This is a genomic window from Variovorax sp. GW823-FHT02B07 (genome assembly GCF_058797695.1).
The window spans coordinates 1-113,250 of record NZ_JBXAJX010000007.1; the positions used below are offsets into that span (position 1 = coordinate 1).

Annotated in this window: 95 protein-coding genes (1 of these 95 only partly in view); 33 read left to right on the forward strand and 62 right to left on the reverse strand. The window is 69.4% G+C overall.

What is annotated here, in order from left to right:
* The 21 genes from AC1RGU_RS26140 to AC1RGU_RS26240 all read right to left on the reverse strand — a co-directional run.
* The coding region (locus tag AC1RGU_RS26140; protein WP_492740811.1) for an Ig-like domain-containing protein at positions 1 to 2,072 on the reverse strand (2,072 nt) is incomplete at its 3' end.
* A gap of 279 nt (positions 2,073 to 2,351) precedes the next feature.
* Positions 2,352 to 11,534 (reverse strand): Ig-like domain-containing protein, encoded by a 9,183-nt coding sequence (locus tag AC1RGU_RS26145; RefSeq protein WP_492698631.1) that lies wholly within the window; start codon positions 11,532 to 11,534, stop codon positions 2,352 to 2,354.
* Positions 11,535 to 11,798: 264 nt separating this feature from the next.
* On the reverse strand, positions 11,799 to 11,990 hold the full coding sequence (gene thmT / locus AC1RGU_RS26150) for a 2-hydroxymuconate tautomerase (protein ID WP_492698633.1): 192 nt from the start codon (positions 11,988 to 11,990) through the stop codon (positions 11,799 to 11,801).
* Between the two features lie 38 nt (positions 11,991 to 12,028).
* The gene (gene dmpH, locus AC1RGU_RS26155; RefSeq protein ID WP_492698635.1) at positions 12,029 to 12,817 is read right to left on the reverse strand and encodes a 2-oxo-3-hexenedioate decarboxylase; all 789 of its coding nucleotides are present in this window, start codon (positions 12,815 to 12,817) and stop codon (positions 12,029 to 12,031) included.
* Complete coding sequence (gene dmpG, locus AC1RGU_RS26160; RefSeq protein WP_492698637.1) at positions 12,814 to 13,887, reverse strand: 4-hydroxy-2-oxovalerate aldolase; 1,074 nt, start codon at positions 13,885 to 13,887, stop codon at positions 12,814 to 12,816. The genes dmpH and dmpG overlap by 4 nt, the downstream gene beginning before the upstream one ends.
* A gap of 10 nt (positions 13,888 to 13,897) precedes the next feature.
* Positions 13,898 to 14,827 carry an acetaldehyde dehydrogenase (acetylating) gene (locus AC1RGU_RS26165; protein ID WP_492698639.1) on the reverse strand — a complete coding sequence of 310 codons (930 nt, stop codon included), beginning with the start codon at positions 14,825 to 14,827 and terminating at the stop codon, positions 13,898 to 13,900.
* 13 nt (positions 14,828 to 14,840) lie between these two features.
* Positions 14,841 to 15,623, reverse strand: coding sequence for a 2-oxopent-4-enoate hydratase (gene dmpE / locus AC1RGU_RS26170; RefSeq protein ID WP_492698641.1), 783 nt, complete (start codon positions 15,621 to 15,623; stop codon positions 14,841 to 14,843).
* A 34-nt stretch (positions 15,624 to 15,657) separates the two neighbouring features.
* Positions 15,658 to 16,494: an alpha/beta fold hydrolase gene (locus tag AC1RGU_RS26175; RefSeq protein ID WP_492698643.1), complete on the reverse strand. Its 837-nt coding sequence runs from the start codon at positions 16,492 to 16,494 to the stop codon at positions 15,658 to 15,660.
* Positions 16,495 to 16,504: 10 nt separating this feature from the next.
* Entirely contained in the window at positions 16,505 to 17,959 is a 1,455-nt protein-coding gene (locus AC1RGU_RS26180; RefSeq protein ID WP_492698644.1) for a 2-hydroxymuconic semialdehyde dehydrogenase, read from the reverse strand.
* A gap of 13 nt (positions 17,960 to 17,972) precedes the next feature.
* Positions 17,973 to 18,905 (reverse strand): catechol 2,3-dioxygenase, encoded by a 933-nt coding sequence (locus AC1RGU_RS26185; protein WP_492698646.1) that lies wholly within the window; start codon positions 18,903 to 18,905, stop codon positions 17,973 to 17,975.
* Between the two features lie 31 nt (positions 18,906 to 18,936).
* A complete protein-coding gene (locus tag AC1RGU_RS26190; protein ID WP_307584416.1) occupies positions 18,937 to 19,281 on the reverse strand; it encodes a 2Fe-2S iron-sulfur cluster binding domain-containing protein in 345 nt (114 codons plus the stop codon).
* Between the two features lie 13 nt (positions 19,282 to 19,294).
* Complete coding sequence (locus tag AC1RGU_RS26195; protein ID WP_369645213.1) at positions 19,295 to 20,353, reverse strand: NADH:ubiquinone reductase (Na(+)-transporting) subunit F; 1,059 nt, start codon at positions 20,351 to 20,353, stop codon at positions 19,295 to 19,297.
* Between the two features lie 22 nt (positions 20,354 to 20,375).
* Positions 20,376 to 20,738, reverse strand: a complete 363-nt coding sequence (locus AC1RGU_RS26200; protein WP_492698648.1) for a phenol hydroxylase subunit P4 — start codon at positions 20,736 to 20,738, stop codon at positions 20,376 to 20,378.
* A 94-nt stretch (positions 20,739 to 20,832) separates the two neighbouring features.
* Positions 20,833 to 22,416 carry an aromatic/alkene/methane monooxygenase hydroxylase/oxygenase subunit alpha gene (locus AC1RGU_RS26205; protein ID WP_492698649.1) on the reverse strand — a complete coding sequence of 528 codons (1,584 nt, stop codon included), beginning with the start codon at positions 22,414 to 22,416 and terminating at the stop codon, positions 20,833 to 20,835.
* 37 nt (positions 22,417 to 22,453) lie between these two features.
* Positions 22,454 to 22,750, reverse strand: a complete 297-nt coding sequence (locus AC1RGU_RS26210; protein ID WP_174250302.1) for an MmoB/DmpM family protein — start codon at positions 22,748 to 22,750, stop codon at positions 22,454 to 22,456.
* Positions 22,751 to 22,783: 33 nt separating this feature from the next.
* Positions 22,784 to 23,788: an aromatic/alkene monooxygenase hydroxylase subunit beta gene (locus AC1RGU_RS26215; protein ID WP_492698651.1), complete on the reverse strand. Its 1,005-nt coding sequence runs from the start codon at positions 23,786 to 23,788 to the stop codon at positions 22,784 to 22,786.
* A gap of 43 nt (positions 23,789 to 23,831) precedes the next feature.
* Positions 23,832 to 24,101, reverse strand: coding sequence for a phenol hydroxylase subunit (locus AC1RGU_RS26220; RefSeq protein ID WP_492698653.1), 270 nt, complete (start codon positions 24,099 to 24,101; stop codon positions 23,832 to 23,834).
* Between the two features lie 222 nt (positions 24,102 to 24,323).
* Positions 24,324 to 25,997: a sigma 54-interacting transcriptional regulator gene (locus tag AC1RGU_RS26225; protein WP_492698655.1), complete on the reverse strand. Its 1,674-nt coding sequence runs from the start codon at positions 25,995 to 25,997 to the stop codon at positions 24,324 to 24,326.
* A gap of 172 nt (positions 25,998 to 26,169) precedes the next feature.
* Positions 26,170 to 27,810: a 3-(methylthio)propionyl-CoA ligase gene (locus AC1RGU_RS26230; RefSeq protein WP_492698657.1), complete on the reverse strand. Its 1,641-nt coding sequence runs from the start codon at positions 27,808 to 27,810 to the stop codon at positions 26,170 to 26,172.
* 44 nt (positions 27,811 to 27,854) lie between these two features.
* Positions 27,855 to 29,069, reverse strand: a complete 1,215-nt coding sequence (locus tag AC1RGU_RS26235) for an ABC transporter substrate-binding protein (RefSeq protein WP_307638025.1) — start codon at positions 29,067 to 29,069, stop codon at positions 27,855 to 27,857.
* Positions 29,070 to 29,138: 69 nt separating this feature from the next.
* Entirely contained in the window at positions 29,139 to 30,377 is a 1,239-nt protein-coding gene (locus AC1RGU_RS26240; protein WP_492698659.1) for an ABC transporter substrate-binding protein, read from the reverse strand.
* A 174-nt stretch (positions 30,378 to 30,551) separates the two neighbouring features.
* Here AC1RGU_RS26240 and AC1RGU_RS26245 point away from each other — a divergent pair, with 174 nt between their 5' ends.
* The 7 genes from AC1RGU_RS26245 to AC1RGU_RS26275 all read left to right on the forward strand — a co-directional run bounded on the left by AC1RGU_RS26245 (position 30,552) and on the right by AC1RGU_RS26275 (position 37,122).
* On the forward strand, positions 30,552 to 31,805 hold the full coding sequence (locus AC1RGU_RS26245; RefSeq protein ID WP_492698661.1) for an acyl-CoA dehydrogenase family protein: 1,254 nt from the start codon (positions 30,552 to 30,554) through the stop codon (positions 31,803 to 31,805).
* A gap of 21 nt (positions 31,806 to 31,826) precedes the next feature.
* The gene (locus tag AC1RGU_RS26250) at positions 31,827 to 32,921 is read left to right on the forward strand and encodes an acyl-CoA dehydrogenase family protein (RefSeq protein ID WP_492698662.1); all 1,095 of its coding nucleotides are present in this window, start codon (positions 31,827 to 31,829) and stop codon (positions 32,919 to 32,921) included.
* 11 nt (positions 32,922 to 32,932) lie between these two features.
* A complete protein-coding gene (locus AC1RGU_RS26255; RefSeq protein ID WP_492698663.1) occupies positions 32,933 to 34,132 on the forward strand; it encodes a CaiB/BaiF CoA transferase family protein in 1,200 nt (399 codons plus the stop codon).
* Between the two features lie 2 nt (positions 34,133 to 34,134).
* Positions 34,135 to 34,806: a nitroreductase gene (locus tag AC1RGU_RS26260; protein WP_492698865.1), complete on the forward strand. Its 672-nt coding sequence runs from the start codon at positions 34,135 to 34,137 to the stop codon at positions 34,804 to 34,806.
* Between the two features lie 14 nt (positions 34,807 to 34,820).
* Positions 34,821 to 35,351, forward strand: a complete 531-nt coding sequence (locus AC1RGU_RS26265; protein ID WP_492698664.1) for a hypothetical protein — start codon at positions 34,821 to 34,823, stop codon at positions 35,349 to 35,351.
* 299 nt (positions 35,352 to 35,650) lie between these two features.
* Positions 35,651 to 36,100: a hotdog family protein gene (locus AC1RGU_RS26270; RefSeq protein WP_062475176.1), complete on the forward strand. Its 450-nt coding sequence runs from the start codon at positions 35,651 to 35,653 to the stop codon at positions 36,098 to 36,100.
* Between the two features lie 41 nt (positions 36,101 to 36,141).
* Positions 36,142 to 37,122 (forward strand): Bug family tripartite tricarboxylate transporter substrate binding protein, encoded by a 981-nt coding sequence (locus AC1RGU_RS26275; RefSeq protein WP_492698666.1) that lies wholly within the window; start codon positions 36,142 to 36,144, stop codon positions 37,120 to 37,122.
* Between the two features lie 22 nt (positions 37,123 to 37,144).
* Here the strand turns inward: AC1RGU_RS26275 and AC1RGU_RS26280 are convergent, their stop codons facing one another.
* The 3 genes from AC1RGU_RS26280 to AC1RGU_RS26290 are packed head-to-tail and all read right to left on the reverse strand — an operon-like array spanning position 37,145 to position 41,312.
* Positions 37,145 to 38,131, reverse strand: a complete 987-nt coding sequence (locus tag AC1RGU_RS26280; RefSeq protein WP_157755190.1) for a Bug family tripartite tricarboxylate transporter substrate binding protein — start codon at positions 38,129 to 38,131, stop codon at positions 37,145 to 37,147.
* Between the two features lie 41 nt (positions 38,132 to 38,172).
* Entirely contained in the window at positions 38,173 to 40,296 is a 2,124-nt protein-coding gene (locus AC1RGU_RS26285) for an acetate--CoA ligase family protein (protein WP_492698669.1), read from the reverse strand.
* A gap of 23 nt (positions 40,297 to 40,319) precedes the next feature.
* Positions 40,320 to 41,312, reverse strand: a complete 993-nt coding sequence (locus AC1RGU_RS26290; RefSeq protein WP_062475192.1) for a tripartite tricarboxylate transporter substrate binding protein — start codon at positions 41,310 to 41,312, stop codon at positions 40,320 to 40,322.
* A gap of 201 nt (positions 41,313 to 41,513) precedes the next feature.
* Here AC1RGU_RS26290 and AC1RGU_RS26295 point away from each other — a divergent pair, with 201 nt between their 5' ends.
* The 5 genes from AC1RGU_RS26295 (at position 41,514) to AC1RGU_RS26315 (ending at position 46,312) form a co-directional block, all read left to right on the forward strand.
* Entirely contained in the window at positions 41,514 to 43,067 is a 1,554-nt protein-coding gene (locus AC1RGU_RS26295) for a long-chain-fatty-acid--CoA ligase (protein WP_492698671.1), read from the forward strand.
* A gap of 87 nt (positions 43,068 to 43,154) precedes the next feature.
* Positions 43,155 to 43,520 (forward strand): hypothetical protein, encoded by a 366-nt coding sequence (locus AC1RGU_RS26300; protein WP_354344656.1) that lies wholly within the window; start codon positions 43,155 to 43,157, stop codon positions 43,518 to 43,520.
* Positions 43,521 to 43,548: 28 nt separating this feature from the next.
* The gene (locus AC1RGU_RS26305) at positions 43,549 to 44,370 is read left to right on the forward strand and encodes a helix-turn-helix transcriptional regulator (protein ID WP_492698673.1); all 822 of its coding nucleotides are present in this window, start codon (positions 43,549 to 43,551) and stop codon (positions 44,368 to 44,370) included.
* A gap of 35 nt (positions 44,371 to 44,405) precedes the next feature.
* The gene (locus AC1RGU_RS26310; protein WP_492698675.1) at positions 44,406 to 45,386 is read left to right on the forward strand and encodes a DMT family transporter; all 981 of its coding nucleotides are present in this window, start codon (positions 44,406 to 44,408) and stop codon (positions 45,384 to 45,386) included.
* Positions 45,387 to 45,394: 8 nt separating this feature from the next.
* Positions 45,395 to 46,312 carry an alpha/beta hydrolase family protein gene (locus AC1RGU_RS26315; RefSeq protein ID WP_492698677.1) on the forward strand — a complete coding sequence of 306 codons (918 nt, stop codon included), beginning with the start codon at positions 45,395 to 45,397 and terminating at the stop codon, positions 46,310 to 46,312.
* A 22-nt stretch (positions 46,313 to 46,334) separates the two neighbouring features.
* On the opposite strand, the gene AC1RGU_RS26320 is transcribed toward AC1RGU_RS26315, so the two are convergent.
* The gene (locus tag AC1RGU_RS26320) at positions 46,335 to 46,562 is read right to left on the reverse strand and encodes a hypothetical protein (protein ID WP_492698679.1); all 228 of its coding nucleotides are present in this window, start codon (positions 46,560 to 46,562) and stop codon (positions 46,335 to 46,337) included.
* Between the two features lie 380 nt (positions 46,563 to 46,942).
* Here AC1RGU_RS26320 and AC1RGU_RS26325 point away from each other — a divergent pair, with 380 nt between their 5' ends.
* Positions 46,943 to 47,263 carry a hypothetical protein gene (locus tag AC1RGU_RS26325; protein WP_492698681.1) on the forward strand — a complete coding sequence of 107 codons (321 nt, stop codon included), beginning with the start codon at positions 46,943 to 46,945 and terminating at the stop codon, positions 47,261 to 47,263.
* Positions 47,264 to 47,586: 323 nt separating this feature from the next.
* Here AC1RGU_RS26325 and AC1RGU_RS26330 read toward each other — a convergent pair whose 3' ends face one another.
* From AC1RGU_RS26330 to AC1RGU_RS26340, 3 genes are all read right to left on the reverse strand, one after another.
* Positions 47,587 to 48,219 carry a hypothetical protein gene (locus tag AC1RGU_RS26330; protein ID WP_492698683.1) on the reverse strand — a complete coding sequence of 211 codons (633 nt, stop codon included), beginning with the start codon at positions 48,217 to 48,219 and terminating at the stop codon, positions 47,587 to 47,589.
* A gap of 130 nt (positions 48,220 to 48,349) precedes the next feature.
* Entirely contained in the window at positions 48,350 to 49,393 is a 1,044-nt protein-coding gene (locus AC1RGU_RS26335) for a hypothetical protein (RefSeq protein WP_492698685.1), read from the reverse strand.
* A complete protein-coding gene (locus tag AC1RGU_RS26340; RefSeq protein WP_492698686.1) occupies positions 49,390 to 50,400 on the reverse strand; it encodes a hypothetical protein in 1,011 nt (336 codons plus the stop codon). Before AC1RGU_RS26340 ends, AC1RGU_RS26335 begins: the two co-directional genes overlap by 4 nt.
* 305 nt (positions 50,401 to 50,705) lie before the next feature.
* Between AC1RGU_RS26340 and AC1RGU_RS26345 the strand changes: the two genes are divergently transcribed.
* Both AC1RGU_RS26345 and AC1RGU_RS26350 read left to right on the forward strand, forming a co-directional pair.
* Positions 50,706 to 51,155, forward strand: a complete 450-nt coding sequence (locus AC1RGU_RS26345) for a helix-turn-helix domain-containing protein (protein ID WP_341892067.1) — start codon at positions 50,706 to 50,708, stop codon at positions 51,153 to 51,155.
* Positions 51,156 to 51,176: 21 nt separating this feature from the next.
* Complete coding sequence (locus AC1RGU_RS26350; protein ID WP_492698688.1) at positions 51,177 to 51,569, forward strand: VOC family protein; 393 nt, start codon at positions 51,177 to 51,179, stop codon at positions 51,567 to 51,569.
* A 34-nt stretch (positions 51,570 to 51,603) separates the two neighbouring features.
* Here AC1RGU_RS26350 and AC1RGU_RS26355 read toward each other — a convergent pair whose 3' ends face one another.
* The 12 genes from AC1RGU_RS26355 to AC1RGU_RS26410 form a co-directional block, all read right to left on the reverse strand.
* On the reverse strand, positions 51,604 to 52,638 hold the full coding sequence (locus AC1RGU_RS26355; protein ID WP_492698690.1) for a phosphotransferase family protein: 1,035 nt from the start codon (positions 52,636 to 52,638) through the stop codon (positions 51,604 to 51,606).
* A complete protein-coding gene (locus AC1RGU_RS26360; RefSeq protein ID WP_492698692.1) occupies positions 52,635 to 53,444 on the reverse strand; it encodes an enoyl-CoA hydratase-related protein in 810 nt (269 codons plus the stop codon). The genes AC1RGU_RS26355 and AC1RGU_RS26360 overlap by 4 nt, the downstream gene beginning before the upstream one ends.
* Positions 53,445 to 53,482: 38 nt before the next feature.
* Positions 53,483 to 54,700 carry an ABC transporter substrate-binding protein gene (locus AC1RGU_RS26365; RefSeq protein WP_492698694.1) on the reverse strand — a complete coding sequence of 406 codons (1,218 nt, stop codon included), beginning with the start codon at positions 54,698 to 54,700 and terminating at the stop codon, positions 53,483 to 53,485.
* Between the two features lie 70 nt (positions 54,701 to 54,770).
* Positions 54,771 to 56,057: an acyl-CoA dehydrogenase family protein gene (locus AC1RGU_RS26370; protein WP_492698696.1), complete on the reverse strand. Its 1,287-nt coding sequence runs from the start codon at positions 56,055 to 56,057 to the stop codon at positions 54,771 to 54,773.
* A 3-nt stretch (positions 56,058 to 56,060) separates the two neighbouring features.
* Positions 56,061 to 56,438, reverse strand: a complete 378-nt coding sequence (locus AC1RGU_RS26375; RefSeq protein WP_492698697.1) for a DUF6285 domain-containing protein — start codon at positions 56,436 to 56,438, stop codon at positions 56,061 to 56,063.
* The gene (locus AC1RGU_RS26380) at positions 56,438 to 57,454 is read right to left on the reverse strand and encodes a phosphotransferase family protein (RefSeq protein ID WP_492698698.1); all 1,017 of its coding nucleotides are present in this window, start codon (positions 57,452 to 57,454) and stop codon (positions 56,438 to 56,440) included. The genes AC1RGU_RS26375 and AC1RGU_RS26380 overlap by 1 nt, the downstream gene beginning before the upstream one ends.
* A complete protein-coding gene (locus tag AC1RGU_RS26385; protein WP_492698700.1) occupies positions 57,444 to 58,439 on the reverse strand; it encodes a branched-chain amino acid ABC transporter permease in 996 nt (331 codons plus the stop codon). The genes AC1RGU_RS26380 and AC1RGU_RS26385 overlap by 11 nt, the downstream gene beginning before the upstream one ends.
* Before the next feature lie 40 nt (positions 58,440 to 58,479).
* On the reverse strand, positions 58,480 to 59,352 hold the full coding sequence (locus AC1RGU_RS26390; protein WP_056577629.1) for a branched-chain amino acid ABC transporter permease: 873 nt from the start codon (positions 59,350 to 59,352) through the stop codon (positions 58,480 to 58,482).
* A 13-nt stretch (positions 59,353 to 59,365) separates the two neighbouring features.
* Positions 59,366 to 60,085, reverse strand: a complete 720-nt coding sequence (locus AC1RGU_RS26395) for an ABC transporter ATP-binding protein (RefSeq protein ID WP_492698702.1) — start codon at positions 60,083 to 60,085, stop codon at positions 59,366 to 59,368.
* On the reverse strand, positions 60,082 to 60,900 hold the full coding sequence (locus tag AC1RGU_RS26400) for an ABC transporter ATP-binding protein (RefSeq protein WP_492698704.1): 819 nt from the start codon (positions 60,898 to 60,900) through the stop codon (positions 60,082 to 60,084). Before AC1RGU_RS26400 ends, AC1RGU_RS26395 begins: the two co-directional genes overlap by 4 nt.
* A 91-nt stretch (positions 60,901 to 60,991) precedes the next feature.
* The gene (locus AC1RGU_RS26405) at positions 60,992 to 62,170 is read right to left on the reverse strand and encodes an acetyl-CoA C-acetyltransferase (protein WP_095746834.1); all 1,179 of its coding nucleotides are present in this window, start codon (positions 62,168 to 62,170) and stop codon (positions 60,992 to 60,994) included.
* Between the two features lie 118 nt (positions 62,171 to 62,288).
* Entirely contained in the window at positions 62,289 to 63,446 is a 1,158-nt protein-coding gene (locus AC1RGU_RS26410) for an acyl-CoA dehydrogenase family protein (RefSeq protein WP_062478158.1), read from the reverse strand.
* Between the two features lie 167 nt (positions 63,447 to 63,613).
* On the opposite strand from AC1RGU_RS26410, the gene AC1RGU_RS26415 reads away from it, so the two are divergent.
* Positions 63,614 to 64,405 (forward strand): enoyl-CoA hydratase, encoded by a 792-nt coding sequence (locus AC1RGU_RS26415; protein WP_492698706.1) that lies wholly within the window; start codon positions 63,614 to 63,616, stop codon positions 64,403 to 64,405.
* A 22-nt stretch (positions 64,406 to 64,427) separates the two neighbouring features.
* Here the strand turns inward: AC1RGU_RS26415 and AC1RGU_RS26420 are convergent, their stop codons facing one another.
* From AC1RGU_RS26420 to AC1RGU_RS26445, 6 genes are all read right to left on the reverse strand, one after another.
* Positions 64,428 to 65,210 carry an SDR family NAD(P)-dependent oxidoreductase gene (locus AC1RGU_RS26420; protein ID WP_062478161.1) on the reverse strand — a complete coding sequence of 261 codons (783 nt, stop codon included), beginning with the start codon at positions 65,208 to 65,210 and terminating at the stop codon, positions 64,428 to 64,430.
* A 67-nt stretch (positions 65,211 to 65,277) separates the two neighbouring features.
* Positions 65,278 to 67,428: a fatty acid oxidation complex subunit alpha FadB gene (gene fadB / locus AC1RGU_RS26425; protein WP_492698707.1), complete on the reverse strand. Its 2,151-nt coding sequence runs from the start codon at positions 67,426 to 67,428 to the stop codon at positions 65,278 to 65,280.
* 89 nt (positions 67,429 to 67,517) lie between these two features.
* Positions 67,518 to 67,934: an EthD domain-containing protein gene (locus AC1RGU_RS26430; protein WP_062478167.1), complete on the reverse strand. Its 417-nt coding sequence runs from the start codon at positions 67,932 to 67,934 to the stop codon at positions 67,518 to 67,520.
* The gene (locus AC1RGU_RS26435) at positions 67,931 to 68,758 is read right to left on the reverse strand and encodes an acyl-CoA thioesterase (protein WP_492698710.1); all 828 of its coding nucleotides are present in this window, start codon (positions 68,756 to 68,758) and stop codon (positions 67,931 to 67,933) included. The genes AC1RGU_RS26430 and AC1RGU_RS26435 overlap by 4 nt, the downstream gene beginning before the upstream one ends.
* Complete coding sequence (locus AC1RGU_RS26440) at positions 68,755 to 70,167, reverse strand: enoyl-CoA hydratase-related protein (protein WP_492698712.1); 1,413 nt, start codon at positions 70,165 to 70,167, stop codon at positions 68,755 to 68,757. The genes AC1RGU_RS26435 and AC1RGU_RS26440 overlap by 4 nt, the downstream gene beginning before the upstream one ends.
* Before the next feature lie 29 nt (positions 70,168 to 70,196).
* Positions 70,197 to 71,405, reverse strand: a complete 1,209-nt coding sequence (locus tag AC1RGU_RS26445) for an acetyl-CoA C-acetyltransferase (protein WP_492698714.1) — start codon at positions 71,403 to 71,405, stop codon at positions 70,197 to 70,199.
* A 138-nt stretch (positions 71,406 to 71,543) separates the two neighbouring features.
* Between AC1RGU_RS26445 and AC1RGU_RS26450 the strand changes: the two genes are divergently transcribed.
* Positions 71,544 to 74,282: a winged helix-turn-helix domain-containing protein gene (locus AC1RGU_RS26450; protein ID WP_492698716.1), complete on the forward strand. Its 2,739-nt coding sequence runs from the start codon at positions 71,544 to 71,546 to the stop codon at positions 74,280 to 74,282.
* Positions 74,283 to 74,343: 61 nt separating this feature from the next.
* Here the strand turns inward: AC1RGU_RS26450 and AC1RGU_RS26455 are convergent, their stop codons facing one another.
* The 13 genes from AC1RGU_RS26455 to AC1RGU_RS26515 all read right to left on the reverse strand — a co-directional run bounded on the left by AC1RGU_RS26455 (position 74,344) and on the right by AC1RGU_RS26515 (position 92,276).
* Positions 74,344 to 78,177: an autotransporter domain-containing protein gene (locus AC1RGU_RS26455; RefSeq protein WP_492698718.1), complete on the reverse strand. Its 3,834-nt coding sequence runs from the start codon at positions 78,175 to 78,177 to the stop codon at positions 74,344 to 74,346.
* Between the two features lie 203 nt (positions 78,178 to 78,380).
* Complete coding sequence (locus AC1RGU_RS26460; RefSeq protein ID WP_159279384.1) at positions 78,381 to 79,274, reverse strand: SDR family oxidoreductase; 894 nt, start codon at positions 79,272 to 79,274, stop codon at positions 78,381 to 78,383.
* Positions 79,275 to 79,315: 41 nt separating this feature from the next.
* Positions 79,316 to 80,107, reverse strand: a complete 792-nt coding sequence (locus AC1RGU_RS26465; RefSeq protein WP_492698866.1) for an enoyl-CoA hydratase/isomerase family protein — start codon at positions 80,105 to 80,107, stop codon at positions 79,316 to 79,318.
* 5 nt (positions 80,108 to 80,112) lie between these two features.
* Positions 80,113 to 81,264, reverse strand: coding sequence for an acyl-CoA dehydrogenase family protein (locus tag AC1RGU_RS26470; RefSeq protein WP_095947975.1), 1,152 nt, complete (start codon positions 81,262 to 81,264; stop codon positions 80,113 to 80,115).
* A 38-nt stretch (positions 81,265 to 81,302) separates the two neighbouring features.
* Complete coding sequence (locus AC1RGU_RS26475; protein ID WP_492698720.1) at positions 81,303 to 82,862, reverse strand: long-chain-fatty-acid--CoA ligase; 1,560 nt, start codon at positions 82,860 to 82,862, stop codon at positions 81,303 to 81,305.
* Between the two features lie 27 nt (positions 82,863 to 82,889).
* Positions 82,890 to 84,467 carry an acyl-CoA synthetase gene (locus AC1RGU_RS26480; RefSeq protein WP_492698722.1) on the reverse strand — a complete coding sequence of 526 codons (1,578 nt, stop codon included), beginning with the start codon at positions 84,465 to 84,467 and terminating at the stop codon, positions 82,890 to 82,892.
* Between the two features lie 73 nt (positions 84,468 to 84,540).
* On the reverse strand, positions 84,541 to 85,644 hold the full coding sequence (locus AC1RGU_RS26485) for a CaiB/BaiF CoA transferase family protein (RefSeq protein WP_447747253.1): 1,104 nt from the start codon (positions 85,642 to 85,644) through the stop codon (positions 84,541 to 84,543).
* A gap of 106 nt (positions 85,645 to 85,750) precedes the next feature.
* Positions 85,751 to 86,578 (reverse strand): enoyl-CoA hydratase/isomerase family protein, encoded by an 828-nt coding sequence (locus AC1RGU_RS26490; protein ID WP_492698724.1) that lies wholly within the window; start codon positions 86,576 to 86,578, stop codon positions 85,751 to 85,753.
* Between the two features lie 17 nt (positions 86,579 to 86,595).
* Positions 86,596 to 87,375, reverse strand: a complete 780-nt coding sequence (locus AC1RGU_RS26495; protein WP_492698726.1) for an enoyl-CoA hydratase-related protein — start codon at positions 87,373 to 87,375, stop codon at positions 86,596 to 86,598.
* Positions 87,372 to 88,886, reverse strand: a complete 1,515-nt coding sequence (locus tag AC1RGU_RS26500; RefSeq protein ID WP_492698728.1) for an acetyl-CoA acetyltransferase — start codon at positions 88,884 to 88,886, stop codon at positions 87,372 to 87,374. Before AC1RGU_RS26500 ends, AC1RGU_RS26495 begins: the two co-directional genes overlap by 4 nt.
* A gap of 4 nt (positions 88,887 to 88,890) precedes the next feature.
* Positions 88,891 to 90,042 carry an acyl-CoA dehydrogenase family protein gene (locus AC1RGU_RS26505; protein ID WP_492698730.1) on the reverse strand — a complete coding sequence of 384 codons (1,152 nt, stop codon included), beginning with the start codon at positions 90,040 to 90,042 and terminating at the stop codon, positions 88,891 to 88,893.
* A gap of 12 nt (positions 90,043 to 90,054) precedes the next feature.
* Entirely contained in the window at positions 90,055 to 91,257 is a 1,203-nt protein-coding gene (locus tag AC1RGU_RS26510) for an acyl-CoA dehydrogenase family protein (protein WP_492698732.1), read from the reverse strand.
* Between the two features lie 149 nt (positions 91,258 to 91,406).
* The gene (locus AC1RGU_RS26515) at positions 91,407 to 92,276 is read right to left on the reverse strand and encodes a UDP-2,3-diacylglucosamine diphosphatase (RefSeq protein WP_492698734.1); all 870 of its coding nucleotides are present in this window, start codon (positions 92,274 to 92,276) and stop codon (positions 91,407 to 91,409) included.
* 94 nt (positions 92,277 to 92,370) lie between these two features.
* Here AC1RGU_RS26515 and AC1RGU_RS26520 point away from each other — a divergent pair, with 94 nt between their 5' ends.
* Entirely contained in the window at positions 92,371 to 94,119 is a 1,749-nt protein-coding gene (locus tag AC1RGU_RS26520; RefSeq protein ID WP_492698736.1) for a lysoplasmalogenase family protein, read from the forward strand.
* A gap of 48 nt (positions 94,120 to 94,167) precedes the next feature.
* On the opposite strand, the gene dmeF is transcribed toward AC1RGU_RS26520, so the two are convergent.
* Both dmeF and ruvB read right to left on the reverse strand, forming a co-directional pair.
* The gene (gene dmeF / locus AC1RGU_RS26525; RefSeq protein WP_492698738.1) at positions 94,168 to 95,124 is read right to left on the reverse strand and encodes a CDF family Co(II)/Ni(II) efflux transporter DmeF; all 957 of its coding nucleotides are present in this window, start codon (positions 95,122 to 95,124) and stop codon (positions 94,168 to 94,170) included.
* A 10-nt stretch (positions 95,125 to 95,134) separates the two neighbouring features.
* Complete coding sequence (ruvB, locus tag AC1RGU_RS26530; protein ID WP_062482092.1) at positions 95,135 to 96,199, reverse strand: Holliday junction branch migration DNA helicase RuvB; 1,065 nt, start codon at positions 96,197 to 96,199, stop codon at positions 95,135 to 95,137.
* 87 nt (positions 96,200 to 96,286) lie between these two features.
* On the opposite strand from ruvB, the gene AC1RGU_RS26535 reads away from it, so the two are divergent.
* The 7 genes from AC1RGU_RS26535 to AC1RGU_RS26565 all read left to right on the forward strand — a co-directional run bounded on the left by AC1RGU_RS26535 (position 96,287) and on the right by AC1RGU_RS26565 (position 102,786).
* Positions 96,287 to 96,901, forward strand: coding sequence for a CDP-alcohol phosphatidyltransferase family protein (locus tag AC1RGU_RS26535; protein WP_492698740.1), 615 nt, complete (start codon positions 96,287 to 96,289; stop codon positions 96,899 to 96,901).
* Between the two features lie 38 nt (positions 96,902 to 96,939).
* Complete coding sequence (locus AC1RGU_RS26540; RefSeq protein ID WP_492698742.1) at positions 96,940 to 98,706, forward strand: bifunctional alpha/beta hydrolase/class I SAM-dependent methyltransferase; 1,767 nt, start codon at positions 96,940 to 96,942, stop codon at positions 98,704 to 98,706.
* Positions 98,703 to 100,049 carry a phosphatase PAP2/dual specificity phosphatase family protein gene (locus AC1RGU_RS26545; RefSeq protein WP_492698744.1) on the forward strand — a complete coding sequence of 449 codons (1,347 nt, stop codon included), beginning with the start codon at positions 98,703 to 98,705 and terminating at the stop codon, positions 100,047 to 100,049. Before AC1RGU_RS26540 ends, AC1RGU_RS26545 begins: the two co-directional genes overlap by 4 nt.
* A complete protein-coding gene (locus tag AC1RGU_RS26550; protein WP_062482724.1) occupies positions 100,042 to 100,482 on the forward strand; it encodes a hypothetical protein in 441 nt (146 codons plus the stop codon). The genes AC1RGU_RS26545 and AC1RGU_RS26550 overlap by 8 nt, the downstream gene beginning before the upstream one ends.
* A gap of 74 nt (positions 100,483 to 100,556) precedes the next feature.
* Positions 100,557 to 101,222 (forward strand): lysophospholipid acyltransferase family protein, encoded by a 666-nt coding sequence (locus AC1RGU_RS26555; protein WP_070062919.1) that lies wholly within the window; start codon positions 100,557 to 100,559, stop codon positions 101,220 to 101,222.
* A gap of 5 nt (positions 101,223 to 101,227) precedes the next feature.
* A complete protein-coding gene (locus AC1RGU_RS26560) occupies positions 101,228 to 102,175 on the forward strand; it encodes a phosphatidate cytidylyltransferase (RefSeq protein ID WP_172438312.1) in 948 nt (315 codons plus the stop codon).
* The gene (locus tag AC1RGU_RS26565; RefSeq protein ID WP_492698745.1) at positions 102,172 to 102,786 is read left to right on the forward strand and encodes a YdeI/OmpD-associated family protein; all 615 of its coding nucleotides are present in this window, start codon (positions 102,172 to 102,174) and stop codon (positions 102,784 to 102,786) included. Before AC1RGU_RS26560 ends, AC1RGU_RS26565 begins: the two co-directional genes overlap by 4 nt.
* Positions 102,787 to 102,811: 25 nt before the next feature.
* On the opposite strand, the gene AC1RGU_RS26570 is transcribed toward AC1RGU_RS26565, so the two are convergent.
* Positions 102,812 to 103,435 (reverse strand): Crp/Fnr family transcriptional regulator, encoded by a 624-nt coding sequence (locus AC1RGU_RS26570; protein ID WP_492698747.1) that lies wholly within the window; start codon positions 103,433 to 103,435, stop codon positions 102,812 to 102,814.
* A gap of 272 nt (positions 103,436 to 103,707) precedes the next feature.
* On the opposite strand from AC1RGU_RS26570, the gene AC1RGU_RS26575 reads away from it, so the two are divergent.
* From AC1RGU_RS26575 to AC1RGU_RS26610, 8 genes are all read left to right on the forward strand, one after another.
* Positions 103,708 to 104,769 (forward strand): porin, encoded by a 1,062-nt coding sequence (locus AC1RGU_RS26575; protein ID WP_492698749.1) that lies wholly within the window; start codon positions 103,708 to 103,710, stop codon positions 104,767 to 104,769.
* Between the two features lie 23 nt (positions 104,770 to 104,792).
* Complete coding sequence (locus tag AC1RGU_RS26580; protein ID WP_492698751.1) at positions 104,793 to 106,904, forward strand: acetate--CoA ligase family protein; 2,112 nt, start codon at positions 104,793 to 104,795, stop codon at positions 106,902 to 106,904.
* A 26-nt stretch (positions 106,905 to 106,930) separates the two neighbouring features.
* The gene (locus tag AC1RGU_RS26585) at positions 106,931 to 107,932 is read left to right on the forward strand and encodes a Bug family tripartite tricarboxylate transporter substrate binding protein (RefSeq protein ID WP_492698753.1); all 1,002 of its coding nucleotides are present in this window, start codon (positions 106,931 to 106,933) and stop codon (positions 107,930 to 107,932) included.
* Between the two features lie 43 nt (positions 107,933 to 107,975).
* Positions 107,976 to 109,367, forward strand: coding sequence for a DUF1254 domain-containing protein (locus tag AC1RGU_RS26590; RefSeq protein WP_492698755.1), 1,392 nt, complete (start codon positions 107,976 to 107,978; stop codon positions 109,365 to 109,367).
* A 5-nt stretch (positions 109,368 to 109,372) separates the two neighbouring features.
* Positions 109,373 to 110,707: a DUF1254 domain-containing protein gene (locus AC1RGU_RS26595; protein WP_492698757.1), complete on the forward strand. Its 1,335-nt coding sequence runs from the start codon at positions 109,373 to 109,375 to the stop codon at positions 110,705 to 110,707.
* Positions 110,704 to 111,978: an alkyl sulfatase dimerization domain-containing protein gene (locus AC1RGU_RS26600; protein WP_492698759.1), complete on the forward strand. Its 1,275-nt coding sequence runs from the start codon at positions 110,704 to 110,706 to the stop codon at positions 111,976 to 111,978. Before AC1RGU_RS26595 ends, AC1RGU_RS26600 begins: the two co-directional genes overlap by 4 nt.
* 25 nt (positions 111,979 to 112,003) lie before the next feature.
* Positions 112,004 to 112,999, forward strand: coding sequence for a Bug family tripartite tricarboxylate transporter substrate binding protein (locus tag AC1RGU_RS26605; protein ID WP_492698761.1), 996 nt, complete (start codon positions 112,004 to 112,006; stop codon positions 112,997 to 112,999).
* A gap of 126 nt (positions 113,000 to 113,125) precedes the next feature.
* Positions 113,126 to 113,250: the start of a helix-turn-helix domain-containing protein gene (locus AC1RGU_RS26610; RefSeq protein WP_492698763.1), read on the forward strand. Its footprint extends 838 nt past the window's final position; 125 of the gene's 963 nt are visible here — the first part of the coding sequence; the start codon lies at positions 113,126 to 113,128; its stop codon lies off the right edge, out of view.

Sequence of the window (113,250 nt, forward strand, 5' to 3'; positions counted from 1 at the left end):
TTGCCGTCCATCACCAGGGTGTCGACACCCAGGCCGCCGTCGATGCGTGCGAAGTCGCCGCTGTTGACGCGGATGACATCGTCGCCCGCACCGCCGTGCACCGTGTCGCCCGTGCCCACCTTCGTGAAGGTGTCGTTGCCGGCGCCACCTTCGAGGCGGTCGGCATAACCGAGCCTGGCGATGATCGTGTCGTCGCTCTCGGTCCAGGCCTGGGTCGCGTGGTTGAGCACGTCTACGTCATGGCCTGCATGGACGACGTTGCTGCTGGTCGCCAGTTGACCCGTGGAATCAGTCTGATTGACGGCCGTGTTGTCGCGCTCGGTGTCGACCTGAGTCAGGCCACCCATAACCTCGCTGCTCCCCATCGCGACGTTGAAAGCTGAAGGTATTCCCAGCGGCTGGTCCCAATTGCCATTGACGATGCCATCCTTGATGGCCGGACTAAATCCGGTCATATTCCCCAGTGCATCGGCGAATGCGAAATACAGCGGCCCATTAAAGGGGAAGTAGACTTCGAAAAATAGGGTCTTAACAGGCTCTTTTGGGTTCGCCACTTGCAGGTGATGCGGCTGAACCGGATAGAAAGTGGTTCCTGCCCCGTTCCGGATCACAATGAAATCCCCTGCTCGAAGAGTGACGTCGTCGTAGCTGCGTATTTGAACAGCCGACGAGCCATAGTAGTTTTGGTGCTGTACCAAGGTTCCGGTCGGACTACTCCACGGCGGCGTCGTATCCACGGTCAGGTCGAACGCACCCGATTGCGCACTTGTGTTGCCCGCCTTGTCCGCCCCCGCCACCGTGATGCTGTGCGCACCGTCGACCAGCGCCGTGGCCGGCGTGTACGTCCAGTCGCCCAAGGCATTGACCGTTACGCTGTCGATCTCGACACCCTTGTCGTAGACGATCACGATGCTGTTCGCCTCGGCCTTGCCGCTGAGGGTCGGCTTGGCGTCGTCGGTGGCGCCGCCGCTGGCCACGTTGCCTTGGATGGCGCCTACATCGTCATACACGCTGGTGATCGTCGGCTTGGCCGGCGCCGTCGTGTCCACCGTGAACCCGAACGCCGCCGAAGGCACGCTGGACACGCCCGCCTTGTTGATCACGATCGCACTGATGCTGTGGCCGCCGTCGGCCAGCGGGGTCGCCGGCATGTAGGTCCATTTGCCCGAGGCATCGGACTGCACGCGCGTCACCTCCACACCGTTGTTGAAGACGATGACGGTGCTGTTGGCCTCGGCCTTGCCCGTGACCAGGGGCTGGGTGTCGTCGGTGAAGTCACCACTGTGCAGGTCGCCCTGCTGGCCGCCCACGTCGTCGAACACGCTGTCGATCACGGGCGCGTTCGGCTTGTCGGTGCTGACGGTCACCTTGTAGCGCCCGGTCGGCATGGTCTCGTTGCCGGCGGCATCGCGCTCCACGAGCATGAAGGTGTTCAGGCCAGGGGCCAGCGGGGTGTCGACCTGGAAGGTCCACTGGCCGTTTTCGCCGATGGTGGCCTGGCCCAGTTCATGGGTGCCGGTGGCGTCTTTCACCATCACGGTGACGGTGTGGCCGGGCGTGCCGTTGCTGATGCCGCTGAGCAGCGGGCGCGTTTCATCGGTGGTGCCGCCCGAGATCACGTTGCCGGTGACCCCGCCCACGTTGTCCGTGAAGCCGCTGACGTTCAGCCGGCTGGCGTCGGGCGGGGTCACGTCGATCTCGAAATTGAACGCGGGCGAAGGCGCGCTCTCGTTGCCACTGCTGTCGCGCGCGACGATGGTGATGGCGTGCAGGCCTTCGAGCAGGTCGGTCGAGGGCGTGAAGGTCCAGGTGCCGTCTTCGGCGACTTCGGTGGTGCCGATCTCGGTGCCGTTGTCACGGATGACGATGGTGTCGCCCAGCGTGCCCTGGCCGCGGAATTCGGGTTGGCGGTCGTCGGTGACGCCACCGGGGGCGATGCTGCCCAGGATGTCGCCGGCGTCGTCGGCGGCGCCGCCCACCGAAGGAGGAAGGGGCGCGAAGGTCGATGCGCCTGCGCTCATGGCGGGGGCGATGGTCGCGTGGGGGGTGACGTTCGTCTGTTCGAATGTCATGGGATTCCTATGCTCTGAAATGGGAAAGGAAGACCGGATCGGCACGCGAAACAAGCGCAGCGCGATCCAGCGTTTTGAGGGGTGGCCTACTCTAGAAATCGCCGTCGGGCCGGGCCATCGGACGAATCTGAAAGCCGGGTACGAAGGCGTAGGTCGGTGCCGAAATCGCGCACAAAGTCGTCGACAACGGCACAAGTCCAAAAGAAACGCGGCAGCCGCACCGGCAGCTGCCGCGTCATGCGCGGCGCTGTGGTTGCGCCGCGTTGCCGATCTACGGCCTTACAGGATGGTCACGTGGACCTTGTCCTCGACCAGCAGCTCGGCCGTGCCGGCCAGGTTGGTGTAGACGCCGTACGTCACACCGCCCACCGTGGCGTTGCCGCCCTGCGTCCAGCCGTCGTCGCCGTGGGTGCCGCCGAGCAGGTCGACTTCGCCGTTGGCGCCGTTGACCAGCATCTGCACCTTGCCGTCGGCCACGACCATGTCGCGCGCGCCGCCGGCCAGCACGTCGTGCGTGCTCAGCGCCAGCGTGTTGCCGCCCGCGCCCAGGTCGAACTTCTCCACGCCCTGCACCTTCAGGCCGAGGGCCGACAGGTCGATGTGCATCGCCTTGCCGTCCATCACCAGGGTGTCGACACCCAGGCCGCCGTCGATGTGGGCGAAGTCGCCGCTGTGGACGCGGATGACGTCGTCGCCCGCACCGCCATGCACCGTGTCGCCCGTGCCCACCTTCGCGAAGGTGTCGTTGCCGGCGCCGCCTTCGAGGCGGTCGGCAAAGCCGAGCCTGGCGATGATCATGTCGTCGCTCTCGGTGAGCGCTTGGTCAGGCACGTCGGCACCGTAGCCCGCATGCACGATCACCTCTTCCGCCCCCTCGATGGAGCTGCTCACCGAGGAAGAGAAGGCACTTGCAGATTCGGACCAGACAATGTTGTCTACGAACAGACCATTTCCCTCTTGGATCGTGGTCACTCTGAAGCCATCGATTGCCTCTCCGGCCGGAGCAGTAAACGAATAATTCACAACCTGCGAATTCACCGGAAAGTCAGTCCTTCCAATGACCTTTCCGCTCCCATTTATGAATTCAACATAGTTGCCGGCATTTTCCGAGGTGACGATATCAAACGAGACTTTCCTTGCCAGCCCGGGCACATCAAACAGAACCTGAGAGGCAGGACTGTCCATGTACAAGGTTTTTCCGACACCCCAATTCACTTGATCGTGCACATGCACGCTTCCCGACAACACCTTCACAGTCAAACCGGAAGACATGGTTCTGCTTGAAGAAATAAGTCCGGTTGCTTCCGATGCGAAATCCTCCGTTCCGCTTGTATACGGAGAAACAGTGAAATTGAAACCATTGGACGAAGCACTGGTATTTCCTGCCTTATCCATGGCGACGACGCTAATGCTGTGCGCGCTGTTGCTCAGCGCCGTTGCTGGCGTGAAGGTCCAGTCGCCATTGGCATCGGCTTGCACACGTTCGATTTCCACACCGTTGTCCTTGATGATCACGGTGCTGTTCGCTTCGGCCTTGCCCTTGAAGTCGGGCTTTCCGTCATCGGTAGTTCCGCCATTGACCACGTTGCCGGTCGCGCCGACGTCGTCGTAGACCGTCTCGATGGTCGGCGCAGCCGGCGCCGTCGCATCCACCGTGAACCCGAACGCCGCCGAAGGCACGCTGGACACGCCCGCCTTGTTGATCACGATCGCGCTGATGCTGTGGCCACCGTCGGCCAGCGGCGCGGCCGGCGTGTACGTCCATTTGCCCGAGGCATCGGACTCCACGCGCGTCACCTCCACACCGTTGTTGAAGACGATGACGGTGCTGTTGGCCTCGGCCTTGCCCGTGACCAGGGGCTGGGTGTCGTCGGTGAAGTCGCCGCTGTACAGGTCGCCCTGCTCGCCGCCCACGTCGTCGTACACCGACACGATGACCGGCTTGGGCGGCGGCACGGTGGACACCGTGAAGCCGAAGGCATCCGACGGCGCGCTGAGGTTGCCCGCCTGGTCGACGGCCTTCACGGTGATGGTGTGCACGCCGTTGTTCAGCGCCGTCGTCGGCGTCCAGGTCCAGTTGCCCGACGCATCGACAGGCACGCGCTTGACCTCCACACCCTTGTCATAGATGACCACAGTGCTGTTGGGCTCGGCCTTGCCCGAGAAGTCAGGGCGCGGGTCGTCGATGACGCCGTTCAGCGTCACTTCGCCCTGGATGCTGCCCACGTCGTCGACCACCGACACGATGGTCGGCTTGGCCGGCGGCGTCGCGTCGACGGTGAAGTCGAAGGCGGCCGACGGCGCACTCAGGTTGCCGGCCTTGTCGATGGCGGTGGCCGTGACGTTGTGCGCGCCGTTGACCAGCGGCGTGGTCGGCGTGACGCTCCAGTCGCCCGCGGCGTTGGCCGTGGTCTCGCCCAGCAGCGTGCCGCCGTCGTAGACCTTCACGGTGCTGCCCGGCTCGGCCTTGCCCTTGAACTGCGGCCGGGTGTCGTCGGTGACGCCGCCCTGCACCACGTTGACGGTGATGCTGCCCACGTCGTCGAGCACCGCCACGATGGTCGGCGCGCCCGGCGCGGTGAAGTCGACGGTGAAGTCGAACACCGCCGTCTTCGCGCTCTCGCCGTGCGCCGCCGTGGTCACGGTGGCGCTCAGTTCGTACGCGCCTTCGCGCAGCGCGGTGGCCGGCGTGAGGCTCCAGTCTCCGTTGGCGTCGGCCACGACCGAGCCCAGCACGGTGGTGCCGTCGTAGACCTTCACGGTGCCGCCCGGGGTGGCCTTGCCGTGCAGGGTCGGGGTGGCGTCGTCGGTGACGCCGCCCTTGGCGATCTCGCCGAGGATGTCGCCGGTGTTGTCGGTCGCGCCGGCGATGCTGATGGTCGCGGGTTGCACATCAACGGTGAAGTCGATGGCCGCGCCCGGCTGGCTCACGTTGCCGGCCACGTCGATCACGGCGTTGCTGAAGCTGTGCGCGCCCGGTGCCAGCGGCGTGGACGGCGTGAAGCTCCAGTCGCCCGTGGCATTGGCCTGCACCCTGTCGATTTCCTTGCCGTCGTCATAGATGACCACGGTGGCGTTCGGCTCGGTCTTGCCCGCATAGGTCGGGGTGTCGTCGTCGGTGACGGTACCGCTGGTGATCGGCCCCTTGATCTCGCCGGCGTCGTCGCTCAGCGTCGCAGCCGACGCCGGGGGCGGCGTGTAGTCGGTGGTCAGCACGAACTCGGCCGAAGGCGCGCTCGTGTTGCCCGCCTTGTCGGTGGCGGTGACGGTGAACTTGTGCTCGCCCTCTGCCAGCGGCGTGGTCGGCGTGTAGCTCCAGTTGCCTTCGGCGTCGGCCACGACCTTGCCCAGCCAGGTTCCGTTGTCGTACACGACCACGGTGCTGCCGGCTTCGGCCTTGCCCGAGAGCGTGGGCGACGGGTCGTCCGTCACGCCGCCGCTGACCAGCGCACCCTGCTTGGCGCCCACGTCGTCTGCTGCCGCGTCGATGCTCGGCGCGGTCGGCGGCACGGTGTCCACGGTGAAGTTGAACGGCTTGGTCGGCTCGCTCACGTTGCCCGCCAGGTCGGTGGCGACGGCGGTGATGGCGTGCGCGCCTTCACCCAGGCCGGCCGTGGGCGTGACGCTCCACGTGCCGTCGGCCTTGACCACGGTCTCGCCCAGCAGGGTCGAACCGTCGTACACCTTCACGGTGCTGCCGGCCTTGCCCGTGCCCTGGATTTCAGGGCGGGTGTCGTCAGTGGTTCCGTTGAGCGCGATGCTGCCCTTGTTGGTGCCCTGGTCGTCCAGCAGCGTGTCGATCGACACCGTCACGCCCGAGTTGTCGACCACGATGTTCAGGGGCGCGCCCTGTCCGCTGCTGTTGCCCGCCGGGTCCACCACCTCGGTGGTGAGCGCGTGCGGCCCGTTCGCCAGCGGCGCGTTCGGCGTGAAGCTCCAGTCGCCGTTGCCATCGACCGGCGCGCTGCCCAGCAGCGTGCCGTTGTCGTAGACCTTCACGGTCGCGCCCGGCTCGGCCTTGCCGTTGAAGGTGGGCTTGGTGTCGTCGGTGGTGTCGCCATTGGCGAGCGGACCCGTCTTGGCACCCACGTCGTCCAGCACCTCGAGGCCCGTCACCGGACCCGGAGGCGCGGTGTCGACCACGAAGTTCCAGATGCCGGTGGCGTCGCTGGTCTGGCCCACGGAGTTCGTGGCCGTCGCGGTGATGTTGTGCGTGCCGTCGGCCAGGTTGGCTTCAGGCGTGACGCTCCACTTGCCGTTGGCGTCGGCCACGACTTCACCGATCTGGGTGCCGTTGTCGTAGACCTTCACGGTGGTGCCGGCCTGCGCCGTGCCGATGATGGTCGGCCGGGCGTCGTCGGTGACTTCGCCCTTTTGCAGCATGCCCGTCTTCGGGCCTGCATCGTCCTGCACGTTCTGGATCACGGGCACGCTCGGCGGCACGCTGTCCAGGATCACGGTGTACGACGCGCTCGGTGCGGTCGCATTGCCTGCGGGGTCCACTTCGATCGCGGTGAACTCGTTGCTGCCTTCCAGCAGCGGCGTGGTCAGCTGCAGCGTCCACTTGCCATCGGGGCCCACGGGCGCTTCGCCCAGCTTGTGGGTGCCCGTGCTGTCCTTGACCATCACGATGATGGTGTCGCCGGCCGTGCCGGTGCCGCTGATGACCGGGCGGCTGTCGTCCGTCGTCGCGCCCGAGGCCACGTTGCCCGTGATGCCGCCCACGTCGTCTTCCACGCCCGTGATGGCCAGCTTGCTGGCGTCCGGCGGCGAGTAGTCGGTGGTCACCACGAACTCGGCCGAAGGCGCGCTCGTGTTGCCCGCCTTGTCGGTGGCGGTGACGGTGAATTTGTGTTCGCCTTCTGCCAGCGGCGTGGTGGGCGTGTACACCCAGTTGCCGTTGGCGTCGGCCACGACCTTGCCCAGGAAGGCGCCGTTGTCATTGATGGTCACGGTGCTGCCCGCTTCGGCCTTGCCCGACAGCGTGGGCGACGGATCGTCCGTCAAGCCGCCGTTGACCAATGCACCTTGCTTGGACCCCACGTCGTCCGTGACCGACTCGATGCTCGGTGCGGTCGGCGCGACGGTGTCCACAGTGAAGTTGAACGCAGCCGTCGGCTCGCTCGTGTTGCCGGCCTTGTCGGTGGCCGTGGCGGTGATGGCGTGCGCGCCTTCACCCAGGTCGGCCGTGGGCGTGACGCTCCACGTGCCGTCGGCCTTGACCACGGTCTCGCCCACCAGGGTCGAACCGTCGTACACCTTGATGGTGCTGCCGGCCTTGCCCGTGCCCTGGATCTCGGGACGCTTGTCATCGGTCGTGCCGTTGGCGGCAATGGCGCCCGTCACGGTGCCCTGGTCGTCCACCAGCTTGCTGATCGAGACTTCCACCTTCGAGATGTCCAGGATGATGTTCATCACCGGGCCCTTGCCGCTGCTGTTGCCAGCGGAATCCACGACCTCGGTGCTCAGGGCGTGTTCACCGTCGCTCAGTGGGACGCTGGGCGTGAAGCTCCAGTTGCCGTCCGGGTCGGCCACGACGTCACCGATCTTGATGTCGCCGTCATACAGATTGACCGTGCTTCCAGGCTCGGCCTTGCCACTGAAGGTGGGCCTGTTGTCGTCAGTTGTGTCGCCGTCCTTCAGTGGACCCTGCTTACCGCCCACGTCGTCGGTGACCACGAAGTCGGTCACCTGGCCCGGAGGCGCGGTGTCGACCACGAAGTTCCAGATGCCGGTGGCGTCGCTGGTCTGGCCCACCAGGTTGGTGGCCGTGGCGGTGATGTTGTGCGTGCCGTCGGCCAGGTCGGCCGTCGGCGTGACGCTCCACTTGCCGTTGGCGTCGGCCACAGTCTCGCCCAGCAGCTTCGTGCCGTCGTAGACCTTGATGGTGTTGCCCGCTTGCGCGGTGCCGATGATGGTCGGCCGCGCGTCGTCGGTGACCTGGCCCTTTTGCAGCATGCCCTGGAGCACGCCCACGTCGTCCTGCACGTTCTGGATCACGGGCACGCTCGGCGGCACGCTGTCCAGGATCACGATGTACGACGCGCTCGGTGCGGTCGCGTTGCCTGCGGGGTCCACTTCGATGGCGGCGAACTCGTTGCTGCCTTGCAGCAGCGGCGTGGTCACCTGCAGCGTCCACTTGCCGTTGGCCTCCACGATCGTGCGGCCGAGCTCGCGGCTGCCCGTGCTGTCCTTGACCATCACGATGATGGTGTCGCCGGCCGTGCCGGTGCCGCTGATCGCGGGACGGCTGTCGTCGGTCTTCTCGCCCGAGGCCACGTTGCCCGTGATGCCGCCCACGTCGTCTTCCACGCCGGTGATCGCCAGCTTGCTGGGGTCCGGCGGCGTGTAGTCGGTGGTCAGCACGAACTCGGCCGAAGGCGCGCTCGTGTTGCCTGCCTTGTCGGTGGCGCTGACGGTGAATTTGTGCTCGCCTTCGTTGAGCGGCGTGGTGGGCGTGTAGCTCCAGTTGCCTTCGGCGTCGGCCACGACCTTGCCCAGGAAGGCGCCGTTGTCATTGATGGTCACGGTGCTGCCCGCTTCGGCCTTGCCCGACAGCGTGGGCGACGGGTCGTCCGTCATGCCGCCGTTGGCCAGCGCGCCTTGCTTGGCGCCCACGTCGTCCAGCGCCGATTCGATGCTCGGCGTGGTCGGAGGCACGGTGTCCACCGTGAAGTTGAACGCCTGGGTCGGTTCGCTCACATTGCCGGCCTTGTCGGTCGCGGTCACGGTGATGCTGTGCGCGCCGTCGGCCAATGCCGTCTCGGGCGTGACGCTCCACGTGCCGTCGGGCTTGACCGTCGTCTCGCCCAGCAGGGTCGCGCCGTCGTACACCTTGACGGTGCTGCCGGGCTTGCCCGTGCCCTGGATTTCGGGGCGCGCGTCGTCAGTGCTTCCGTTGGGGGCGATGGCGCCCTGGATCGTGCCCTGGTCGTCGATCAGCTTGCCGAGGGTCACGACGCCAGGAATGGCGTCCACCACCACATTCAGCGCATCGCCCTGGCCGCTGCTGTTGCCGGCTTGGTCGACCACTTCGGTGGTGAAGGCGTGCTCGCCGCTGGTCAGCGGGGCGGTGGGCGTGAAGCTCCAGTCGCCGTTCTCGTCCACCGGCGCTTCGCCGATCTTGGTGCCGTTGTCGTACACGTTCACGGTGGTGCCCGGCTCGGCCTTGCCGCTGAAGGTGGGACGGTCGTCGTCGGTGGTCTCGCCTTCCTTCAGCGCGCCCACCTTGCCACCCACGTCGTCGGTCACGACGAGGTCGGTGACCTGGCCCGGCGGCGTGGCGTCGACCACGAAGTTCCAGATGCCGGTGGCGTCGCTGGTCTGGCCCACCGGGTTGGTGGCCGTGGCGGTGATGTTGTGCGTGCCGTCGGCCAGGTCGGCTTCAGGCGTGATGCTCCACTTGCCGTTGGCGTCGGCCACGGTCTGGCCCAGCAGCTTCGTGCCGTCGTAGACCTTGATGGTGTTGCCCGCTTGCGCGGTGCCGATGATGGTCGGCCGGGCGTCGTCGGTGACCTGGCCCTTCTGCAGCATGCCCGTTTGCGGGCCCACGTCGTCCTGCACGTTCTGGATCACCGGCACGCTCGGCGGCACGCTGTCCAGGATCACGGTGTAGGGCGCGGTGGGCGCGGTGTGGTTGCCCGTGGGGTCCATCTCGATGGCGGTGAACTCGTTCTTGCCTTGCAGGAGCGGCGTGCTCACTCGCAGCGTCCACTTGCCGTCGGCCTCCACGATCGCGCGGCCGAGCTCGCGGCTGCCCGTGCTGTCCTTGACGGTCACGATGATGGTGTCGCCGGCCGTGCCGGTGCCGCTGAGCAGCGGACGGCTGTCGTCGGTCTTGCCGCCCGAAGCCACGTTGCCCGTGACTTCGCCCACGTCGTCGGCCACGCCCGTGATGGCCAGCTTGCTGGCATCGGGCGGGGTCACGTCGATCTCGAAATCGAAGGGGTCGGAGGGCTTGCTCTCGTTGCCGGCCGGGTCGCGCGCGATGACGGTGATGGAGTGGTCGCCCTCCTTCAGGTCGGTCGAGGGCGTGAAGGTCCAGGCACCGTTCTCGTCCACGTCGGTGGTGCCGATCACGGTGTCACCGTCCTTGATGACGATGGTGTCGCCCGGCGTGCCTTCGCCATGGAACTCGGGCTGGCGGTCGTCGGTGACGCCACCCGGGGTGATGGGGCCCTGGTACTCGCCCATGTTGTCGTTGGCGCCGCCCACCTGGGGCTGCGCGGGCGGGGTGATGTCGACGACGAAATCGAACGGGTCGGAGGGCTCGCTCTCGTTGCCCGCGGGGTCGCGCTCGACGATGGTGATGGAGTGCTCGCCCTCGCTCAGGTCGGTCGGCGGCGTGAAGGTCCACACGCCGTCCCCGTCCACTTCGACGCGGCCGATTTCCTTGCCGTGGTCCTGCACGATGATGGTGTCGCCCGGGGTGCCCTGGCCGTTGAACTCGGGACGCTGGTCGTCCGTCGCGCCGCCCGGGGGCACGCGGCCCTTGATGGGGCCCACGTCGTCGATGACGGCGCCGGGGCCTTCGCTGCTGCCGCCGTCCCACTCGGGCTTGGGCGGCGGGGTGGTGTCGACGGCGAACTCGAACGGATCCGAAGGCTCGCCTTCACGGCCGGCTGGATCGCTCTCGGTGATGGTGATGGAATGGTTGCCCTCGCTCAGGTCCTTCGGTGGCGTGAAGTGCCACGCGCCGTTGCCGTCCACAAGGGTCTTGCCGATTTCTTTGCCGTTGTCGTACATGGTGATGGTATTGCCGGGGGTGCCGGTTCCGAAAAAATCAGGTCGTGTGTCGTCGGTCTGGCCGCCGGGTTGGATCTGGCCCTTGATGGGGCCGACGTCGTCGTAGGCACCGCCAATGCCGTCGAAGCCGGGCTTGCCGGGGGGACGCACGTCGGGCGGAGGCAGCACGGGGGGAAGGCTCGGCGCGGTTTCACCATCGCTGCCGCTGGCCGCGGCAATGGCGCCGAGGCCGAGCGCGGCCAGGCCGCCAGTCATCAGCAGGGGCAACATGCCGCCGAAGAAGTCGTTGCCGGCGGCCGCTTCGGTGCCGGCCAGGTACGGCGCACCCGCGCCGTACGAATCGCCGCCCAGCGCCACGGGCGCCGACTGGCCTTCGGCCAGCGCGTAGATGTCGCCCGCGCCATCGGTGCGCGCGTAGGCGTACAGCTGGCCGTCCTCGGCCACGCCGTACAGGCCCACGGGTTCCGATTGCGCGTAGTAGCCCTCGAGCACCAGGCCCGGGCTCGTCTCGCCTTCGAGCGTGATCTGCAGGTCGTTGCCCACGCGCGTGAGCGTCACGTTCTCGGGCGCAAAACCGTCGTCGCCCTTGAGCAGGTACTTCGCGCCCTTCTGGACCTTGATGCGGACCGGCGCCTTGCCGTTCGCTGCCGCTTCCACCGTGTGATCGATGTTCCTGCCGTTGCTGTTGACGACGACCTTCGTCTTCTTCGTTGCCATGTAATTCCTAGTGCTTGCTGAATGAAAAACGGGACCGCAGCGGCACGCGCACGCGCGGCGCCAGCTCATACGGTTTGTTGACCGATGACTTTAGGAAGACGGTCCCGTCCCATCCATCGGACGAGTCCGAAAGCGGGTGCGGCAGACATAGGCACAGGGCGAAACTGTGAACAAAGCCCCCAGGAGTTCGTACAAAGCACAAGGCCCTCGCGAGTCAGCGACTCGCAAGGGCCTTGAAGAAGACAGCGCCGCAGCGCGAAGCGGTCAGCGTCCGAGGTCTTTGGCGGACACGCCGCCGATGCCCCAGTTTTCCTTGGGCATGTCGTGCAGCCACACGCGCACGTTCTCCTTCGGCGCGTCGACGGCCTCGACGATGGCGCGGGTCACTTTCTCGATCAGCACGCGCTTCTGTTCTTCGGTGCGGCCTTCGATGAGGTAGATCTGTGCAAAGGGCATCGTGTACTCCTGTTCGGTTCTTCAGTGCTTGATGCAGATCAGACGAAGCGCAGGCCCACGCAGCCCATGCCCTGCACCTTCAGCGTGACGGCATCGCCCGCCTGCACGGCCACGGCCTCGGTGATGCCACCCGAAAGAATCAGCGTGCCCGCCGGAATCTCCTCGCCGCGCGCGCCCAGGTGGTTGGCCAGCATCGCAATCGCCGCGGCCGGGTGGCCGAGCACCGCGGCGCCCGCGCCGAAGGCCACGGGTTGGCCGTTCTTCTCGAGCACGATGCCCACGGTGCGCAGGTCGACCTCGCTCGCGGGCACGGCGCGTCCGCCCACCACGAAGCGCGAGGCCGAGGTGTTGTCGGCCACCACGCTCTTCAAGTCGAACTTGAAGTCGCGGTAGCGGCTGTCGATCACCTCGATGCCCGGCAGCACGAAGTCGGTGGCCGCGAGCACGGCGCCGATGTGGCAGCCCGGGCCGCTGAGCGCGCGCTTGGTGACGAACGCGATCTCGGGCTCGACCTTCGGATGGATGAGCTCGCTCACCTTGCATTCGCCGCCTTCGGGCAGCGCGTAGTTGTCAGCCATGAAGCCGAAGACCGGCGTGGTCACGCCCATCTGCTTCATCTTGGCGTGCGAGGTGAGCCCGGCCTTCAGCCCGATGATGCGGTGGCCGCGCGCGAGCTTGCGGCGGCGGATCTCGTTCTGGATGGCGTAGGCGTCGTCCCAGTCCATCTCGGGATGTTCGTCGGTGATCTTGGGCGTGTCGCGCGCTTCGAGTTCGCAGGTCTCCAGGTGCTCGGCGAGCGCGGCGATGGTGTTCTTGTCGAGCTTCATGCCGCGACTCCTTCCTGTGGTTGCTGCACGGCCTGGCGTGCGCGGGCCAGCGTGATGGCCGTGTCTTCGATCATGTCTTCCTGGCCGCCGACCATGCCGCGCCGCCCCAGCTCCACCAGGATCTCGCGCGCGGGCACGCCGTACTTCTTCTCGGCGCGCTTGGCGAACAGCAGGAAGCTCGAGTACACGCCCGCGTAGCCCAGCGTGAGCGAGTCGCGGTCGACACGGATCATGTGGTCCATGATCGGCACCACGCGGTCCTCGGCCACGTCCTGGATGCGGAACACATCGACGCCGGTCTCGATGCCCATGCGGTCGCACACCGCCACGAACACCTCCATCGGCGTGTTGCCCGCGCCCGCGCCCAGGCCTGCGGCGGCGGCGTCGATGCGGCTGGCGCCGGCCGCAACGGCCGCGACCGAATTGGCCACGCCCATCGCGAGGTTGTGATGGCCATGAAAGCCCAGCTCGGTGTCGGGCTGGAGCGCCGCGCGCACCGCGCCGACGCGCGCCGTGACATCGTCCGGCAGCATGTGGCCCGCCGAGTCGGTCACGTAGATGCAGTTGGCGCCGTAGCCTTCCATGAGCAACGCCTGGCGCACCAGCATCTCGGGCGAGGCCATGTGGGCCATCATGAGAAAGCCCACCGTGTCCATGCCGAGCCGGCGCGCCATGGTGATGTGCTGCTCGGACACGTCGGCCTCGGTGCAGTGCGTGGCCACGCGCACGGTGTGCACGCCCAGACCGTGCGCCATGCGCAGGTGGTCCACGGTGCCGATGCCGGGAATCAGAAGCGCCGACACCTTCGCCTGCTTCATCAGCGGGATCACGGCGCCTAAATACTCCTCGTCGGAATGCGCGGGAAAGCCGTAGTTGACCGAGCTGCCGCCCAGGCCGTCGCCGTGCGTCACCTCGATCAGCGGCACGCCCGCTTCGTCGAGCCCGCAGGCGATGTGCGTCATCTGTTCGAGCGTCATCAGGTGGCGCTTGGGGTGCATGCCGTCGCGCAGCGTCATGTCGTGCAGGGTGACGCGGCGGCCCTTCAGATTCGTGTTCGTCGTGGTGGTCATGGGGGTGCTCCTAGGCCACGGCGGGCTCGGGTTGCGGGAGGCTGGCGAGCATCGCTTCGGCGAACATTTCGGCCGTGCGCGCCGCGGCGGCGGTCATGATGTCGAGGTTGCCGGCGTACTTGGGCAGGTAGTCGCCCAGGCCTTCCACCTCCAGGTAGATCGACACGCGGTTGCCGTCGAAGACGGGTCCGTTCACGAGCTTATAGCCCGGCACGTACTTGCGCACCTCGGCAATCATTTCGTGCACCGAGGCCGTGATGCGCGCCTCGTCGGGTGGGCCTTCGGTGAGGCAGTGCACCGTGTCGCGCATGATCAGCGGCGGCTCGGCCGGGTTGACGATGATGATCGCCTTGCCCTTGGCCGCGCCGCCCACGCGCTCGACCGCACCGGCCGTGGTGCGCGTGAATTCGTCGATGTTCTTGCGCGTGCCCGGGCCGACCGAACGGCTCGACACGGTGGCCACGATCTCGCCGTAGGCCACGGGCTGCACGCGCGACACGGCCGCCACCATCGGGATGGTGGCCTGCCCGCCGCAGGTGACCATGTTGACGTTGGCCGGCCGCGCGCCGCCTTCCATCAGCAGGCTCTTCAAGTTGACCGGCGGCACGCAGAACGGACCGATGGCCGCGGGCGTGAGGTCGATCATGAGCACACCGAGCGCGTTGAGCTTGGCGCTGTTCTCGGCATGCACGTAGGCGCTGGTGGCGTCGAACGCAATCTGCACGCCGTCGGCCTGCACATGTGGCAGCAGGCCGTCCACGCCCTCGGCCGTGGTCTTCAGGCCCATCTCGCGGGCACGCTTGAGGCCGTCGGATTCGGGGTCGATGCCCACCATCCACACGGGTTCGAGCACCGGGCTGCGCTGCAGCTTGGCGAGCAGGTCGGTGCCGATGTTGCCGGGGCCGATCAGCGCGCACTTGATCTTGGTTGTTGTCGTCATGAGGTTGTCTCCTTCAGTGGAAGCGCACCGAGCAGCCGCCGAGGCCGCCGATCGAGACGCGGAAGTTGTCGCCGGCCTTGGCGGGGAACATCGCGGCGAGCGCGCCCGACAGGATCACCTCGCCCGCCTTGAGCCCGATGCCCAGCGCACCGAGCGTGTTGGCCAGCCACGCGACCGCGTTCACCGGCGAGCCGAGCGCGGCGGCGCCCGCGCCGGTGGCGATGATTTCGCCGTTCTTCTCCAGCACCATGCCGCAGGTGGCCAGGTCGATGCGGCGCGGGTCGACCGCGTGGTCGCCGAGCACGAACACGCCGCAGGAGGCGTTGTCGGCCACGGTGTCGGCGATCTGGATCTTCCAGTCGCGGATGCGCGAATCGACGATCTCGAAACAGGGCATCACGCACTCGGTGGCGGCCAGCACGTCGGCGTTGCCGATGCCGGGGCCCATGAGGTCGCGCTTGAGCAGAAAGGCGATCTCGCCCTCGGCCTTGGGCTGGATGAGCGTGGTGCTGTCGATCGACTCGCCCTCGCCGACGACCATGCCGTCGAGCAGGTAGCCGAAGTCGGGCTGGAACACGCCCAGCATGTTCATCACGGCGCGCGAGGTGACGCCGATCTTCTTGCCGACGACGCGCTCGCCGGCGTCGAGGCGGCGCGCGATCATGCGTTGCTGGATGCCGTAGGCGTCGGCGATGGTGATGCCTTCGTGCCGGCTGGTGAGCGGCTCCACGACGCTGCGCTCGCGCAGTGCGTCGTAGAGCTCGTCGCCGAGCCGCTGGATGAGGGTGGGGTCCATGGTGGGTTCTGTCCTTTGCTCTGTCTCGGGTGAATCAATCAATCGGTCGATCGGCTTCGTTCAGGAAGTCGCCGACCAGGCGGGCGAAGCGCGCGCTGTGCTCGATCTGCGTCCAGTGGCCGCAGCGGCCGAACACGTGCAGCTGGCTGCGGGGAATCCACTGGCTCAGCGTGAGCGAGGTGGCCAGCGGAATCACCTGGTCTTCGCGGCCGTGGATCAGCAGCGTTTCGTGCGGCAGCGCGCGAATGTCGGCTTCCGGGCTCGCCATGGCATCGACCCAGCGCTGGCGCGGCGCCGGGAACATCGCGCCGAAGGTCTCCTGGAAACCGGGCCGCGTGCTGGCCTCGTAGCGCAGCTGCGCGAGCTCGTCGGTGACGAGGGCACGGTCGAACGCGAACACGTCCATGATCCGGCGCATGTTCGCGAACGAGGGCGTGTAGCCCCACACGGCGTCGAGCCCCGGCGTGATCGCGAACGGAACGCCCACGCTGCCCATGAGCACCAGCCGGCGCACGCGGTGCGGCGCGCGGATGGCCAGGGCCAATGCCAGCGCACCGCCGAAGGAGTTGCCCACCACGTCGGCGCGTTCGATGTCGAGCGCGTCGAGCAGGTCGAGCGCCTGCTGCACCCACGCGTCCATCGTGTAGGCCGCGCCGGGCACGCGCTCGGTGAAGCCGAAGCCGGCCATGTCGGGCGCGATCACGCGGCGCGTCTGCGCGAGCACCGGCAGCACCAGCCGCCAGTTGGCCCACGCGCTCACGCCCGGGCCCGAGCCGTGGATGAAGAGCACCGGCGCGCCCTCGCCCAGGTCGTGCACGTTGGTGTGGAAGGCGCCGGTGCGCACGCTGTTCGCGATTTCGGGGTTGCTCACCGCCGGGCCCTCACAGCTTGATGCAGACGTTGCGCAGCTCGGTATAGAACTCGAGCGAATGCACACCGCCTTCGCGGCCGATGCCCGACGACTTGGCGCCGCCGAAGGCCGTGCGCAAATCGCGCAGGAACCAGCTGTTGACCCAGCAGATGCCGACCTGCACCTGCCTGGCCACGCGGTGCGCGCGGCCCAGGTTCTCGGTCCACACGGTGGTCGCCAGGCCGTAGTCGGTGGCGTTGGCCAACGCGATGGCTTCTTCCTCGGTGTCGAAGGGCGCGATGTGGCAGCAGGGGCCGAAGATTTCCTCGCGGATCACCGAGGCCGTCTCGGGCAGGCCGGTCCAGATGGTGGGCTGCACCCAGTGGCCCTCGGCCAGCGCGCCGGGCATCGACGGAACGCCGCCGCCGGTGATGACGGTGGCGCCTTCCTTCACGGCCTTCGCGTAGTACGACAGCACCTTCTGCTGGTGCTCGCGCGAGATCAGCGGGCCGATGCCCACGCCGGCCTCTTCCGACGGCCCCGGCTTCAGCGTCTCGGCCCTGGCCTTGAGCGCCGCGACGAACTTGTCGAAGATCGGCCGCTGCACGTAGACGCGCTCGGTGCCCAGGCACACCTGGCCGCAGTTCTCGAAGGCCGAGCGCGTGATGCCGGCCACGGCCTTGTCGAAATCGGCGTCGGCGAACACGATGCCGGCGTTCTTGCCGCCCAGTTCGAAGGACACGGGCCGCACGCCCTTGGCGGCCGCACCCATGATGGCCTCGCCGGTGCGCGTCTCGCCCGTGAAGGTGATGCCGTCCACGCCCGGGTGCGTGGTGAGGAACTCGCCGGCCGAGTCGGGCCCGAAGCCGTGCACCACGTTGTAGACGCCCGGCGGGATGCCGACCGCGTTCATCACCTCGCCCAGCAGCGTGGCGGTGGCCGGCGTTTCTTCCGAGGGCTTGACCACCACCGTGTTGCCGCAGGCCAGCGCGGGGCCGACCTTCCAGGTCATGAGCAGCAGCGGCAGGTTCCACGGGCACACGACACCGATCACGCCCAGCGGCGAGCGCACGGCGTAGTTCAGCGCCTGCCCACCGTCGGGCGTGGCCATCTCGAAGCTCTCGGTGGGCACGTTCTTCACGATGTCGGCAAACACCTTGAAGTTGGCCGCGCCGCGCGGGATGTCGACGTGCGAGGCCAGCGCGTGCGGCTTGCCGGTGTCGGCCATCTCGGCCGCCAGGAAGTCGTCGAAGCGCCGGTTGATCTCGTCGGCCACGGCGTGCAGCAGCTCCGTGCGGCGCGCGACGCTCATGCGGCCCCACTCGCCGTTCAGTGCCGCGCGTGCGGCGCGCACGGCCGCATCGACCTCGCCGCGGCCGGCCTCGTGCACCTTGCCGATGACGCGGTTGTCCACGGGCGCGCGGTTGTCGAAGGTCTTCGTCGTGGCGACGAACTCGCCGCCGATGAAGTTCATGAACTGTTTCATCGCACCGTCTCCTTCAGGTCACCACGCTCAGGAAGTTCTCGTTGAGCTTGCGGTCGTGATAGAAGATCGCGCGCCCGAGTTCGTCGTCGGTCCACACCAGCGGCGGCTTGTCGGGGTAGAAGATGTAGCCGCCCGAGAACACCTCGTTGCGGTTGCCGCTCGGGTCGAAGAAGTAGATGGTTTCGCCGCGCGTGATGCCGTGGCGCGTGGGGCCGATGTCCAGCGACACGCGCTTCTTGGTGATGATGTCGGCCGCCTTGAGCACCTCGCCCCAGTTGTCGAGCAGGAACGACGCGTGGTGGAACTTGTTCTTCTCGGGGTGGCGGATGAACGCGATGTCGTGCGGCTTGGTCGAGCAGGTGAGAAAGGCCGCGATGTACATGCGCTCGGGGCCCGCCACCACGCTCTCGGCCAGCTGGAAGCCCAGCACCTCGGTGAACAGTTTCATGGTGCCGTCCAGGTCGTCGCCGTACAGCAGGCAGTGGTCGAAGCGCGAGGGCGCCATGCCCTTGAGGTCATCGGGATAGACCTCGGGGTTTTCATACGGCATGCCGTTGCCGACCTTCTCCTTCTCGGCGAAGAGCTCGATGGCGTGGCCGGTGGGCACGGTGAAGCGAAAACGCTGGCCGGTGCGCAGGTGCTCGCCGGCTTCGATCCACTGCATGTCGGTGGCCAGGCCGCTGGCCTTCAGGTCGGCGGCGAGCCGGTCGAGCGTGGCGGGCGAATCGACGCGAAAGCCCATGAAGTCCATGCCGGCCTCGTCGGCTTCGCGCAGCACGACGCTGTGGTGGTCGTGCTCGTCCCAGGCCTTGAGGTAGATGCGGCCCTGCGCATCGCGCCCGGTTTCGATCAGGCCCAGCACGTCGCGGTAGTGCGTGAGGGCGGCCCCGAGGTCGAGCACGCGCAGTTGCACGTGTCCGGGGCGAATGACGCCAGTGAGTGCCATGGAAGTCTCCTTTGGTGGGTGAGGGAAAAGTTCAGGTGGGGGAACGGGGAACGGCGGGCTGCGACGCGAGCAGTCGCCGCTCGATGCAGCGCGCCAGCTTCTCGACAGCGCGCAGGGCCAGGTCGCTCTGCGGGTACGCGCGGCACGCCAGCACGTAGCCCTGGGCTTCTTCTTCGGCGCTGACGTGGCAGCGGCTCATGCGCTCGCGGCGCACGGCGCCCGACTCGATGCGCACCTTGCACACGCCGCAGCCGCCGCCACGGCAGCCGACCGGGATGCCCTTGCGGCCGAGCTGCTCCATGCCGCCGAGCAGGGTCTGGTCGGCGCGGCACACGTAGTGCTCGTGGGTGTTGCCGATGGCGACGGAAAAGCGCATGACCGGCTCCACGTCACAGCGCCTTGAACAGCGGGCTACGCGGCGCCGCGGACGCCGCGTCGGCAGCGGTGAAGAATTTCTCGGTGTAGATGTCGCGCTCGAACAGGCGCCCCTGCATCAGCGTGGCGATGCAGGCCTCGGTCATCGGCGGCGGCCCACACAGGTAGGCCTTGTGGCCGCGGAAGTCGTTGGCGAAGTGGGCCTTCAGCGCCTCGTGCGCGAAGCCGCGCGCGCCGGGCCAGTCACTGTCGGCCGGCAGGTCGGACAGCACGGGCACGTAGGTGAAGTTCGGGTGCTGCTCGGCGAGCTGCTCGAAGAGCGCGCGGTAGTACAGCTCTTCGGTGTTGCGTGCGCCCTGCACCAGCGTGATCGGCAGGGTGCAGCCTTCGGCGAGCAGATCGAGCACCATCGACTTCGGGCTCGACAGGCCCGAGCCGCCGGCCACGAAGATCATCGGCAGCCCCGCCGACTTGCGCACGAAAAAGCGGCCGTTGGGCGCGGTGAAGCGCAGGCGCTGGCCCACCTGCAGTTCGTCGTGCAGCCAGCCGGTGGCGCGGCCGTTCGGCACGCGGCGGATGTGCAGCTCGACGAGGTGGTCGTCGGGTGCGTTGGCGATCGAGAAGGCGCGTGCGCCCTCCACGCCCGGCACGTGCAGCATCACGTACTGGCCGGCCTGGAACGGCGCCGGCCGGTCGGTGCGCAGCCACAGGCCGCGGATGGTGGGCGTGAGCATGCGGGCCTCGACCAGCTCGGCGTCGAAGTCTTCCAGCGGCAGGAACTGCGCGTCGGGGTCTTCGTCGATCTCGGCCTCGATGACCAGGTCGGCCTGCGCCATCGCGCAGCACGCGAGGATCTTGCCGTCGTCGCGCTCGAAGTCCATGAGCGCGAAGTTGGACGCGTCGCCATGCTCGCACTCGCCTTCGAGCACCTGCACCTTGCAGGTGCCGCACACGCCGTGGCCGCAGGCGTGCGGCAGCCACACGCCGGCGCGCAGGCAGGCGTCGAGCACGGTCTGTCCGTCGCGCGCCGCCACGGCCTGGCCGAGCGGCTCGATCATGATCTGGAAGCTCATGGCAAGGCCCTCCTTCCTCTGCTCAGCTGAACGAGCCGCCGATGCCCGTGAGCCCGGGCGTGCGAAAGCGCAGCGCCGACTTGTGGACCAGGCCGTTGTCGGCCAGCGACTTCGACGCGTCGGGCGCGAAGGGCTTGCCGGAGTCGAACCATTCGACCTTCGACCAGTCGACCTTCGCGAAGTCGGGGTGGCTGCCGTACACGCCGGGCAGCACGTCGCTGACGAGCGCGCCGAAGGGCATGGCCGCGGGCAGCGGCAGGCACACGGGGGCGCAGAAGAGCAGGTGGTCTTCCCAGCCGATGTAGAGCAGGCGGTTGCCGTGGAAGCGGTCTTCGCTGTCCATGACGGTGCCGGTGTAGCCGGGGGCGAGTGCAACAACAGACATGTCGGTCTCCTTTTTTGGGGTGAGCGCCGCCCGCGCCGTGCGTGGGGCACGGCGGGAGCGCGGGGGTCGATGAGGGGTGGTGGGGCCTGGGTGCTCAGGCCACCTTGGGCTCGGCCGTCGACAGGTCCTGCCCTGTCCAGCGTTCCCAGTTGGCCTTGTCGGGCGAGGTGTTGAACTCGCCGTTGTCGGCGCCGACGTTGATGTGGTAGTAGTCGAGCACGGCCGCCAGCGGGTTGAAGCCTTCCACCGTCGGGTCGGTGCCCTCGGGGAAGCAGTTGCCCTGGTAGATCTGGTGCACCGGCAGCCAGGCCTGCACGTACTTCTCGGGCTCGCCGTCGAACACGTCCTTGCAGCCGTCGGAGCAGAAGTGGTACTTCATGCCGTGGTAGCTGCTCTCGCGGTAGCAGATCTTGGTGGGATCGTCGGGTTCGGTGAAGGCCATCGGGATCTGGCAGGTCTGGCACAGCATGGGCAGCGTGTTGTTGAACCAGCGCTTGCCCTGCTTCTCCTGCTCGGCCAGCCACTCGAAGCGCGGGCGGTACAGGCTGTCGAAGGTCTCGGGGTACTTCTCGGCCAGCCAGGTCATCTCGTCTTGCTTGGGTGCCCAGACGTTGAAGTTGGCGGCATGGCCGTAGTTGTTGAAGATGGCCCAGGCCTCGTGCGAGATGCGGCTCTTTTCCTTCGAGGCCACCTCGTGGTACTTGGGCATGCGGATGCCGTAGCGCGCGAGGTCCTCGAACAGCGCGCCGCCGTTCTTCTCGAAATACATCTCCCAGGCCTCGGACCAGCTCATGACGCGCTTGGGCAGCATGTAGTCCATCATCATCGCCACCAGCGTGAGCAGGCGGTAGCCGCGCCAGAACCACTTGTCGACCCACTTCTGCACGATGGGCACGTTGTCGGGGTCCTGCTCGAGGATGAACTTCACCACCTCCAGGCCCAGCGTCATGTGGCGCGACTCGTCGCTCTGCGCCGAGAAGCCGAAGGTGACGGTGGCCATGTCGCCGTTGTAGGCGGCGCCGCTCATGAAGGGCATGAACAGCAGGTTGGTCAGCACGTACTCGAAGGAGAACGAGATGGCGGTGATGAACTCGAAGGGCCCCGCGCTCATCGCATCTTCGAAGTAGCTCTTGGGCACCGACAGGTACCACACGCGGTCGTGCATGTGCTGCGGGTCGTGCAGGCCGTGGAAGTACTTGTTGAAGTGGCTGATGGTGTGGAACTGCGTCTGCGCATGGCGCAGCTCGTCGATCGACTGCATCTGGCAGGCCACGCGCGCGCCCACGCCGCGCAGCGAACGCCCGGCCATGGCATAGCCGCGGTGCGCCGCGTACTCCAGCGGCGAGACGCCGGTGAGGAACAGCTTGAGCGTGTTCAGGTAGCGCGGATCGCTGATGTTGAACTGGCCGTTGTTCTGCTGGAACGCATCGATGATGGCGTAGAGCTTCTTCTCCTTCTCGCCCTGGAACTTCCAGTAGGCGTCCATCGTGAGGCGGAACGGGTCTTCCCACTTATCCCAGTCGTGGATCTTGATGCCCTCGAACTTGTCGAACGGGAACACGTCGTCCATCGACTGGTAGGTGGTCTCCCAGCCGAGGCCGCGCGTCATCATGGCGTAGCGTTCCTTCAGGCCGAGGCGCGGGGTCGTGGGGGTCTTTGCTGCTGCTTGGGTGGTCATGGCGTGGTCCTTGGTCGTGGTCCGGTGAGGCCTGGGCTCAGGCGCCCCAATGGAGGGTGAATTCGTCGTCGGTTTCTTCGATGCTTCCGGACAGCGAGATCAGGCTCAGGTGCAGTTCCTGCAGGTCCCAGCGGCGCCCGACCAGGGCTTCGACGCTCTCGCGGCGGATCACGAGGCGGCCGGGCGCATCGATCTTCACCATCGCGGGGTACTCGGTGACGGTGGCCCCGGGGTTGTCGGCCACGATGGCCTCGACGATGGCGCGCGCAGCCTCGCCGGTCTGCAGCGCGATGAAGACGGGCGGTCGGGACACTTCGGCGGTGGCGGTGGTCATGGGGTGGTCTCCTTGGTTCGATCGATTCGGTCGTCAGGCGGCAGCGCCGGTGCGCACCAGGCGGGCCACGCGCGCGTCGAGCGCGGCGTGCAGCGTCTTGAGCACCTCGGCGCCTTGTGCGCCGAGCGCCAGCGCGGCCAGCGGCGCCAGCGCCTGCACGGCCTGGTCGCGCCAGCTCGCGTACCACTGCGCGAGCAGTTCGGCGTTGGCGGGCGACTCGTCGGCGGCGGTCTTCAGCGTGGCGTCGACCCAGCGCACGTTCTCGTCGAACCACTCGTTCATGAACTCGGTCAGCATCGCCAGCGCGTTGCCGGTGGCGGCGCTGTGCGCGTTCACGTAGTGGCGGTAGACCAGCGGGTACAGCAGGCCGTCGAGCACGAGGTTCTGGGCCACGAACACCTCGAACCAGTCTTTGGTGACGAAGAGGTTTTCCATCAGGCGGCGCACGCCCTGCCAGGCCGGGTGCGCGAGCCAGGCTTCCTTGCCGGCGTCCAGCGCGCGGCCCGAGTTGCCGTCGATCTGCAGGCCGACGCGCGAGAGGTACTGCGCGATGCCCAGGCGGTCCATGGCCGCGTAGATGAAGGGCTGCGTGATGGCCGTGCCGTAGCCATAGCCGCAGCAGTAGCTGTGGTTCATGTTGGCGCCCCACTCGTAGTGGCGCAGCGGCACCAGCACCTGCTGCAGCGACTCGCGCACGCCCGCATCGGCCTGGGCCAGCAGCTGGCGCTTCTCGGCGAACTCGAACTGGCGGTCGGCGCCTTCACCCTGGCGCGCGCGGGTCATCGTGTACACGCCGTAGTAATAGTGGCGCGGGTCCTTGAAGCTGTACCAGTCGGCCATCACGAGCGCCGTGCGGCGCTTGTCGTACAGCGCGTGCTGCGGGTCCCACAGCGGCCGGTAGTGGAAGTTGGCGGTGGGCTGCATGTCCAGCGTGGCCTCCTGGTAGCGCGAGGCCGGCTTGTCGCCGAGCCGCCGCGCCACATGCGAGAAGGTCTGCCGGATCGGCCGGATGTCCGAGGTCTTGATGTCGACTTGCACGGGGTGTCTCCTTGGTTGTCGCGGGAAAAAATGCGGGGGCGTGTCAGTGGTCGATGCCGGGCGCGCCGAAGCGCCACTTCATGCGCTCGAAGTCCAGCCGCGCGCCCTCTTCGGTGCTCAGGTGGCGCACCGCGTGGCGCGCGCAGAACTCGCGGAACTGGTCGAACTGCAGCACCAGCTCCACGGCCAGCTCGGGGTCGCCGATGGCGAACTCGAACTCCACGAAGCGCGCGCCGCGCGTGCCGGTGACGCGCACGAAACACGGCTGGCCGGTCATCTGTGCGGCGCTGCCGCTGCGGGGGTCGGGCTGCATCGAGGGCATCACTTGTTCAATCCATCAACAGGTGGACGGCACCAGCGCCGCCCGGCCTGATAAGGGCAACGGGCGTGCCAGCGTGGCTAAGTGATTGATTTGCATGGGCCCGCTGCGCCTGCGGGCCCGAAGCACCGGGAAGTCCCGGATGCTGGTTTGATCATTTGCTGCGGTGCAGCTTGATCAAATGGTGAAAACCGGAAAACGCCGGCCGGCGTCCGCTCAGGACGTCGGCAGGCCTTCTTTCTTGAGCCGGTAGGCCAGCTGCGGGCGCGTGATGCCCAGGATGCGCGCGGCCTGCGACAGGTTGCCCTTGGCGCGCTGCATCGCGGTCTGCATGAGGCGCTGCTCGAGCGAGGCGATGTCGATGTTCTGCTCGAGCACGCGCTGGCACAGTGCGTCCAACTCGCTCGCGTCGGCGCCCGACGCCGAGGCACCCGTGGCGACCTTGCCGCTGGCGTCGAGCTGGTTGTCGGGCGGCGCGCCCGGCGGCTGCATCCACAGGTGGCAGGCCTCGATGTCGCCGTGGTCGGGCGCCAGCAGCACGGCGCGCTCGATCACGTTCTCGAGCTCGCGGATGTTGCCGGGCCAGGCGTGCTTGTGCACGTCGAGCGCGGCCTTGTCGGTGAGGCCGCGCAGCTTCTTGCCGTACAGCGCGCTGTACTTCTCGACGAAGCGCGCCACCAGCGCCGGGATGTCGGCGGTGCGCTCGCGCAGCGGCGGAATCTGGATCGGGAAGGTGTTGAGCCGGTAGAACAGGTCGGTGCGGAACTTGCCCGCCTGCATGGCCTGCTGCAGGTTGACGTTGGTGGCGGCCACGATGCGAACGTCGACCTTCGTCGGCTGCTCGGCGCCCAGGCGCTCGACCTCGCCGGTCTGCAGCACGCGCAGCAGCTTGACCTGTGCGGCCAGCGGCAGGTCGCCCACCTCGTCCAGGAACAGGGTGCCACCGTGGGCGCGCTCGAAGCGCCCGGCGCGCGCATGGTGGGCGCCGGTGTAGGCGCCCTTTTCCACGCCGAACAGCTCGGCCTCGATCAGGTCGGCCGGGATCGCCGCGCAGTTGACGGCAATGAAGGGCTGCTTGCCGCGCGGCCCGTTGTCGTGCAGCCAGCGAGCGAACACTTCCTTGCCCACGCCGGTCTCGCCGAGCAGCAGCACGGTGATGGCGCTGTCGACCGCGCTGCGCATGAGCTCGAAGGCGGCGCGAAAACCCGGCGACACGCCGACCAGCTTCTGGTCGTACTCGCGGCGCGGCTGCAGGCGGCGCAGGTGCTGCAGGCCGAGGTTGAAGTCGATGAGCTTCTCGGCCACATGGTGCTGGCGGAAGTACTCCAGGTAGTGCTCGTCGTTCCACGCCTCGGCGGCCTGGCCGACGATGCGGCAGCGGCTGTCGCCCATGCTGGTGCATTCGACTTCCTTGAACACCACGAGCCGCCCCATGAAGGCGGTGGTGTAGCCCGAGGCGTAGCCGATCTGCGACCAGCACTGCGGGTCTTCTCCGTAGCCGAAGTCGGCCACGTGGGCTTCGCATTCCCAGGAGTTCTCCCAGAGGAATTCGCCGTAGAAATGCTTGGTGGCCACGTCGAGGTCGACCTGCACCTTCTGCACCGAGACGATGCCCTCGATGGAATGCAGGCGCGGCCCGAGCATGAAGGCGTCTTCGGCGCGCATGCCGGCAAGGCGCTCGCGCACGGCCACCTCGCCGTCGCGCAGGCCGGAAGCAAAACCCATGCGCACCAGCAGGCCGCGCGCACGCTCGATGCCCAGCGAGTCGAGCAGTTCGCGGCGCAGTTCGGCGAAGGCCCGGGCATGCATGAGCAGCATGCGCTGCTCGTCCAGCCAGATGTGGCCCGAGCCGGCGCTGAAGCGCAGGAGAGAAAGAAGTTCTCCCACCATGTCCCCTTTACTTGTCTGGAATCCGTTCCTCCTACATTCTCCTGCAAGGACGGACGACAAGGCTGCTCAATCAACAGGCAACGTGGTGCGAAGCCGCGCCAATGCTCGCTTTGCCTTCCGACTTCCTCAGGCAACCCACAGAGTTATGCACAGAAAGCCGGAACAACTGTCATCAAGTTGACTTGGCCGCGACGTAGCCCTTGAACTGCTCGCGCAGCTTGGTCTTCAGCAGCTTGCCGGTGGCTGTATGCGGCAGGCTGTCGACGAAAGCCACGTCGTCGGGCAGCCACCACTTGGCCACGCGCTGCGAAAGAAAAGTGAGCAGTTCCTCGCCCGTGACCTCTGCGCCTGCACGCTTCACGACGATCAGCAGGGGCCGCTCCTGCCACTTCGGATGCGCGATGCCGATCACCGCGGCCTCGGCCACGGCCGGGTGTGCGCTGGCGGCGTTCTCCAGGTCGATCGACGAGATCCACTCGCCGCCCGACTTGATCACGTCCTTCGCGCGGTCGACCAGCTGCACATAACCGTCGGCGTCGATGTTGGCCACGTCGCCGGTCGGAAAGAAGCCCTCGGCATCGAGCACGTCGCCGCCTTCGCTGCGGAAGTAACCGCTCGCAATCCACGGGCCGCGCACATGCAGGTGGCCGAAGGCCACGCCGTCGTGCGGCAGGCGCTGGCCGTTCTCGTCGACGATCTTGAGCTCCACGCCCCACACGCCGCGGCCCTGGCGCATCTTGACCGTGGTCTGCTCATCTTTCGGGAGCGCGAGGTGCTTGGGCAGCAGGTTGCCGATCACGCCGATGGGGCTGGTCTCGGTCATGCCCCAGCCTTGCACGAAGTCGGCGCCGAAGTCGCGCTCGAAGCGTTCGATCATGGCGCGCGGCGTGGCGGCGCCGCCCACGCCGATGCGCTTCAGGCCGATGGCGCGGGTGTCGATCTCGGGGTGGGCGTCGAAGTACTGGAACAGCATCAGCCACACGGTGGGCACCGCCTGCGAGAAGCTCACCTTCTCGTCGCGCATGAGCTCGTACAGGCTCTGGCCATCCAGGTGCGGGCCGGGCATGACGAGCTTGGCGCCCACCATCGGCGCCGAGTACGGCATGCCCCACGCGTTGGCGTGGAACATGGGCACGGCCAGCAGCAACGTCATCTGCGAGCACACGCCGAAGGTGTCGGGCGCGCATTCCATCAGCGAATGCAGCACGGTGGAACGGTGCGAATACAGCACGCCCTTGGGATTGCCCGTGGTGCCTGACGTGTAGCACAGCGAGGAGGCGGTGCGCTCGTCGAACTCGGGCCAGGTGTAGTCCTCGCTCTGCGCGCCGATGAGCTCGTCGTAGCACAGCAGGTTGGGCACATCGATGGCCGGCATGTGGACGCGGTCGGTCATGGCGACGAAGGCGCGCACGCTCTTGAGCTTGGGCGCGAGCTTCTCGACCAGCGGCGCGAAGCTGGTGTCGAAGAACAGCACCTTGTCTTCGGCGTGGTTGACGATGTAGTCGATCTGCTCCGGAAAGAGCCGCGGGTTCACCGTGTGCAGCACCGCGCCCGAACCCGACACGCCGTAGTACAGCGCCAGGTGCCGGTAGGTGTTCCACGCCAGCGTGCCCACGCGATCACCGGGCGCCACGCCCAGCGCCTTCATCGCATTGGCCACCTGCTTGGAACGCCGCTGCACCTCGCGGTAGTTGGTGCGGTGCACCGGGCCTTCGACGGTGCGCCCGACGATCTCGACGTGGGGGTGGAAGGTGGCCGCGTGATCGATCAGCGACGAGATCAGCAGCGGGCGGTCCTGCATCAGTCCGAACATGGTGTGTGTCTCCTGTGGTTCTTTTGAGCGTGCGTCTGCGAAGGCTACTTCACGGCAATCGAATCGCCCATGGGCTCGAACTCCTTGCCGTTGAACTGCACCAGCTGCAGCGTGTTGAACGGAAAGTAGTCGGTGGCCGAGGTGTTCAGCGCAATGCCCGGCAGCAGCATGCCGGTGCGCATGTTCTTGAGCGTGGTGGCCTGCTTGAGCACGTTCTCGCGCGTGAGGTTGTCGCCCGAGGCCTTGAGCACGGTCTCCATGGCCTGCGCCACGCCGTAGCCGTACACGCCGGCGGCGTTGTTCACGTCTTCGTTCGGCGCGTACTTCTTCATGAAGGCCAGGAACTCCTGCGTGGCCGGGTCGTTGGCCCAGCGCGGCTGCGCGGCGTCCTTGAAGAAGGCCATGGCCATGATGCCCTTCGACTTCTCCAGGCCCGCGGGCTCCAGCGTCATCTTCACGTAGGCCGACACGTAGGTGAGGTACTGCTGCTTCGGCTTCCAGCCGATGTCCCAGGCCTTGCGGATGGCCTGCGCGGCAAAGCGCGCGGTGGCGAAGTTGACGAACACGTCGGCGCCCGACGACTGCAGCTTGATGATCTGCGAATCGACCGTCGGGTCGGCCACTTCGAACGAGGCCTCGGCCACCACCATCGAGGCCTTGTCGCCCAGGCCCTTCTTCAGGCCCTTGAGCAGGTCCTTGCCGAAGTCGTCGTTCTGGTAGAGCACGGCGATCTTCGCGTTCGGCATCGTCTTCAGGATGTTCTTCGCGTACAGGCTGCCCTCGCCCTCGTAGCTGGGCATGTAGGGCGTGGTCCAGGGGTAGGCCTTGGGGTCGTTGAAGCGGTCGGCGCCCACGCCCAGGAACAGGTGCGGCACCTTCTTGGCGTTCATGTAGCGCTGGATCGCGGCGTTGGAGGCCGAGCCCAGGTTGCCGTACACCGCGAGCACCTCGTCCTGCTCGACCAGCTTGCGCACCACCTCGGTGGTGCGCGGCGGCGTGTACTGGTCGTCGTAGCTGATGAGCTTCACCTTGCGGCCGTTGATGCCGCCCTTGTCGTTCACCATCTTGAAGTAGGCCTCGTTGACCTTGCCGACGATGCCGTACGACGACACCGGGCCGCTGTAGGGCATGGCCATGCCGAGCTTGATCTCGGTGTCGGAGGCGCCGGTGTCGTACTTCTTCTGCGCGAGGGCTGCGCCGGCGGTGAACAGGAGGGCCGCGCCGCCCAGGGCGGCGGCCAGTCGAACGATGGAGGTCATGGAAGCTTCAGTGGAAAACAAAAAGGGGAAATGAATAGCGGGCCGACAGCGCGGCCCGCGTGACGTCGATCAATCGCCGAGCACCTTGCCGAACGGCTCGTAGCGCGTGCCGTTGAAGCGCACCAGCTGCATGCGCTCGATCGGGTAGAAGTCGGTCGGCGAGGTCTTCACCTCGATGCCCGGGTAGAGCATGGGCGGGCTGTACTGCAGGTTGGCCGCCACCTTCATGATGTTGGCGCGCGTGAGGTCGTCGCCCGCCTTGCGCAGCACCTGCTCCAGCGTCTGGGCCGACGAGTAGCCCAGCACGTTGAGCGAATCGCTCAGATCGCCCGAGGGGTAGTACTTGCTGAACCAGGTCTTGTAGTCCTCGTACTCCTTGGCGCCCTTCCACATGTCGTCGGCCGGGTCGCGCAGGTAGGTGGCCGAGATCACGCCCACCGCGTTCTCGGGGCCCGCCGGCTTGATCACCGCCGACACCGACACCGACACGCTCGACAGGTACTGCGAGGGCTTCCAGCCGATGTCGGCCGCCTTGCGGATCGCCTGCGCCGCGAACTTGGGCGTGGTGATGCTGAAGAAGGTGTCGGCACCCGAGGCCTTCAGGTTGACCATCTGGCTGTCGATGGTCGGGTCGGTCACCTCGTAGGTCGACTGCGCCACGATCATCGTCTTGGCCTTGTCGCCCAGCGCTTCGAGAAAGCCCTTCAAAAAGTCCTTGCCGAAGTCGTCGTTCTGCATGAGCACGGCGATCTTCGCGTTGGGCTTCGTGCTCAGGATGTGCTGCGCGTAGATCTTGCCTTCGGTCTGGTACGTGGGCTGCCAGCCCATGGTCCAGGGGAAGGCCTTCGGATCGCCGAAGCGCGTGGCGCCCGTGGCCACGAACAGCTGCGGCACCTTCTTGGCGTTCATGTAGCGCTGGATCGCCAGGTTGTGCGCCGTGCCCAGCGGGCCGAAGAGCACCAGCACCTCGTCCTGCTCGACCAGCTTGCGCGCCTGCTCCACCGTCTTGGAGGGGTTGTAGGCATCGTCCAGCGAGATGAACGTGACCTTGCGGCCGTTGATGCCGCCTTCGGCATTGAGCTTGGCGAAGTAGCCCGCCGCCGCCTTGCCGATGGTGCCGTAGGCCGACACCGGGCCCGAGTACGGGACGATGTGGCCGATCTTGATCTCGGTGTCGCTCGCGCCCGGGTCGTAGCGCTTCTGGGCCTGCGCCGTGAAGGCGACAGTCAAACCGAGCGTGGCCGCCAGGCCGGCGCCCAGCAGGCGGCGGCGCGTGCCGGGGCGGGCGGAAATGAGGGAACGTGTCATGGTGTTGTCTCCGTCGTTCTCGTGAAAAAGAAGCTGCGGCCGCGGGCCTCTCACCGGCCTCGTGTCGGTCTCTTGCGGACCTCGTGCGGCGTTCGGGCTGGATGGTAGGCAGCGCCTCCTGCGCGTCACATCGTCGGAACGGACGATTGAGAGCGGCTGAGGGTTGCCCCTAGCATGGGCCTCGACACGGAGACACACCCACCGCCGCGCAACGCGGCGGGCACCGAAGGCAAGCACCGCATGGACCTCACGCTCAATCCCCGCTACGAAGCCTTTCGCGACGAGCTGCGCGCGTTCCTGGCCACGCACGGCCACCGCTCGGCCTTCGCGCGCACCGCCGAACGCCCCGACGCCGACGCCCTCGCGTGGCAGCGCCTGCTGCTGGACCACGGCTACGCCGGGCGCACCGTGCCGCGCGACTACGGCGGCCACGGCGCGGCGCCCGACGTCATGGAGTCGCACCTCATCACCGAGGAGTTCGCGCGCGCCGGCGTGGCGCCGCCGCTGGGCAACCAGGGCATCTCGATGCTGGTGCCCACCCTGCTCGAGCTGGGCACCGAGGCGCAGCGGCGCGAATGGATCGGCCCCACCTTGCGTGGCGAGGTGGTCTGGTGCCAGGGCTACTCCGAGCCCGGCGCGGGCTCCGACCTGGCCTCGCTGCAGACGCGCGCCACCGAAGACGGCGGCGACTTCGTCATCAACGGCCAGAAGATCTGGACCTCGACCGCGCACGTGGCCGACATGATCTTCTGCCTCGTGCGCACCGAGCCCGGCGCCGCGAAGCACGCCGGCATCAGCTACCTGCTGTTCTCCATGAAGACGCCCGGCATCGAGGTGCGCCCGCTCAAGACCATGACGGGCCACGCCGAGTTCAACGAGGTCTTCTTCACCGACGTGCGCGTGCCGCAGCACCAGATCGTGGGCCAGCGCGGCGAGGGCTGGAAGGTGGCCAACGCCACGCTCAAGCACGAGCGCGGCTCGCTGGGCAACCCCAACCTCACGACCCAGCGCTACCAGGAACTCGCCACGCTGATGCAGGCCGAGACCGTCGACGGCACGCGCCTCATCGACCAGCCCGTGCTGCGCGACCGCCTGATGCGGCTGCAGGGCCAGGTGCTGGCGCAGAAGTGCCACGGCCTGCGGCTGCTCACGGCCGCGGCCACCGGCGAAGACCCGGGCCTGGCCGCGCTGGTCGTGAAGCTGCAGGGCTGCGAGCTGCGCCACCAGCTGGCCGCGCTCGCCATCGACGCGCTGGGCGAACTGGGCCTCTTGATGCCCGGCAGCGCGCACCTGCGCGCGCAGGCGCTCTGGCAGGAGCGCTACATGTTCGACCTGGGTTTGATCATCGGCGGCGGCACCGCGCAGATCCAGAAAAACATCATCGCGGAGCGCGGGCTGGACATGCCGCGTGAACCGCGTCTTGCCTGATCGGTTGAAAGAAAGCACCCCATGGAATTCGCCCTCTCCGCCGACCAGAAGCTGCTGCAGGACAGCCTGCGCCGCGCGCTCGAACGCGCCTGCCCGCTCGACCGTGTGCGCCGTGTCGCGGCCGACGACCTGCCGCTGGACCGCGAGGTCTGGCGCACGCTGTGCGAGGTCGGCGTGCCGGCCCTGCTCGTGCCCGAGGCCTTCGGCGGGCTCGGCCTGTCGCTGCTCGACGCCGCGCTGGCCGCCGAAGAACTGGGCCGCCATGTCGCGCCCACGCCTTTTCTCGGCACCGCCGTGCTCGCACCGCTGGCGCTGCGCGAGGCCGGCAGCGCCGCGCAGCAGGATGAATGGCTGCCGCGCCTGGCGGCTGGCGAATGCATCGCCGGCGTGGCCATCGCCGAGGCCGTGGCCGGCGCGCGCGATGGCGCCGGCGTGACGGCCAACACCAATGGCACGCTCGACGGCAGCGCGCTCTTCGTGCTTGACGCCGGCGCGGCCGATGTGTTCATCGTGGCCGACCGCGCGGGCGGCCTGCACCTCGTGCGCGCCGATGCACAGGGCCTCACGCGCGGCGCGCTGCGCAGCATCGACGCCACGCGCCCACTCGGCGAGCTGCACTTCGCGCAGGTGAAGGCCGAGCGGCTTCCCAACGCCAGCCCCGCCACGCTCGCGCGCCTGCGCAGCGCGGGCTGGGCCCTGCTCGCCGCCGACACGCTCGGCGCGGGCGAAGCCATGATCGGCCAGGCCGTGGCCTACGCCAAGGAGCGCCGCCAGTTCGGCCGCGTGATCGGCTCCTTCCAGGCCGTGAAGCACCTGTGCGCCGAAATGGCCGCCGCGCTGGAACCCGGCCGCGCGCTCGTCTGGTACGCAGCCCATGCCTTCGACGCACTGCCCGACGAAGCCGCGCTGCTCGCCGCGCACGCCAAGTCGCACCTGAGCGAAACCGGCACCTTCGTCGCCCGCACCGCCACCGAGGTGCATGGCGGCATGGGCATCACCGACCTGCTGGGCCTGCATTACTGGTTCAAGCGCATCGGCTTCAACCGCCAGCTGCTCGGCGGGCCCGAGCGCGTGCGCCACCTCGCCGCCGAGATGCAGGGCCTCGTCGCCGCATGACCTCCCATCCCATGACCACACCATCCACCGCCCCCCGCATGCTCGAAGGCCTGCGCATCGTCGACCTCACCACGGTGATCTTCGGCCCCTACTGCACGCAGATCCTCGCGGACCTCGGCGCCGAGGTGGTCAAGGTCGAGCCGCCCGAGGGCGACAGCATCCGCATCATCGGCACGCCGTCCGTCACGCCGCTGATGAGCCCCGTGCACCTGCGGCTGAACCGCGGCAAGCGCTCGGTCGACTGGGACCTGAAGAGCGAGGACGGCCGCGCCGCGATGCGCCGCCTCATCGAGACCAGCGACATCTTCATCCACAACGTGCGCAGCGACGCCATCGCGCGCGCGGGCCTGTCGTACGACGACGTGCGCGCCATCCGCCCCGACATCGTCTACGTGCACTGCACCGGCTTCGACCAGCGCGGGCCGTACGCCGCGCTGCAGGCCTACGACGACATCATCCAGGCCGCCTCGGGCATCGCCTCGTTGCCGCCCAAGGTCGACGGCAACCCGCAGCCGCGCTACGTGCCGATGACCATGGCCGACAAGGTCTCCGGCCTGCACGCGGCGTATGCCGTGCTCGCCGCCGTGGTGCACCGGCTGCGCACCGGCGAGGGCCAGCAGGTGGAGGTGCCGATGTTCGAATCGCTCGCCAGCTTCAACCTCGTGGAGCACCTGTGCGACAAGACCTTCGTGCCGCCCACCGGCCCCGCGCTGTACCCGCGCCAGATCGACCCCATGCGCCAGCCCATGCGCACGCGCGACGGCTACATCGCCATTGCGCCCTACCTGGACGACCGCTGGCTGCGCTTCTTCGAGGCCGCCGGCCACCCCGAGGTGCTCGAGGCGCCCGAGCTGGCCGACAAGGCGCTGCGCCGCAAGCACATGAGCCGCATGTACGAGGCCGCCGCCGCCATCCTGCCCGAGCGCACCACGGCCGAGTGGCTCGACATCCTGAAGAAGGCCAACGTGCCCGCGATGCGCGTGAACGACATCGCCGACCTGCCCGACGACCCGCAGCTGCAGGCCGCCGGCCTTTTCCGACAGCGCACGCATCCGACCGAAGGCGCGTATCTTGAGGTGCGCCCACCGGTGCGCTTCTCGGGCTATGCCTACGCCGACCTGTCGCACGCCGCGACGCCCGGCCAGCACAGCGCCGAAGTGGCACGCGAGCTGGGCGTGACCCTCACGAACGAACGAAAGAACGCCGCATGACCATGACTGTCTACGACGCCGTTGCAAGCCGCCGCTCGGTGCGCGAATTTCTCGACCGCCCCGTGCCGGCCGACACCCTCCGCCGCGTGCTGCAGGCCGCGCTGCGCGCCCCCTCGGGCGGCAACCTGCAACCGTGGCACCTGCACGTGGTGGGCGGCGAGCGCCTGGACGAACTCAAGGCCCTCATGCGCACCCGCGTGCAGGAAACGCCCGGCGGCGAAGGCAGCGAGTACGACATCTACCCGCGCGAGCTGGTGGCGCCTTACCGCGACCGCCGCTTTGCCGTGGGTGAAGCGATGTACGCACGCCTGGGCATTCCGCGCGAGGACAAGGCCGCGCGTTTGAAATGGTTTGCGCGCAACTTCCAGTTCTTCGGCGCGCCGCTCGCGCTCTTCTGCACCGTCGACCGCCGCATGGGCCCGCCGCAGTGGTCCGACCTGGGCATGATGTTGCAGAACGTGATGCTGCTGCTGCGCGCCGAGGGCCTGGACAGCTGCCCGCAGGAATGCTGGGCCATCTACCCGCAGACCATTGGCCGCTTCATCGACCTGCCGCCCGAACGCATGCTCTTCACCGGCATGGCCATCGGCTACGCCGACCGCGACAAGCCCATCGACGCCCTCGAGACCGAGCGCGCGCCGCTCGCCGACGTGGCCGAGTTCATCGGCATCTAGGAAGGCAATCACCGATGGACGATTGGGAAAGCGCCTGGGCGCCGATGGTGGCGCGCGTGGGCGAGGACTTTGCGAACGGTGTGATCCGCTGGGGCGCCGACGTGATCGAGGCCGGCGCCGTGCGCCGCTATGTCGAGGTGCTGGAGTTCGACTGCCCGCTGCACCACGGGCCCGGCGCCGTCGCGCCATCGACCAGCCTCGCCAGCCTCACGCTGCCGCCCATGTGGGCCCCGGGCCAGCCGCCCGTGTTCACCAGCGACGCACGCAACGCCGAACCTGAGCGCAGCCCGCTCAAGGGCACGCGCCCCGAAGGCATGCCGCCCACCACCGCCTACATGGCGACCGACTACGAGGTCGATTACCTGCAACCCGCGCGCCTGGGCGACCGGCTGGGCCGGCGCGGCAACCGGCTCGTGCGCTGCGAGCCCAAAGCGACCAAGGTCGGGCGCGGTGCGTTCACGACGTGGGAGTACGACATCGTGAATCAGCGCGAAGAGGTCGTGGCCCGCTGCCGCTTCGGCATGTACCACTACCTGCCGCACTAGGTTGCTGATGCAGCAGCCCTTGGCGCTCTGGCGCACTCACGCCGACGGGGTACCTTGCTCCGCGAATGTCCTCCGGCCTTCGGCCTCCCCCTTAATTTCGCTGCGCAAGGCACCCCATCGACGTGAGCGTTGTCAGCGGCGGTCGTTGATCCGCCGCACACCAGCGCTGCCACCCGTGCACAGGGCACTGGGTGCTTCCCGCAGCGAAATCAAGGAGGAGGCCGCAGGCCGGGGGACATTCGCGGAGGGAAGTACCCGGTGACCTGTGCACGCGCCCTGAACAACGAAAGCAGAGCAACATGAACTGGCAAGAACAACGCCACTGGAACGAAGTCAACGAGGGCGACACCCTGGCCCCCGTGCCCTTCCCCCTCACCGTCTACCGCCTCGTGATGGCCGCCGGCGCCAACCGCGACTTCAACGCCATCCACCACAACACCGAGCACGCCCAATCGACCGGCGCCCCGGAGATGTACGCCAACGTCATGTTGCTGCAGGGCATGTGGGAGCGCGCGATTCGCGAGTACATCGGCACGGCCGGCGTGCTGCATGCCATCCGCGGCTTTCGCATGAAGTCGTTCAACACCGCGGGCGACACCGTCACCGTGCGCGGCCAGGTCGAACGCAAGTGGATCGACGACAGCGCCGACGCCGCGCACCGCCATCGCCTCGACCTGCGCCTGTGGAGCGAGAACCGCCACGGCGTGTCCGTCGGCCCCGGCCTGGCCGTCGTGAGCCTGCCGCCCTGACATCGCGCCCACATAGAAAAACCATCGGAGACAAGACAGACATGCACAGCAGACTCACCCGCCGCCACGCCCTCGCGCTGGCCGCCGCCCTGGCCACCGGCAGCAGCGCCTTCGCGCAGCAGCCAACCTGGCCCGACAAGCCCATCCGCATGATCGTGCCCTACGCGGCAGGCGGCGGCACCGACGTGTTCGCGCGCATCGTCGCCGAGGGCCTGGGCAAGCGGCTCGGCCAGAGCGTCATCGTCGACAACCGCCCCGGCGGCAACGGGCAGATCGGCATCACCGCCGTGCAGCGCGCACCGGCCGACGGCTACACCGTGCTGTTCTCGCTCACCTCGATCATCCAGAACCCGCTGCTGTACCCCAACGCCGGCTTCGATCCGTTCAAGGACTTCGTGCCCGTGTCGGAAGCGGGCCGTCTGCCCATCGTCTTCACCGTGAGCAACAAGCTCGGCGTCGACACCCTCGACGGCTTCGTCAAGCTCGCGCGCGCCGCGCCCGGCAAGTACTCGTACGGCTCCTACGGCAACGGATCGAGCGCGCACCTGTACGCCGAGGTGCTGCAGGACGCCGCGGGCATCCAGCTGCTGCACGTGCCCTACAAGGGCGAGGCGCCGGCCATCACCGACCTGCTCGGCGGCACCGTCGACGCCGTGTTCGTCTCGGCCAAGGGCGTGGGCCCGCACGTGGCGGCCGGCAAGGCGAAGTCGATCGCCGTGGTCGGCACCGCACGCGCCCCGCTCGCGGCCGGCGTGCCCACCTTCAAGGAACAGGGCTTCGCCGGCATGGAGTCGGTCGGCTGGTTCGGCATCTACCTGCCCGCCGGCACGCCGCAGCCCATCGCGCAGCGCCTGTCGACCGAGGTGGCCCAGGTGGTGCAAAGCCCCGAGCAGGCCGCGCGCATCGAGGGCCTGGGCGTGATCCCGGTCGGCAGCACACCCGCGCAGCTCACCGCCACCATGCGCGCGGACCATGCGCGGTGGAAGCAGGTGATTCAGGCCAAGAACATCCGGCTCGATTAAGGCGGATGCCCTGCGGCCCGGTTCACTCCAGCCGCAGGTTCATGTCCTTGATGAGCCGCGACCACAGCAGGTTCTCTCTGCGCACCGCCGCCATCAGTTCACCCGGCCCTTCACCCGAAGGCTCCAGCCCCAGCCCGATCATGCGTTCCTGCAGATCAGGCTGCGCCACGGCCTGGCGCACGGCGCCGGCCAGCTTGTCGATGGCCGGTTGCGGCGTGCCGGTGGGCGCGAAGAAGCCCCAGAAGCCGCCGTGCTCGTAGCCCTTGAAGCCCTGCTCGGTGAAAGTGGGAATCTGCGGCGCGAGCGGCATGCGGCGCGTGCCGAACACGCCCAGCAATTTCGCGCGGCCCGACTTCGCGTGCGGCAGCGCCTCGCCCATGGTGACGAAGCCGCCCTGCACCTGGCCGCCGAGGATGTCGATCATCAGCGGCGCGCCGCCCTTGTAGGGCACGTGCGTCATCTGCAGGCCCTCGTCGCGCATGAGCTTCTCGCCGTAGAGGTGGCCCGACGAGCCCTGCCCCGCCGAGCCGAAGCTCAGCTTGCCGGGCTGCGCCTTGGCCATGGCGACGAACTCGCGCATGCTTTTCGCGGGCACGCCCTCGCCCACCGCGAACACGAGCAGGCCGTAGTTCGACAGCGACACGGGCGCGAAGTCCTTGAACACGTCGTAGCCGGGCTTGGCCATCAGCAGCGGCGCGAGCACGAAGGAGTTGACGGCGAACAGCAGCGTGTGGCCATCGGCCGGCGCCTTGGCCACGAAGGACGCGGCAATGGCACCGTTCGCACCGGGCTTGGGGTCGATGAGCACCGGCTGGCCCAGCGGCTTGGCGATGCGTTCGCCGATGGTGCGCGCGATGCCGTCGACCAGCCCGCCGGCCGCCGACGACACGATCACCTTGATCGGCTGGGTCGGGTAGGCGTCGGCCGCCTGCGCCTTCGGCAGGGCACCGAGCGCGGGGGCGAGCAGCCCGCTCGCGCCCCATTGCGCGAATCGACGTCGTTGCAGCATGAAGATGTCTCCTGTTGATTCTTTTGAAGATGAAGTTCTGCTCAGCCGGCGGCGCCCCACACGGCCAGCGCATCGAGCGCCTCGACCGTGCCTCCGTCCACCCGCAGCGGGTTGACTTCGAGCGAGACCAGTTCGGGGCCGAGCGCGAGCGCCGCGTTGCCGATGGCGGCCACGGCTTCGGCGATGGCATCGCGGTCGGCCGCGGGCGCGCCGCGCCAGCCGTCGAGCAGGCGCGCACCGCGCAGCTCGGCCAGCATGTCCTTCACCTCGGCGGGCGTCACGGGCAGCAGGCGCAGGCTGGTGTCGCGCAGCGCCTCGACCCAGATGCCGCCGAGCCCCACGGCCAGCGCCGGGCCCCACTGCGGATCGCGCACGGTGCCGACGAAGAGTTCGAGCCCGCCCTGGCGCATCGGCGCGACGAGGATGCCGTCGATCTCGGCCTCGGGCCGCGCGGCGCGCACGCGCGCATCCATCGCCTGCCAGGCAGCGCGCACCGCGTCGGCGCCCTGCAGGTTGAGGGCCACGCCGCCGACCTCGGTCTTGTGCGCGATCTGCGCCGAGGCGATCTTCAGCACGACCGGGCCGCCGAGTTCCTGTGCAATGCGCGCGGCCTCGTCGGCGCTGCGCGACAGCCGCACGGGCACGACCGGCACGCCGCGCTGCGAGAGCCAGTCGAGCGTCTCGCGCTCGGAACGCAGAGGCTGCGCGGGCGGCGTGGCCGGCACTGCAGCGGCGACACCTTGCGCGCCCTGACGCCGGCGCAGGGTTTCCGACCAGCGACGCACCGCACCCGCCGCGCTCATCGCATGGTGGATGCCGCAGGCGATGTGGCGGATGCCGGTCTCGGCGATGAGCTCGCGCGACCGCTCGCTCACCTGCATCACGTAGTGGCTGCAGACGATGGCCGGCACCGGGCTGGCGGCCAGGCCGCGCGCCACCTGCGCCAGCACGGAGCGGTTCAGCGGCGTGTCGTTGGCCGGCGCGTTGGGCACGTCGGCCACGACGATGGCAGCCCCCAGCGCGGGGTCGCGCACCAGCGCCTCGAGCGCGTTGCCGAACAGCTCGGGCTGCAGCATGGCGGCGCCGGTCACGTCCAGCGGGTTCTGCGGCGTGCCGTAGCCCGGCAGCACCTCGCGCAGCGCGGCCTCGGTGGCGGGCGCGAGCGGCGTGAGCGCCAGGCCTTCTTCCTCGGCGCGCTCGGCAAAGATCTCGCACATGCCGCCCGACATCGACACCGCCGCCAACCCGCCGGCCGCGAAGGGCCCGGTCATGCTGGCGAAGGCGGCGGTGAACACCAGGTCTTCGATGGAGCGCACGCGCATCAGGCCCAGGCGCTGGCACATGGCGTCGAACACGCGGTCGTCGCCCACCAACGAGCCGGTGTGGGCCTGCGCGGCCTGCGCCGTGATCTCGCTGCTGCCCATCTTCAGCACCACGATGGGCTTGGCCACGGCCAGCGCGCGCTCGGCCGCGGCGGCAAAGCGCTGCGGGTCGCGCACGGTCTCGGCGAACACGGCGATGGAACGCGTGTGCTCGTCGTCCACCAGGTAGTCGATGACCTCGGCGATGTCGATGTCCGACTCGTTGCCGGTCGACACCATGCGGCTCAGGCCGATGCCGTGCACCTGCGCCATGAACGACAGCTGCCCCGCCAGCGCGCCGCTTTGCGACACGATGCCCAGCGTGCCCGCCGGCAGCGGCTCGCGCAGCGAGGCGGTCCACACGGCCGAGCGGTCGACGAAGTTGACGAAGCCCAGGCAGTTCGGCCCGAGGATGCGCAGGCCGCGCGATCGCGCCTTGGCCGTGAGCTGGCGCTGGCGCTCGCGGCCTTCCTCGCCGGCTTCGGCGAAGCCCGAGCTCAGCAGCACCGCGTTGCCGATGCCCGCGCGCTGCAGGTCGGCCAGCGCGTCGTCGAGCGCGTCGGCCGGCACCATGAGCAGCGCCGTGTCGACCGGCTCGCCGATGGCCTCGGCCGAGGTGGCCGCTGCCATGCCATGAAAGCTGCCGCCGCGCCGGTTGACCGGGTAGAGCTGGCCCGCGTAGCCCAGCGTGCGCAGGCTGGCGAGCGCCGCGTTGGACCACACCGAGCGCTCGGTGGCGCCGACGAAGGCGATGGCCTTGGGGTGGAGGAAGCAGTGAAGAGAAGAAGAGGAAGAGGAAGTCATGGCAGCAGGAAGGAAGGTCGGGTTCAGTCGTCGAGCTTGATGCGCAGGTCGCTCACGAAGCGCTTCTCGTCGGCATAGGTCTTGTGCGCCCAGGCCGTGTAGGCGGGGCTGTCCATGTAGAACCTGACGTAGTCGTTGAGGTCGAGCGTGCGCAGGAACTCGGGGTCGTCCACGGCCTTGCGGAAGGCCTCCTGCAGCGCCTGCACCACCTTCGGGTCCATGCCGCGCGGGCCGGCGATGCCCCACGAGCCGTTGGCCACCACGTCGTAGCCCAGTTCCTTCACGGTCGGCACGTTCAGCCGCGTGGGCGAGCGCGCTTCGTTGAAGGTGGCCAGCAAACGCACGCGCCCGCCCGCCACGGCGGCGCCGAAGCCGGCCTCGGAGACCGCGTCCACATGGCCGCCCATGAGCGCGTTGTACAGCTCGGCCGCGCCCTTGAAGGGAATGAAGTTGAACTTCACGCCGGCCAGCGCGGCCAGCCGCTCCATCGACACGTGCGAGGTGCCGCCGCGCCCGGTGGTGCCGTACGACACCTCGCCCGGCTTGGCCTTGGCCGCGGCCAGCAGCGCGTTCAGGTCTTTCCACGGCGCGTCCTGGCGCACCGTGATGCCCAGCGTGGCGGCCGTCACGTTGGCCACGTAGGTGAAGTCGGTGGCCGGGTCGTAGCTCACCTTCTGCAGGTGCGGCAACCGGTACAGCGAACTCAGCATGAGCGACAGCGTGTAGCCGTCGGGCGCGGCCTTGCGCGCCATGGTGGTCGGCGCCAGCGTGGCGGCCACGCCGGGCTGGTTGAGGATCACGATCTGCTGCTTCAGCTCGCGCGAGGCGGCCAGCGCCAGCGCGCGCGCCTGCACGTCGGTGGCGCCGCCCGCGGGGTACGGCACCAGCAGCGTGATCGGCTGCTTGCCGAACAGGCCCTGGGCGCGTGCCAGGAAGGGCAGCGCGGTGCCCGCGGCGGCGAGCGCCGCGCCGTGGATCAGGCGGCGGCGCGCCGGGTCGGTCGGGAAGGAATGCATGGCTTGTCTCCGGTCGGTCGAACAGTCGAATCGTTCGTTCTTCGGCGATGGTCGCGCGCAGCCCTGTGCCGGTCACCGTCGCTTCGGACGACTTTGGCCGCCGCAGCGCTTTCGATCCCGTCGCTTCCGACGATGCCGGCGCGGCGCGTCCCTTCCATACTCGGCGCACAACAACGAACCGACCGACGGAGACCGCAGTCCATGGACCTCACCCAGCCCCTGCACAAGGCCCTGCAGGAACGCCCCGGCGCCACCGCCCTCGTGTGCGGCGAGCGCCGCAGCACCTTCGCCCAGTTCGTCGACCGCGTGGCGCGGTTGGCGGCCGTGCTGCAGTCGCTGGGCCTGCAACCCGGCGACCGCGTGGGCCTGCTGGCGCTGAACTCCGACCGCTACGTGGAGTACATCTATGCCACCTGGTGGGCGGGCGGCGTGATCAACCCCGTCAACATCCGCTGGAGCGCGCGCGAGGTCGCGTACTCGATGGACGACTGCGACACGCGCATCCTGCTGTCCGATGCGCACTTCGGCGCCGTGGCGCAGCAGCAGCGTGAACTCTCGCGCTCGCTGAAGACGCTGGTGCACTTCGGCGACGGCCCCGCGCCCGACGGCATGGCCGATGCCGAAGCCCTCATGGCGCAGGCGCAGCCCGTGCCCGACGCGCGGCGCGGCGGCGCCGACCTGGCCGCCGTGATGTACACCGGCGGCACCACCGGCCTGCCCAAGGGCGTGATGCTCACGCACGGCAACCTCTACACCGGCCAGCTCTCGGCCAACATGGCGGCCACGCGCCCCGCCGAAGCCGTGGGCCTGAACATGGCGCCCATGTTCCACGTGGGCGGAACCGGCCTCACGCTGCAGCTGATGATGCGGCTGTGCACGCAGGTCATCATTCCGGCCTTCGACGAAGTGAAGGTGCTCGAGGCCATCCAGAACGAGCGCGCCAGCGAGACCTTCATGGTGCCCACCATGCTCAAGCGGCTCATCGAGCACCCGCGCTTCGCCGAGTTCGACACCACGCCGCTGCAGCTGGTGCTGTACGGCGCCGCGCCCATCGACGACGCGCTGCTGCTGCAGGCCATCGACAAGCTGCCGCGCGCGGGCTTCTGCCAGCTCTACGGCATGACCGAGCTGTCGCCCGTGGTCACCGTGCTGCCCACGTGGTGCCACCAGCCCGACCAGCCCGCCGCGCGCCGCCGCTCGGCCGGGCGGCCCGTGCTCATCGCCGAAGTGCGCATCGTCGATGCCGAAGGCCGCCCCGTGCCAAACGGTACCGTCGGCGAGATCGCCGCGCGCGGGCCGATGGTGATGGCCGGCTACTGGAACAAGCCCGAGCAGACCGCCGAGGTTCTCCGCGATGGCTGGATGCACACCGGCGACGGCGGCGTGATGGACGCCGACGGTTTCGTCTACGTGGTCGACCGGCTCAAGGACATGATCGTGAGCGGCGGCGAGAACATCTACTCGGCCGAGGTCGAGAACGCCATCACGCAGCTGCCGCAGGTCTCGATGTGCGCCGTGGTCGGCGTGCCCGACGACCAGTGGGGCGAGCGCGTGCATGCCGTGGTCGTGCTGCGCGCCGGCGAAGCCCTGAGCGCCGAGGCGCTGGTGGCGCACTGCAAGACGCTGATCGCCGGCTACAAGTGCCCGCGCAGCGTGGAGTTTCGCGAAGAGATTCCGCTGTCGCCGGCGGGGAAGATGCTCAAGTACAAGCTGCGCGAGCCGCACTGGGAAGGGCGCGCGCGCAAGGTGGGGTGACGCGCCGACGGGTGTGTCTGGGTGTGTACGGGTGTGTTTCACCTGCTTGGGGTATGGTGGCGGGCCGCCACCTGCACCCACTGCGACATGCACCGCCGCCTCCTCGCTCTCGCCCTGCCCTGCTTTCTGCTCCTTGGCCTGTCGCCCGCCTTTGCGAACGGCAGCCTGCAGTGCGACGGCCGGCCGTACGCGGTCGAGATCCAGTTCAGCCTCTCGACCGGCCAGCTGACCGAGCTGATCGTGGCGAACACCGCCTCCGGTGCCGACGAGACCGAGCGCTTCAGCCTGCAGCAGCGCTTCGTCGACCATCGCCGCCAGTTCATGCGCGCGCGCGGCACCGGCCTGGACCGTCCGCAGGTGGCCGTGGCGCTGCGCGTGGCCGGCGCGACCGGCACGCTCAGCTACCGCGGCACGCAGTACGAGCTACGCTGCAACTGGACCGCGCTGGGCTGACCCACCCTGTCGTGCGTTCACGCCTCGCATGCCGCAAGACCGCACCCTTCTCTATGCCGGACGCGGGTTCGAGGTGGCGCATGTGCGCCTGCACGCGCCGCAGGGACCAACCTGGAGCGACCTGTACACCGTGGCTTCGCCGCGCGTGGTCTTCCCCATCGGGCGCACGCGGCTCGACGTGCGCTCGGGCGAGCACACCTGGCTGACCGACGCACTCACCGCCATCCGCTTCGGCGACGCCACCGCCTACCGGCTGCGGCCCGAGACCGCGACCGTGCGGCACAGCCTCGTGGTCAGCGGCCGGGCGTCGGTGAGCCCGGCCCACGGTGAAAGCGCGGCGGGCGTGAGCGTCTGCCTGCTGACCCCGCAGGCGCTGTACCGCATGCACGCGGCACGGCGCCAGTTGCCGGACACCGACGGCGCACAGGCCGCGGCCCTGGTGGCCGCGCTCGTCGCCGAGCTGGGCAGCGCGCCGCACCAGGCGCCCTGGCACGGCGCCGTCGCGCGTGCACGGCAGCTGCTGCTGTCCGAAGGCAGCGGCCCGGGCGCGCGGCCTTCGCTCTCGCTGGACGAGCTGGCCGAGGCCGTGTCGCGCTCGCCCTTTCACCTGGCGCGGCGCTTTCGCCAGCAGACCGGCCTGAGCCTGCACCAGTACCGCCAGCACCTGCGGCTGGCCTCGGCGATGGAGCGGCTGGCCGACGGCGAGCGCGACCTGGCCGGCCTCGCGCACGACCTGGGCTACTGCAGCCAGAGCCACCTGGGTGCCGTGTTCCGGCGCGCAGTGGGCGTCACGCTCGGCGAGGCCCGCCGCGTGCTCGGGCCGGCCGGCGCAGCAGGCGCACGAATCTGATAGCTTTCGCGCCGCCCGGGCCACAGACTGGCCCGATGACGACATCGCCTCGCACCCTCTGGACCGGCGCGCTCGCCGCGCTAGCCGCCGCCCTCATCGGCAGCGCCTGGCAGCTGCTGTCGCGCCACGGCGTGACCGCCACCGCGCTCGGGCCGATGGACCTCGCCCTGCTGCGTTACGGCATTCCCGCGCTGCTGCTCAGCCCGCTGTGGCTGCGCGGCAGGCTCGTGCCGCCGGGTGCGTCGCGCGGCGCGCTCGTGCTGCTCGTCGTCGGCAGCGGCCTGCCCTTCGGCCTGCTGGTGCTGGCCGGCGCGCAGTGGGCGCCCGCCAGCCACATGGGCATCTTCATGGCCGGCAGCCTGCCGCTCTTCACCGCCCTGGGCGCGTGGGTCTACCGGGGCGAGCGCGTGCACGGCCTGCGCCTGCTCGGGCTGGTTGGCATCGCCGTCGGCATGGCCGTGTTCGCGGCGGGTAGTTTTGGCGAGGGCCTGCGTCAGCAGCACTGGCGCGGCGACCTGCTCTTTCTGCTGGCGGCCTTGCTGTGGACCGTCTACTCCCTGGCCTTCGGCCGCTGCGGCATGAGCGCGTGGCAGGGCGCGGCCTTCGTCAACGGCGCGTCGACCCTGCTGCTGTTGCCGCTGCTGTGGCTCGCCGGCCCGCCGCGACTGTTCGCCGCGCCATGGACCGACATCGCGATGCAGGCCGCAGGGCAAGGCGTGGTCGCCGGCCTGCTGGGGCTGGTCGTCTACGGCGTGGCGATCACGCGGCTGGGCGCCGCACGCGCCGCGCTGTCGTCCGCGCTCGTGCCCGTGCTGACCACGCTCGGCGCGGCGTGGTGGATGAACGAGCCCGTCACGCGCCCCGCGCTGCTGGCGCTGTCGTTCGTGGTGCCCGGCGTCGTGCTCGCGAGCAGCGCGCTGCGGTGGCGGGTGCCGGCGCCACGCGACAGCGAACGGCAGGCCCCGGGGCAGAATGCGGCGGCGTCCTTGCCCACTTCCGAAAGCACTCGCCCATGAAGAAAAAGATGAATCGCATTCGCACCGCCGCGCTCGTGGCCGCCTCGTTCGCGTCGCTCTTCGCCTTCTGCGGCACGGGCTGGGCGCAGCGACCGGAGCCGCAGCCACAGCCGCAAGTGCAGCAGCAGCTCCCGGCATCGCCGCCGCAACGCAGCGTCGTGCGCGTGCCCACGCCCTTCGTCGAGAACGGCGCGCCCGTCACGCTCGAGATGGTCATCTACAAGCCCGACGGCGCCGGCCCGTTCCCCACCGTCGTGTTCAACCACGGCTCCACCGGCATCGGCAACGACCCGGCCTTGTTCAAGCAGACCTGGGCCCCCGAGCGAACCGCCCGCTGGTTCACGCAGCGCGGCTGGCTCATCGCATATCCGCAGCGGCGCGGACGCGGCCAGTCGGACGGCCTGTACGACGAGGGCTTCACCGCCAAGCGCGAGCACTACAGCTGCGAGTCCGCCATCGCCCTGGCCGGCTTCGACCGCGCCGTGGCCGACCTTGACGCCGCCGTCGCGTGGCTGCAGCGCGACCCCGACGTCGACACCCGCCGCATGGAAATCGCAGGCCATTCGCGCGGCGGCATCCTTGCCGTAGCCTACGCGGGCCTGCACCCCGACATGTTCCAGGGCGTCATCAACTTCGTCGGCGGCTGGATGGGCGACAAGTGCCCCGGCAACGCCGCCGACGCCATCAACCCCGCCACCTTCCGCCGCGGCGCGGCCTTTGCAAAACCCACGCTGTGGCTCTACGGCGAGAACGACCCGTTCTATGCGATGTCGCACAGCCGCAAGAACTTCGAAGCCTTTCGCGACGCGGGCGGCAAGGGGCGCTTCGAGAGCTTCACGCTGGAGGGCGGCGCGAGCGGGCACGGGCTGCTCGGGCAGCAGGGGCTGTGGGGGAAGGCGGTGGAGGCGTATCTGGCGGCGCCGTGAGGTGGTGCGGCGCCTTCGTGCGCTAACGGCGCAGGTCGGCTGCCGCGGCGTTCAACTGCGCGATGAAGTCGGGCAGCGGAATCCGTGGGCCCAGGCTTCCGTCCTTCGCGGGGAACGCAACGCAGAGGTGCTCCCGGCCTTCCTCGCGGTCGAGCAGCAACAGGAACTGGCCATCGAAACTCAGTTCCGCGACGAGGTGCTCGTACGCCGTGTCGCTCAGGATGGTGGTTTCCCATTTCTCGTTGTTCATGTCTGCTCTGCGGATGGAAGATGACGCTGCCGTGCGCTGCGGGTTGAGGTTCAGCAGGGCCGGATGATAGGCCTGCAGGTCTGCAAATCCACCCTCGCACGAGCAGAACTGGCCATGGCTATACTGCGCCGGTCACGTCCACACAGGGCGTGATCGGGATTGGCGTCCCGATGAAATCACTGCGACGTAAAAGCCGCAGCCACCCCGCAGGGTCTGCGGCTTTGTCGTTCGTGCTTCCTGTTTAGGCGGCTCGATGGGCGGGCGCGAGCCCGGCCGGTTTCACGCAAGTGGTTTCCCGGTACGCCAACCCGTCGAGCTGCCGCCCTCAATTGGCGTTGGGTGCGTCGGTTTCAGCAAACCGAAACCCTTGGAGGCCATTCATGGCTGCATCTGCATCTCCTCGCGCGTGCGCGCACGCGTCTTCGCTTCCTGCATCTTCTGAAACCGCCAGTGCCGAATCGCTTGCGCTGCAGGCGTGTGATGACGTCGACAGTCTTCATGCAGTGCAACGCGCCTACGCGTGCATCGAGAAGCTCATCGTTCCGCAGCGTGTGGGGGATACGGAAGAAGTCTTTCCGACGCGTACGGAGTTGGGGGCGTTGGTACGGTTGGTGAATGAGGAACTGCAGCGGCGGATCGAGGCCGCCGATGTCACGACGCAGTCGCTGCGTGCGGCGCTTGGTGAAGATGATGTGCAATGAGCGCGTACCGTCACGACTGCCCCTCCAAGTGGGCATCGATCCATGCGTCAAGCGCGGGACCGCTCCGCACAGTTCCACGCTCCGTATGCACGTGCAGGCCTGATTCAAACCTCCACGGTTGGCCCCGGCCTCCGTTCTGCTGCAGCCATGCCGCCACGACGCCAGGGTCGTCCGAGCCGAAAAGGCACTTGTCTATCAGCCAGTGCGCCTGAATGACGCGAAACTTCGCGACAGGCTGCCGCGCGAATTTGAAGAACGACAACATCGACAGGCCTTCTACCGTTGGCACGCGTGCTCGGCGCCGAATACGTCAACACAACCCCTCACTTTGCACCGATGGGCGGGGCTGCGTAGATGGCGTCGCGTGCCCATTGCATCACCACTTCGAGGTCCTCGGGAACCGGTCGGTCGTCAGGCCGTTCGCGGCAGTCCACATAGGGCGCAAGGGTGTGAACATTCATTGTGATTCTCCGGCCGATGTAGACCCTCACGCGGGGTTGATGCACGCTGAGTTCCATCTTCGATGGACCGATGGGTCGCAGGGACAAGACAAAGTTCGAGGATATCGCCGCCGGCTTGCCGTTCACCGTGTACGCGCTTGTTTGCCAGTGCGCCAATGTGGCCACGCCCGTATTCGTATGCGTATACGGCTCCAGCCCGTACTGGCGCTCGCCCGGCTCGAGCGGGCGCTGGATCGGTTCATCGTCAGGCGATGCCCCAACGTTGCCACCACGACGTGTGGCTGCGCGCTCCCTGATCGCGGTTTTATCTTTCAGCGAAAACTGACCGCGCTCCGGGACCAGGACATTCCCGACAGCATAGGGACCGTCGTACCGTCCCTTGGTTGCCGAAGCGCGCAGCCCTCGCTCTGCGTCTGCAACCGAAACCGGCAATTGGGCGACGAGAAATTTCGAACCGTCCGTCGGGTGATATTGCACAGCAAGGCTTCCTCGCATGGGAAGCCCTTCGCACGGGGCCGTTGGCGTGTCGCCTCTTCTTGCATGGCTTGCGCCCCAAGCGCTTGCAGCCATCGCGCAACCGACGAGCAATGCAATGCAGCCGCGCTGGAGGGCGCGAGGGGGCAGGTCAAACCCCGTCAGGCTTGCCAGCACGACGCCGCCTCCATATCACAGCGTCCGCCAAGTAGTGATGGAAGTTCAGGACGAAGTGCGCAATAAGAATGGTCGGAAGTCCCAGCCAAAGAAGGCTCTCTCCCACATGATCGGCGGCCACGAACAAGGCAGCTCCTCCGATTGAACACGTCAGAAAAAATGTCGCTGGCGATTTCAGAACCCCAACCAACGACTTGCGACGCACCGAAGCACCACCTGATTCTTCGCTGCTTTGCCCTGTCATGACTTCGGGCCGCCGTTGGCGATAGACGAATATCAGGTACTGGATGTTGTGCCAGACGTTGACCACCAACCAGCCTACCGTGATGTCGCTGATCCAGACATAGCCAACCAGCGAAATCACCAGGTGCGAGAGCACGAAGCTGTTGAAGGGCTCATTCGCCGGCTTCTCGCTCCTGGCATGCATCATCAGGCGAGCGAACCAGAACAATGCACCGGCGATGGCTGCGACGCCCACCGCAAAGGCCAACTCCTGCGGAATGGGAGGAAACCAGATGGGGTACCCCAGGAAGCTTTGGGGCGCCTGCGCGCTGCGATGCAGGTACCCCCACGCGGGAAACAAATAGACCAGCAAGTAGGGCAGGTTTCGATAGGGCACCTGAAGCCGGCGGTCATGGCGTCTGGCGATTCCATAGCTCTGGCGAGCAACATGAAACGTCTGAAGCACGAAATACAGGGCAAGCAACCCGGCCGCTTCATAGGCAAGCGCAACGACCGTCAAAGCCGCCAATATCAAGAGAGGTGCGACAACGATCAGGACCCAGCGCAGGCGAAGGCGCGAATAGATGGCGCCGATGCGCGTGTAGGTCGCAACCAGATGAGGGTTCGCCAGCAGCCATACATTGATATAGAGAATGGCCAGCATCATCGGCGCGGACCACAATGCCAGTGCTCCGGCTGACAGCGCCACGAACAGGTTTCCAAAGATGAACCAATGCTCCTGGCGCATCGCGGCGTTGGTACCGCTCCCCGCCGCAAGCTGCACGTGGGCGGTCATGTCGCCGCAACCGGCATGGGCGGAGGACGTGGCGACCCGAGGGGCGCTGGTTTGGGCGGCACCGAGAACACAGAGCGAGATCGCAGATAACGTTCGAGGTCGGTACGCATGCTTTCGTATGCCGCATTCCGCGCTGCCGTGAATCTCGACTCGAGGCTCGCACGGCTCACGACGCCAGACAGACCCGCCGGGGGAAGTTGCTGGTGCGGATCGAAGTATTCAATGACCTCGCAGGGGTAGCAATGGCCGTCCGCGTCGTACTGGCTGAGGACCTTCACCTTGTAGACCACCCCGCCCTCCTTGGCCGGATCCACGGGAAAGCTGAAAGCCAGAGTGAGCTCGGGGGCCTTCGGAGAAGCCTCACCTTCAATGGGCAGGAAGCCAGCGCCCTGGTAAGCGCGAACAATGTTCTCCTTGAGACTGGGCAAACTGAGGCCAACGAAGGCGTTGCCGAACAAGGTCTTTTCCCCTTCCCATTGCCGCTTGTAGTCGAACCGAAACGCAGGGTCGATATGTTCGCGCCCGACAGACTCGATCGTCGCGTACGCGTTATCGATCGCCGGTAAGAACCGCGCGCTCAGGTCGTACTGAGCCATCCACGGAAGCGCCTTGACCTCTGGCGCGTTTTTTATCTCGAAAAATCTCAAGTAGCATGGATTGCACTTCTTCTTTCCATCGAGCAACTCCTCGGCAGATACGAGAACTGTCGGCACGAACCGCCACTTTGGATCGGCATTGAATTTGAACTCGAAGATCGTCGACTTGTTCTTCTGCTGGCCCACAGCCACAAGAGAGAAGTCCGACTTCTGGAACGCCTTGCTCACCATCGACCTGAATTCCGCCCCGCTGATATTTCGGTAGGCGGCGACCGGAAGAGCGGGCCTTGCGCTCTTGTAGCTGAGATCCAGAACGCTTCGATACAGCTCCGGCTGGGCGAATGCGGTCAGCCCGACCAGCAAGAAGCATCCGCCAAGCAAAGCTTTTCGAATGCCGGAAGTAAATACCATGTGTGCTCCCTGTAACAGCGCCCGTGTGTGCGTGGACTCGCCATTGGCGCCAATTGATTTTTTGACGAATGTCCAATACCGGCCGATAACGCGGCCCCGAATCGTCGCATGGAACCTCTCTGCGAGATAGGCACGGCCTTGGTTAAACGCCCCAGACAAGCATCCATCGGCACGATGGAATTCGGCGTTTAGCGAAAAAGTTCCGAGACCCATTGGGGGCTCAAACACCTGTTGCCCGCAAACGACGGCTTCCGCCTACAGAACGCCCCCTCCATTTGTGTCCCCAAATTGAGCACAATCCCCCCATGCCAAACATCGCCTCCATCCTCAAAGCCGAAATCTCCCGTGTCGCTCGCAAGGAAGTGCGAGCGGAAATCGAAACACTCAAGAAAGCCTCCGTCGCGCACCGGGCATCGATTGCCGACTTGCGCCGTCAGGTGAGCGCGCTTGAAAAGGAACTGCGCAAGGTTGCCAAGGGCTCCGCGCGTCAGGCATCGGCCGCAGCCGGTGCTGCGGGCGATGACGCCGACGCAGGCGGCCCCAAGCGCCGCTTCAGCGCCAACCGGCTGGCCGCGCACCGCGCCAAGCTCGGGCTGTCCGCGGCGATCTATGGGCAGCTGGTCGGCGTGTCGGGCCAGACGATCTATCACTGGGAACAAGGCAAGGCACGCCCGCGTGCGGCGCAGCTGGAGCGACTGGCCACGGTGCGGGAACTCGGGGCGCGCGAGATTGCAGAGCGGCTGGAAGCGCAGTAAGCAAGTCACCCGCCGCGCACCATGAAACTCGGCTACACCATCGTCTACGTTCCCGACGTCGCCCAGTCGCTGAAGTTCTTCGAGCAAGCTTTCGGACTGCCCACGCGCTTCCTACATGAATCGGGCACTTATGGCGAACTCGAAACTGGCGAGACCACGCTGGCGTTCGCCGCGCACGCGCTTGGCGATTCCAACTTTCCGGGTGGGCATGTCGCCGCCTCGGAATCCGCGCAACCGCTGGGCATGGAGCTGGGCCTCGTGACGCCCGACGTGCCTGCCGCGCACAGCCGCGCGCTCGCAGCCGGCGCCACGCAGCTGTCGGCGCCGGCGACCAAGCCCTGGGGGCAGGTGGTCTCGTACGTGCGCTGTCCCGACGGCACGCTGGTCGAGCTGTGCTCGCCCATCGGCGGCTGACGGGCGCCCTGCCCGCTCGCCAGTTCGCTGGCGGCTAGTCGATCAACGCCACCGCCCGCCGCGCAAACCCCGCGGCCTGCGCGCCCACCTGCACCGCATCGGCCGCCGCCGCGCTGCCGCTCCTGGCGCGCGCCGCGATGCCTTCGAGGATCACGGCGAAGCGGAACAGAGAGAACGCCAGGTGGAAGTTCGTCACCGGCTCGGCGCAGCCGCCGGCCTGCTGGTAGTGGGCGATGTACTCCGCTTGTGTCGGAATACCCTCGGCCGCGAGGTCGATGCCCTGCATGCCTTCGAACTCGTCGGCGCCGGTGTGCCAGGCCATGCAGTTGTAGGCCACGTCGGCCAGCGGGTGGCCCAGGGTGGACAGCTCCCAGTCGAGCACGGCGATCACGCGCGGCTCGGTGGGGTGGAACATGAGGTTGCCGAAACGGAAGTCGCCGTGCGCGATGGTGGTCTGGTCGCCCGGTGGCAGGTTGGCGGGCAGCCAGGCGATGAGGCGGTCGATGTTCGCGTCTTCGCGGGTGCGCGAGGCTTCCCACTGGCGGGTCCAGCGCGCGATCTGGCGCTGGAAGAAGTTGCCGGGGCGGCCGTAGTCGGTGAGGCCGACGGCGGCCAAGTCGACCGCGTGCAGGCGCGCCAGGGTCTCGGCCATCGCGAAGTAGTACGCGCGGCGCTCGGCGGGTGCGATGCCGGGCAGCGCGTAGTTCGACAGCACGCGGCCTTCGAGCTTCTCCATGACGTAGAAGGGCGTGCCCACCACGGCGCGGTCGTCGCAGTACAGCACGGTGCGCGGCACGGGCACGTCGGTGGCGGCCAGCGCGCGCAGCACGCGGTACTCGCGGTCGACCGCGTGGGCCGAGGGCAGCAGCTCGCCGGGCGGCTGCTTGCGCAGCACGAGCGCGCGGTTGTCGAAGTCGACGAAGAAGGTGGGGTTTGACTGACCGCCGCCGATGCGCGCCAGGCGCATCGGGCCTTCGAGCTCGGGCAGCGCCTGTCGCAGGTGGCGCTGCAGGCGGTCGGCGTCGAACTCGATGCCTGCTGGGGTGGCGATGTCTGCAGCTGCGCTCATGGCCGGCGGAACACGGGCTCGCGTTTCTCCAGGAAGGCTTTCACGCCTTCGGCGAAGTCGGGCCGGTCGATCAGCTCGCGCTGGCGCTCGGCCTCGTGGCGCATCTGGCCGACGAGCGACTGGCTCGCGGCCGATTCGTACACGGCGCGGATCTCGTGCGCCGCATGTGCGGGCAGGCGCGCGAGCCGCTGCGCGACGGCCACGGCCTGGGCGCGCAGTTCGGCGTCGTCCACGCAGGCCCACACGAGGCCCCATTGCGCGGCCTGCTCGCCCGACAGGCGCTCGCCGAGCAGCGACATGCCGACGGCACGCGCGCGGCCCACGAGCCGCTCGAGGAACCAGGTGGTGCCCAGGTCGGGCACGATGCCCAGGCGCGGCATGAAGGGCAGGTAGAAGTAGGCCGATCGCGCCACCAGCACGACATCGGCGGCCAGCGCCACACCCACGCCGGCGCCCGCGGCGGGGCCGTTGACGGCATTCACCACGGGGAAGGGCATGCTGCGCAGGTCTTCGATGAGGCGGTTCGACATCGCCTCCATCGCGTCGGCCGTGCGCTGGCCCAGGCTGCCGGGCGCAGTTGCGTCCATGCTGCCCAGGTCGGCGCCCACGCAGAACGATTTGCCGACGCCGGTGAGCACCACGGCGCGCACCTCGCCTTCGTCGCGCAGTTGTGCGAGCCGTTGGCGCAGGGCCTCCTGCAGCGGCACAGTGAGCGGGTTGAGCCGCTTGGGAATGTTGAAGCTGAGGATGGCGACGTCGCCGTCGCGCTCGTACAGAAGGGGGTCCTGGTCGTCAGGCTGGCTCATGGGTGGGCTCCGAAGGGCGTGGATGGATCAAAGGGGGTTCACTTCATGTTCAGCGCGGGCCCGACCGGGTCGAGGTCCACGCCGTTGAAGCGCACGGGCTGCATCGACGCATAGGCGTGCAGGTCGGCGGCCGAATTGGCCATGGCCACGCCGGGCAGCAGCATCGAGATGCGCGGGCTCTTGAGGGTGCTGGCGGCCACGCGCACGCTCTCGCGCGTGGGGTTGGCGCCGGCCTCGCGCAGCACGTGGGCCATGAGCTGCGCCACGATGTAGCCCGACACGCCGCTGCCGTTGCTCGGGTCGACGCCGCTGGCGTGGGTCTTGAGCAGTTCGAGGTACTCGAGCACCTCGGGGTCGCGGCTCCAGCGCGGGCTCATGGGTTCCTTGTAGACGGCGAGTGCGACCACGCCCTTGGCCTTGTCGGCGCCCGCGGGCTCGAAGGCCATCTTCACGGAGGCGGCGGCAAAGTTGAGGTAGCGGTCGGGCGTCCAGCCGACGTCGGCGACCTTGCGGATGGCCTGCGCGGCGGTGCGCGCGGTGGCGGCCATCACGAGCACGTCGGCGCCGGACGACTTGAGCTGCACCACCTGCGAATCGACGGTGGGGTCGGTCACCTCGAAGGTGGCCTGCGCCACGATCTTCGCCTTGCCCTGCTTCGAGAGGCCTTCCTGCAGGCCCTTGAGCACCTCGCGCCCGAGGTCGTCGTTCTGCATGAGCACGGCAATCTTCGCGTCGGGGCGGTTGTCGATGATGTGGCGCGCGAACACGCGGCCCTCGCCCTGGTAGCTGCCGAGAAAGGGCACGGTCCACGGGTATTTGGCGGCGTCGTCGAACTGCGAGGCGCCCGACTGCACGAACAGCTGCGGCACCTTCTTGGCGTTCATGTAGCGCTGGATCGCCATGTTGGGCGCGGTGCCCAGGTTGCCGAAGATGGCGAGCACCTGGTCTTCCTCGACGAGGCGGCGCGCCACCTCGACGGTCTTGGGCGGCGAGTACTGGTCGTCGTAGATCAACAGGCGCACCTTGCGCCCGTGGATGCCGCCCTGCTCGTTGAGCTTCTTGAAGTAGGCCTCGGCCACCTTGCCGACCACCGAGTAGCCCGACACGGGCCCCGACAGCGGCATGGGCATGCCCAGCACGATCTCGGCGTCGCTCACGCCGGCTTCGGGCTTCTTCTGGGCCAGGGCCGGCAGGCTGATGCAGAGCGTGGCAAGGCCAGCCACCAGGGCGGTGCGGCGGGAAAGCAAATGAACCATGTCGCGTGTCTCCTTCTGTGTTGCTGCGTGGCCGGGTGGCCTGCGTCGTCAGTCGTCGTCGGAAAGCGGTTCAGGCGGCGGTCGCCCGGTTCGGCCCCATGTAGCCGAAGAGGTGGCCCGCCACCTTGCGCATCTGGATCTCTTCGGAGCCCTCGGTGATGCGGTAGCGGCGGTGGTGGCGGTAGATGTGTTCGAAGGGCTTGTGGCGCGAGTAGCCGATGCCGCCGTGCACCTGCATCGCGCGGTCGGCGGCCTCGCACACGAGGCGGTTGGCCCAGTAGTTGCACATCGAGACCTTGTCGGACAGTTGCTTCTCGACCTGCGGCTTGGGCATCTGGTCCATCTGCCACGCGGTCTTGCGGATCAACAGGCGCAGCATCTCGACCTGCGTGGCCAGTTCGACCAGCGGAAACTGGATGCCCTGGTTGCGCGCCAGTTCTTCGCCGAAGGGCTTGCGCTCGCGCGCGTACTTGACGCTCTCGCGCACGCAGTAGTCGGCGGCGCCCAGGCTCGACGCGGCCTGGCGGATGCGGTTCTCGTGCACGAAGTGCTGGGCAATGGCCAGGCCGCCGTCGAGCGGGCCGAGCACGGCATCTTCGGGCACCCACACGTTCGTGAAGCTCACGCGCGGGTGGTCGGTGGGCATGTTGAAGGTCCAGAGGTACTCCTCGATCTTCACGCCCTCGGCCTTCGCGGGCACGAGCAAGGCGCTGATGCCGCGCGCGTCGCCGTCGCGCCCGCTCGTGCGTGCGAACAGCACGCAGTGGGTCGCCGTGTGCATGCCGGTGGTCCACATCTTTTCGCCGTCGATGCGAAAGCCGGCGCGGCCGTGGCGTGCTTCGGGCACGGCGCGCGTTTCCATGTGGGTGGCATCGGAGCCATGCTGCGGCTCGGTGAGACCGAAGGTCAGGCGCACGCGCTCGTCGAGCATGCCCTGGATGAGTTCGTCGCACTGCGCGGGCGTGCCGAAGTCGCGGATGGCGAGCACGAAGGGGTTGTTGGCGACGATCGAATGTTCGTTCTGCAGGTCGTTGTGCAGCCCCAGGCCGCGCGCGGCAAAGTGCTCGCGGATCACGGCCATCCAGAGGTTGCTGCCGTCGCGTCCGCCGAACTCGCTGGGCAAGGCGAAGCGCAGATAGCCAGCCTTATCGGCGCGGCGGCGCGCCTCGGCCAGCAACGCTTCCCACTCGGGGCGCGGCAGCCCGCCGTTCTCGAAATCGGTGCGGGCCCATTCGCGGCGGTGGTCGAAGAAGCGCTCGTTGTCGTCCTGCGCCTGCAGTGGTGCGATCTCGCGGTCGATGAAGGCGTCGAGCTCGGCGAGGTAATCGACGAGGTCGCGGGGCAGATCGAAGTCCATGGCTCAGTCTTCCTTCTTCTTCGTGCCGGCGGCATAGCCGGGCTGGTCGATGGCGAGCTTGTCGCGCGTGGTCTGGCGCAGGTGGTCGATCAGGCCGGGGGTGGCGGCGTCGAGTTCGCCCGAGGCGATGCGGGTGCAGAGCAGGCGGTTGGCTTCGGCCAGGTCGGTGGGTGCGCCGGGGCCCAGCAGCGTGTGCAGGCGCGCCCGTTCACTGGCCTGTGCGACGGGGCCGAACTGCACTTCGCGCCGCGCGATGTCGAGCGTGTTCGCCGCCACGCGCGCGTGGAAGGCGACCTGCCCTTCGGTGGCCGGCACCACCTGCTCGCGCAGGAAGGCGGCGACGGCCTCGAGCAGCTCGGCGATGTCGGGGCGGTCCTGCATCAGGCGGCCTCTTCTTCGGGAGCGAGCAGCGCCAGCAGGTCCGACTCGGCCTCCGAGGCGCGACGGCCGATGGCGGCCTTCTCCACATCGCGCTCGCGGCCGCTGAGCCAGGCATGCACCATGGCCTCGCAGACGATGCCCCACTTGAGCGTGCCCAGCACCTCCCACCAGCGCACGCGCCCGGCATCGACCTGCCCGCCTTCGGCCGTGTAGCCCTCGAACAGTTGCTCGCGGGTGCCGAAGCCGCCCACGGGCAGCGCGCCGTGGCCGAAGCGCCAGGAGCGCACGCACATCCAGCCGAGGTCCTCCATCGGATCGCCGAGGTGCGCCAGCTCCCAGTCGAGCACGGCGCGCAGGCCCTCCTCGCCGACCATCAGGTTGCCGTTGCGGAAGTCGCCGTGCACGAGCACCGGCGCGGGCACGTCGGCCGGTGCGTGCGCGCGCAGCCAGCGGAACGCGAGTTCGAACACCGGGCGCGCGGTGCCGTGGCTGCGGTGCAGGCCGAGCTGGAAGTCGAGTTCCGCGCGTGCGGCGGCCGTGCGCAGCGGCGGCAGGTGCTGCGCGGGCAGGCGGTGGATGCGCGCCATGGCGGCGCCGCACTGGTGCGCCAACACGCGGCGTGCGCCGGCCAGGCGTTCGTCGCGCACGATGCGCCGGCCCAGAGTTTCGCCCTCGATGCGGTCCATGACGAAGCCTTCGCCGAGCCCGTCGGCCGGTTGCAGCACATGGCGCACGCCAGGCACGGGCACGCCGCCTGCGCGTGCGGCCTCGATGAGCTGTGCTTCCGCAGCGAGGCCCGCGGTGCCCAGGGCGCGCGCGCCGCTGGCATCGGCCGCGCGGCGCAGCACCAGCGGCAGGGCCTGGCCCGCGCCGCCGGTCGCCACATCGAAAGCCCAGGTCTGCTGGCTGGCGCCGCCCGAGAGCCGGCGCACGGCCTGCACCACATGGCCGCCGGGCACGAGCCGCCCGGCCAGCCGCCGCAGTGCGTTCGCGATCAGCGTCGCGTCATCGTGCACGGGCGACGCGTGCCTGGAGCTTGCGCAGCAGCCCGACCACGCCGCCGGGCATCGCGAACATGAAGGCGATCAGCACCACGCCGTACACCGCCCAGGGCGCGGCCTTGGAGACCTTCTCGGCCAGCGAGGGCACGAACATGATGAAGATGGCGCCGAAGATCGCGCCGTACAGCGTGCCCACGCCGCCCACCACGATGCCCACCAGCAGCGAGATCGACAGGAACAGCGTGAACGAATCGGGCGCCACGAACTGCACCGCAATGGCCGACAGCGCGCCGCCCACGCCGGTGTACGCGGCCGACACGCCGAAGGTCATCGCCTTGTAGTGGCTGTTGTCCACGCCCATCGCCTCCGAGGCCATGGCGTGGTCGCGGATGGCGCGCATGGCCCGGCCGCTGCCGCTTTGCAGCAGGTTGTGGGCAATGAAGAACATCACGACCGCGACGAACAGCGAGAACAGGTAGAGCCACTGGTCTTCGTTCAGCGGCAGGCCGAAGGGCGCGGCGGGCTTCATGAGCACGATGCCCTGCACGCCGCCGGTCCAAGCCTCGAGGTGCTTGTACTTGAGCAGCTGCGGCATCGCCACGCCGAGCGCGAAGGTGGCCAGCGCCAGGTACAGCCCTTCGAGCTTGAGCGCGGGCCGCCCGAACAGGTAGCCGACGATCAGGCACACCACGGCCGCCGCCGGCACCGTGAGCCAGTACGGCACGCCCGCATGCTCCATGAGGATGCCGGTGGTGTAGGCGCCAATGGCATAGAAGGCGCCGTGGCCCAGCGAGATCTGGCCGTTGTAGCCCGTGAGGATGTTCAGGCCCAGCAGCGCAATGGCGTACGAGATCACCATGGTCGCCTGGAACAACTGGTAGCCGCGCGCCACGAAGGTGATGCCGATGGCCAGCACGATCAGCAGGCCGACCCACATGAGTGGGGAGCGCGAAGGCTTGGCGGCGGTGCGTGCATCGGCCGACCCGGCGAGCGGTGCCATGGCGGTCGGCAAGGAGGAGGCTTGAGGGGAGTTCATACGATCAGACCCGGGTGACCAACTTGCGGCCCATGAGGCCGGAAGGCTTGACGATGAGCACGCCGACGATCAGCACCAGCGCCACCGACAGCTTGAGTTCGGTGCCCACCACGTAGGTGCCGATGAGGTTCTCGAGCACGCCGACGATGAAGCCGCCGAGCACCGCGCCCACGGGGCTGTCGATGCCGCCGATGAGCGCGCCGGCAAAGGCGTAGAGCAGCACGCCGGTCATCATGTGCGGGTCGAGGAAGACCACGGGTGCGACCATCATCCCGGCCACCGCGCCGATGGCGCCGGCCAGGCCCCAGCCCAGCATCAGCATGCGCCCGACGTTGATGCCCACCAGCCGCGACGAGGCCGCGTTCTGCGCCGCGGCGCGCATCGCCAGGCCCAGCGGCGTGAAGCGGAAGAACGCGAACAGCAACAGCACCACCAGCAGCGTGACGCCGATGGCGCCCATCTCGTGCGCCGACATCATGGCGCTGCCGAACCACGCGTCCGACGGGAACGGGCTCGGGAACTGCTTGATGGTGTAGCCGAAGAGCCAGCCCGCCAGGCTGTGGAAGATCACCAGCAGGCCGATGAACACCACCACCACCGACAGCGCGGGCTTGTCGTGCATGGGCCGGATGACGGTGAACTCCACCACGGCCGCGAGCACGAAGGACAGCGCCACGGTCGCGACGAAGGCGGCCCAGTACGGCAGGCCCGCCTGCATGAGGCTCCAGGCGATGAAGGTCGAGAACATCGCCATCTCGCCCTGCGCGAAGTTGATGTGGTGCGTGGCCTGGTAGATCATCACCAGCGCCAGCGCAACGCTGGCGTAGATGCCGCCGGTGGCCAGGCCCGCCAGCAGTTGGTGCAGGAATGCGTTCATCGGTGTGAGGCCCTTATTCGCCGAGGTACGCTTTGCGCACGGCGTCGTTGCGGCGGATTTCGGCGGCCGTGCCCGAGAGCACGATGCGGCCGGTTTCCAGGAGGTAGGCCGAGTCGGCCAGGTCGAGCGCGAGCTTGGCGTTCTGCTCCACCAGCAGGATCGACACGCGCTCTTCCTTGTTGATGCGCCGCATGATCGAGAAGATGTCTTTCACGATGAGCGGCGCGAGCCCGAAGGAGGGCTCGTCGAGCAGCAGCAGGCGCGGCTTGCCCATGAGCGCGCGGCCGATGGCCAGCATCTGCTGCTCGCCGCCCGAGAGCGTGCCGGCCTGCTGGGCACGGCGCTCGCGCAGGCGCGGGAAGTAGTCGAACACGCGCTCCATGTCGGCGTCGATGCCGTCCCTGCTCGCGCGGGCGTAGGCGCCCAACCGCAGGTTCTCTTCGGTCGTGAGGCCCAGGAAGGTGCCGCGTCCGTCGGGCACGTGACCCACGCCGGCCTTGGCGATCTGCTCGGTGGAGCGGCCGTCGATGCGCTGGCCGGCCAGCATGATGCGGCCCTCGGTGCTCACCATCATCTGGCACAGCGCGCGCAGCGTGGTGGTCTTGCCGGCGCCGTTGGCACCCAGCAGCGCCACGACCTGGCCGGAGGGAATGTCGAGGTCGATGCCTTGCAGCACGCGCGTCGGGCCGTAGGCCGCGTGCAAGCCGCGCACTTCGAGGATGTTGGTCGTCATGCCATCGCCTCCGCTTCTGCTTCCTCGCCCAGGTAGGCGCGGATCACCTCGGGGTGCGCACGCACCTCGGCCGGCGTGCCCTCGGCGATCTTCTTGCCGAAGTTCAGCGCCACCACCTTGTCCGACACGCCCATCACGAGGCTCATGTGGTGCTCGACCAGCAGCACCGTCACGTTCAGGCGGTCGCGGATGTCGCGGATCAGCGTGCCCAGGCTTTCGAGTTCTTCGTGGTTGAGGCCGCAGGCCGGCTCGTCGAGCAGCAGCAGCTGCGGCTCGGCCGCCAGCGCACGCGCCAGCTCGACGCGCTTCTGTGTGCCGAACGGCAGGTCGGCCACTTCGCGTTCGGCCACGGCCTCGAGGTCGAGAAAGTGGATCAGCTGGTCGGCCCGCGCCCGCGCCTGCGACTCGATGGCCGCCACGCCGGGCAGCCGGAAGGCGTTGCGAAGGAAGCCCGCGTGGTGCTTGCTGTGGCAGCCCACCAGCACGTTGTCGCGCACGGTCATCGTGCGAAACAGCGCCAGGTTCTGGAAGGTGCGCCCGATGCCCAGGCCCGCCATGCGGTGGCGCGGCAGGCGCGTGAGCGGATGGCCGTCGAACTCGATGCGGCCGGCGCTGCACTCGTACAGGCGCGAGAGACAGTTGAACAGCGTGCTCTTCCCCGCCCCGTTCGGCCCGATGAGGCCGCAGATCTGGCCCCGCCGCACGTCGAACGAGACGCCGTCGAGCGCCACGATGCCGCCGAAACGCACCGACACCGCGTCGATGCGCAACAGGGGGGTGTTCGTCTTGTCTCCGCGATCGGTGTCATGAATCATGCGTCGATCTCTTTTTTTGAGGGAACGGAAAAGGTCAGCGCCGCCCCCGCGGGCGCTGCCAGGTTGGCGGCGCAAGGGCCGCCCGGCTTCGTCAGAGCCGTTCGATGATGGTCACATTCGCCATGCCGCCGCCTTCGCACATGGTCTGCAGGCCGTAGCGCTTGCCGCGCTGGCCCAGGGCGTTGACCAGCGTGGTCATCAGCTTGGTGCCCGAGGCGCCCAGCGGGTGGCCCAGCGCAATGGCACCGCCGTTCACGTTGATGCGGGCCGGGTCGGCGCCCAGCGCCTTCAGCCAGGCGATGGGCACGGGCGCGAAGGCTTCGTTGACTTCGTACAGGTCGATGTCCTCGATCTTCATGCCGGCCTTTTGCAGTGCGCGCTGCGTGGCGGGCAGCGGGGCCTCGAGCATGATGACCGGGTCGTGGCCCAGCACGCTCATGTGGTGGATGCGCGCCAGCGGCTTCACGCCCAGCGTCTTCAGGCCGCGCTCGTTCACGACCATGAGGCCGCTGGCGCCGTCGCAGATCTGGCTGGCGGTGGCCGCCGTGCAGCGCCCGCCTTCGGCGATGAGCTTGACGCCGGCGATGCTCTCCAGCGTGGCGTCGTAGCGGATGCCTTCGTCGGTGGTGTGCAGCTCGCCGGTCTCGGTGCCGTCGGCCATGCGCACGGCCACGGGCACGATCTCGCGCTCGAAGTGGCCGGCCTTCGTGGCGGCGATGGCACGGTGGTGGCTTTCGAGCGCGTAGCGGTCGAGCGCGTCTTTCTCGATGCCGTAGTTGCGCGCAATCATCTCGGCGCCCGTGAACTGGCTGAACTGGATGCCGGGGTAGCGCTTTTCCATGCCGGGGCTCACGTAGAAGCCCAGGTTGTTCTTCAGCGGCAGCGTGGTGGGCAGGCCCATGGGCACGCGGCTCATGCTCTCGACGCCGGCGGCGATGACGATGTCCATCGTGCCCGACATCACGGCCTGCGCCGCGAAGTGCAGCGCCTGCTGCGACGAGCCGCACTGGCGATCGACCGAGGTGGCGGGCACCGACTCGGGCAGGCGCGAGGCCAGCACCGCGTTGCGCGCCACGTTGGAGGCCTGCTCGCCGGCCTGGCCGACGCAGCCCATGATGACGTCCTCGATCAGGGCGGGGTCGGCGTCGGTGCGCTCCACGAGGGCGTTGAGCACCTGTGCGGCCAGGTCGGCCGGGTGCCATCCGGCGAGGCGGCCGTTGCGGCGGCCGCCGGCGGTGCGCGCGGCGGCGACGATATAGGCTTCGGGCATGTGAAATCTCCGGTGATGGGTTCGGTTCGACAGTCCAGCGCATTGTTGGCGCCGCGCCGCCGCACAGCGTCGTCGGAACCGACGATTTTGGGCGGCGGCGCCTTGCGCCCCTACGCTCTCAGGCCTTGGCCAGGCGCTTGGCCATGCTCCAGCGGTGCACCTCCGACGGGCCGTCATAGATCCGGAAGGCCCGCATGTCGCGGAAGATGCGCGCGGCCACGGTCTCGTCCGATACGCCGCTCGCGCCCAGGATCTGCACCGAACGGTCGACCACGCGCCACTCGGCCTCCGAGCACAGCACCTTGGCCACGCTCGACTCGTGGCGGCCCTTGCCGCCCTGGTCGAGCACCCACGCGCAATGCCAGATGGTCAGGCGCGAGACGTGCAGGTCCATCTCGTTGTCGGCCAGCATGAAGCCCACGCCCTCGTGCTCCACCAGCGCATGGCCGAAGGCCTGGCGGCGGCGGGCGTAGTCGGCGGCGAGTTCGTGCACGCGGCGCGCGGCGCCGAGCCAGCGCATGCAGTGCGTGAGGCGTGCGGGCGCCAGCCGCACCTGCGCGTAGCGAAAGCCCTCGCCGATGGCGCCCAGCACGTCGGTGGCTGGCACGCGCAGGCCGTCGAAGCGCACCACGCCGTGGCCGCCGGTGAAGCAGCTGTCGAGCGCGTCGATCTGCCGTTCGATCACGATCTCGGGCTGGTCCATGTCGGCCAGGAACATGGTCGACGAGCCGTCTTCCATGCGCGCCATGATGATCGCGAAGCCCGCGCCGGTGGCGCCGGTGATGAACCACTTGCGCCCGGTGATCACGTAATGGTCGCCGTCGCGCACGGCCACGGTCTGCATCATCGACGGGTCGGAGCCGGCGCCGGGCGGCGGCTCGGTCATGCAGAAACACGAGCGCACGTGGCCGTCGATGAGCGGCTGCAGCCAGCGCGCCTTCTGCGCCGGCGTGGCCACCACTTCCATCAGGTGCACGTTGCCTTCGTCGGGCGCGTGGATGTTGAGCGCCACCGGGCCGAGCGGCGAGTAGCCCGCCTCCTCGAACACGATGGCCTTGTCGACGTGCGACAGGCCCAGCCCGCCGTGTTCCTTCGACGCGTGCGGCGTGAGCAGGCCGGCGCGGCGCGCGCGCGCCACCAGCTCGTCGCGCAGCGCCTCGGCGGGGCCGTGCGAATCCTGCCGGGGGTCGGATTCGAGCGGAATCACCTCCTCGGCGATGAAGCGGCGCGTTCGTTCCTGCAGGTCGAGCTGGGCCGGGGTGAGGCTGAAATCCATGGTGGGACGCTCCTTCTTTCTCTCAGTGGATTCAAGGACGGATTGAAGACAATGCGGCGCATGGTGCCGACGCGGGCGCGGGTTTCGAGTCGTGAGCGGGACAAGCCCGCCGGATTCGTCCGTTCCGACGATGCCGCGGCCCGGCCTGCGCCCAACACTGACACGCCATGAACACACCTGCAACCGACAACGACGACACCATCCTCCTGCTCACCCGTCCGCAGGACGGCTGCGCCTGCCTCACGCTGAACCGCCCGCAGGCGATGAACGCCCTGTCGCTCGCGCTGCGGCGCGCGCTGGTGCGCACGCTCGACACGCTCGCGCAGGACGACAGCGTGCGCGTGCTCATCCTCACCGGCGCGGGCCGCGCCTTCTGCGCCGGCCTCGATCTGCGCGAGATCGACCCCGGCGCCATCACCGGCGACGCCGGCACCGACGTGGCCACCGCGCTCGCGAACTTTCCGCGCCCGGTGATCGGCGCCGTGAACGGCGCGGCCATCACGGGCGGCCTCGAGGTGGCGCTGGCCTGCGACCTGCTGATCGCGTCGAGCGAGGCGCGCTTTGCCGACACCCACGCGCGCATCGGCGTGATCCCGGGCTGGGGGCTGTCGCAGCGGCTGTCACGGCTCATCGGCATCGCACGGGCCAAGGAGATGGCCTTCAGCGGCAACTTCGTCGGTGCCGAGCAGGCCGAGCGCTGGGGGCTGGTCAACCGCGTGACCACACCCGAGCAGCTGATGCCCCAGGCGCTGGCGCTGGCCGCCGACATCGCGAGCTCGCTGCCCGAGATGCTGCCGGTCTACAAGCGCCTGATCGACGACGGCCATGCGCGCAGCTTCGCCGAAGGCATGGCACTGGAGCAGGCCGCCACGCGCGACTGGGCCGCGTCGCTCACGCCCGAGGTGCTGCGGGCGCGGCGCGAGGCGGTGCAGGCGCGCGGGCGGGCGCAGAAGGGCTGACGACAGCCCTTCTGCCCTGGCGTCAGCGCGGCGCCATCCGGATCGCGCCGTCCAGCCGCACGCTCTCGCCGTTGAAGTAGCCGTTGGTGATCATCAGCTCGGCCAGCGTCGCATACTCGGCCGGGTTGCCCAGGCGCTTGGGGAAGGGCACCGAGGCGGCCAGTGCGGCCTTCACGTTGTCGGGTGCGCCCTGCAGCAGCGGCGTGTTGAAGATGCCCGGCAGGATGGTGTTCACGCGGATGCCCTCGCCCATGAGGTCGCGCGCGATGGGCAACGTCATGCCGACCACGCCGGCCTTCGAGGCGGTGTAGGCGGCCTGACCCATCTGGCCGTCTTGTGCCGCGACCGAGGCGGTGTTGACGATGGCGCCGCGCTCGCCGTCTTCCAGCGCATCGAGCGTGAGCATGCCGGCCGCCGACTTGGCGATGCAGCGGAAGGTGCCCACGAGGTTGATCTGAATGATGCGGTCGAAGTTGGCGAGCGGAAAGTGCTTGATCTCGCCCGAGGCCTTGTCGCGGCTCGCGGTCTTCACCGCATTGCCGGTGCCGGCGCAGTTGACCAGCACGCGCTCCTGGCCGTGCGCTGCGCGGGCCTTGGCGAAGGCCGCGTCGACCTGCTCTTCCGACGTGACATCGACCTTGCAGAACACGCCGCCCAGCTCCTTGGCCAGGGCCTCGCCCTGCTCCACGTTGAGGTCGAACAGCGCGACCTTCACGCCGTGGCTGGCCAGGCGGCGCGCGGTGGCGGCCCCGAGGCCCGAGGCGCCGCCCGTGACGACGGCGGCAATGCTGGAATCGAGTTGCATCTCTTGTTGTCCTTGGATAGAGAGAGAAAGGAAGAAAGAAAGAAAGAAAACCGAAAACGCCTGCCGTTCAGACCGGGTAGTAGCGCAGCTTGCGCGCCGCCATCTCGCGCATGCGCGCCGTGGGCACATACGGCGCGCCGAGCGCCGCATGCTTGTCGCACAGCGCGACCACGCGGTCCAGCCCCAGCCAGTCGGCGTACTTGAGCGCGCCACCCGCATAGGCCGGAAAGCCCACGCCGAGCAGCAGCGCCATGTCGAGCTCGGCCGGCGTGGCGACCACGCCGTCTTCGAGCGCGTGCGCGGCCTCGACCACCATCGGCAGCATCATGCGTTCGACGATCTCCGTGTCCGCGAAGTCGCGCCGCCCTTGCGGCTGCAGCGTGGCGACCAGCACATGCGCCTCGGGCGCGGCCGACTTGCGCGGGCGGCCCGTGGGGTCGTTCTCGTAGCGGTAGAAGCCCGCGCCGTTCTTCTGGCCGTAGCGCTTGTTCGCCACCATGAGCTTCACGGCGTTGCGTTCGAGGGCCGGCATGCGCTGCGGGTAGCCCGCGGCGATCACGTCGCCCACGTGCGCGCCCACGTCCATGCCCACCACGTCCTGCAGGTAGGCCGGGCCCATGGGCCAGCCGAAGGCTTCCATCGCGCGGTCGACCGCTTCGAAGTCGGCGCCATCGGCCACCAGCTGCACGAAGGCGTTGATGTACGGCGTGAGGATGCGGTTGACCAGGAAGCCCGGGCAATCCTTCACCACGATGGGCGTCTTGCCCATGGCCACGGCATAGCCCACGGCGGTGGACACGGCGGCATTGCTGGTCTTCGCGCCCTGGATCACTTCCACCAGCTGCATCACCGGCACGGGGTTGAAGAAGTGCATGCCGACAAAGTCCTCGGGCCGCGCGAGCGGCTGGGCGATGTCGTCGATGCGCAGGCTCGAGGTGTTCGAGGCGATCACGGTGCCGGGCTTGACGCTGCCTTCCAGCGCGGCCAGCACCTTGCGCTTGACCTCGAGGTTCTCGACCACGGCCTCGACCACGCAGTCCACCGTGTCGAAGCCGGCCTCGTCGAGCTGCGGCACGATGGACGCTTGAATGGCATCGGCTTTTGCCTGCGCGAGCCGGCCGTTCTTCACCTGCTTGGCGAGCTGCTTGCCGGCCTCGGCCATGCCCAGGTCGAGCTGCGGCTGCGCGATGTCCTTCATGCGCACCGGCGTGCCGCGCAGTGCGCTGGTGTAGGCGATGCCACCACCCATGATGCCCGCGCCGAGCACGGCTGCCTGCTTCACCGGACGGCCTTCGCGCGCGTGGCGCTTGTAGAGCTTCTTGAGCGCCTGGTCGTTGAGAAAGGCCTGCACCAGCGAGGCGGCGGCCTGCGTCTTCGCGACGCGGCCGAAGGCGGCCGATTCGAGGTCGAGCGCGCCGGCGCGGTCGCGGCCGGCGGCCTCGGCCATCATTTCGAGCGCGATGAGGGCTGCGGGCTGGTGCTTGCCGCTGCGCGCCGCCACCTGCGTGCGCGCGGTCTCGAGCAGCGCACCGGCCTCTTGCTTCGACAGCGCCAGCGGCGCGCGCTTGCGTTGCTGCGCCGCCTGCCAGTCGATCTCGCCGCGCACCGCGCGCTGCAGCAGCGCGAGCGCACGGTCACGCAGGGCCTCGGGCGCGGCGACCTCGTCGGTCACACCCGCGGCCAGCGCGGCCGGCGCCTTGGCCGGCTTGCCGCTCGCCACCCAGTCGATGGCCGTGGCCAGGCCCGCCAGGCGCGACAACCGCACCGTGCCGCCGAAGCCGGGGAACAGGCCCAGCTTCACCTCGGGCACGCCGACCTGCGCCGTGTCGGCCATCACGCGCAGCGGCGCGAGCATCGCCAGCTCCAGCCCGCCGCCGAGCGCGAAGCCGTTGATGGCCACCACGCTGGGCACGCTCAGGTCCTCGAAGGCGTTGAACAGCTCGTTGCTGGCGCGCACGCCGCGCGCGATGTCGGCCTCGGCCTGCTGGAAGGTGGCACCGAACTCGGTGATGTCGGCGCCGACGATGAACACGCCTTTCGCGCTCGTCACGAGCACGCCGCGCACATCGGACGAGGCCGCGATGCGTTCGGTGGCCTGGCGGAACTCGTCGACGGTGCGTGCGTCGAGCTTGTTGATGGCCTCGCCGCGCCGGTCGAAGCGCAGCTCCACCAGACCGTCCTGCAACGGCAGGACTTCGATACTTTCGCCTTGGAACAAAGGGGGTCTCCTCGCGGCCGGCGACGCGCCAGCCTGTGGGAAAAAGTTTAGGGACGCGCCCTGCGCGCAGGCATCGTCCGAAGCGACGATTACAGGCGGCCGCGCGCCTGCAGGTAGTCGCGCACCGCCTCGGCGGCGGGGTCGCCGACCACGGCGAACTCGTCGGTGAAGAAGATCGGCGAGGCGGTCAGGTCGATGAAGCGGCGCTCGTCCGCGAGCAGCTCGGCACTCGCGCGGCGGGCTTCTTCGCGCCGCGCGCCGGTGCGCGCTTCGAGGCTGTCCCACCACAGCTCGGCCACGCCGTCGAAGGGCGCGGGGCTGCCGCGCGGCACGGCCAGCGGCTGCACCAGCGCATCGTCGAGCGTGTGCGACTGCACGTAGCGGCGCAGGCCCAGCACCTCGGCACGTTCGGCAACGAGCGGTGCATGCACGTGGCGCCAGTGGTGCTGGAACTGCGCGCGGTCCAGGTGCGGCAAGCGCCGCAGGCAGAAGACGAGCTTGATCATCGACGCACCCGGATCAGCCCTTCCTGCGCGACCGAGGCCACGAGCCTGCCGGCACGGTCGAACAGCCCGCCGCGGCAAAAGCCCCGCGCATGCTCGGCCGAGGGCGAGTCGGCGTCGTACAGCAACCAGTCGTCGCAGCGGAAATCACGATGGAACCACATCGCGTGGTCCAGGCTCACGCCCTGCACGCCGGGCTGCTGAAACGCCAGGCCGTGCGGCTGCATCGCCACGCCCATGAAGCTGTAGTCGGAGGCATAGGCCAGCAGGGCCTGGTGCAGCAGCGGGTCGTCGGGCAGCACGTCGGCGGTGCGCAACCAGAGCTGGCTGCGCGGCGGGCGCGGGCCGGCCGTGACCGGATCGCGCGGATCGACATAACGGAACTCGATCGGTCCTTCGACGCGCACGCGCGGGCCGGCGCGCGGCGTGAGTTCTTCCGGTGGCGGCGCCTCGGGCATCGCGCACTGGTGCGACACGCCCGCCTCGCGCCGGTGGAACGAGGCCGACATGTGGAAGATCGGCTCGCCGTGCTGGATGGCGACCACGCGCCGCGTGGTGAAGCTCGCGCCGTCGCGGATGCGGTCCACGTCGTAGACGATGGGCGCGCCCTTGTCGCCCGCGCGCAGGAAGTAGCCGTGCAGCGAATGCGCCGCATGCCCGTCGACCGTGCGGGCCGCGGCCATCAGCGCCTGCCCGAGCACCTGGCCGCCGAAGACGGCGGGCGCGCCGATGTCGGTGCTGGTGCCGCGAAACAGGTTCTTCTCGAGCTGTTCGAGTTGCAGCTGCGCGACCAGCGACTGCAGCGCCTGCGCGCGGCCTGCGCTCACGCGGCGTGCTCCGTGGAATAGAACGGCGTGTTCGATTGCGCGCGCTGGCGCAGTGCGGCTGTGGGCTTGAAGCGCTCGCCGTGGCGCTGTGCGAGTGCATCGCAGCGCGCGACGAAAGCAGCGAGGCCGACGGTCTCGATGTACGAGAGCGTGCCGCCGGTCCAGTCGGGGTAGCCCAGCGCGAGCACGGCGCCGAGGTCGGCCTCGACCGGCTGCTTCAGCACGCCTTCTTCGAGGCAGCGCGCCGCTTCGAGCGCGAGCAGCGACAGCAGGCGCTCGCCGACAGCGCGTGCGTCGGGCTGCGATGCAGCGGCTTGTTCCGCCGTTGCATCGGCGGTCAACGGACTCTCGCCCAACCCGGCCTGCCGCGCGGCATTCGCAATGAGCGCGGGCGACACGCCTTCACTCAACAGCGCCGCACCTTCACTGCGATACAGCTGCCGCAGCCGTTCGACATACGCAGCATTGACTGCACTCAAGTCGCCCTTGCGCCGCAGCGCCGCGCCCCGGTTCACGAACAGCGTGCGCATCAGGTTGCGCGCCACCGGGCCGGCCAACAAGGGGCCGAAGCACTGCACCTCGACCGCCAGGCCCGCGTCCATCGGCAGCTGCGTGCCTTCGTACACGGCCGACAGGATGGCCAGCGGCGCCGGCAGGTTGCCGTGCGTGTCGCGCCGCACCTGCGCCAGCGTGGCGCCGAAGCTGGCGCCCGCGTGCGGTGCGAGCGCGCCCGCGCCGCCCGGCACCTGGAAGCCCTTCACGTCCCACGGCTGCTGGCCGGCGTCGGGATGGTCGAGCACCCAGCGACGGGCCACGGCCACGAGCTGGTCGGCCGGCGCGAGCGCATCGACCATGCCCAGCGCCTGCGCCTCGGCCGGCGCCACATGCCGGCCCGACAGCAGCAGCGGCAGCGCGCGCGCAATGCCGACGAGGCGCGGCAGCCGCTGCGTGCCACCGCCCACGGGCAGCAGGCCGACCGTGACCTCGGGCAGCCCGACCACCGCGCGCGCTTCGTCGAGCAGCACGCGGTGGTGGCAGGCCAGCGCGAGCTCGAAGCCGCCGCCCAGCGCCACGCCGTTGATGGCCGCCGCCACGGGCTTGCCGCAGCGCTCCAGCTCGCGCAACGCGCGCCCGCCGGGTGCGATCGCCTCGATGGCCTCGGCCGCGCCGCCGCCCGTGGCATGAAAGCCCACGAGGTCCTTCAGGTCGGCCCCGGCCATGAAGCCGCTGGCCTTGCCCGAGGTGATGACGGCGCCGCGCACGTCGGCGCGCTGCGCGATCTGCGCCACGGCCTCGCGCAGCGCGGCCGTGAAGCCGGGCGTGAACACGTTCATCGGCCGCTCGGGCACGTCGAGGGTGAGGAGCGCGACGCCGTCGGCATCGACCTCGAATCGGATGTGGGAAGGCATAGGAAAAAATGGAAGAGAAGACGTGCTGCTCAGACGCGCTCGATCACCAGCGCGGTCGATTGCCCCGCCGCGGCGCACAGCGTGACCAGGCCCAGGCCCGCATCGCGCCGCTCCAGCTCGTCGAGCAGCGTGCCCGTGAGGATCGCGCCGGTCGCGCCCAGCGGGTGGCCCAGCGCGATGGCGCCGCCGTTCACGTTGATGCGCGCGGGGTCGATGTCGAAGTGGCGCGCATAGCGCATCGGCACCACCGAGAAGGCCTCGTTCACTTCGAACAAATCGATGTCGCCGATGGCCAGGCCGCAGCGCGCCAGCAGGCGTTCGGTGGCGGGCATCGGGCCGCCCAGGCTCAGCAGCGGCTCGTCGGCGCACGAGGCGCTGCCGACGATGCGCGCGCGCGGCTTCAAGCCGTTGCGCGTGCCGTAGTCGCGGTTGCCCAGCAGCACCGCGCAGGCGCCGTCGACGATGCCACTCGAATTGCCGCCGGTGTGGATCGGCGCGATGTGTGAGAGCTGCGGGTAGCGCTGCAGCAGGATCGCTTCGTAGCCCTGCGCGGCCACGCCGGCGAAGGCGGGCTTGAGCTTGGCGAGGTCGGCCATCGTGGTGCCGGGGCGGTTGGCCTCGTCTTTCGCAAGCACGGTGCGGCCGAGCCGGTCGCGCACGGGCACGAGCGAGCGGTCGAAGCGGCCCTCGGCCTGTGCCACGGCGGCGCGGCGCTGGCTTTCCACGGCGTAGGCATCGACCGCCTCGCGGTCCACGCCGTCGAGCATGGCCATGAGGTCGGCCGCCACGCCGTTGGGGATGTAGGGGTAGCGCTGGCCCACGGCGGGGTCGGTGTAGACCGCGCCGCCGTCGCTGCCGATGGTCACGCGCGACATCGACTCCACGCCGCCGCCGATCACCGCGTCGGCCTGGCCCGAGGCCACGAGGCCGAAGCCCATCTTCAGCGTGTCGAGTGCCGAGGTGCAGAAGCGGTTGAGCTGGAAGCCCACCACGCTGTCGCCGTAGCCCGCCGACAGCAGCGCGACGCGCGCAATGTCGGCGCCCTGCTCGCCCACGGGCATCACCACGCCCAGGCCCACGTCCTCGATCTGCGCGGGGTCCAGCGCATGGCGTTCGCGCAGCGCCTGCAGCACCTGCGTGGCCAGCTGCACCGGCGTGATGGGGTGCAGCGCACCGTCGGCGCGGCCCTTGCCGCGCGGCGTTCGCACGTGGTCGTAGATGAAAACGTCGTGGGTCATGGGCAGGGCGCTGCCCGGGTGCGCAAGGCCACCGGATGCAGGGGAATTCAGTTTGTCTGCGGCCAGTTTAGGAAGCAGAATCGGTTGCCGGAATCGTCGGAAGCGACGGAATTTCCAGGCACTCACTCCCCCTTCGCGATGCCTGCTCCAGCCCCCGTTCCCCCTTCTTCGCTCCGGATTCTCGAGACCAAGCTGAACCCGCCGGCCTTCGTGGCCACGCAGGTGCCGCGCACCGCCATCAGCGAAGAAATCGCCGCCGCCACCGTCAAGCTCGTGCTGGTGCGCGCGCCCGCCGGCTTCGGCAAGACCACCGCCATGGCGCAGATCCGCGAGCGCATGGACGCGCAGGGCATCGCCACCGCCTGGCTCACGCTCGACCGCGCCGACAACGACGTGTCGCGCTTTCTCAACTGCCTGGCCGAGGCCGTGCAGCGCATCGGCGTGGACGAGCCCGCGGGCCACGCGCCCTTCGACGCCGTGGCCGCGCTGGCCGCGCACGACTCGCCCTTCACGCTGTTCCTCGATGACTTCGAGGTGGTGCAGGAGCCCGCCGTGCTGGGCCTCGTGCGCGAGCTGGTGGAGCACCTGCCGCGGCGCGGGCAGATCGTGATCGGCTCGCGCAGCCTGCCCGACCTGGGCCTGGGCCGGCTGCGCGCGCGCGGCCAGCTCATCGAGATCGACACCGACCGCCTGCGCTTCTCGCTGGAAGAAACCAGCGCCTTCATCGGCCTGCGCCAGGCGCATGCGCCGCACGCCGCCGCGCAGCCGCCGCAGGCGCTGCCGGCCGACCTGCTCTCGCAGCTGCACCGCAAGACCGAAGGCTGGGTGGCGGCCATCTGGCTGGCGTCGATGGCGCTGGAGCGGCACGGCATCGAGACCGGCTTCATCGAGCGTTTTTCGGGCTCTGACCGCGCCGTGGCCGACTACCTGGCCGAAGACGTGCTCGCGCACCAGCCGCCCGAGATCCACGACTTTCTGCTGCGCACCAGCATCCTGCGCCAGCTCGACGCCTCGGTGTGCCAGGCGCTCAACCCGCGCGGCGACAGCGCCGTCATCCTCGAGCAGCTGGCCGCCGCCAACCTGTTCCTCACGCCCGTGAGCGGCGATGCCGGCGGCGAGGTGCGCGCGTGGCGCTACCACAGCCTCTTTGCCGATTTCTTGCGTGCGCAGCTGGCGCGCGAGCGGCCGGGCGAGCTCGCTCGGCTGCACCTCGCGGCTTCGGGCTGGTACGAGTCGCACGGCCGGCCCGTGCCCGCCATCGACCACGCCATCGAGGGCGGCGACCACCCGCACGCGCTCACGCTGCTCGACAGCTACGCCGAGCAGTTCCTCGAGCAGGGCCGCATGCGCATGCTGGCGCGCTGGTTCTCGGCCATTCCCGAGCACCAGCTGCGCGAGCATCCGTTCCTGCAGCTCATCGCGCTGTGGGCCACCTGCTTCACGCACGGCCCGTGGGACGCCATGCGGCTGCTCGAACAGTCGGGCTGCCTCGACAGCCCCATTCCCGAGGTGCGCGCCAACGCCCACACGCTCATTCCGCTGCTGCTGGCCATGGAAGACCAGCACGACGCCGCGTATGAAGCCGGCCGCGAAAGCCTCGCGCGCCTGCCCACCGGGCTGGCCTTTGCCGAGGGCGTGCTGCTCAATGCCATGGCCCACATCCTTGCGGTGCGCGGCGACCAGCGCGAGGCGCAGCGCCTGCTCGAGGCCGCACGGCGCGAGCAGGGCAACAGCACCTTCAACCGCATGTACACCGAGTCGCTGGCGGGCCTGTTCGACCTCACCGAAGGCCGGCTGCGCCAGGCCACCGCGCGGCTGCGCATGGCGGTCGATTCGACGCATGCCGTGTCGTACAACCACAGCCACGGCAACGCCTGGGCCGGCGTGCTGTACGCGGGCGCCGTGTACGAGACCAACCAGCTGGTGCAGGCCGAGCACCTGCTGAACGTGTACCTGCCGCTGGCGCGCGACGTGGGCCTGCCCGACCACATGATCCTGAGCCACGTCATGCGCTCGCGCATCGCCTTCCACGCGGGCGACATCGACGCCGCGTTCCAGGCGCTCACCGAACTCGAGTACCTGGGCCACCACCGCCAGCTGCCGCGCGTGGTCGCGGGCGCCAAGCTGGAGCGTGCCCACATGCTGCTGCTGCAGGGCAACGGCCCCGCCTCGCGCGACGAGCTGCAGCGCGCCGACGACCCCGAGCTGTGGGAGCGCGAGCGCCGCCAGCGCCTGCCCGCGCACGACCTCGACTACCTCGCGCTCGCGCGGGCGCGCTGGGACATCGCCTTCGGCGACGCGCGCGCGGCCCTCACCGTGCTCGACGCCGAACTGCACGCGGCCGTGGCCGCCAACCGCAACCGCCGCGCGCTCAAGCTGCGCGTGCTGCGCGCGCTTGCACTGCAGCGCGCGGGCGACCTCGCCACCGCCATCGAGGAGATCGGCGCCGTGCTGCAGGCCGCGAGCCAGGAAGGCTTCGTGCGGCTGATCCTCGACGAAGGCCCGGCCGTGGGCACGCTGGTGCACCGCTATGCCGCCGCGATGCAGCAAGAAGCGGGCGCCGTGGCGCCCGTGCTGCGCAGCGACCCGATCCTGGCCGACTACCTGCAGCGGCTGCTGCAGGTGCTGGGCCCGCCGCCCTCGCCGATCGATGCCGAGACGCCCTCGGGCGACGCCACCAAGGAGCCGCTCACGCGCAAGGAGATCCGCGTGCTGCAGCTGCTGGCCGAGGGCTACTCGAACAATGCGATGGGCGAGAAGCTGTTCGTGTCGGAGAGCACGGTGCGCACGCACCTGCGCAACATCCACATGAAGCTCGGTGCGAAGCGGCGCACGGAGGCGGTGGCGATTGCGCGCAAGCTGGGTGTGATCCGCTAGCCCCCAAAAAAAGGGCCCGCCCGCCGACACATGGCAGACGGGCCCAAACCCTCGCCTTTCGTCAGAACGACACGTTCAGATTCGCCTTCACCGACTGGTCGCGCGCCTTGCCGCCGAACTGGCCGCCGTACGACACGCCGAAGGTCGCGCGCGGCGAGAACGCGAAGTCCATGCCGAGTTGCAGCACCGCCGCGTTCTTCGCCACCGCCACGCCCGCAATGTCAGAGAAGCCCGTGGCGCCCGGCAATGCGACGCTGCTGAACGGCGTCAGGTCGCCGTAGGCGCGGCGCCAGCCGACCATGCCCTTGAGCGTGGCGTCGACATTGCCCAGGCGCACCGCGGTCGATGCGCGCAGGCCCAGCGTCGACAGGCCGACGTTCGCGCTGCCGCTGCGCGCCTGCAGCGCCGCCCACGTGCCGCGCTCCGAGAACGCGTCGGTGTGCAGCGTGACGTGTGCCAGGTTGGCGAAGGGCTCCAGTGCCACGTCACCGGCCGCCAGGCTGTAGCCCACTTCGCCGAAGACCTGCGTGGTCGATGCGTCGTGGTTGCTCTTGAGCGAATCCGCCAAGCCCGCCACGCGCGCCTGGCGCGTGGTGTCCACGTCGTGCCGCGCATAAGCTGCGCCGGCGCGCAGGGCCCACGGGCCGAGCCTGGTGCCGCCATACAGGCCCAGGTGGTAACTGGTGGCATCGCCCGAGGACGAACGCGCGTCCACGTCGACCTTGCTGCGGCTGTAGCCGCCGGTCACGCCCAGGCGCGCGTTGTCGCCCACGCGGGTGTCGCCGCCCATCAGCAGGCCGTCGACCGAGCGATCGAGTCGTGCGGCGTTGCCGTCGCCGCGCGCACGGCCGGTCGAGTGCAGGGCCTGGCTCCAGAAGACCGTCTCGCCCGTGGTCGGTGCGGCCATGTGCGACTGGCCGGCGCGGTCGTTGATCTTGACTGGCGCCGTGGACGCGCCCGCCGTGCCGGCCGAGGCACGCAGGCGCTCCATCGCGGCCTCGCGCACGAAGCGGCTGTCTTCGATGAGCGCCGTCTTCGCGGAGGCATGCACCTCACCCGACAGGCTGTCGAAGGCCGCGCGTGCGGCCGGCACGCTCTCCAGCTGCAGCGCGGCGGCCAGCGCCGGGCTCCATGCGGCCGCGCCATCGAGATTGCCACCGATCGCACGCTGGTTGCCCGACTGCGCGACCGACGCGAACGACACGCTGTTGCGCATGGCCTCGGTATAGACCTGCGTCGCGGTGTAGCCCAGCTTCGGTGAGAGAAAGAGGTAGTCCTTGGCCACGCTGAAGTCGGCGAAGGTGCCGCTCACGCCGCCCTCGGCGTTCAGCAGCGTGTAGCGCGCGCCCAGAACGTAGCCGCCGAGCACGCGCACCGTGCCGCCTTCGAGCGTGGCGTGGCCGCTGACGTCGAGCCGGTCGGCCTGTGCGTCGGTGCCGCTCAGTTCGGCCTCGAAGGTCGCGCCCGGCGCGAAGCGTGCGTTGCCGGCCACGTGCAGCGTGCCGATGGAATTGCCCGGCGCCACAACACCGCCCGCGGCGATGGTGGTGCTGCCGACCGTGCCGCTGCCCTGCAAACGCCCGCCCGACAGCACGGCCATCTCGCCGCCCAGCGTGCCGTTCACCGACAACATGCCCTGCGCCACCGAGGTCTTGCCCGTGAAGGCGCCGGAGTCGCCGGTGAGCTCGAAGCTGCCCGCGCCCGCCTTGACGAGGCCGCCGCTGCCACTGAAGCGGCCCGCGAACTGCGTCGAACGGTCGTTGCCGCCGGTGGTCAGCGTGCCGGTGCCCACGGCCACGTCGCCCGCGCCGGCCAGCGAGCCGATGGTGGCGTCGAAGCCGTTGAGGTCGAGCTTCGCCTTGCCGGCCACCGTGAACGCGCTGGCGTTCGACAGGCCGGTGGCCGAGCCCGCGCGCAGCGTGCCGCCCTGCACCCAGGTCGCACCGCTGTAGCTGTTGGCGCCGCTCAAGGTGGTGACGCCTTCGCCGGTCGTGCCGCCCGTGGTGCGCAGGTCGCCCGCGCCGGTGATGTTGTAGGTGAAGTCGTAGGCGTCGCTTCGGTCGATGGCGAAGCTGGCGCCCGCGTCGATGGCCACGTGGCTGGTGATGGAGCCGGTGGCGCCGCCCTCGCCCAGCGCGAGCTCGCCGGCCTGGATGTGCGTGTCGCCCGAGTAGGTGTTGGTGCCCGTGAGCACCAGCCGCCCGGCGCCGGCCTTCACGAGGCTGCCGCGGTAGTCCTCGTCGGTCTTGCTGCGCAGGTGGGTCAGGCGGTCCCAGTCGACGTTGACCGTCCTCGCCTTGTCCTCGACAGCCGTCATGATTTCCTCCACCGGGATGCTCAAGGCCAACGGAAGATCGCCCCACTGGGGACTTCCCGGCCCAAAGAGATTGCGCATTAGTTCGAACACCTCGGCGCTGGATTTCGCAAGCGAATTCGCCTTCGCGGCCGCCAGGGCATCAGCGTAGTCACCGCCGGAAAGCATGGCGGCGCGCAATGCATTGAGTAATGCAATGGCCTCCTCGCCCAGAGGTTTGAAGGAGTCCAGGGCCACCGGCCCCTTCACGAGCGCACCCAGGCGCACGATCTCGGCGGCTTCTTCCTGCTTGCGCTGGACCAGCCCCGTCTCCAAGATGTCGTTGCGCCACGTGTCGGCCGTGCCGCCAGGCATGTCGATGACCGTGCGCTTGAGCAGCTGGCCCGGCCCCTTCATGGCGTTCTCGAGGTTGACGAGGCCCCAGCCGATCACCGCATCGGGCGCCGCCTGGCGCGAGCCGTCGAGCCTGGTGGCCGTGGTGAGCAGCACCTGCAGCGCCTGCTCGTTGGTCATGTACGGAAAGCGCTCCATGATGACGCCCAGGGCCCCCGTGGCATGCGGCGCCGCCATCGAGGTGCCGGTGTAGGTCCCGTAGGCCCCGTCGAACACGGTGCTCGTGATACCGGCCCCGGGGGTGGCCACGCACCAGTACTTGGCGATGCCGCACTTGTTGAGGGAGCTGTGCTGCTGGTAGCCCGTTTTTGTCTGACTGGCCCCCGTCACCGTCAACCAATGCCCCTCCACGTCGGGCCTGAAATAAGGAAGCGCCCCGCGCGCCGCCGGATTGGCCTGCCCCTGGTTGTCGGCGGCGAACACCTGGATGACCCCTTCCTTGCCATCGGCCTGGGGCTTCGTGGCGTCGATCGCGGCGTCGACCCAGGACGGCCCGCGCAGGTACTGCAGGTAGTCGGCGGTGACCGCGTTCTGTGTGCTGAAATTCCGATTGCTCGGATTGCCCCAGCTGTTGTTGATGACCCGCACGCCCGCGTCGCGCATGCCCTGGTAGAGATTGCGGAAGTTCTCGGTGGTGGCGTGGCGGTAGCTGTCCGGACTCAACCCGGCACTCGACTTCAGCGCGTCGGGCGCATTGGTGTTGCCCACGAACACGTTGGCATTGAATGCCACGCCGTGCATGTTGTTCTTGATGTCCTGCCCGTCCCGGCTGGCGCCCACGGTGCCGGACACGTGGGTGCCGTGGAAACCGTAACCCGCGTCCTTGCCATTGAGCACGGAGCCATCCGCCGCGAACTCGCTGTACGCCCCGTTGGACGTCGCCGTCACCAGCGCCGTGAAGCGCGTGAGTGGCAGCTCGCGTGTGTGGCGCACATCGAACCCCGAGTCGATCACGCCCAGCTTCACGCCCTTGCCGGTGAAGCCCGCCGCGTAGGCGTACTCGGTCTTCATCGCCCCGAGCCCCCAGTCGGCCAGGAACTCCTTCGTGCGCCAGCTGGCCGGGTCGCCGATCATGCCGGGGTCGCCCGGATAGGCCTGTGCACCGGCCGCGGTGGCCAGCATCGAACCCAGCACGCACACGGCGGCGCGGGCCACGGCCCTGCGCTTGAACTTCGGTGATCTCGTCATGACGGAACGAACCCTCTCTGTCTTGGTATGGAATGAAAAGACCGTCGCCCTGCCGGTGAAGCCACGTCGTGAAGACGTCGCGCACGGGCCGGTTAACGGTCGTTAAATTCTGGAAAGAGGGGTCGTTCTTTGTGATCTCGTCGGTGCTTGTTCCGATACTTTGGAATCCGGTCGCGGAAGTTTTTCCCTAGGTTGCGGCGCTTTCAGGCCGCCAGCCGCTGCCGCTTGTCCTGCGCGTCGCGCCCCGCGATGTGCTCGCGCGCGCGTTTCCAGTCTTCGTCCTGCCACTGCGACATGCGCGAGAAATTCCCGCCCGTGGCCTGGAACTGCGCGCCGTCGATGGCGATGGTCTGGCCGTTGACGTACTCCGAGCCCGGGCCGAGCAGGTAGGCCGCGAGGTTGGCCAGCTCGGGCATGCGGCCGTTGCGCTCCATGGGGTTGCGCTCGGCCTTGTGCTCGCCGCCGCCGGGGTTCAGGCGCGCGCTCATTCCCTCGGTGGGAAACAGGCCCGGCGCGATGGCGTTGAAGCGGATGCCGCGCCCGGCCCACTCGACCGCGAGCGACTGCGTCATGGCGTGCAGCCCGGCTTTCGACATGGCCGAAGGCACGGTGAAGGGCGAGCCGTTCCACACCCAGGTGGTGAGGATCGACAGCACCGACGCGGCCTTGCCTTCGGCCAGCCAGCGCTTGCCGCATTCGAGCGTCATGCAGAAGCTGCCGCGAAAGACGATGCTCGAAATGGCGTCGAAGGCGCGCGGCGACAGGTCTTCGGTGCGGCTCACGAAGTTGCCCGCGGCGTTGTTGACCAGGCCGTCGAGCGCGCCGCCGTCGGCCCAGATTTCATCGAGCATCTCGGTGATCTGCGCGTCGTGGCGGATGTCGCAGGTCTTGGGCGTCACGCGCCCGCCGTGCAGGTGCATCAGCTCGGCCGCCGTTTCTTCGAGCACGGGCGCGCGGCGCCCGCAGATGTACACGTGGGCGCCGAGCAGCAGCAGCGCCTCGCTCATCACGCGGCCCAGGCCGCTGCCGCCGCCGGTCACGAGGTAGCGGCGGCCGGCCAGCAGGCCGGGCTTGAACATCAGGTCGTCGAGGGTCATGGAAATCCTTGTGTGCGGTCCGTTGAAATTCGGAATGAAGCTCAGCGCCCCGTGTAGACGGGCGCGCGCTTCTCGAGGAAGGCGCTCATGCCTTCGCGGAAATCGCGGGTCTGGGTGCACAGCACCTGGTTGCGGTCTTCCATGGCAATCACCGCTTCCATGCTGCCGGCGTCCACGGCAATGCCGAGCGCCTCCTTGGTCAGGCGCAGCGCCACGGGCGTCGCATGGAGCATGTCGTCGGCCAGCGCCTGCGCCTCGGCCTGCAACGCGGGCAGCGCATCGACGCGGCTCACGAGGCCCAGCGCGCAGGCGCGCTGCGCGTCCATGAAGCGGCCGGTGAGCATGTACTCGGCCGCGACCGAGCTGCCCACCATGCGCGGCAGGAAGTAGCTCACGCCCACGTCGCAGGCCGACAGGCCGATGCGGATGAAGGCGGCGTTCATGCGCGCGTCGGGCGTGGCCAGGCGCACGTCGGAGGCCAGCGCGAGCGCAAAGCCGCCGCCGCTGGCTGCGCCCTGCACCACGCTGACGATGGGCTGCGGGCAGCGGCGCATGGCGAGCATGATGTCGCGAATGCCCTTCTGCTGTTCGAGCATGTCGGCCACGCCGAGGTCTTCGCCGCCCACCTGTTCCTTCAGGTCGAGCCCGGCGCAGAAGGCACGGCCCGCGCCCTGCAGCACGACCACGCGCTCGGGGCTGCGTGCGTTCAGCCCTTCGAAATACTCGCGCAGCGCGCGCACCAGCGCCGGGTCGAGCGCGTTCAGGCGTTCGGGGCGGTTCAGCGTGAGCCAGGCGACCTCGCCGCGCCGCTCGACCTGCAGCACCTCGTTCATCGCCGTCACAGCGCGCGCGAGATCACTTCTTTCATGATCTCGTTGGTGCCGCCGTAGATGCGCTGCACGCGCCCGTCGGCGTACATGCGCGCGACCATGTACTCGGTCATGAAGCCGTAACCGCCAAAGAGCTGCAGGCACTCGTCGACCACGCGGCCCTGCGTCTCGGAGGCCCAGAGCTTGGCCATGGAGGCGGTGGCGGTGTCGAGCCGGCCAGCCACGAGGTCTTCCACGCAGCGGTCGATGAAGGCGCGGCCGACCTTGATCTGCGTGGCGATCTCGGCCAGCTTGAACTTGGTGTTCTGGAACTCGGCGATCGGCTTGCCGAAGGCCTTGCGGTCGCGCACGTAGTCGAGCGTGGCCTGGTAGGCGCCTTCCATGGTGGCCAGTGCGTTCACGCCGATGATGGTGCGCTCGTACGGCAGGTCGCTCATGAGCTGGAAGAAGCCCTGCCCTTCCTGGCCGCCGAGCAGCGCGTCGGCCGGCACGTGCACGTCGTCGAAGAAGAGCTCCGAGGTGTCCTGCGCCTTCATGCCGATCTTGTCGAGCACGCGGCCCACGCGGTAGCCCTCGCAGCCCTCGGTCTCGACGATGAGGATCGAGGTGCCCTTGGCGCCCTGCGTCGGGTCGGTCTTGGCCACGACCAGCACCACGCCCGCAAGAAAGCCGTTGGTGATGAAGGTCTTGGAGCCGCGGATGCGGTAGCTGCCGTCGGGCTGCTTCTCGGCGCGCGTGCGCACGCCCTGCAGGTCGGAGCCGGCGCCGGGCTCGGTCATGGCGATGGCGCCGACCAGCTCGCCGCGCGCCATGCGCGGCAGGTAACGTTGCTTCTGTTCCTCGGTGCCGTGGTTCAGGAAGTAGTGCGCCACGATGGTGTGCACCGAGCTGGCCATGCCGCTGAGCGCGCGGCGCGCCTTCTCTTCGTAGAACACGGCCTCGTGGCGGAAGTCGCCGCCCGCGCCGCCGTAGGCCTCGGGGATGTCGGAGCACAGCAGGCCGAGGGCGCCGGCCTTGCGCCACACCTCGTGGCCGACATGGCCGCGCTTGCGCGCCTCTTCGTCGTGCGGCACGACTTCGGTCTCGACGAAACGCACGACGTTGTCGCGGTACAGCTCCAGTTCTTCGTCGCTCCACGAGCGGCGGAAATCGATGGGCATGGGGTGTCCTTCAGTGTCTTGAAATAAGGGAAATGGGTTCAACCCACGCGGCGTTCTTTACCCGCCCAGAAAGGTTCGCGCAGCTGGAACTTCTGCAGCTTGCCGGCGGCCGACAGCGGCAGCGCATCGCGGAACTCCACACTGCGCGGGCACTTGTAGTTGGCGATCTGGTCGCGGCAATGGGCGATGACGTCGTCGGCGGTGAGCGGCATGCCCTCGCGCAGAACGATCACCGCATGCACGCGCTCGCCCCACTTGTCGTCGGGCACGCCGATGACGGCGGACATCAGCACCTGCGGCATCTGGGCGATGGCGTTCTCGACCTCGGCCGAGTACACGTTCTCGCCGCCGCTCACGATCATGTCCTTCATGCGGTCGACCACGAACAGCAGGCCGTGTTCGTCCATGTAGCCGCCATCGCCGGTGTGCATCCAGCCGCCGCGCAGCGCGGCCTCGGTCTCGGCGGGCTTGTTCCAGTAGCCCTTCATGACCATCGGGCCGCGTGCGACGATCTCGCCGACCTGGCCGGGGGGCAGCTCGTTGTCCTCGCCGTCGACGATGCGGATCTCGGCCACGGGCACCGGCGTGCCGGCCGCGCGCAGCAGGCGGTTGCGGTCGGGGCCGGGCAGGTGGAAGTGCGGCATCAACACGGCCACGGTGGGCGACAGCTCGGTCATGCCGTAGGCCTGCGAGAAACTCGTGGCGGGCAGCGCGGCCATGGCCTGCTCGAGCAGCGCCACGTCGATGGGCGCGGCGCCGTACAGCAGCATCTGCAGGCTCGACAGGTCGAACTCGGCAAAGCGCGGGTGCTCGATCACGCGCTTGATCATGGTGGGCACGAGGAACATCTCGGTGGCGCGCGCGGCCTGGATGGCCTGCAGGATCGCCACCTCGTCGAACATCGGCACCACGTGCTGCGGCACCAGCCGCAGGATGCTCTGCAGCGACAGCCCGCAGCCGGCCACGTGGAACATGGGCACGGCGATGACCACGGCGGCGTTGCGCGTCTCGCGCGGCACCGCGGCCACCGAGCTCAGCGCGTTGATGTAGAGGCTGCCGTGGGTGAGCATCACGCCCTTGGGCCGGCCGGTGGTGCCGCCGGTGTACATGATGGCGGCCAGCTCGTCGGCGCTGTGCGGCGCGTCGTCGATGGGTTGCGCGTCGGCCAGCAGCGCCTCGTAGCCGACCATGCCCTCGGGCACGGGGCCGTCGCCGCAATACACCACGGTCCGCAGCGAGGTCGAAAGCTTGCGCAGCTCGCCGGCCATGGGCGCGAACAGGTCGTCCACCAGCAGGATGCGCGTGTCGCAGTCGTCCAGCGAGTAGGCGACCTCCTTCGGGTTCCAGCGGATGTTCACCGGGTTGATGACGCCGCCGCCCCACCAGGTGCCGAAGAAGAACTCGACGAAGCGGTGCGAGTTCAGGCTCATCATGCCGACGCGGTCGCCGCGCGCCATGCCGAGCTGCTGCAGCACGGCGCCCAGGCGCGCCACGCGGTCGGTGAGGGTCGCGAAGTCCAGGCGGTGGTTGCCGCAGACCACGGCGGTCTCGCGGGCCTTCTCGCGGCGGCCCTTGTGCAGGGGCTGGGTGAGGAACATGGTGTCGTCTCCTAGGTGGTTTTTTTGTCAGGCAACCCGGCGTGCGTGGCCGGCCCAGTGCGGCTCGCGCAGGCGGTACTTCATGACCTTGCCGGCGCCCGAGATCGGCAGCGCGTCGACGAACGCCACGCTGCGCGGGCACTTGTAGCCGGCGATCAGTTCGCGGCAATGGGCGATGAGCGCCTCGGCATCGGCATCGCTGCCGGGCTTGCGCACCACCACCGCATGCACGGCCTCGCCCCAGCGCTCGTCGGGCACGCCGATGACGGCGGCGGCGGCCACGGCGGGGTGGCGCGCGAGCGCGCCCTCGACCTCGGCGCAGTAGATGTTCTCGCCGCCGCTCACGATCATGTCCTTGTAGCGGTCGACGATGAAGACGAAGCCGTCGTCGTCCATGCGCGCGGCGTCGCCGGTGTGCATCCAGCCGCCCTGTAACGCGGCGGCCGTCTGCTCGGGCAGGTTCCAGTAGCCCTGCATCACGCACGGGCTGCGCACCGTGAGTTCGCCCACGGTGCCGCGCGGCACCTCGCGGCCGTCGCCGTCGCACACGCGCAGGTCGATGCCCGAGAGCGCCTGCCCGGCCGAGGCCAGCTTGCCGAGCTTGCGGCCTTCGGGCGAGTGGTAGTGGCGCGTGAGGTAGCTCACGCCGGCCGACAGCTCGGTCATGCCGTAGCCCTGCGCGAACTCGGCCTGCGGGAAGGTGGCGAAGGCGCGCTCCAGCAGCGCCTCGGTGATGGGCGAGGCGCCGTAGCCGACGAAGCGCACGCTCGACAGGTCGGCCTGCGCCGTGCGCGGGTCGTCCACCAGCATCTGCAGCATCGCGGGCACGGCCATGAGGTTGGTGGCGCGGTCCCGCTCGATGGCGGCGAGCATGCCGTCCACCGAGAAGCCCGGCAGGATGATCTGCGCGCAGCCCATCAGCACGCCGCGCAGCAGGAACGACAGCCCCGCCAGGTGAAAGAGCGGCGCCACCTGCAACAGCCGCGCGCTGTCGTCGAAGAAGGCGCCGAGCATCGACACCTGCGCATTGATCACCAGCGCCGCGTGGCTGAGCATCACGCCCTTGGGCCGGCCGGTGGTGCCGCCGGTGTAGAACACGCCGGCCAGGTCGTCGCCGCCGCGCAGCGCGTCGGGCACGGGCTCGCTCTCGCGGACCAGCGCTTCGTATTCCGTCATGCCCGCGGGCGCCTGGCGCTCGCCCATGTAGACCCAGGTGGTGACGGCGCGCGCGGCGGCGCGCAGCGCGTCCGCCGTCGCCAGGAACTGGTCGTCCACGAACAGGATGTGCGTCGCGCAGTCGTCGAGCGAGTGCGCCATCTCGGCCACGCTCCAGCGCGTGTTGACCGGGTTGACCACGCCGCCGGCCCACCACACGGCCAGGTAGTACTCCAGCGTGCGGTCGGCGTTGAGCGCGAGCACGCCCACGCGGTCGCCGGGCTGCACGCCCAGGCGGCGCAGCCCGCCCGCCAGGCGCGCGACGCGATCGCCGAGTTCGCCGTACGTGCGCGTGCGGCCCTGGAACACGGTGGCGACGGCGCGCGGGCTGCACTGCATGGCGCGGTGCAGGGCCTGCGTGAGGTACAGCGGCGGAGGCGTGGTGGGCATGGACAAGGCTCCTGTCGGTGCGGTGCGGAAATGCCATGCATGCGCGAACGCGCATGCCCGGAAAACGAGGACGTCAGCGGGCTTCGGCCACGGGCGCTGCCGCGCCCCAGCGCTTCAGCAGCGCAGGCCCGTCGTCCGGCGACACGGCCGGTGGCACGACCGGCGCGGTGCGGCTGAAGCGCGGCGCGGGCGCGGGCTGCACCACGCCGCCCACGGTGGCGAAGGTGCCGCGCGCCACGTTGTGCGGGTGCTGCGGGGCCTCGTCCCAGTCGAGCACGGGGGCGAAGCAGGCGTCGCTCCCTTCGAGCAGCACGCACCACTCGTCGCGCGTGCGGGTGCGGAACACGTCGGCCAGGCGCAGCTTGAGCAGCGGCCAGCGGTCGGCGTCCATCTGGGCGTCGAAGGCGGGGTCGTCGACCAGGCCGCAGCGCTCGCGCAGCAGGGCGTAGAACTGCGGCTCGATGGAACCGATGGCCACGTACTTGCCGTCGGCGCAGGCGTAGGTGTCGTAGAAGTGGGCGCCGCCGTCGAGCAGGTTCTCGCCGCGCTGGTTGCTCCACTGGCCGGCCGACTTGAAGCCGTACATCATGGCCGACAGCAGGGCGGCGCCGTCGGTCATGGCGGCGTCGACCACCTGCCCCTGGCCCGAGGCCTTGACCTCGTGCAGCGCGGCCAGCAGGCCGAAGGCCAGCAGCATGGCGCCGCCGCCGAAGTCGCCCACGTAGTTCAGCGGCGGCACGGGCGCCTCGCCCGAGCGGCCGATGGCGTGCAGCGCGCCGCTGATGGCGATGTAGTTGATGTCGTGGCCCGCCGCGTGCGCCAGCGGCCCGTGCTGGCCCCAGCCGGTCATGCGGCCGTAGACCAGGCGCGGGTTGCGCGCGAGGCATTCGGCCGGGCCCAGGCCCAGGCGTTCCATCACGCCGGGGCGGAAGCCCTCGATGAGGATGTCGGCGCGCGCGATGGCGTCGAGCACCGGCGCGGCGGCGTCGGGGGCGCGCAGGTCGACCTCCCAGGTGCTGCGCCCGCGCGCCAGGATGTCGTGGGGGTCGCGCCGCGTGCCGGGGCGCGTGATGCGCAGCACCTCCGCGCCCATGTCGGCGAACAGCATCGCGCAAAAGGGGCCGGGGCCGATGCCGGCCATCTCGACGACCCGAAGTCCTTTCAGGGGTCCTGCCATGTGTGTCTCCTCTGGCGCGCACCCGGCGGCCTGTTGTGTGAAGGCATCTTGGCGCGCGGGCGCCGGCGTCGCATCGTCGGAAGCGACGAAAGCGCGGAAAGACGGTTCAGCGCCCCGTGAAGACGGGCGCGCGCTTGGCCGCGAAGGCGGCGGCGGCCTCGCGGAAATCCTCGGTTTTCAGCGCCAGAACCTGGGCGCGGTTTTCCACTTCGAGCGCGGCGTCGAGGCTCGGGGCTTCGAGGTTGGCCCACATGAGCTGCTTGGTGTGGCGCGTGGCGTAGGGGCTGTTGCGCAGCACGTCGGCGGCCAGGGCGAGCGCGCGCGGCAGCAGGGCCTCGTCGTCCACCAGCGCGGCGACGAGGCCGATGCGCTCGGCCTCGTCGGCCGGCACGGGTCGGCCCGTGAGCATGAGCTCGAAGGCGCGCGAGGCGCCCACCAGCCGCGGCAGGTGGTAGCTGATGCCGCACTCGCCGGCCGTGAGGCCGATGCGCACCGCGCCCACATGGAACGATGCGGAGCGCGCGGCCACGCGGATGTCGGCGCCCAGCGTGAGCGCAAAGCCCGCGCCCACGGCCACGCCGTTGACGGCGGCGATCACCACCTTGTCGAGCGCGCGCAGCCGCCGCACCATGCCGGCGAACAGCTCCTGCCCCGCCATCAGGTCGGCCACCGAAGGCTCGCCGTCGAGCGGCTGGTCGTCGCGGCGCGTGAGCGGCGTGGTGAGGTCCCAGCCGGCGCAGAAGCCGCGCCCGGCGCCGGTGAGCACCAGCACGCGCACGCTGTCGTCCTGCGCCAGTGCGTCGAGCGCGGCGCACAGGCGCCGCACGGTGGGCTGGCTCAGCGCGTTCAGGCGCGCCGGGCGGTTCAGCGTGAGCAGTGCGATGCCGGCGCGGCTGCGGTCGATGAGGATGTCGTCTGCTTCGCTGTCGGGCATGGCTGTCTCTTTCTTGTTCAGCGACCGGTCCAGCGCGGCGCGCGTTTTTCGATGAAGGCGCGCGGGCCTTCCTTGAAGTCTTCGCTCGCGGCCACGCGTTCGAAGGCATCGCGCGTGAGGGCGCGCAGCGCGGCCTCGTCGAGCCCGCTGTTCGCCTCGCGCGCCACGCGCAGGCTCTGGCGCACTGCCACCGGAGCGTTGCGTGCGATCTCGGCGGCCAGCGCCAGCGCGGCCTCGCGCAGCCCCTCGACGTCGGGCACGAGGCGGTTGACCAAGCCGAAGCCGTGCGCGCGCTCGGCATCGAGCTGGCCCGCCGTGAGGATCAGTTCGAGCGCGATGTTCGGCGGAATGGCGCGCGGCAGCCGGTACAGCCCGCCCGCCGCGGCGATCAGCCCGCGCAGCACCTCGGGCAGGCCGAAGGCGGCCTGCCGCACGGCCACGACGAGGTCGCAGGCCAGCACGAGTTCGGTGCCGCCGGCCAGCGCCTTGCCGTTGACGGCGGCGATCCACGGCTTGCTGCGCTCGCGGTACACGAAGCCCGCGAAGCCGCCGCGCTCGGTGCGCAGCGCACTGCCGCGGCCGGCCGACACCTCCTTCAGGTCGGCGCCCGCGCAGAAGGCCTCGCGGCCGGCGCCGGTGAGCACCACGGCGCGGATGTCGTCGTCGGCCTCGGTGGCATCGACGGCGGCTTCGAGGCCCGACGCCACGTCGCCGTTGACGGCGTTGCGCGCCTCGGGGCGGTCGATGGTGACGAGGGCGACGTTGCCCGGCAGACGTTCGACGGTGACTGCGCTCATGACACGCTCCAGTTCAAAAGATCGTCCGCACCGGCCGTCACCGTGCCGCTGCAACCGACGGGGCTGCGGTCCAGGTCGGTCAGCACCTTCAGCGAGGCCGTGTCCGTGGCCTCGACGCGCGCCATGAGCCGTTCGCCGGCCGGCGTGCGCGCGATCACGATGCCCTGCGAAGGCTGGCCGTCGCGGCCGTAGACCACGGTGAAGGTCTCCAGCGTGGCGGCGCCCGCGTACTGCAGCACCAGCGGCGGCACCGGGCCGCGCCGCGCATCGGCGGCGGCCTGCACGTCGTAGTCGGGCTTCGGAAGCCCCTGCGGCGGCGGGCTGGAGCCCAGCACCAGCGCGTGGTGCTTGGTGACGTACTCGCCCTGCCCGTAGAGCAGCGCCGCCTTGCCCTTCGGCGCGGCGCGCAGTGCGCGCACCAGGCCGGCGGCGGCGTGCGTCATGTAGTCGTTGAGCGGCGCGCCGAAGAAGCTCAGGCCGCCGGTGGAGGTCATGCGCGCCTCGGGTGCCAGGCCCAGCGTGCGGCGCGCCATCTTGGGCACGATGGGGAAGCAGCTGTACAACTCCAGCATCTCGAAGGTCGAGGCGTCGCCGCCGACCTGCGCGAGCACGGTTTCCATCACCAGGTCCTGCGCGTGCGAGCGGTGGTACTGGTCGCGCTGCAGGTAGTCGCGTGGCTCGCGCGCGGCGGCGCCGTCCCACACGTAGACCCAGCGGTCTTCGGGAATGCCGAGTTCGCGCGCATGGCCCACGCTGGTGAGCAGCACGGCCGCGCCCATGTTGACCAGCGGGTTGGCCACCATGTGCTTGGTGTAGGGCCAGGCGATGAGGCGGTTGGCCCCATCGATGCGCGCGATGTCTTCGGGCGTGAAGGGCTTGCGCAGCCAGGCGTAGGGGTTGGCGGCGGCCACCTCGGAGTAGCGCGCCCACAGGCGCGACGACTCGTCCTGCGCCTGGCGCGGCGTCTGGCCCCAGTGGGCGAGCGCGGCGTTCTCGTAGAAGGGGTAGATGGTGGTCGGCATGGCCGCGCCGAGCTGGATCGCCACGGGGTGGCAGATGTCGGTGCCGCGCACCAGCTTCACGCTGTCGTCGCGCGGGGTCCAGTCCAGCGCGATGCCGAGCTTGGCGGCGGCATCGACCGTGTAGCGCGCCTCGGCGCCAGTGATGGCGGCCACTTTGCTCTCGCCGCGCGCGATGCGCAGCGCGGCCTCGTGGATGTAGCGCACCGGCGATTCGCCACCGGTGACGCCGTAGACGCTGCGCGCCGGGCTGCAGCCCAGCCGCGCGTTGAGCAGCGCGGGCGCGTCGGTGTAGGGCCACGAGTACTCGCAGACGACGTCGAGCGAGTCGAGGCCGGCCAGCAGCGCGGCGGCGCCGCTGTCCTGTGCGGCAGCGCGCATGGCGCGCGCCATCAGCTCGATGGGTTCGAGGCCTTCGGCGGCCTCTTTGGTGCGGTGCGTGATCTCGCCGACGCCGACGATGACCGTCGTGCGGTCGTCCAGTGCTGTCATGGGGTTAGTGCTGTGAGAAGGGTTGTTGTTGCTGCAGCTGCGCCACGCGGCGCAGGTGCCACGCGGGCGGGCCGAACTGGCCTTCGATGAGGGTGGCGCGGCGCACGTAGTGGCCGACGGCGAGTTCTTCCGTCATGCCCATGCCACCGTGCAGCTGCACCGCGCCCTGCCCCACGGCGCGGCAGGCCTTGGCGACCGCGACCTTGGCGGACGACACGGCGCGTGCGCGCGAGGCCGCATCGGCCCCCGCGGCCAGTGCTTCGCCCACGCTGGCGGTGAGCGCGTCGGCCTGCTCGAGTGCCATGTGCATGTCGGCCAGCCGGTGCTGCAGCACCTGGAAGCTGGAGATCGGCACGCCGAACTGCTTGCGCTGGCGCACGTAGTCGAGCGTGTCGCGCATCAGCCGGCGCAGGATGCCGATGGACTCGGCGCAGACCGCGAGCGTGGCCTCGTCGAGCGCCTGCTCGATCTGCGGCAGTGCTGCGCCTTCCTCGCCGAGCAAGGCATCGGCATTCAGGCGCACCGCGTCGAAGGCGATGTCGGCCGCGCGGCCGCCGTCGCGCGTGCGGTAGGCGCGCAGCTGCACGCCGGGCGCGTCCTTGGGCACGACCAGCAACGACAAGCCCTTGTCGCTGCGTGCCGTGACGATGAAATGGCTGGCCCATGGCGCGGCCTGCACCACGGCCTTGCGGCCGTCGAGCTTCAGCCGGCCGTCGGCCTCGCGCACGAGCGTCGTGCGCACGTCGTCGCGTGCGTGGCGGCTGTGCGGCTCATCGTGCGCGAAGGCCAGCACGGCCTGCCCGGCGACGACGCGCGCGAGCAGCGCATCGGCCTGCGCGCCCGGCTGGCGCTGCAGCAGGCCGGCGCCGATCACCAGCGTCGAAAGATACGGCTCGGCCGCGAGCGCGCCGCCCAGCGTGGGCAGCAACGCGAGGTGCGCGGCCAGGCCGAGGCCCAGTCCGCCCTGCGATTCGGGCAGGGCCGCGCCCAGCAGGCCGAGGTCACTTGCCAGGCCTTGCCAGAACGGCGGCGGTGCATCGTCTGCGGCGGCCAGCGCATGGAGGCGCTGCTCGAAGCCGTGCTGGTCGTCGAGGTAGCGCGCGAGGCTGTCGCGCAGCATCGCGAGGGTGTCGTCTTGGTCGGCGAGGGTGGTCATGAAAAACGGGCCTCAGCGTGATTGCAGCAACTGCGCCGCGATGATGTTGCGCTGCACTTCGTTCGAGCCCGCGTAGATCGACGCGGCGCGGTCGTTGAGGTAGGCGGACATCGAGAACACCGCCTCCTCGGGCACGGCGAGCGCGCCCTGCAGGCCGTCGTCCAGCGGCAAATCAGCCGCCGCGTAGTGCGCGGCGATCTCCACGCCGAGCTCGGTCAGGCGCTGGCGCAGCTCGGAGCCCATCACCTTGCCCATCGACGGCCGGATGCCGTGCGGCTCGCCGCGTGCCTGGGCGCGCAGCGACTGCAACTCGGTGGCTTCGACCGCATCGATGGCGCAGTCCATCTCGGCCAGGCGCAGCGCCATCTCGCGCGCCTCGTCGGCGGCGGTGTCGCCCGCGGCGGCGAAGGCGCTGTTGGCGGCGGCGCGCAGCCGGCGCAGGCGCGCGCGCAGCATCGGCGCCCAGGCCCCGCCGCGCTCGTGCTGCAGCAGGTACTTGGCCACCGTCCAGCCCTGGTTCTCCTCGCCGATGAGGCCGCTGGCGGGCACGCGCACGTCGTCGAAGAACACCTGGTTGAGCTCGTGGTCGCCCGAGATGCTGATGATCGGGCGGATGGTCAGGCCGGCCTGGGGGATGTCGAAGCACAGGAAGCTGATGCCCTGCTGCGCCTTGCCGCCCGAGGCCGTGCGCACAAGGCAGAACATGCGGTTGGCGTACTGCGCGTGGGTGGTCCAGATCTTGGTGCCGTTGATGACGTAGTCGTCGCCGTCACGCACCGCCTTGCACTGCAGCGAGGCCAGGTCGGAGCCCGACTGCGGCTCGGAGTAGCCCTGGCACCAGTAGTCCTCGCCCGAGCGGATGCCCGGCAGCCAGGCCTGCTTCTGCGCCTCGGTGCCGAAGGCGATGATCACCGGCGCGACCATGCCGGGCCCCATGGGGGCGCGCGGCGGCGCGTCGGCCGCGGCCAGCTCGCTGGCGAAGAGGTAGTGCTGCATCGGCGTCCAGCCGGTGCCGCCGTGTTCCACCGGCCAGTGCGGCACGCTCCAGCCGCGCCGGGCCAGCACGCGGTGCCAGCGGTTGCCGTCGGCGTAGTCGGTGAAGATGCCGGAGCAGCGACGCCCTGCGGCGCGCAGCTCAGGCGTCAGCTCGCGCGCGAGAAAGTCGCGAACCTCGTCGCGAAACGCGGTCTCCGCCGCGCTGAGGGTCCAGGCCATGGTGTTGTCTCACAGGGTTCACACCCGGCAAGTGTGCGGCGCGCGCGCCGGCGCGGCATCGTCGGATCGGACGAACGTGGGCGCCCCGCCGCGGCGGTGAGCGCTTTTTTCTTCAGTTCTTCGATCAAGGCCCGCGCGGGGCCGGACGTTCAGGCCGCGACCGCTTCGCGCGCCGGCACCGCTTGCGTCCCGACGGGCATGTGCTGCACCCAGTCGATGATCTCGAGCGTGCCGTCGGCATGCTCGGCCAGCGCGGTGAGGCTTTCCACCCAGTCGCCGTCGTTGCAGTACAGGATGCCGTCGATATCGCGCATCTCGGCGTGGTGGATGTGGCCGCACACCACGCCCTGCGCGCCGCGGTTGCGGGCCTCGCGGGCCACGGCGTTCTCGAAGTCGCCCACGTAGCTCACGGCGCGCTTGACCTTGCCCTTGAGGTACTTCGAGAGCGACCAGTACGGCAGCCCCATGCGCGCGCGCAGCGAGTTGAGGTGGCGGTTGAGCTTGAGCGTGAACTCGTAGAGCGAGTCGCCCACGTAGGCGAGCCACTTGGCGCACTGGATCACGCCGTCGAACAGGTCGCCGTGGATGATCCACAGCTTGCGGCCGTCCGCGGTTTCGTGGATCCACTCGTCGGCCACGTCGATGCCGCCGAAGTTGTGGTTCAGGTACTTGCGGGCAAACTCGTCGTGGTTGCCCGGAATGAAGATCACGCGCGTGCCCTTGCGCGCCTTGCGCAACAACTTCTGGATCACGTCGTTGTGCGCCTGCGGCCAGTACCAGTGGCGCTTGAGCTGCCAGCCGTCGATGATGTCGCCGACCAGGAACAGGGTCTCGCACTCGGTGTGCTTGAGAAAGTCGAGCAGCGCCCTGGCCTGGCAGCCGGGCGTGCCCAGGTGCAGGTCGGAGATCCAGAGGGTGCGATAGCGCAGCGCCGGACGCGCCGCATCGTCGTCCTCCGGCTCGGGAGGCTGGATCGCGGTGTCGCGCCAGGCGCGAAGGAAGGCGTCGTCGCGTTGCATGGTCCGGCAGGTTCGCATCCGCGCATGACCGCGCGATGGCGACTCCGTGACATCCCGGTGACGCGTGGCACCGGGGCAACGCCACAATCGGACGATGCGCTCTGGCCAGATCATCGTTCTCGTGTCCCCCGTGTTCTTTCTGCTGATCGCGATCGAGTTCGCGGTCGGCCGCGCGCGCGCCCGGCGCGGCACCGGGCAGGACACCTACCGCCTGGCCGACGCCGTGAACAGCATCGGGCTGGGCATGCTGAGCCAGATCAGCGCGGTGCTCACGGGTCTTCTGCGCATCGGCATCTACACGGCCGTGTATTCGGCGGTGGCGCTCTTTCCGCAAGAGGCGGCGCGCGAGTTCTGGACCACCTGGTACGGCTGGCTGCTGGCGCTGGTGTTCTACGACTTCTGCTACTACTGGCTGCACCGCATGGGCCACGAGTCGGCCGTGCTGTGGGCCGCGCACGTGGTGCACCACCAGAGCCAGCACTACAACCTGTCGACCGCGCTGCGCCAGACCTCGAGCGGCGCGCTGCTGGGCTGGCTCTTCTACCTGCCGATGGCCGTGGCCGGCGTGCCACCGCTGGTGTTCGTCGTGGTGGCGCTCATCGACCTGCTCTACCAGTTCTGGGTCCACACCGAACAAGTCGGCAAGCTGGGCTGGTTCGACCGCTGGTTCTGCTCGCCCTCGAACCACCGCGTGCACCACGCGGTGAACGACACGTATCTGGACCGCAACTACGGCGGCGTGCTGATCGTGTGGGACCGCCTCTTCGGCACCTTCCGCGAGGAGGACGAGCGCTGCGTGTACGGCACGCGCGGCGAGCTGAAAAGCTGGGACCCGCTGTGGGCCAACGCCGAGGTCTACTGGGCGCTTGCCAGGGATTCATGGCATGCGCGCCGCTGGTCCGACAAGCTGCGCGTGTGGTTCAAGCCGCCCGGCTGGCGACCGGCCGACGTGGCGGCGCGCTACCCGAAGCCCGCTTTCGACATCGCGAAGGTCACGCGCTACGAGCCCGTGGTAAGCCGGGGTGTGCAATGGTTCGCGGGCCTGCAATTTCTCGCGCTGCTGGCCGGCGTGACGGTGTTCCTCTGGTACTCCGACGCCGTGCCGCTGCCGCAGGCCGCCGTCTGGCTGGCCGCGCTCACGGCCGGGCTGTGGGCCGTGGGTGCGGTGCTGCAGGGGCGGCTGTCGGTCACCGAGGTGCTGCTGGTCGAGGCCGCCGCGCTGGCCACGGCGAGTGCGGCCCTGGGCATCGGCTGGCTGCACCTCCTCTTCAAGCCATTGGCGCTGGCGATCGCCATCGCCTTCGCGGCCCGCCGCGCGCAACGCCAGCCCGGCGGCATGACGCGCTTCGATGCGCTGTTGCTGACCGGACTGGTCTTCTCGCTCGCAGGCGACGTGCTGCTGATGGGGCCGGCGAACCTCTTCGTGCCCGGGCTGGTGTGCTTCCTGCTCGCGCACCTGGCCTACATCGCGCTGTTCCGCATCGGCGTCGGGCTGTTCCCGCGTCCGCGCGCGCTGGCGGCCACCTTGCTGATCGGCGCGGGCATGTACGCCTTCCTGTGGCAGGGCGGCCTGCCGGTGGCGCTGCGCATCCCGGTCGGGTTCTACGTGGTGGTGATCGCCTGCATGGCGGCCCAGGCTATCGGGCGTGCGGCGGTGCTGCGTTCCAGCGACCCGGCCGCGCTGTGGGTGGCGGTGGGCGCCTGCTTCTTCATGCTGAGCGATGCGCTGCTGGCGATCAACCGGTTCGTGTCGCCGCTGCCGCTGGCGTCGCTGTGGGTTCTGGCGACGTACTACACGGCGCAGATGCTGATCGTGCGGCACGTCCGGCGGCCGACGGCCTGACTTTCTTTTTTTCTCCCTCACCCAAAGGGGAAGGAGCAGGCCCCCGACCTAGTCAGCGCAGCGCTGGATTTCCACCGTCGAGTGCCGGATCTCCTCGTGCATCGAGAAGCACGCCCGCACCTGGTCGGCCGTGAGCGTGGCCGAATGCGTCACCACCGTGAGCGCACAGGCGTACGCATCGCGGCCGACGCGCCAGACGTGCAGGTCGGCCACGCGGGTTTCGGAATCGGCCAGCATCGTCTCGACGCCTTCGCGGATTTCGGCGGTGACGGGGTGGTCCATCTCGCGGTCGAGCAGGACCTTGCCGGTTTCCTTCAGCAGGCCCTTGGCCCAGACGGCGACGAGCACGGCGCCGACGATGCCCATGGCCGGGTCGAGCCAGGACCAGCCGTAGAACCAGCCGCCCAGCAGCGCCGCGATGGCGAGCACCGAGGTGGCAGCGTCGGCCACCACGTGCAGGTAGGCGGAGCGCAGGTTGAGGTCGTGGCCATGCGCGTGATCGTGATCGTGGTGGTCGTGCGCGTGCCCGTGGTCATGGCCGTGATGGTCATGCGAATGCCCCAGGAGCCGCGCGCAGACCAGGTTCACCACCAGGCCCAGCACCGCGATCGAGATGGCTTCGGGGTAGTGGATGGCCACGGGCGACCACAGCCGCTCCAGCGAGCCCACCACCATGAGCGCGGCGACGCCGAGCAGCAGCAGCGCGCTCGCGAAGCCGCCGAGCACCTCGATCTTCCAGGTGCCGAAGGCAAAGCGCGGGTCGCGGGCGTAGCGCCGCGCGGCGGCGTAGGCAAAGGCGCTCAGGCCGATGGCCAGCGCGTGCGAGCTCATGTGCCAGCCGTCGGCCAGGAGCGCCATGGAGTTGAACCACCAGCCGGCACCGATCTCGACCACCATCATCGCGGCGGTGATCCACATCACGAGGCGGGTACTTCGTTCGGCGGCGGCATTGCCGGCGCCGAAATGGTGGTCGTGCTGCCAGGCGCTCAGGTCGTGGGTGTGCATGGAATTCTCTTCAGGCGCCGAACAGGTCCGGGCCGTCGGCGCGGCCCGAGGGCGGCACCACGCCCAGGTGGCGGTAGGCCGCGAGCGTGGCGATGCGCCCGCGCGGCGTGCGTTGCAGGTAGCCCTGCTGGATGAGGTAGGGCTCGATCACGTCCTCGATGGTGTCGCGCTCTTCGCCGATGCTGGCGGCCACGTTGTCCAGGCCGACCGGGCCGCCGTCGAAACGGTGGATGACGGCCTCGAGCAGCTTGCGGTCCATGAGGTCGAAGCCCTGCGGGTCGACGTCGAGCATGGCCAGCGCCTTGTGCGCGATGTCCTCGGTGATGCGGCCGTTGCCCTTGACCTCGGCGTAGTCGCGCACGCGGCGCAGCAGGCGGTTGGCGATGCGGGGCGTGCCGCGCGAACGGCGCGCGATCTCGAAGCCGCCGGCGGCGTCGGTCTCGACCTTGAGCAGGCCGGCGCTGCGGCGCACGATGAGCGCCAGCTCCTCGGGCGTGTAGAACTCCAGCCGCGCCACGATGCCGAAGCGGTCGCGCAGCGGGTTGGTCAGCATGCCGGCGCGGGTGGTGGCGCCCACCAGCGTGAAGGGCTGCAGGTCGAGCTTGATGCTGCGCGCTGCGGGGCCCTCGCCGATCATGATGTCGATCTGGTAGTCCTCCAGCGCGGGGTACAGGATTTCCTCGACGACCGGGCTCAGGCGGTGGATCTCGTCGATGAAGAGCACGTCGTTGGGCTCGAGGTTGGTCAAGAGCGCCGCCAGGTCCTTGGGCTTTTCGAGCACGGGGCCCGAGGTCTGGCGCAGGTTGACGCCCAGTTCGGCCGCGATGATGTGCGACAGCGTGGTCTTGCCCAGGCCCGGCGGGCCGAACAGCAGCACGTGGTCGAGCGCCTCTTTGCGCTTGCGCGCCGCGCCGATGAAGATCTCGAGCTGCTCGCGCACCTTGGCCTGGCCGACGTACTCGTCGAGCAGCTTGGGCCGCAGCGCCCGCTCGATCGCCTCCTCGTTGGGCGAGGCGGGGGCGGCGGACACCACGCGTTGCGGGGCGGGGGCGAAATCGTCGGTCTGGATGGTCATTGGAGGTGGGTCTTCGGCGATGAGTTTAGTCCTTGGCCACACTGGCAGAATGTTCGGCCATACAACAAGACGAGGGGAAGGTCAGGCGTGTCCATCTACGAACTGAAACCGCGTTTCCAGGCACTGCTGCGACCGCTCGTGGTCCGGCTGCATGCGATGGGCGTGACGGCCAACCAGGTGACGCTGGCGGCCTGCACGGTGTCGGTCGTGCTCGGGCTCTGGCTGTTCTTCGCCGCGCCCTCGCTGGCGGCCTTCGGACTGATCCCCGCCTGGATGTTCCTGCGCATGGCCTTCAACGCCATCGACGGCATGCTGGCACGCGAGCACCACCAGCAAAGCCGGCTGGGCGCCTTCCTCAACGAACTCACCGACGTGGTCTCCGACGCCGCGCTCTACCTGCCCTTCGCGCTGGTGGCGCCGTTCGCGCCGTTCTGGGTCGGCACGGTCATCGTGCTGGCCGGTCTGAGCGAATTCGCCGGCGCGCTGGGCCCGACGGTGGGCGCCTCGCGCCGCTACGACGGGCCGATGGGCAAGAGCGACCGGGCCTTCGTGTTCGGCGCGCTCGGGTTGTATGTCGCCCTCGGCGGGCCGCTGCCGGGCTGGACCGCCCTGCTGATGCCGCTCGTGGCCGCGCTGGTGGCCTGGACGGTCGTCAACCGCATCCGCCGCGCCCTGGCCGAGGCCGAGGCGCCTGCCGCCTGAAACACCCCCATACAAATAAATAAAGAAGACCCTTCTTCATGACCCTTTCCACACCCCGCGTCGCCGCCGAACACCACTTCCGCACGCACGACGGCGAATCGCTGTTCTACCGCCACTGGCCGGCCACGGGCGCCGCGCGGCGCGGCGCCGTGCTGCTGTTCCATCGCGGCCACGAGCACGGCGCGCGCATGGCGCACCTGGTGGACGAGCTGGACCTGCCCGATTTCGACTTCTTCGCCTGGGATGCGCGCGGCCACGGCCTGTCGCCGGGCCAGCGCGGCTACAGCCCCAGCTTCGGCACCTCGGTGCGCGACGTGCAGACCTTCGTGCAGCACATCGCCGCCGCCCACGGCGTGCCCGAGCACGACATCCACGTGGTGGCGCAGAGCGTGGGCGCGGTGCTGATCGCCACCTGGGCGCACGACTACGCCCCCAAGGTGCGCGGCCTCACGCTGGCCTCGCCGGCCTTCAAGGTCAAGCTCTACGTGCCGTTCGCGCGGCCGGGGCTGGCGCTCATGCACAAGCTGCGCGGGCTGTTCTTCGTGAACAGCTACGTGAAGCCGAAGTTCCTCACGCACGACCCCGCGCGCATCGAGAGCTACAAGAACGACCCGCTGATCTCGCGCCCGATCGCCGTCAACATCCTGCTGGGCCTGTACGAGGCGGCCGACCGCGTGGTGGCCGACGCCAACGCGATCACGCTGCCGGTGCAGCTGCTCATCTCGGGCGCCGACTGGGTGGTGCACCACAAGCCGCAGCACCAGTTCTTCGAGCGGCTGGGCAGCGCCGTGAAGACGAAGACGGTGCTGCCGGGCTTCTTCCACGACACGCTGGGCGAAAAAGACCGGGCGCCCACGGTGGCGTCGATCCGCGAATTCATCCTGCAGCGCTTCGACGAGCCGGCCGTGCCGGTCGACCTGCGCGAGGCGCACCTGAACGGCAACACGGCCGACGAATCGCGCGCGCTGGCCGAACCGCTCTCGCCCCTGTCGCCGCGCGGCGCCTACTGGGCGATCACGCGCGGCGGGCTGCGCGTGGGCGGCGCGCTCTCCAGCGGCATCGCGCTGGGCCACGCCACCGGCTTCGACTCGGGCAGCACGCTCGACTACGTCTACCGCAACCAGCCGCAGGGCAAGGGCGCGCTGGGCCGCTCGGTCGACCGCACCTACCTGGACTCCATCGGCTGGCGCGGCATCCGCCAGCGCAAGGTCCACGTCGAGGAGCTGCTGCGCATCGCGATGGAGCGGCTGGTCGAGATGCACCGCGAGGTGCGGCTCATGGACATCGCGGCCGGCCACGGCCGCTACGTGCTCGACGCGGTGCTGGCCAGCCCGGTGAAGGCCAGCTCGATCCTGCTGCGCGACTACAGCGACATCAACGTGCGCGACGGCACGACCCTGATCGCCGAGAAGGGCCTGGAAGACGTCGCCCAGTTCGTGCAGGCCGACGCCTTCGATCGCATCAGCCTGGCGAGCGTGACGCCGCGGCCCACGCTGGCCGTGGTGTCGGGCCTGTACGAGCTGTTCCCCGACAACGAAATGGTGCGCCGCTCGCTCGCGGGCGTGGGCGACGCGGTGGAAGACCGGGGCTACCTGGTCTACACCGGCCAGCCCTGGCACCCGCAGCTCGAAATGATCGCCCGCGCGCTCACCAGCCACCGCCAGGGCGAAGCCTGGGTGATGCGCCGGCGCACGCAGGCCGAGATGGACCAGCTGGTCGAAGAAGCGGGCTTCCGCAAGATCGACCAGCGGGTGGACGAGTGGGGCATCTTCACGGTGTCGCTGGCGGTGCGCGTCGCGCAATGACCGCCCGGCGCGCGCCCCGGCCGTGGAAACGCGCCGCCGCGTGGCTGGTGTTTCTGGGGCCGCTGTTCTACGCCACGTATGGCTTCGCCAACTGGTGGGCCACCACGCGCGCCAGCGTGCCCTCGATGGCCTTCGACTGGGAGCGGCAGGTGCCCTTCTGGGCCTGGACGATCTTTCCGTACTGGACCATCAACGTCTTCTACGCACTGTCGCTGTTCCTGGCGCGTGACCGCCACACGCTCGACCGGCATGCGCTGCGGCTGGTGAGCGCCACGCTCATCGCCTGCACCTGCTTCATCCTCTGGCCGCTGCACTTCAGCTTCGGCCAGCCGCCGGTGGAGGGTGCGCCGGCCTTCCTGTTCAACGCGCTGCGCGGCTTCGACCAGCCCTACAACCAGGCGCCCTCGCTGCACATCGCGCTGGCCGTGATCCTGTGGGACTGGTACCGGCGCTTCATCCGGCCGCTGTGGGCGCGGCTCGTGCTGCATGTGTGGGCCTTCGCGATCTGCGCCTCGGTGCTCACGACCTGGCAGCACCACTTCATCGACATCCCGACCGGCGCGCTGCTGGGCATCTTCTGCGTGTGGCTGTGGCCGATGGCGCGCCGGGTGTCGATGCTGCGCGCATGGCGCCTGGCGCGCGATCCGCAGCGGCTGAAGCTCGCGGGCTTCTATGCCGTGGGCGCAGCGCTGTGCCTGTTCGCGGCGTTGGCAACGGGCGGCGTGGTGCTGTGGCTGGCCTGGCCGGCCGCGGCGCTCGCGCTGGTGGCGCTCAACTACCTCGGCTTCGGCGCGCGCGGCTTCCAAATGGACGGCCACGGCCGCATGGGCTGGGCGGCGCGCTGGCTGTTCGCGCCCTACCGTCTGGCCGCGGCCTTCAATGTGTGGCTCTGGACGCGCAAGCTGCCGGCCTCGGTCGAGGTGGTGCCCGGCCTGCGCCTGGGCCGTCGCCCCACGCAGGCCGAATGGCTCGCCGCCGGCCAGCCCCGGCTCGTGAGCCTGTGCGCCGAGCTGCAACTGCCGGCCGGCGTGCCGCCCGCCCGTGCGCGCTGCGTGCCGCTGCTCGACCTCGTGGTGCCGCCGCCCGTGCGCCTGCGCCGCGCCGCAGCCGTCATCGAAGGCCAGCGCCGCGCGGCGGTGGCCGACGGTTCGGCCGTGTGGGTCTGCTGCGCGCTGGGCTTCTCGCGCAGCGCCGCCGCCGTGGTCGCCTGGCTGGGCCGCGACCACGGCCTGGCACAGGCCGAAGACGCCGTGCGCCGCGCCCGCCCGCAGATCGTGCTGCACGCCGCCTGGCGTGCCGCGCTCGCCCCCACCCCCGACACAGCCCCTTCCCGCCATGACTGACAACGAACGCGCCACCTGCACCACCCTGGCCGGCCTGCTGCGCGCGGCGGCCATGCTCGCCCTCTGGGGCTTCGCGCTCACCTGCATCGCCGCCCTGGTGCTGGCGCTCACGCTGCGCGGGCTCTCGAACACCGCCATCCTGGCCTTTGCCGCGGTGATGGTGCTGGGCGTGCTCGAACGCTACTTCGCCTTCCGGCTGCGGCTGGACCAGGCGCTGTTCGAAGGCCTGGCCAACGGCCAGATCGCCTCGCTGGGCGCGATGGACAACGCCCTTTCGGTGCTCGGGCTGCGCGACCCGCCGCCGCAGCCCAACGCCCGCGCGCTCGCCGACCGCGTGCAGGGAACCCGCCAACTGATGCAGCGCCACGCCATCGTGATCGCCTGCCAGAACGCGCTCTTCCTGCTCGCCCTCATGACACAGGAACTCGCTTGAACAACGACAACGGCAACAACAAGAACGACAGCAGCAGCAATGGCGACGGCAACGACAGCGCCCGCCCCGGCGCCATCGTGCGCCGCGGGCTCGCGGTGGTGGCGGGCCAGCTCATCATCGGCGCGGCCGGCCTCCTGACCGGCGTGCGCGCCATCTGGGCGGGTACCACGCCCAAGGCCGAGCAGACGCTGTACTTCGCCAACCACACCAGCCACGGCGACTTCGTGCTGCTGTGGGCCACGCTGCCCTCCGACCTGCGCGCGCTCACGCGGCCCGTGGCGGGCCAGGACTACTGGGAGGCCTCGAAGCTGCGCAACTTCATCGGCAAGGACGTGTTCAACGCGCTCATGATCCGCCGCGACGGCTCGGGCCAGGGCGGCAACCCGGTCGACCAGATGAAGGAGGCGCTGGAAGGCGGCGACTCGCTCATCATGTTCCCCGAGGGCACGCGCAACACGGGCGACGACATCCTGCTGCCGCTGAAAAGCGGCCTCTTCCACCTGGCACGCGCCTGCCCCACCGTGCGGCTGGTGCCGGTGTGGATCGAGAACCTCAAGCGCGTGCTGCCCAAGGGCACGCTGGTGCCGATCCCGCTGGCCTGCACGGTGCGCTTCGGCGCGCCGATCCAGCTCGAGGAAGGCGAAGACAAGGTCGCCTTCCTCGCCCGCGCACGCACGGCCATGCTCGACTTGCGCCCGGAGTACGACCGCATCGAACAAAACGGAGGGACCGCCTCGTGATCGAAATGTCCCCCTTCGCCTGGACCACCTTCAAGCTCTTCGGCGGCGTCTTCGGCGTGCTCGTGCTGGCCTCGGCCATCGGCGCGCTGCTCAAGTGGCGCGTGGCGCACGGCCAGCCGCACTCGGTGATCGACAACCTCAACTCGCGCGTCAACGCGTGGTGGGTGATGGTGGCGGTGATCGGCCTGGCCTTTGCCTTCGGCAAGGGCGGCGTGATCGTGCTGTTCTACCTGATCTCGTTCTATGCGCTGCGCGAGTTCATCAGCCTGGCCTACACGCGGCGCGGCGACCACGGCGCGATCGCGCTGGCCTTCTTCGTGGCGCTGCCGGGCCAGTACTTCCTGATCTGGATCGACTGGTACGGGCTGTATTCGATCTACATCCCGGTCTACGCCTTCCTGCTGCTGCCCATCCTGGCGGCGGTGGGCGGCGACACGCAGCGCTTCCTGGAGCGCACCTCGAAGATCCAGTGGGGCCTGATGGTGTGCGTGTTCTGCATCAGCCACGTGCCGGCACTGCTCACGCTGCAGATTCCGGGCTTCGAGGGCCGCAACCTGCTGCTGATCGCCTTCCTGGTCATCGTGGTGCAGGGCAGCGACGTGCTGCAGTACGTGTGGGGCAAGCTCTTCGGCAAGCGCAAAGTGGCGCCCGAGCTCTCGCCCTCCAAGACCTGGGAAGGCCTGATCGGCGGCGTGGCCAGCGCCACCGCGATGGGTGCCGCGCTGTACTGGGCCACGCCCTTCAACCCGTGGCAGGCGGCGCTCATGGCCTTCATGATCTGCCTCCTGGGCTTCTTCGGCGGGCTGGTGATGTCGGCCATCAAGCGCGACCGCGGCGTGAAGGACTGGGGCTCCATGATCGAAGGCCACGGCGGCATGCTCGACCGGCTCGACTCGGTGATCTTCGCGGCGCCGATCTACTTCCACGCGCTGCGCTACTGGTGGGTGCCATGAGCCCGGCGGCGAAGAAGACCGCGGTCAAGGTGGACCGCATCGTCGACGACACGCCGCTGGAATGCGCCGACGCCGCCGCGCTGCTGCGTTGGTACAAGAAACACCATGCGAGCCACGCCGGCGTCTGGCTGCGCATCGCGAAGAAGGCCAGCGGCATCGCCTCCGTCGACCACCCCGAGGCGCTGGAGATCGCGCTGTGCTTCGGCTGGATCGACGGCCAGCGCAAGAGCCAGGACGCGCAGTTCTTTTTGCAGCGCTTCACGCCGCGCACCGCGCGCAGCATCTGGTCGAAGATCAACCGCGACAAGGCCCTGAAGCTCATCGACGAGGGCCGCATGCAGCCCGGCGGCCTGGCCGAGGTGGCGCGCGCCCGCGCCGACGGCCGCTGGGAGGCGGCCTACGACGCCCCGAGCGTGGCCACCGTGCCGCCCGACCTGCAGGCCGCGCTCGACGCCAACCGCAAGGCCAAGGCCTTCTTCGCCACGCTCGACGCGCGCAACCGCTTCGCCGTGCTGTTCCGCACGCAGGGCGCGAAGAAGCCCGAGACGCGCGCCCGGCGCATCGCGCAGTTCGTCGAGATGCTCGCCAAGGGCGAGAAGATCCACCCCTGAGCCTGCGCGCTGCGGTGCGCGCCGCTCAATGCGGCCCGGTGCCCGTCGCGATGACCGCGAGCTGGTCGGGGTCCACGATGCGGATGCGCTTGTAGCTCATGTCGATCACGCCTTCCGCGACCAGCCGCCCCAGCTCCTTGTTGATGGTCTGGCGCGACAGCCCCAGCATCGCCGCGAGGTCGTTCTGCGACAGCCGCACCGGCAGGCTCGCGGCGGCCTCCACCTGCATGCCGTAGAAGTGGATCACGCTCATCAGCGTGGCGGCCACGCGCCCGCGCACCGAGTTCAGCATCTGGTTCTGCAGCAGCACCACGCTCAACCGCTGGCGCTTCAGGCCCAGCCGGGCCACGCCGCGCCACAGCGCGGGCTCGGCGTCGAGCACCGCGATCACGGCGTCGCTGGGCAGGTGGACGATCACCGAGTCTTCGTGCGCGTGGTAGTCGTAGGGCAGCGGCACGTCCTCGAGCAGGCGCACCAGCGGCGCCACCTGGCCGGGCCCGAGCAGCGCGTTGACGTACTTGCGCCCCTGCGGGCTCATGCTGCTGATTTCCAGGCAGCCTGACACCACCGCCAGCAGCTCGCGCTTGTGGCGGTCGCGCGCCAGCACCTGCGTGCGGCGGCGGTAGCGCACCAGCCGCGCCGACTTCATGAGCTCGGCGCGGCGCGCGTCGGGCCATTGGGAGAACAGCTCGTTCCAGCGCAGCGCGCGGTCGAGCAGCTCGGCGCTGTCTTCGGCGTCGGGAGGGGTGGTTGCAGGTGGTCGGGTCAGCGGGTTCTCCCTGCCCTGGTGTTCACGAATCTGTCAAAGCGTTGACAGATTCGGGGGCCCTTCATTTCTATCGTAAGCCCCGGACATCGACAAGCACACAGGCGGCACCGCCCTGCACCCGCAGGCGACCGGCCACACCGGAGACAACCCAAATGAAGAAGACGGCCACCGCAGCCCTCGCGCTCGCGGCCTGCGCCCTTGCGTCCGCGCAAAGCACCGTGACCGTCTACGGCACGCTCGACCTGTACGTGGCGCACGCCAGGTCGGGCCCCGCCTCCTCCACGCGGCTGGAGGACGGCGGCCAGACCGCCTCGCGCATCGGCTTTCGCGGCACCGAGGACCTGGGCGGCGGCCTGGGCGCGCACTTCACGCTGGAGAGCGGCTTTGCGCCCGACACCGGCAACGGCACGCTGCCCGGCCCCGCGATGTCGTTCAGCCGGCAGTCCTTCGTCGGGTTCTCGGCGCCGTGGGGGCAGATCGACGCGGGCCGCATGTACACGCCGATGTTCTACGCGCTGTTCAAGGCCGACCCCTACGGCCTGAACTCGGTGTTCTCGCCCATCAACCTGGTGGCGGCCACCGACGCGCAACCGGGCCTCACGCCCTTCGCGGCCCGCGCCAGCAACATGATTCGCTACCGCACGCCGGCCAGCATGGAGTTCTTCGCCGACCTGGCCTACGCGCCCGGCGAATCGAGCGCGCCGAGCCACCAGAGCGGCAACGTCTACGGCGGCAACATCGGCTGGGCGCGCAAGCCCTACTACATCGCCTACGCCTTCCAGCGCGCGCGCTCGGGCACCGGCGCGGCGCCGGTGGCCTCGCCCAGCACCACGACCTACCAGGCGCTGACCGGCTCCTACGAGCTGCCCTCCATCGGCCTGCAGCTGTACGCCAGCTACGTGCGCAACGCCTCGAGCCTGCCCCACGTGCCGACCGCGAAGCTCGTGAACCTGGGCGCCACCTACAACGTGACGCCGGCCTCGAACCTGATCTTCGGCGCCACGCAGCGCAAGGTGGCCGAGAGCGAACGCTCGCAGCTGGCGTGGACGCTGGGCTACGACTACTACCTGAGCAAGCGCACCGTGGTCTACGCGCGCTGGCTGCGCCTGCTGAACCGGCACGGCGCCTCGGCCTCGCTCGGGACCATTCCGGTGATCGCCAACAGCGGCAACGACGTGCGCGTGCTCGCCACCGGCATCCGCCACAACTTCTGACTTCCGAACCCTTCGCCATGCCCATGGACTTCTTCTCTTCGCAAGCCGAATCCCTGTCGGCGCTGTTCGCGCCGCGCGCCATCGCGGTGGTCGGCGCCTCGTCCAACGCGCAGAAGATCGGCGGCATTCCCGTCGACTACCAGCGCCGCTTCGGCTTCGAGGGCGCGCTCTACCCGGTCAACCCGAACGCCGACCGCATCCAGGACCTGCCGGCCTACCCCAGCCTGCGCGCCATCGGCCAGCCGGTGGACCTGGCCATCCTCGCGGTGCCATCGGCGCTGGTCGACGGCGCGCTCGACGACGCCATCGCGGCGGGCGTGAAGGGCGTGGTGCTGTTCTCCTCGGGCTTTGCCGAAGTGGGCGCCGAGGGCGCGGCGGCGCAGGCGCGGCTGGGCGACAAGGCGCGTGCCGCCGGCGTGCGGCTGGTCGGCCCCAACTGCCTGGGCTTCATGAACATCGCGCGCCACGTGTACGCCACCTTCTCGCCGGCGCCCGGCGTGGGCCGCGTGATGCCGGGGCGCATCGGGCTGGTGAGCCAGTCGGGCGCGTTCGGTGCCTACGCCTACGCGATGGCGCGGGCGCGCGGCGTCGGCCTGTCGCTGTGGGCCACCACCGGCAACGAGGCCGACGTGCAGGTCGCCGACTGCCTGGCCTGGCTCGCGCAGGACCCCGACACCGACGTGATCATGGCCTACATGGAAGGCTGCCGCGACGGCCCCCGCCTGCGCGCCGCGCTGGCCCTGGCGCAGGCCAACGGCAAGCCGGTGGTGATGGTCAAGGTCGGGCGCACCGCGCTGGGCGCCGAGGCCGCGGCCTCGCACACCGCCGCGCTGGCGGGCGACGACGCGGTGTACGACGCCGTGTTCCGCCAGTACGGCGTGCTGCGCGCGCGCAACCTCACGGAGTTCTTCGACCTGGCCCACAGCGCCGCCGTGGCAGGCCGCCCGCGCGACCGCTCGATCGGCCTGTTCACGCTCTCGGGCGGCGTCGGCGCGCTGATGGCCGACGAGGCCTCGGCCCAGGGCCTCGATGCCCGGCCGCTGAGCGAAGCCGCGCAGGACACGCTGCGCCGCTGGGTGCCCTTCGCGGCGCCGCGCAACCCGGTCGACATCACGGGCCAGGTCACCAACGACATGACGCTGATCGATCGCACGGCGCGCGTGATGCTGGACGACCAGGGCTTCGCCTCGTGGATGGGCTTCCTGGCCGCCGCGGGCGCGTCGGACGCGTTCTGGCCGGTACTGCGCTCGTTGGTGAGCTCGCTGCGCGAGGCCTATCCCGACACGCTGCTGGCGGTGAGCACGCTGCTGACGCCCGAGCGCCGCGCTGAACTCGAGGCCATGCGCTGCCTGGTGTTCGCCGACCCGTCGGACGGCATCCGCACGATCGCCGCGCTGGCGGGGCTGAAGCCTGCGGCGGCGGTGGCTGCGGCGCCCGCGCCGATCGAGGCGCCCTTGACGCTCGCGCCCGGCACGATGTCCGAGCCCGACGCGCTCGCGCTGCTGGCCGACGCCGGCGTGCCCGTGGTCGCGCACCGCGTGGTGCGCAGCGCCGACGAGGCCGCGGCCGCCGCCGAGGCGCTCGGCGAGGCGGTGGTGGTGAAGATCGTCAGCGCCGACATCCCGCACAAGTCGGACGTGGGCGGCGTGGCGCTCGGGCTGCGCGGCGCGGCGCAGGCGCGCGCGGCCTTCGAGCGCACGCGCGACCTCGCGCGCACCGCACGGCCCGAGGCGCGGCTCGACGGCGCGCTGGTGGCGCGCATGCTGACGGGCGGCGTCGAGTGCATCGCGGGCGTGCACCGCGACCCGGTGTTCGGGCCGGTGCTGATGTTCGGCCTGGGCGGCATCCACGTCGAGACGCTGCGCGACGTGTCGCTGCGCGCACTGCCCATCACACGCGACGACGCGCTGGCCATGGTGCGCGAGCTGCGCGCCTTCGCGATCCTGAATGGCGCGCGCGGCCGACCGCCGGTCGACCTCGATTCGATCGCCGACGCGCTGTGCGCGCTGGCCGACTTCGCGCAGCGCGCGGGCGACTCGCTCGACTGCGCCGAGATCAACCCGCTGATCGCGCGCCCGCAGGCCGAGGGCGGCTGCGTGGCGGTCGATGCGCTGGTCGTCGGCCGCGCGCCCTGAAGCACAACAACCACCGGAGACATCGCATGACGACGACATCGAAGAACGGACTCGGGCGCACACTCGGCGCGGGCGCGGCACTGGTGCTCGCCGCAAGCACGGCGGCGGCAGCCACGGAGGCCCCCTTCCCCTCCAAGCCCGTGCGCATCATCGTGCAGTACCAGGCGGGCGGCTCGACCGACATCCTCGCGCGGCTCGTGGCCGAGGGCCTGTCCAAGCGGCTGGGCCAGCCGGTGGTGGTCGAGAACCGCAGCGGCGCGGGCGGCATCATCGGCACCGACTACGTCGCCAAGAGCCCGCCCGACGGCCACACGCTGCTGCTCACGGTGCCGGGGCCCGTCACGGCGAACCTGGTGCTCTACAGCAAGCTGCCCTACGACCCGCGCACCGACCTGCGCATGGTGTCGGACATCGCCACCACGCGCACCGTGCTGGCGGTGCACCCTTCGGTGCCGGCCACCGACTTCAAGAGCCTGATCGCCGCCGCCAAGGCCGCGCCCGGCAAGTACTCGATGGGCTCGTGGGGCCCGGGCACGCAGCCGCACCAGGTGCAGGTCTACATGGACAAGGCCTACGGCCTGCAGACGATGCACGTGCCCTACAAGGGCGAGAGCCCGATGGCGATCGACCTGATCGGCGGCGTGATCCAGATGACCGTGGGCTCGGTCACCACGCTGCAGCCGTACATCAAGGCCGGCAAGCTGCGCCCGCTGGCCGTGGCCGGCCCCCGGCGCGCCCGCGCGCTGCCCGACGTGCCCACCTTCGCCGAGCAGGGCTATGCCGACGAGGTCTACGCCATGACCGGCCCGACCTCGCTGATGGCGCCGGCCAGGACGCCCGACGCCATCGTCGAGCGCCTGGGCCGCGAGGTCAGCGCGGTGGTGCGCCAGCCCGAGGTGAGCCGGCGCATCGAGGAGCTCGGCGCCGAGCCCGTGGGCAACCTGCCGCCCGAGGCCGCCGCGGCCTACAAGGCCTTCCTGCCCGTGACGCTGAAGCTCACGCAGGCCACGGGCGTGAAGCTCGACTGAACCGTCCTCCCCTTCCCCTTTTCCGAACCCCGAGGTCTTTCCCATGAACGCTCCCGCTCCCGTGCCCGACATCGCCGCCGCCCGCAAGGCGCTCGCCCGCTCCATCGGCCTGGCCGCCTTCGTCTACGGCTATCCGCTCACCGAGACCTACCGCACCTGCGCCCTGCAGACCGCGCCGCGCGCCGAACGCCGCAGCGGCGCCTCGGCCGGCTCCGACGTGCGCGCGCCGCTGAACACGCTGCACCACGCGCCGCGCCCGTCCACCCACGAAGACCGCGACGTGGTCACGCCCGCCAACGACCTGCTCTACACCATGGCCTGGCTGCACCTGGCGCACGGGCCAATGCTGCTCACGGTGCCCGCGTCGGCACGGCACCCGGGGCGCTACTTCGTGCTGCCGCTGTACGACGCCTACACCGAGAACTTCGAGAACCTGGGCCCGCGCAACTGCAACCCCGAGGGCGAGACCGTGGTGCTCGTGGGCCCCGGCGGCACGGTGCCGGAATCGCTCGCCGCCGGCCACCGCGTGGTGCGCTGCCCGACCGACCTGGTCTGGCTCATCGGCCGCATCCTGGTGGGCGACGAGAGCGACTGGCCGGCCGCGCGCGCGCTGCAGTCGGAGATCCAGCTGACACCCGCGCCCGGCACCGTGCTGCAGGGCCGCCCGGCCGCCATCGAACAGTGGGCCGGCCCGCACGAGGACGCCATGGCCGCCGCCTTCGAGCACGGCGAGCCGGCCGCAGAAGTGGCGCCGCGCTTCTTCACCAACGTGTGCCACGCGCTGGCCGAGGCGCCGGGCCGCGTGGAAGACCGCGGCCTCGTGGCGTGGTTCGGCCAGGGCGGGCTGCTGGCGAACGCCGCGTTCTCGTGGGACGCACTCGAAGCACCGCTGCGCGAAGGCCTGATCGAAGGCTTCGCCGAGGGCGTGCAGCTGGTCGGCGCGGTGGGCCGCAACCGCCGGCCCAAGCCCTGGTCGATGACGCCGGCCACCGGCCGCTACGGCAACGAGTTCCTCGGCCGCGCGCGCACCGCCTACCTGGGCCTGGGCGCGCTGGCCACCAGCGAGGCGGTGTACGCCGCCGCGCACCACGACGCCACGCAGGAGCCGCTGGACGGCCAGCGCCGCTACACGATGCGCTTCGAGGCCGGCGACCTGCCGCCCGCGGACGCCTTCTGGTCGGTCACGCTGTACGACAGCGACCGTTTTCTCTACCCCAACGACATCCGCCGCCACGCCATCGGCGACCGCACGCCCGGGCTGAAGCGCAACGCCGACGGCAGCCTCGAACTGGTGGTGGGCCACGCGCGCCCCGCCGACGCCGCCAACTGGCTGCCCGCGCCGGCCGGGCGCTTCTACCTGATCCTGCGCATGTACTACCCGCGCGAGGGCGTGCAGAGCTGGCGCATCCCGGCCCTGCAGGCACAAGAGGGCTGAGCACGATGCAGCCGCACACCGACTCCCTTCACGCCCTGGCCGAAGAGGCCGTGGTCTACGCCTACCCGCTGTACGAGATGAGCCGCATGCGCGCGGCCACCTCGCCGCACCGCACCGACGCCGCCGGCGAGGCGCCCAAGCCGCTGCGCTGGTGCAACGTGTTCACGCACGCGCGCCAGCTGCTGGGCGCGGGCAAGAGCCGCGTCGTCACGCCGAACAACGACACGCTCTACACCAACGCCTGGCTCGACCTGGGCGAGGGCCCGCTCGTGATCGACGTGCCCGACACCGCCGGGCGCTACTACGTGCTGGGCCTGCTCGACTTCTTCACCAACCCCTTCGCCCACCTGGGCCAGCGCCTCACGGGCACGGCGGCGCGCGCCTTCGCGATCACGCCACCGGGATGGCGCGGCACGCTGCCCGCCGCCTTCGATGCGCCGGGCGCGCGCATCGAAGCGCCCACGCGCTGGCTGTGGATCATCGGGCGCCTGCTGGTCGACGGCCCGCAGGACGTGCCGGCCGTCAACGCGCTGCAGGACGGTTTTCTCGTGCGCACGCTGGCCGACTGGGAGGCCGGCCGCGCCTCGGCGCCGCGCGCCTTCGATCCGGCCTGCGACCCGAAGGCGCCGCTCACGGCCGCGCACTTCGCCGCGCAGGTGAATGCGGCGCTGCGCGACAACGCACCGCCGGCTGGTGATGCCGCGCAGCTCGCGCGCTATGCATCGCTCGGCATCGGGCCTGCTGCAGGGGCACTCGACGACAGCCAGCGCGCCGCGCTGCAGGCCGCGCTCGACACCGTGCTGCCGCGGCTGCGCGAGGCGCAGTCGGGCCGCACCACGGCCTCGGGCTGGGTGCAGATGCCGCTGGTGGAAGGCTCCTTCGGCGACGACCACCTGGCGCGCGCGCTGATCGCGCTCAAGTACATCGGCATGCTCGAAAGCCGCGAGGCCACCTACCCCATGGCCTGGCACGACGCCACCGGCGAAGCCCTCACCGGCCAGCGTCGCTACACGCTGCGCTTCGCGCCCGACGCGCTGCCGCCGGTCGACGCCTTCTGGTCGCTCACGATGTACGACACGCGCGACTACATGCTGGTCGACAACCCGATCGACCGCTACGCCGTCGGCGACCGCACGCCGGGGCTGCGGCGCGACGCGGACGGCGGGCTCACGCTGCACATCCAGCACGCACGCCCCGAAGGCGAGGCCGCATTCGCCAACTGGCTGCCGGCGCCCGAAGGCAGCTTCTACCTGTGCCTGCGCGCCTACGTGCCGCGCGCCGAACTGCTCGACGGCCGCTACCAGCTGCCGCCCCTCACCGTCACCAAGGATTCCGCATGAGTGCCACCGCTGAAAAACCCCAAGCCACAGAAGAAGAAAAGCCCTTCCTCATCGTCGGCACCGGCACCGAAACCGTCGCGCCGGGCCTGCACATCCTGCGCGGGCAGGGGCAGTCCTTCGTGGCCGAGACCAACGTGGGCCTGGTCGTCGTCGACGCCGGCCCGGGCGGCTCGGTGACGCAGGGCATGATCGACGCGCTGCGCCAGCTCAGCGACGCGCCAGTGCATGCGCTGTGCTTCAGCCACGGCCACATCGGCTACAACGCCGGCGTGCCGATGTGGCTGGCCCATGCCGCCGCGCGCGGCGATGCGCCGCCGCGCATCATTGCGCACCGCAACGTGCCGCGCCGCCTGGCGCGCTACCGCGAGACGCTGGCCCTGCAGCACCGCATGGCCGAGATCCAGTTCAACCGCCCCGCCGGCTTCTTCGACCACCGGCTGGTGACGCACCCGCCCACCGAGACCTTCGACGACGTGCTGCAGATCGGCAGCGGCGAGCGCCGCATCGAGCTGCGCTGGGCGCCCTCGGAAACCGACGACGCGATCGCGCTGTGGAGCCCGGCGCAGCGCGTGCTGTACGGCGGCGCGGCGCTGATCGATTCGATTCCCAACATCGGCACGCCCTTTCGCACGATGCGCGACACGGTGCGCTGGGCCGACACGCTGGAGGCGCTGGCGGCATTGAAGCCGCGCAAGGCGGTGCGCGAATTCGGCGCCACGCTCGAGGGCGAAGACCAGGTGCAGCACGTGCTCGTGCACACGGCCCGCGCGCTGCGCTGGGTGCGCGCCGAGGTGGTGCGGCTCATGAACGAGGGGCTCAACGAGCGCGACATCCTGGCGCGCATCCGCTTTCCCGACGAGCTGTTCGCGGTCGAGTGGATGAAACCCACCTACGGCGACCCGGGCTACATCGTGCGCGACATCTACCGCTCGGAGAACGGCTGGTGGGACCGCAACCCGACCTCGCTGCACCCGGCCGCGCCCGAGGCCATCGGCCGCGTGGTGGCCGACGCCATCACCGACAAGCGCGGCGTGATCGACCAGGCACGTGCGCTGGCGGCGGCCAAGCAGTGGCAGCTCGCGCTGCACGTGATCGACCTGCTGGCCACCGCCGAGGGCGAGGCCAGCGAGATCGCCGAGGCGCGCTCGCTCAAGGCCGAATGGCTGCGCGAGCGGGCCCGCGAAGTGCCCAGTTACGTCTCGCGCAACCTGTATCGCGTGGGCGCGGACATGATCGAACAAGGCACGCAGGCGCGCTTCGGCATCCGCTGAAGCCTTTCCATCGGAGACACGGACCATGACAACGACAACACCATTCCGCTTCGGCCTGCGCACGCTCGCCGCCTGTTCCCTGGCCGCACTGGCAACGGCCAGCCACGCACAACAGACCGACAGCTACCCCGACAAGCCCGTGACGCTGGTCGTGCCCACCGCGGCGGCCGGCGGCACCGACACCATCGCGCGACTGATCGGCGACGGCCTCGGCAAGATCCTGAAGCAGCCCTTCGTGGTCGACAACCGCCCGGGCGCCAACGGCATCCTCGGCAGCGAGGTGGTGGCGCGTTCCACGCCCGACGGCTACCGGCTGCTGTTCACCTACGCCGCGACGATGGTGGTGAACCCCAGCCTCTACAAGAAGCTGCCCTACGACCCGCTGAAGGACTTCATGCCCATCGCCCAGGTCGGGCGCGGCGGCAACCTGCTGCTGGTGCGCAAGGACCTGCCGGTGAAGACGATCCAGGAGTTCGTCGCCTACGCCAAGGCGCGCCCCGACAAGCTCAGCTACTGCTCGTGGGGCAACGGCTCGGGCGGCCACCTGGCGATGGAAAGCCTCAAGAAACAGGCCGGCCTCGTCATGACGCACGTGCCCTACAAGGGCAGCGGCCCCTGCGTGCAGGACCTCGTGGGCGGGCAGGTCGATGCGGCCTTCGCCGACATCTCCTCGACCGTGGAGATCGTGCGCGCCGGGCGCATCCGCGCGCTGGCCAACAGCGGCCCCTCGCGCATCCCGATGCTGCCCGACGTGCCGACCATGACCGAGAGCGGCTACCCCTTCACCACCTACGCCTGGTACGGCCTGCTGGCGCCGGCCAAGACGCCGCCGGCGATCGTGAAGAAGCTCAACGAGGCCGTGAACCAGGTGCTGCGCGACCCCGCGGTGGTGCGCCGCATGTACGAGCTGAACTTCAACGACCTGCCGCAGAACACGCCCGAGCAGTTCACCGCCACCATCCGCAGCGACCTGCGCGACTGGGGCGCGCTGGTGAAGGACATCGGCCTGACGCTCGAATGAACACCCTGGCCGGCCTGACCAAGGGTAAGCAACATGGTCGGCCGGCGGCGCTTCCCACACACTGCGCCGTGACAGGCACGGTTTCTGCTCATCGGTGGGGCGATGGCAACTGCGCCAGCGCGCACCATGACCGAGCTTCTTCACTTCAGCCGACAACTCACCGCCGAAGCCCAGGCCCAAGCCTCGGGCGTGGGCACCTGGAAGCAGCACTACGAGCAGTTGTCGAACGGCCGCTTCGAGGGGCTGTCCGA

Excerpts from the sequence above, each read along its gene's own strand:
- AC1RGU_RS26560 (WP_172438312.1), top strand. The coding sequence starts at position 101,228 with ATGTCCCCCTTCGCCTGGACCACCTTCAAGCTCTTCGGCGGCGTCTTC.
- AC1RGU_RS26455 (WP_492698718.1), bottom strand. The coding sequence starts at position 78,177 with ATGACGAGATCACCGAAGTTCAAGCGCAGGGCCGTGGCCCGCGCCGCC.
- AC1RGU_RS26370 (WP_492698696.1), bottom strand. The coding sequence starts at position 56,057 with ATGGACTTCGATCTGCCCCGCGACCTCGTCGATTACCTCGCCGAGCTC.
- AC1RGU_RS26515 (WP_492698734.1), bottom strand. The coding sequence starts at position 92,276 with ATGCAACGCGACGACGCCTTCCTTCGCGCCTGGCGCGACACCGCGATC.
- AC1RGU_RS26350 (WP_492698688.1), top strand. The coding sequence starts at position 51,177 with ATGAAACTCGGCTACACCATCGTCTACGTTCCCGACGTCGCCCAGTCG.
- dmpH (WP_492698635.1), bottom strand. The coding sequence starts at position 12,817 with ATGAAGCTCGACAAGAACACCATCGCCGCGCTCGCCGAGCACCTGGAG.
- AC1RGU_RS26570 (WP_492698747.1), bottom strand. The coding sequence starts at position 103,435 with ATGAAGTCGGCGCGGCTGGTGCGCTACCGCCGCCGCACGCAGGTGCTG.
- AC1RGU_RS26415 (WP_492698706.1), top strand. The coding sequence starts at position 63,614 with ATGAACACACCTGCAACCGACAACGACGACACCATCCTCCTGCTCACC.
- AC1RGU_RS26430 (WP_062478167.1), bottom strand. The coding sequence starts at position 67,934 with ATGATCAAGCTCGTCTTCTGCCTGCGGCGCTTGCCGCACCTGGACCGC.
- AC1RGU_RS26585 (WP_492698753.1), top strand. The coding sequence starts at position 106,931 with ATGACGACGACATCGAAGAACGGACTCGGGCGCACACTCGGCGCGGGC.
- AC1RGU_RS26190 (WP_307584416.1), bottom strand. The coding sequence starts at position 19,281 with ATGCGCTTTTCCGTCGCCATCGGCAACACCCACGAGCACTACGTGTGC.
- AC1RGU_RS26235 (WP_307638025.1), bottom strand. The coding sequence starts at position 29,069 with ATGACCTCCATCGTTCGACTGGCCGCCGCCCTGGGCGGCGCGGCCCTC.
- AC1RGU_RS26245 (WP_492698661.1), top strand. The coding sequence starts at position 30,552 with ATGGGCCTCGACACGGAGACACACCCACCGCCGCGCAACGCGGCGGGC.
- AC1RGU_RS26590 (WP_492698755.1), top strand. The coding sequence starts at position 107,976 with ATGAACGCTCCCGCTCCCGTGCCCGACATCGCCGCCGCCCGCAAGGCG.
- AC1RGU_RS26500 (WP_492698728.1), bottom strand. The coding sequence starts at position 88,886 with ATGACAGCACTGGACGACCGCACGACGGTCATCGTCGGCGTCGGCGAG.
- AC1RGU_RS26545 (WP_492698744.1), top strand. The coding sequence starts at position 98,703 with ATGACCGCCCGGCGCGCGCCCCGGCCGTGGAAACGCGCCGCCGCGTGG.
- AC1RGU_RS26600 (WP_492698759.1), top strand. The coding sequence starts at position 110,704 with ATGAGTGCCACCGCTGAAAAACCCCAAGCCACAGAAGAAGAAAAGCCC.
- AC1RGU_RS26280 (WP_157755190.1), bottom strand. The coding sequence starts at position 38,131 with ATGCTGCAACGACGTCGATTCGCGCAATGGGGCGCGAGCGGGCTGCTC.
- AC1RGU_RS26330 (WP_492698683.1), bottom strand. The coding sequence starts at position 48,219 with ATGCGAGGAAGCCTTGCTGTGCAATATCACCCGACGGACGGTTCGAAA.
- AC1RGU_RS26420 (WP_062478161.1), bottom strand. The coding sequence starts at position 65,210 with ATGCAACTCGATTCCAGCATTGCCGCCGTCGTCACGGGCGGCGCCTCG.
- AC1RGU_RS26285 (WP_492698669.1), bottom strand. The coding sequence starts at position 40,296 with ATGACTTCCTCTTCCTCTTCTTCTCTTCACTGCTTCCTCCACCCCAAG.
- AC1RGU_RS26290 (WP_062475192.1), bottom strand. The coding sequence starts at position 41,312 with ATGCATTCCTTCCCGACCGACCCGGCGCGCCGCCGCCTGATCCACGGC.
- AC1RGU_RS26270 (WP_062475176.1), top strand. The coding sequence starts at position 35,651 with ATGAACTGGCAAGAACAACGCCACTGGAACGAAGTCAACGAGGGCGAC.
- AC1RGU_RS26485 (WP_447747253.1), bottom strand. The coding sequence starts at position 85,644 with ATGGCAGGACCCCTGAAAGGACTTCGGGTCGTCGAGATGGCCGGCATC.
- AC1RGU_RS26320 (WP_492698679.1), bottom strand. The coding sequence starts at position 46,562 with ATGAACAACGAGAAATGGGAAACCACCATCCTGAGCGACACGGCGTAC.
- AC1RGU_RS26250 (WP_492698662.1), top strand. The coding sequence starts at position 31,827 with ATGGAATTCGCCCTCTCCGCCGACCAGAAGCTGCTGCAGGACAGCCTG.
- AC1RGU_RS26400 (WP_492698704.1), bottom strand. The coding sequence starts at position 60,900 with ATGATTCATGACACCGATCGCGGAGACAAGACGAACACCCCCCTGTTG.
- AC1RGU_RS26225 (WP_492698655.1), bottom strand. The coding sequence starts at position 25,997 with ATGGTGGGAGAACTTCTTTCTCTCCTGCGCTTCAGCGCCGGCTCGGGC.
- AC1RGU_RS26390 (WP_056577629.1), bottom strand. The coding sequence starts at position 59,352 with ATGAACGCATTCCTGCACCAACTGCTGGCGGGCCTGGCCACCGGCGGC.
- AC1RGU_RS26295 (WP_492698671.1), top strand. The coding sequence starts at position 41,514 with ATGGACCTCACCCAGCCCCTGCACAAGGCCCTGCAGGAACGCCCCGGC.
- AC1RGU_RS26465 (WP_492698866.1), bottom strand. The coding sequence starts at position 80,107 with ATGAACGAGGTGCTGCAGGTCGAGCGGCGCGGCGAGGTCGCCTGGCTC.
- AC1RGU_RS26165 (WP_492698639.1), bottom strand. The coding sequence starts at position 14,827 with ATGACGACAACAACCAAGATCAAGTGCGCGCTGATCGGCCCCGGCAAC.
- AC1RGU_RS26360 (WP_492698692.1), bottom strand. The coding sequence starts at position 53,444 with ATGAGCCAGCCTGACGACCAGGACCCCCTTCTGTACGAGCGCGACGGC.
- AC1RGU_RS26260 (WP_492698865.1), top strand. The coding sequence starts at position 34,135 with ATGACTGTCTACGACGCCGTTGCAAGCCGCCGCTCGGTGCGCGAATTT.
- AC1RGU_RS26195 (WP_369645213.1), bottom strand. The coding sequence starts at position 20,353 with ATGAGCTTCCAGATCATGATCGAGCCGCTCGGCCAGGCCGTGGCGGCG.
- AC1RGU_RS26355 (WP_492698690.1), bottom strand. The coding sequence starts at position 52,638 with ATGAGCGCAGCTGCAGACATCGCCACCCCAGCAGGCATCGAGTTCGAC.
- thmT (WP_492698633.1), bottom strand. The coding sequence starts at position 11,990 with ATGCCCTTTGCACAGATCTACCTCATCGAAGGCCGCACCGAAGAACAG.
- AC1RGU_RS26580 (WP_492698751.1), top strand. The coding sequence starts at position 104,793 with ATGGACTTCTTCTCTTCGCAAGCCGAATCCCTGTCGGCGCTGTTCGCG.
- AC1RGU_RS26200 (WP_492698648.1), bottom strand. The coding sequence starts at position 20,738 with ATGTCTGTTGTTGCACTCGCCCCCGGCTACACCGGCACCGTCATGGAC.
- AC1RGU_RS26595 (WP_492698757.1), top strand. The coding sequence starts at position 109,373 with ATGCAGCCGCACACCGACTCCCTTCACGCCCTGGCCGAAGAGGCCGTG.
- AC1RGU_RS26145 (WP_492698631.1), bottom strand. The coding sequence starts at position 11,534 with ATGGCAACGAAGAAGACGAAGGTCGTCGTCAACAGCAACGGCAGGAAC.
- AC1RGU_RS26275 (WP_492698666.1), top strand. The coding sequence starts at position 36,142 with ATGCACAGCAGACTCACCCGCCGCCACGCCCTCGCGCTGGCCGCCGCC.
- AC1RGU_RS26210 (WP_174250302.1), bottom strand. The coding sequence starts at position 22,750 with ATGACCACCGCCACCGCCGAAGTGTCCCGACCGCCCGTCTTCATCGCG.
- dmeF (WP_492698738.1), bottom strand. The coding sequence starts at position 95,124 with ATGCACACCCACGACCTGAGCGCCTGGCAGCACGACCACCATTTCGGC.
- AC1RGU_RS26375 (WP_492698697.1), bottom strand. The coding sequence starts at position 56,438 with ATGCAGGACCGCCCCGACATCGCCGAGCTGCTCGAGGCCGTCGCCGCC.
- AC1RGU_RS26220 (WP_492698653.1), bottom strand. The coding sequence starts at position 24,101 with ATGCAGCCCGACCCCCGCAGCGGCAGCGCCGCACAGATGACCGGCCAG.
- AC1RGU_RS26265 (WP_492698664.1), top strand. The coding sequence starts at position 34,821 with ATGGACGATTGGGAAAGCGCCTGGGCGCCGATGGTGGCGCGCGTGGGC.
- AC1RGU_RS26325 (WP_492698681.1), top strand. The coding sequence starts at position 46,943 with ATGGCTGCATCTGCATCTCCTCGCGCGTGCGCGCACGCGTCTTCGCTT.
- AC1RGU_RS26185 (WP_492698646.1), bottom strand. The coding sequence starts at position 18,905 with ATGGCACTCACTGGCGTCATTCGCCCCGGACACGTGCAACTGCGCGTG.
- AC1RGU_RS26565 (WP_492698745.1), top strand. The coding sequence starts at position 102,172 with ATGAGCCCGGCGGCGAAGAAGACCGCGGTCAAGGTGGACCGCATCGTC.
- AC1RGU_RS26335 (WP_492698685.1), bottom strand. The coding sequence starts at position 49,393 with ATGACCGCCCACGTGCAGCTTGCGGCGGGGAGCGGTACCAACGCCGCG.
- AC1RGU_RS26180 (WP_492698644.1), bottom strand. The coding sequence starts at position 17,959 with ATGAAACAGTTCATGAACTTCATCGGCGGCGAGTTCGTCGCCACGACG.
- AC1RGU_RS26385 (WP_492698700.1), bottom strand. The coding sequence starts at position 58,439 with ATGGCACCGCTCGCCGGGTCGGCCGATGCACGCACCGCCGCCAAGCCT.
- AC1RGU_RS26340 (WP_492698686.1), bottom strand. The coding sequence starts at position 50,400 with ATGGTATTTACTTCCGGCATTCGAAAAGCTTTGCTTGGCGGATGCTTC.
- AC1RGU_RS26345 (WP_341892067.1), top strand. The coding sequence starts at position 50,706 with ATGCCAAACATCGCCTCCATCCTCAAAGCCGAAATCTCCCGTGTCGCT.
- AC1RGU_RS26405 (WP_095746834.1), bottom strand. The coding sequence starts at position 62,170 with ATGCCCGAAGCCTATATCGTCGCCGCCGCGCGCACCGCCGGCGGCCGC.
- AC1RGU_RS26605 (WP_492698761.1), top strand. The coding sequence starts at position 112,004 with ATGACAACGACAACACCATTCCGCTTCGGCCTGCGCACGCTCGCCGCC.
- AC1RGU_RS26445 (WP_492698714.1), bottom strand. The coding sequence starts at position 71,405 with ATGACCCACGACGTTTTCATCTACGACCACGTGCGAACGCCGCGCGGC.
- dmpG (WP_492698637.1), bottom strand. The coding sequence starts at position 13,887 with ATGACCACCACGACGAACACGAATCTGAAGGGCCGCCGCGTCACCCTG.
- AC1RGU_RS26575 (WP_492698749.1), top strand. The coding sequence starts at position 103,708 with ATGAAGAAGACGGCCACCGCAGCCCTCGCGCTCGCGGCCTGCGCCCTT.
- AC1RGU_RS26460 (WP_159279384.1), bottom strand. The coding sequence starts at position 79,274 with ATGACCCTCGACGACCTGATGTTCAAGCCCGGCCTGCTGGCCGGCCGC.
- AC1RGU_RS26480 (WP_492698722.1), bottom strand. The coding sequence starts at position 84,467 with ATGCCCACCACGCCTCCGCCGCTGTACCTCACGCAGGCCCTGCACCGC.
- AC1RGU_RS26470 (WP_095947975.1), bottom strand. The coding sequence starts at position 81,264 with ATGCCCATCGATTTCCGCCGCTCGTGGAGCGACGAAGAACTGGAGCTG.
- AC1RGU_RS26450 (WP_492698716.1), top strand. The coding sequence starts at position 71,544 with ATGCCTGCTCCAGCCCCCGTTCCCCCTTCTTCGCTCCGGATTCTCGAG.
- AC1RGU_RS26540 (WP_492698742.1), top strand. The coding sequence starts at position 96,940 with ATGACCCTTTCCACACCCCGCGTCGCCGCCGAACACCACTTCCGCACG.
- AC1RGU_RS26230 (WP_492698657.1), bottom strand. The coding sequence starts at position 27,810 with ATGTTCGGACTGATGCAGGACCGCCCGCTGCTGATCTCGTCGCTGATC.
- AC1RGU_RS26495 (WP_492698726.1), bottom strand. The coding sequence starts at position 87,375 with ATGAGCGCAGTCACCGTCGAACGTCTGCCGGGCAACGTCGCCCTCGTC.
- AC1RGU_RS26300 (WP_354344656.1), top strand. The coding sequence starts at position 43,155 with ATGCACCGCCGCCTCCTCGCTCTCGCCCTGCCCTGCTTTCTGCTCCTT.
- AC1RGU_RS26310 (WP_492698675.1), top strand. The coding sequence starts at position 44,406 with ATGACGACATCGCCTCGCACCCTCTGGACCGGCGCGCTCGCCGCGCTA.
- AC1RGU_RS26255 (WP_492698663.1), top strand. The coding sequence starts at position 32,933 with ATGACCACACCATCCACCGCCCCCCGCATGCTCGAAGGCCTGCGCATC.
- dmpE (WP_492698641.1), bottom strand. The coding sequence starts at position 15,623 with ATGGACCCCACCCTCATCCAGCGGCTCGGCGACGAGCTCTACGACGCA.
- AC1RGU_RS26490 (WP_492698724.1), bottom strand. The coding sequence starts at position 86,578 with ATGCCCGACAGCGAAGCAGACGACATCCTCATCGACCGCAGCCGCGCC.
- AC1RGU_RS26365 (WP_492698694.1), bottom strand. The coding sequence starts at position 54,700 with ATGGTTCATTTGCTTTCCCGCCGCACCGCCCTGGTGGCTGGCCTTGCC.
- AC1RGU_RS26510 (WP_492698732.1), bottom strand. The coding sequence starts at position 91,257 with ATGGCCTGGACCCTCAGCGCGGCGGAGACCGCGTTTCGCGACGAGGTT.
- AC1RGU_RS26505 (WP_492698730.1), bottom strand. The coding sequence starts at position 90,042 with ATGACCACCCTCGCCGACCAAGACGACACCCTCGCGATGCTGCGCGAC.
- AC1RGU_RS26440 (WP_492698712.1), bottom strand. The coding sequence starts at position 70,167 with ATGCCTTCCCACATCCGATTCGAGGTCGATGCCGACGGCGTCGCGCTC.
- AC1RGU_RS26305 (WP_492698673.1), top strand. The coding sequence starts at position 43,549 with ATGCCGCAAGACCGCACCCTTCTCTATGCCGGACGCGGGTTCGAGGTG.
- AC1RGU_RS26205 (WP_492698649.1), bottom strand. The coding sequence starts at position 22,416 with ATGACCACCCAAGCAGCAGCAAAGACCCCCACGACCCCGCGCCTCGGC.
- AC1RGU_RS26410 (WP_062478158.1), bottom strand. The coding sequence starts at position 63,446 with ATGGATTTCAGCCTCACCCCGGCCCAGCTCGACCTGCAGGAACGAACG.
- AC1RGU_RS26395 (WP_492698702.1), bottom strand. The coding sequence starts at position 60,085 with ATGACGACCAACATCCTCGAAGTGCGCGGCTTGCACGCGGCCTACGGC.
- AC1RGU_RS26520 (WP_492698736.1), top strand. The coding sequence starts at position 92,371 with ATGCGCTCTGGCCAGATCATCGTTCTCGTGTCCCCCGTGTTCTTTCTG.
- AC1RGU_RS26550 (WP_062482724.1), top strand. The coding sequence starts at position 100,042 with ATGACTGACAACGAACGCGCCACCTGCACCACCCTGGCCGGCCTGCTG.
- ruvB (WP_062482092.1), bottom strand. The coding sequence starts at position 96,199 with ATGACCATCCAGACCGACGATTTCGCCCCCGCCCCGCAACGCGTGGTG.
- AC1RGU_RS26240 (WP_492698659.1), bottom strand. The coding sequence starts at position 30,377 with ATGACACGTTCCCTCATTTCCGCCCGCCCCGGCACGCGCCGCCGCCTG.
- AC1RGU_RS26315 (WP_492698677.1), top strand. The coding sequence starts at position 45,395 with ATGAATCGCATTCGCACCGCCGCGCTCGTGGCCGCCTCGTTCGCGTCG.
- AC1RGU_RS26475 (WP_492698720.1), bottom strand. The coding sequence starts at position 82,862 with ATGTTCCTCACCCAGCCCCTGCACAAGGGCCGCCGCGAGAAGGCCCGC.